The sequence below is a fragment of the Halalkalibacter sp. APA_J-10(15) genome, from assembly GCF_023017105.1.
Classification (GTDB): Bacteria; Bacillota; Bacilli; order Bacillales; family Bacillaceae_D; genus Halalkalibacter.
Genome location: NZ_JALKEV010000008.1, coordinates 57,672 through 173,014, shown reverse-complemented (window position 1 = coordinate 173,014; position 115,343 = coordinate 57,672). Strand labels below are relative to the sequence as shown.

102 protein-coding genes, 2 pseudogenes and 1 riboswitch (2 of these 105 cut by a window edge) are annotated in these 115,343 nt (G+C 36.3%); of the genes and pseudogenes, 27 read left to right on the top strand and 77 right to left on the bottom strand.

Annotation, left to right across the window (positions count from 1 at the left end; genetic code table 11):
- The 4 genes from MW695_RS11445 to MW695_RS11430 all read right to left on the bottom strand — a co-directional run.
- A protein-coding gene (locus tag MW695_RS11445; protein WP_247105451.1) for a glycosyl hydrolase 115 family protein crosses the window boundary here: on the bottom strand, positions 1-1,236 show its beginning. The gene continues 2,193 nt to the left of window position 1, outside the view; the window shows 1,236 of its 3,429 coding nt (coding positions 1-1,236); the start codon lies at positions 1,234-1,236; the stop codon falls past the left edge of the window.
- Between the two features lie 814 nt (positions 1,237-2,050).
- On the bottom strand, positions 2,051-2,914 hold the full coding sequence (locus MW695_RS11440; RefSeq protein WP_247105450.1) for a 5'-3' exonuclease: 864 nt from the start codon (positions 2,912-2,914) through the stop codon (positions 2,051-2,053).
- Positions 2,915-2,992: 78 nt separating this feature from the next.
- Entirely contained in the window at positions 2,993-4,474 is a 1,482-nt protein-coding gene (gene zwf, locus MW695_RS11435; protein ID WP_247105449.1) for a glucose-6-phosphate dehydrogenase, read from the bottom strand.
- 299 nt (positions 4,475-4,773) lie between these two features.
- Complete coding sequence (locus MW695_RS11430; RefSeq protein WP_247105448.1) at positions 4,774-5,466, bottom strand: class I SAM-dependent methyltransferase; 693 nt, start codon at positions 5,464-5,466, stop codon at positions 4,774-4,776.
- Positions 5,467-5,606: 140 nt separating this feature from the next.
- On the opposite strand from MW695_RS11430, the gene MW695_RS11425 reads away from it, so the two are divergent.
- Positions 5,607-5,840: a hypothetical protein gene (locus tag MW695_RS11425; protein ID WP_252120741.1), complete on the top strand. Its 234-nt coding sequence runs from the start codon at positions 5,607-5,609 to the stop codon at positions 5,838-5,840.
- Between the two features lie 229 nt (positions 5,841-6,069).
- Here MW695_RS11425 and MW695_RS23205 read toward each other — a convergent pair.
- The 8 genes and pseudogenes from MW695_RS23205 to MW695_RS11385 all read right to left on the bottom strand — a co-directional run.
- Positions 6,070-6,144: pseudogene (locus MW695_RS23205) on the bottom strand (YjcZ family sporulation protein); the annotation flags it as partial.
- Positions 6,145-6,362: 218 nt separating this feature from the next.
- Complete coding sequence (locus MW695_RS11415; RefSeq protein WP_247105446.1) at positions 6,363-6,992, bottom strand: CAP domain-containing protein; 630 nt, start codon at positions 6,990-6,992, stop codon at positions 6,363-6,365.
- Positions 6,993-7,213: 221 nt separating this feature from the next.
- Positions 7,214-8,200 carry an aldo/keto reductase gene (locus MW695_RS11410; protein WP_247105445.1) on the bottom strand — a complete coding sequence of 329 codons (987 nt, stop codon included), beginning with the start codon at positions 8,198-8,200 and terminating at the stop codon, positions 7,214-7,216.
- A gap of 67 nt (positions 8,201-8,267) precedes the next feature.
- Complete coding sequence (gene helD, locus MW695_RS11405) at positions 8,268-10,574, bottom strand: RNA polymerase recycling motor HelD (RefSeq protein ID WP_247105444.1); 2,307 nt, start codon at positions 10,572-10,574, stop codon at positions 8,268-8,270.
- Positions 10,575-10,926: 352 nt separating this feature from the next.
- A complete protein-coding gene (locus tag MW695_RS11400) occupies positions 10,927-11,535 on the bottom strand; it encodes an alpha/beta hydrolase (protein WP_247105443.1) in 609 nt (202 codons plus the stop codon).
- An 11-nt stretch (positions 11,536-11,546) separates the two neighbouring features.
- Positions 11,547-12,527, bottom strand: a complete 981-nt coding sequence (locus MW695_RS11395; protein WP_247105442.1) for a ring-cleaving dioxygenase — start codon at positions 12,525-12,527, stop codon at positions 11,547-11,549.
- Positions 12,528-12,773: 246 nt separating this feature from the next.
- Positions 12,774-13,565, bottom strand: a complete 792-nt coding sequence (locus MW695_RS11390) for an HAD family hydrolase (RefSeq protein ID WP_247105441.1) — start codon at positions 13,563-13,565, stop codon at positions 12,774-12,776.
- A 156-nt stretch (positions 13,566-13,721) separates the two neighbouring features.
- Positions 13,722-14,786, bottom strand: coding sequence for a branched-chain amino acid aminotransferase (locus MW695_RS11385; protein ID WP_247105440.1), 1,065 nt, complete (start codon positions 14,784-14,786; stop codon positions 13,722-13,724).
- Positions 14,787-14,960: 174 nt separating this feature from the next.
- Between MW695_RS11385 and MW695_RS11380 the strand changes: the two genes are divergently transcribed.
- Positions 14,961-15,890, top strand: coding sequence for an ArsR/SmtB family transcription factor (locus MW695_RS11380; RefSeq protein WP_247105439.1), 930 nt, complete (start codon positions 14,961-14,963; stop codon positions 15,888-15,890).
- 159 nt (positions 15,891-16,049) lie between these two features.
- Here the strand turns inward: MW695_RS11380 and MW695_RS11375 are convergent, their stop codons facing one another.
- Positions 16,050-16,826 carry a S1C family serine protease gene (locus MW695_RS11375; protein ID WP_247105438.1) on the bottom strand — a complete coding sequence of 259 codons (777 nt, stop codon included), beginning with the start codon at positions 16,824-16,826 and terminating at the stop codon, positions 16,050-16,052.
- A gap of 147 nt (positions 16,827-16,973) precedes the next feature.
- Between MW695_RS11375 and MW695_RS11370 the strand changes: the two genes are divergently transcribed.
- The 3 genes from MW695_RS11370 (at position 16,974) to MW695_RS11360 (ending at position 18,669) form a co-directional block, all read left to right on the top strand.
- Complete coding sequence (locus tag MW695_RS11370) at positions 16,974-17,321, top strand: YojF family protein (RefSeq protein WP_247105437.1); 348 nt, start codon at positions 16,974-16,976, stop codon at positions 17,319-17,321.
- A 17-nt stretch (positions 17,322-17,338) separates the two neighbouring features.
- Complete coding sequence (bshB2, locus tag MW695_RS11365) at positions 17,339-18,010, top strand: bacillithiol biosynthesis deacetylase BshB2 (protein WP_247105436.1); 672 nt, start codon at positions 17,339-17,341, stop codon at positions 18,008-18,010.
- A gap of 158 nt (positions 18,011-18,168) precedes the next feature.
- Positions 18,169-18,669: a GNAT family N-acetyltransferase gene (locus tag MW695_RS11360; protein ID WP_247105435.1), complete on the top strand. Its 501-nt coding sequence runs from the start codon at positions 18,169-18,171 to the stop codon at positions 18,667-18,669.
- 562 nt (positions 18,670-19,231) lie between these two features.
- Here the strand turns inward: MW695_RS11360 and MW695_RS11355 are convergent.
- The 6 genes from MW695_RS11355 to recQ form a co-directional block, all read right to left on the bottom strand.
- Positions 19,232-20,287, bottom strand: coding sequence for a collagen-like protein (locus MW695_RS11355; RefSeq protein ID WP_247105434.1), 1,056 nt, complete (start codon positions 20,285-20,287; stop codon positions 19,232-19,234).
- A 362-nt stretch (positions 20,288-20,649) separates the two neighbouring features.
- On the bottom strand, positions 20,650-20,874 hold the full coding sequence (locus MW695_RS11350; protein ID WP_247105433.1) for a hypothetical protein: 225 nt from the start codon (positions 20,872-20,874) through the stop codon (positions 20,650-20,652).
- 97 nt (positions 20,875-20,971) lie between these two features.
- Complete coding sequence (locus tag MW695_RS11345) at positions 20,972-21,865, bottom strand: DUF4349 domain-containing protein (RefSeq protein WP_247105432.1); 894 nt, start codon at positions 21,863-21,865, stop codon at positions 20,972-20,974.
- 169 nt (positions 21,866-22,034) lie between these two features.
- On the bottom strand, positions 22,035-22,373 hold the full coding sequence (ytxJ, locus tag MW695_RS11340) for a bacillithiol system redox-active protein YtxJ (RefSeq protein WP_247105431.1): 339 nt from the start codon (positions 22,371-22,373) through the stop codon (positions 22,035-22,037).
- A gap of 14 nt (positions 22,374-22,387) precedes the next feature.
- Complete coding sequence (locus MW695_RS11335; RefSeq protein ID WP_247105430.1) at positions 22,388-23,230, bottom strand: DegV family protein; 843 nt, start codon at positions 23,228-23,230, stop codon at positions 22,388-22,390.
- A gap of 67 nt (positions 23,231-23,297) precedes the next feature.
- On the bottom strand, positions 23,298-25,403 hold the full coding sequence (gene recQ, locus MW695_RS11330) for a DNA helicase RecQ (protein ID WP_247105429.1): 2,106 nt from the start codon (positions 25,401-25,403) through the stop codon (positions 23,298-23,300).
- Positions 25,404-25,613: 210 nt separating this feature from the next.
- Here recQ and MW695_RS11325 point away from each other — a divergent pair, with 210 nt between their 5' ends.
- Positions 25,614-25,871, top strand: a complete 258-nt coding sequence (locus MW695_RS11325; RefSeq protein WP_247105428.1) for a hypothetical protein — start codon at positions 25,614-25,616, stop codon at positions 25,869-25,871.
- A 172-nt stretch (positions 25,872-26,043) separates the two neighbouring features.
- Positions 26,044-27,636: an ABC-F family ATP-binding cassette domain-containing protein gene (locus MW695_RS11320; protein ID WP_247105427.1), complete on the top strand. Its 1,593-nt coding sequence runs from the start codon at positions 26,044-26,046 to the stop codon at positions 27,634-27,636.
- A gap of 26 nt (positions 27,637-27,662) precedes the next feature.
- Here the strand turns inward: MW695_RS11320 and MW695_RS11315 are convergent, their stop codons facing one another.
- From MW695_RS11315 to MW695_RS11300, 4 genes are all read right to left on the bottom strand, one after another.
- A complete protein-coding gene (locus MW695_RS11315) occupies positions 27,663-28,280 on the bottom strand; it encodes a DedA family protein (protein ID WP_247105426.1) in 618 nt (205 codons plus the stop codon).
- 26 nt (positions 28,281-28,306) lie between these two features.
- On the bottom strand, positions 28,307-28,507 hold the full coding sequence (locus MW695_RS11310; protein WP_247105425.1) for a DUF6501 family protein: 201 nt from the start codon (positions 28,505-28,507) through the stop codon (positions 28,307-28,309).
- Positions 28,508-28,631: 124 nt separating this feature from the next.
- Positions 28,632-29,882, bottom strand: a complete 1,251-nt coding sequence (gene odhB / locus MW695_RS11305; protein WP_247105424.1) for a 2-oxoglutarate dehydrogenase complex dihydrolipoyllysine-residue succinyltransferase — start codon at positions 29,880-29,882, stop codon at positions 28,632-28,634.
- 15 nt (positions 29,883-29,897) lie between these two features.
- Entirely contained in the window at positions 29,898-32,744 is a 2,847-nt protein-coding gene (locus tag MW695_RS11300; RefSeq protein ID WP_247105423.1) for a 2-oxoglutarate dehydrogenase E1 component, read from the bottom strand.
- 256 nt (positions 32,745-33,000) lie between these two features.
- Here MW695_RS11300 and MW695_RS11295 point away from each other — a divergent pair, with 256 nt between their 5' ends.
- Positions 33,001-33,579: a hypothetical protein gene (locus MW695_RS11295; protein ID WP_247105422.1), complete on the top strand. Its 579-nt coding sequence runs from the start codon at positions 33,001-33,003 to the stop codon at positions 33,577-33,579.
- Here MW695_RS11295 and MW695_RS11290 read toward each other — a convergent pair.
- A complete protein-coding gene (locus MW695_RS11290) occupies positions 33,568-33,849 on the bottom strand; it encodes a hypothetical protein (RefSeq protein ID WP_247105421.1) in 282 nt (93 codons plus the stop codon). The two genes, MW695_RS11295 and MW695_RS11290, sit on opposite strands and share 12 nt — an antisense overlap.
- A gap of 92 nt (positions 33,850-33,941) precedes the next feature.
- Complete coding sequence (locus MW695_RS11285) at positions 33,942-34,583, bottom strand: nitroreductase family protein (RefSeq protein ID WP_247105420.1); 642 nt, start codon at positions 34,581-34,583, stop codon at positions 33,942-33,944.
- A gap of 209 nt (positions 34,584-34,792) precedes the next feature.
- On the opposite strand from MW695_RS11285, the gene MW695_RS11280 reads away from it, so the two are divergent.
- Complete coding sequence (locus tag MW695_RS11280) at positions 34,793-35,305, top strand: manganese efflux pump (protein WP_247105419.1); 513 nt, start codon at positions 34,793-34,795, stop codon at positions 35,303-35,305.
- 48 nt (positions 35,306-35,353) lie between these two features.
- On the opposite strand, the gene MW695_RS11275 is transcribed toward MW695_RS11280, so the two are convergent.
- Together MW695_RS11275 and MW695_RS11270 are read right to left on the bottom strand one after the other, a co-directional pair.
- Complete coding sequence (locus tag MW695_RS11275; RefSeq protein WP_247105418.1) at positions 35,354-35,641, bottom strand: hypothetical protein; 288 nt, start codon at positions 35,639-35,641, stop codon at positions 35,354-35,356.
- 179 nt (positions 35,642-35,820) lie between these two features.
- Positions 35,821-35,991: a hypothetical protein gene (locus tag MW695_RS11270; protein WP_247105417.1), complete on the bottom strand. Its 171-nt coding sequence runs from the start codon at positions 35,989-35,991 to the stop codon at positions 35,821-35,823.
- A 348-nt stretch (positions 35,992-36,339) separates the two neighbouring features.
- Between MW695_RS11270 and MW695_RS22695 the strand changes: the two genes are divergently transcribed.
- The gene (locus MW695_RS22695) at positions 36,340-36,468 is read left to right on the top strand and encodes a hypothetical protein (protein ID WP_260505908.1); all 129 of its coding nucleotides are present in this window, start codon (positions 36,340-36,342) and stop codon (positions 36,466-36,468) included.
- A 313-nt stretch (positions 36,469-36,781) separates the two neighbouring features.
- Here the strand turns inward: MW695_RS22695 and queF are convergent, their stop codons facing one another.
- Genes queF through queC form a run of 4 tightly spaced genes read right to left on the bottom strand, consistent with a single transcriptional unit; the run spans position 36,782 to position 39,096 of the window.
- Positions 36,782-37,279 (bottom strand): preQ(1) synthase, encoded by a 498-nt coding sequence (gene queF, locus MW695_RS11265; protein WP_247105416.1) that lies wholly within the window; start codon positions 37,277-37,279, stop codon positions 36,782-36,784.
- Between the two features lie 22 nt (positions 37,280-37,301).
- Positions 37,302-38,009: a 7-carboxy-7-deazaguanine synthase QueE gene (queE, locus tag MW695_RS11260; RefSeq protein ID WP_247105415.1), complete on the bottom strand. Its 708-nt coding sequence runs from the start codon at positions 38,007-38,009 to the stop codon at positions 37,302-37,304.
- Positions 38,006-38,431 carry a 6-carboxytetrahydropterin synthase QueD gene (queD, locus tag MW695_RS11255; RefSeq protein WP_247105414.1) on the bottom strand — a complete coding sequence of 142 codons (426 nt, stop codon included), beginning with the start codon at positions 38,429-38,431 and terminating at the stop codon, positions 38,006-38,008. The genes queE and queD overlap by 4 nt, the downstream gene beginning before the upstream one ends.
- Positions 38,431-39,096 (bottom strand): 7-cyano-7-deazaguanine synthase QueC, encoded by a 666-nt coding sequence (queC, locus tag MW695_RS11250; protein ID WP_247105413.1) that lies wholly within the window; start codon positions 39,094-39,096, stop codon positions 38,431-38,433. Before queC ends, queD begins: the two co-directional genes overlap by 1 nt.
- A gap of 122 nt (positions 39,097-39,218) precedes the next feature.
- Positions 39,219-39,262, bottom strand: a riboswitch (PreQ1 riboswitch).
- Between the two features lie 122 nt (positions 39,263-39,384).
- On the opposite strand from queC, the gene MW695_RS11245 reads away from it, so the two are divergent.
- Positions 39,385-40,617, top strand: coding sequence for an aminopeptidase (locus MW695_RS11245; protein WP_247105412.1), 1,233 nt, complete (start codon positions 39,385-39,387; stop codon positions 40,615-40,617).
- 701 nt (positions 40,618-41,318) lie between these two features.
- On the opposite strand, the gene MW695_RS11240 is transcribed toward MW695_RS11245, so the two are convergent.
- Positions 41,319-41,579, bottom strand: coding sequence for a restriction endonuclease (locus MW695_RS11240; protein ID WP_247105411.1), 261 nt, complete (start codon positions 41,577-41,579; stop codon positions 41,319-41,321).
- A gap of 109 nt (positions 41,580-41,688) precedes the next feature.
- Here MW695_RS11240 and MW695_RS11235 point away from each other — a divergent pair, with 109 nt between their 5' ends.
- Both MW695_RS11235 and MW695_RS11230 read left to right on the top strand, forming a co-directional pair.
- Positions 41,689-43,116 (top strand): hypothetical protein, encoded by a 1,428-nt coding sequence (locus tag MW695_RS11235; RefSeq protein WP_247105410.1) that lies wholly within the window; start codon positions 41,689-41,691, stop codon positions 43,114-43,116.
- 30 nt (positions 43,117-43,146) lie between these two features.
- Complete coding sequence (locus MW695_RS11230; protein WP_247105409.1) at positions 43,147-44,136, top strand: CgeB family protein; 990 nt, start codon at positions 43,147-43,149, stop codon at positions 44,134-44,136.
- Positions 44,137-44,154: 18 nt separating this feature from the next.
- Here the strand turns inward: MW695_RS11230 and MW695_RS11225 are convergent, their stop codons facing one another.
- Together MW695_RS11225 and MW695_RS11220 are read right to left on the bottom strand one after the other, a co-directional pair.
- Positions 44,155-44,295: a hypothetical protein gene (locus tag MW695_RS11225; protein WP_247105408.1), complete on the bottom strand. Its 141-nt coding sequence runs from the start codon at positions 44,293-44,295 to the stop codon at positions 44,155-44,157.
- Between the two features lie 140 nt (positions 44,296-44,435).
- Positions 44,436-45,236, bottom strand: coding sequence for a PHP domain-containing protein (locus MW695_RS11220; RefSeq protein ID WP_247105407.1), 801 nt, complete (start codon positions 45,234-45,236; stop codon positions 44,436-44,438).
- 305 nt (positions 45,237-45,541) lie between these two features.
- Here MW695_RS11220 and MW695_RS11215 point away from each other — a divergent pair, with 305 nt between their 5' ends.
- Together MW695_RS11215 and MW695_RS11210 are read left to right on the top strand one after the other, a co-directional pair.
- Positions 45,542-46,540 carry a CgeB family protein gene (locus MW695_RS11215; protein ID WP_247105406.1) on the top strand — a complete coding sequence of 333 codons (999 nt, stop codon included), beginning with the start codon at positions 45,542-45,544 and terminating at the stop codon, positions 46,538-46,540.
- Between the two features lie 12 nt (positions 46,541-46,552).
- On the top strand, positions 46,553-47,530 hold the full coding sequence (locus MW695_RS11210; RefSeq protein WP_247105405.1) for a CgeB family protein: 978 nt from the start codon (positions 46,553-46,555) through the stop codon (positions 47,528-47,530).
- A 161-nt stretch (positions 47,531-47,691) separates the two neighbouring features.
- On the opposite strand, the gene MW695_RS11205 is transcribed toward MW695_RS11210, so the two are convergent.
- The 7 genes from MW695_RS11205 to MW695_RS11175 all read right to left on the bottom strand — a co-directional run bounded on the left by MW695_RS11205 (position 47,692) and on the right by MW695_RS11175 (position 53,575).
- Positions 47,692-48,732, bottom strand: coding sequence for a CgeB family protein (locus MW695_RS11205; protein WP_247105404.1), 1,041 nt, complete (start codon positions 48,730-48,732; stop codon positions 47,692-47,694).
- Positions 48,672-49,535 carry a sulfotransferase family protein gene (locus tag MW695_RS11200; protein WP_247105403.1) on the bottom strand — a complete coding sequence of 288 codons (864 nt, stop codon included), beginning with the start codon at positions 49,533-49,535 and terminating at the stop codon, positions 48,672-48,674. Before MW695_RS11200 ends, MW695_RS11205 begins: the two co-directional genes overlap by 61 nt.
- Before the next feature lie 90 nt (positions 49,536-49,625).
- Entirely contained in the window at positions 49,626-50,078 is a 453-nt protein-coding gene (locus MW695_RS11195) for a dTDP-4-dehydrorhamnose 3,5-epimerase family protein (protein WP_247105402.1), read from the bottom strand.
- A complete protein-coding gene (gene rfbD, locus MW695_RS11190; RefSeq protein ID WP_247105401.1) occupies positions 50,075-50,923 on the bottom strand; it encodes a dTDP-4-dehydrorhamnose reductase in 849 nt (282 codons plus the stop codon). The genes MW695_RS11195 and rfbD overlap by 4 nt, the downstream gene beginning before the upstream one ends.
- Complete coding sequence (gene rfbB, locus MW695_RS11185; protein ID WP_247105400.1) at positions 50,920-51,900, bottom strand: dTDP-glucose 4,6-dehydratase; 981 nt, start codon at positions 51,898-51,900, stop codon at positions 50,920-50,922. The genes rfbD and rfbB overlap by 4 nt, the downstream gene beginning before the upstream one ends.
- Before the next feature lie 2 nt (positions 51,901-51,902).
- Positions 51,903-52,640 carry a sugar phosphate nucleotidyltransferase gene (locus MW695_RS11180; protein ID WP_247105399.1) on the bottom strand — a complete coding sequence of 246 codons (738 nt, stop codon included), beginning with the start codon at positions 52,638-52,640 and terminating at the stop codon, positions 51,903-51,905.
- Positions 52,641-52,900: 260 nt separating this feature from the next.
- Positions 52,901-53,575: a hypothetical protein gene (locus tag MW695_RS11175; RefSeq protein WP_247105398.1), complete on the bottom strand. Its 675-nt coding sequence runs from the start codon at positions 53,573-53,575 to the stop codon at positions 52,901-52,903.
- A 180-nt stretch (positions 53,576-53,755) separates the two neighbouring features.
- Here MW695_RS11175 and MW695_RS11170 point away from each other — a divergent pair, with 180 nt between their 5' ends.
- The 4 genes from MW695_RS11170 (at position 53,756) to MW695_RS11155 (ending at position 56,025) form a co-directional block, all read left to right on the top strand.
- A complete protein-coding gene (locus MW695_RS11170; protein ID WP_247105397.1) occupies positions 53,756-54,397 on the top strand; it encodes a BMQ_0737 family morphogenetic spore coat protein in 642 nt (213 codons plus the stop codon).
- 64 nt (positions 54,398-54,461) lie between these two features.
- Positions 54,462-55,004 (top strand): hypothetical protein, encoded by a 543-nt coding sequence (locus MW695_RS11165; protein WP_247105396.1) that lies wholly within the window; start codon positions 54,462-54,464, stop codon positions 55,002-55,004.
- 18 nt (positions 55,005-55,022) lie between these two features.
- Positions 55,023-55,334 (top strand): hypothetical protein, encoded by a 312-nt coding sequence (locus MW695_RS11160; RefSeq protein ID WP_247105395.1) that lies wholly within the window; start codon positions 55,023-55,025, stop codon positions 55,332-55,334.
- 49 nt (positions 55,335-55,383) lie between these two features.
- Positions 55,384-56,025 (top strand): hypothetical protein, encoded by a 642-nt coding sequence (locus MW695_RS11155; RefSeq protein WP_247105394.1) that lies wholly within the window; start codon positions 55,384-55,386, stop codon positions 56,023-56,025.
- A 607-nt stretch (positions 56,026-56,632) separates the two neighbouring features.
- Here the strand turns inward: MW695_RS11155 and MW695_RS22690 are convergent.
- Both MW695_RS22690 and MW695_RS11150 read right to left on the bottom strand, forming a co-directional pair.
- A complete protein-coding gene (locus tag MW695_RS22690; RefSeq protein ID WP_260505907.1) occupies positions 56,633-56,761 on the bottom strand; it encodes a hypothetical protein in 129 nt (42 codons plus the stop codon).
- 84 nt (positions 56,762-56,845) lie between these two features.
- The gene (locus tag MW695_RS11150) at positions 56,846-57,187 is read right to left on the bottom strand and encodes a DUF1360 domain-containing protein (protein ID WP_247105393.1); all 342 of its coding nucleotides are present in this window, start codon (positions 57,185-57,187) and stop codon (positions 56,846-56,848) included.
- 184 nt (positions 57,188-57,371) lie between these two features.
- On the opposite strand from MW695_RS11150, the gene MW695_RS11145 reads away from it, so the two are divergent.
- A complete protein-coding gene (locus MW695_RS11145) occupies positions 57,372-59,606 on the top strand; it encodes an alpha-galactosidase (RefSeq protein WP_247105392.1) in 2,235 nt (744 codons plus the stop codon).
- Positions 59,607-59,787: 181 nt separating this feature from the next.
- Here the strand turns inward: MW695_RS11145 and MW695_RS11140 are convergent.
- The 8 genes and pseudogenes from MW695_RS11140 to MW695_RS11105 all read right to left on the bottom strand — a co-directional run.
- Positions 59,788-60,086 (bottom strand): annotated as a pseudogene (locus MW695_RS11140) (transposase); the annotation flags it as partial.
- A gap of 166 nt (positions 60,087-60,252) precedes the next feature.
- Entirely contained in the window at positions 60,253-60,555 is a 303-nt protein-coding gene (locus MW695_RS11135; protein ID WP_247105391.1) for a hypothetical protein, read from the bottom strand.
- A 66-nt stretch (positions 60,556-60,621) separates the two neighbouring features.
- Entirely contained in the window at positions 60,622-61,788 is a 1,167-nt protein-coding gene (locus MW695_RS11130; protein ID WP_247105390.1) for an alpha/beta hydrolase, read from the bottom strand.
- A gap of 183 nt (positions 61,789-61,971) precedes the next feature.
- Positions 61,972-62,490, bottom strand: a complete 519-nt coding sequence (gene msrA, locus MW695_RS11125; RefSeq protein ID WP_247105389.1) for a peptide-methionine (S)-S-oxide reductase MsrA — start codon at positions 62,488-62,490, stop codon at positions 61,972-61,974.
- Between the two features lie 139 nt (positions 62,491-62,629).
- Complete coding sequence (locus MW695_RS11120; RefSeq protein WP_247105388.1) at positions 62,630-62,929, bottom strand: HesB/YadR/YfhF family protein; 300 nt, start codon at positions 62,927-62,929, stop codon at positions 62,630-62,632.
- Positions 62,930-63,263: 334 nt separating this feature from the next.
- Positions 63,264-64,172: a chemotaxis protein gene (locus tag MW695_RS11115; protein ID WP_247105387.1), complete on the bottom strand. Its 909-nt coding sequence runs from the start codon at positions 64,170-64,172 to the stop codon at positions 63,264-63,266.
- 155 nt (positions 64,173-64,327) lie between these two features.
- A complete protein-coding gene (locus tag MW695_RS11110) occupies positions 64,328-65,062 on the bottom strand; it encodes a SurA N-terminal domain-containing protein (RefSeq protein WP_247105386.1) in 735 nt (244 codons plus the stop codon).
- A 246-nt stretch (positions 65,063-65,308) separates the two neighbouring features.
- The gene (locus tag MW695_RS11105; RefSeq protein WP_247105385.1) at positions 65,309-66,235 is read right to left on the bottom strand and encodes a dipeptidase; all 927 of its coding nucleotides are present in this window, start codon (positions 66,233-66,235) and stop codon (positions 65,309-65,311) included.
- Between the two features lie 96 nt (positions 66,236-66,331).
- On the opposite strand from MW695_RS11105, the gene MW695_RS11100 reads away from it, so the two are divergent.
- Together MW695_RS11100 and MW695_RS11095 are read left to right on the top strand one after the other, a co-directional pair.
- Entirely contained in the window at positions 66,332-66,766 is a 435-nt protein-coding gene (locus MW695_RS11100) for an Hsp20/alpha crystallin family protein (RefSeq protein ID WP_247105384.1), read from the top strand.
- 13 nt (positions 66,767-66,779) lie between these two features.
- Entirely contained in the window at positions 66,780-67,103 is a 324-nt protein-coding gene (locus MW695_RS11095; protein WP_247105383.1) for a YppG family protein, read from the top strand.
- 116 nt (positions 67,104-67,219) lie between these two features.
- Here MW695_RS11095 and MW695_RS11090 read toward each other — a convergent pair whose 3' ends face one another.
- From MW695_RS11090 to metA, 5 genes are all read right to left on the bottom strand, one after another.
- On the bottom strand, positions 67,220-67,528 hold the full coding sequence (locus tag MW695_RS11090; RefSeq protein ID WP_247105382.1) for an iron-sulfur cluster biosynthesis family protein: 309 nt from the start codon (positions 67,526-67,528) through the stop codon (positions 67,220-67,222).
- A gap of 21 nt (positions 67,529-67,549) precedes the next feature.
- The gene (locus MW695_RS11085) at positions 67,550-68,722 is read right to left on the bottom strand and encodes an MFS transporter (RefSeq protein ID WP_247105381.1); all 1,173 of its coding nucleotides are present in this window, start codon (positions 68,720-68,722) and stop codon (positions 67,550-67,552) included.
- 159 nt (positions 68,723-68,881) lie between these two features.
- Positions 68,882-70,099 carry an EAL domain-containing protein gene (locus MW695_RS11080; RefSeq protein WP_247105380.1) on the bottom strand — a complete coding sequence of 406 codons (1,218 nt, stop codon included), beginning with the start codon at positions 70,097-70,099 and terminating at the stop codon, positions 68,882-68,884.
- A gap of 56 nt (positions 70,100-70,155) precedes the next feature.
- Entirely contained in the window at positions 70,156-71,046 is an 891-nt protein-coding gene (locus MW695_RS11075) for an alpha/beta hydrolase (protein ID WP_247105379.1), read from the bottom strand.
- A gap of 125 nt (positions 71,047-71,171) precedes the next feature.
- Positions 71,172-72,086 (bottom strand): homoserine O-acetyltransferase MetA, encoded by a 915-nt coding sequence (gene metA / locus MW695_RS11070; RefSeq protein WP_247105378.1) that lies wholly within the window; start codon positions 72,084-72,086, stop codon positions 71,172-71,174.
- 164 nt (positions 72,087-72,250) lie between these two features.
- Between metA and MW695_RS11065 the strand changes: the two genes are divergently transcribed.
- Positions 72,251-72,910, top strand: a complete 660-nt coding sequence (locus tag MW695_RS11065; protein WP_247105377.1) for a reverse transcriptase-like protein — start codon at positions 72,251-72,253, stop codon at positions 72,908-72,910.
- A gap of 33 nt (positions 72,911-72,943) precedes the next feature.
- On the opposite strand, the gene nadE is transcribed toward MW695_RS11065, so the two are convergent.
- From nadE to MW695_RS11030, 7 genes are all read right to left on the bottom strand, one after another.
- On the bottom strand, positions 72,944-73,771 hold the full coding sequence (gene nadE / locus MW695_RS11060) for an ammonia-dependent NAD(+) synthetase (protein ID WP_247105376.1): 828 nt from the start codon (positions 73,769-73,771) through the stop codon (positions 72,944-72,946).
- Entirely contained in the window at positions 73,740-74,084 is a 345-nt protein-coding gene (locus MW695_RS11055) for a hypothetical protein (protein WP_247105375.1), read from the bottom strand. Before MW695_RS11055 ends, nadE begins: the two co-directional genes overlap by 32 nt.
- A 125-nt stretch (positions 74,085-74,209) precedes the next feature.
- Positions 74,210-74,443: a small acid-soluble spore protein Tlp gene (gene tlp, locus MW695_RS11050; RefSeq protein ID WP_247105374.1), complete on the bottom strand. Its 234-nt coding sequence runs from the start codon at positions 74,441-74,443 to the stop codon at positions 74,210-74,212.
- A 93-nt stretch (positions 74,444-74,536) separates the two neighbouring features.
- The gene (locus MW695_RS11045; RefSeq protein WP_247105373.1) at positions 74,537-74,953 is read right to left on the bottom strand and encodes an acyl-CoA thioesterase; all 417 of its coding nucleotides are present in this window, start codon (positions 74,951-74,953) and stop codon (positions 74,537-74,539) included.
- A gap of 20 nt (positions 74,954-74,973) precedes the next feature.
- Positions 74,974-77,265, bottom strand: a complete 2,292-nt coding sequence (locus MW695_RS11040; protein ID WP_247105372.1) for an AAA family ATPase — start codon at positions 77,263-77,265, stop codon at positions 74,974-74,976.
- Positions 77,266-77,399: 134 nt separating this feature from the next.
- Positions 77,400-78,995, bottom strand: a complete 1,596-nt coding sequence (locus MW695_RS11035; protein ID WP_247105371.1) for a copper resistance D family protein — start codon at positions 78,993-78,995, stop codon at positions 77,400-77,402.
- The gene (locus tag MW695_RS11030) at positions 78,996-79,574 is read right to left on the bottom strand and encodes a copper resistance CopC family protein (protein ID WP_247105370.1); all 579 of its coding nucleotides are present in this window, start codon (positions 79,572-79,574) and stop codon (positions 78,996-78,998) included.
- 182 nt (positions 79,575-79,756) lie between these two features.
- Between MW695_RS11030 and MW695_RS11025 the strand changes: the two genes are divergently transcribed.
- Positions 79,757-80,380 carry a TVP38/TMEM64 family protein gene (locus MW695_RS11025; protein WP_247105369.1) on the top strand — a complete coding sequence of 208 codons (624 nt, stop codon included), beginning with the start codon at positions 79,757-79,759 and terminating at the stop codon, positions 80,378-80,380.
- Here the strand turns inward: MW695_RS11025 and MW695_RS11020 are convergent.
- The 6 genes from MW695_RS11020 to acnA form a co-directional block, all read right to left on the bottom strand.
- Positions 80,377-80,841, bottom strand: a complete 465-nt coding sequence (locus MW695_RS11020; RefSeq protein WP_247105368.1) for a VanZ family protein — start codon at positions 80,839-80,841, stop codon at positions 80,377-80,379. The genes MW695_RS11025 and MW695_RS11020 overlap by 4 nt on opposite strands.
- 470 nt (positions 80,842-81,311) lie before the next feature.
- Positions 81,312-81,458, bottom strand: a complete 147-nt coding sequence (gene sspN, locus MW695_RS11015; RefSeq protein ID WP_247105367.1) for an acid-soluble spore protein N — start codon at positions 81,456-81,458, stop codon at positions 81,312-81,314.
- A 54-nt stretch (positions 81,459-81,512) separates the two neighbouring features.
- Entirely contained in the window at positions 81,513-81,650 is a 138-nt protein-coding gene (locus tag MW695_RS11010) for an FbpB family small basic protein (RefSeq protein ID WP_247105366.1), read from the bottom strand.
- 49 nt (positions 81,651-81,699) lie between these two features.
- On the bottom strand, positions 81,700-82,419 hold the full coding sequence (locus MW695_RS11005; RefSeq protein ID WP_247105365.1) for a DUF421 domain-containing protein: 720 nt from the start codon (positions 82,417-82,419) through the stop codon (positions 81,700-81,702).
- Positions 82,420-82,439: 20 nt separating this feature from the next.
- Positions 82,440-82,580 carry a hypothetical protein gene (locus MW695_RS11000; protein ID WP_247105364.1) on the bottom strand — a complete coding sequence of 47 codons (141 nt, stop codon included), beginning with the start codon at positions 82,578-82,580 and terminating at the stop codon, positions 82,440-82,442.
- Positions 82,581-82,733: 153 nt separating this feature from the next.
- The gene (acnA, locus tag MW695_RS10995) at positions 82,734-85,457 is read right to left on the bottom strand and encodes an aconitate hydratase AcnA (protein WP_247105363.1); all 2,724 of its coding nucleotides are present in this window, start codon (positions 85,455-85,457) and stop codon (positions 82,734-82,736) included.
- A 287-nt stretch (positions 85,458-85,744) separates the two neighbouring features.
- Between acnA and sspO the strand changes: the two genes are divergently transcribed.
- Positions 85,745-85,906, top strand: coding sequence for a small acid-soluble spore protein O (gene sspO / locus MW695_RS10990; protein WP_247105362.1), 162 nt, complete (start codon positions 85,745-85,747; stop codon positions 85,904-85,906).
- A 15-nt stretch (positions 85,907-85,921) separates the two neighbouring features.
- Positions 85,922-86,065, top strand: a complete 144-nt coding sequence (locus tag MW695_RS10985) for a small acid-soluble spore protein P (protein ID WP_247105361.1) — start codon at positions 85,922-85,924, stop codon at positions 86,063-86,065.
- Positions 86,066-86,695: 630 nt separating this feature from the next.
- Here MW695_RS10985 and MW695_RS10980 read toward each other — a convergent pair.
- The 4 genes from MW695_RS10980 to MW695_RS10965 all read right to left on the bottom strand — a co-directional run bounded on the left by MW695_RS10980 (position 86,696) and on the right by MW695_RS10965 (position 89,050).
- Positions 86,696-87,139, bottom strand: coding sequence for an NlpC/P60 family protein (locus MW695_RS10980; protein ID WP_247105360.1), 444 nt, complete (start codon positions 87,137-87,139; stop codon positions 86,696-86,698).
- A 158-nt stretch (positions 87,140-87,297) separates the two neighbouring features.
- On the bottom strand, positions 87,298-87,903 hold the full coding sequence (locus MW695_RS10975; protein ID WP_247105359.1) for a DJ-1/PfpI family protein: 606 nt from the start codon (positions 87,901-87,903) through the stop codon (positions 87,298-87,300).
- 81 nt (positions 87,904-87,984) lie between these two features.
- A complete protein-coding gene (dfr, locus tag MW695_RS10970; RefSeq protein WP_247105358.1) occupies positions 87,985-88,479 on the bottom strand; it encodes a DfrD/DfrG/DfrK family trimethoprim-resistant dihydrofolate reductase in 495 nt (164 codons plus the stop codon).
- Positions 88,480-88,648: 169 nt separating this feature from the next.
- Positions 88,649-89,050 (bottom strand): GNAT family N-acetyltransferase, encoded by a 402-nt coding sequence (locus MW695_RS10965; protein WP_247105357.1) that lies wholly within the window; start codon positions 89,048-89,050, stop codon positions 88,649-88,651.
- A 73-nt stretch (positions 89,051-89,123) separates the two neighbouring features.
- On the opposite strand from MW695_RS10965, the gene MW695_RS10960 reads away from it, so the two are divergent.
- Positions 89,124-90,277 (top strand): IS3 family transposase gene (locus MW695_RS10960; protein ID WP_252120740.1). Its coding sequence is split into 2 segments (ribosomal slippage): positions 89,124-89,379 and positions 89,379-90,277, totalling 1,155 coding nucleotides; the frame shifts between segments, so codons are not numbered across the junction.
- A 193-nt stretch (positions 90,278-90,470) separates the two neighbouring features.
- Here MW695_RS10960 and MW695_RS10955 read toward each other — a convergent pair.
- The 4 genes from MW695_RS10955 to MW695_RS10940 form a co-directional block, all read right to left on the bottom strand.
- A complete protein-coding gene (locus MW695_RS10955) occupies positions 90,471-92,705 on the bottom strand; it encodes an ABC transporter permease (RefSeq protein WP_247105356.1) in 2,235 nt (744 codons plus the stop codon).
- 2 nt (positions 92,706-92,707) lie between these two features.
- Positions 92,708-93,406: an ABC transporter ATP-binding protein gene (locus MW695_RS10950; protein ID WP_247105355.1), complete on the bottom strand. Its 699-nt coding sequence runs from the start codon at positions 93,404-93,406 to the stop codon at positions 92,708-92,710.
- Positions 93,407-93,569: 163 nt separating this feature from the next.
- Positions 93,570-104,783 carry an SDR family NAD(P)-dependent oxidoreductase gene (locus MW695_RS10945; RefSeq protein WP_247105354.1) on the bottom strand — a complete coding sequence of 3,738 codons (11,214 nt, stop codon included), beginning with the start codon at positions 104,781-104,783 and terminating at the stop codon, positions 93,570-93,572.
- A 5-nt stretch (positions 104,784-104,788) separates the two neighbouring features.
- Positions 104,789-115,343: the 3' portion of an SDR family NAD(P)-dependent oxidoreductase gene (locus MW695_RS10940; RefSeq protein WP_247105353.1), read on the bottom strand. It continues 5,018 nt past the right edge of the window; the window shows 10,555 of its 15,573 coding nt (coding positions 5,019-15,573); the start codon falls outside the window, past its right edge — the gene reads right to left on this strand; it ends in the stop codon at positions 104,789-104,791.

Here is a 115,343-nt window from a genome sequence, read left to right as displayed (position 1 = left end):
AGAGTTCACCCATTTATACGATCGAGGACCACCTACATAATCCAAATGATAATAAATACCCGCTCCACCTTTTCGTTGCCGTTCCTCTTCTGTAGGAACGCGGCGCAAATTACCAAAGTTATCATCAGCCCATAATAACGTTATGTCATCTGGAACTCGCATTCCATTCTCATAATAATCTTGAACTTCTTTATACAGAGCCCACAACTGAGGTACTTTAGTAACATCTTCATTCATATGTTCAGCAATCATCTTTCTTTGATCAGCTACAATCTTTTGTAACAATTCAATTTTCCCTTGGAAAGAAAGATCTCCTCCCATAGCTTCATCTCCATCACCACGCATCCCTAGTGTTACAACGCTCTCATAGTGCTTGCTTCTTTTGATACCTTCCTCCCAAAATTGATAAAGATATTCTTCATTCAATGCATAATCCCAAGGGCCTTTATTATGTACTTTCCAATCACCATGAGGCCTGAGCATTGGCTCATGATGAGATGTTCCCATCACAACCCCATAATAATCAGCGATTTCAGCATTAAGTGGGTCATCTTCATAAAACGTATTATCCCACATTGCCGGCCAGTGATAATTTGCTTTTAAGCGTAAGGTTAATTCAAAAATTTTCTCGTAAAACTCATGTGTGAAATCTATGTAATTTGTGCGCACCCATTCCATTAACGAAGGACCTTCATCGTTTAGAAAAATACCACGGTACTTAACAGATGGTTCTCCTTGTTTATGTACTCCTTTCTTTACATATATTGTTTCATGCTTAACAATAGGCATATCAGCCCACCAATACCAAGGGGAAACACCCATTTTCTCAGAAAAGTCATATATTCCAAATATGGTCCCACGTTTGTCGCTTCCTGCAATAACCAATGCTTGATCCACGTTAGGAAATGGATTGTCAATTGTTTGAATGACAAATGACTCCCATTTACCAACTAAATCCTGACAATTAAGCTTTTCTGCAGCTATTAATTGATCAATGACATCATTTTTCCCCATTGTACCAATGATTACTACTTTTCCAAACAATTCAGCTTCTTCTTCAACTCTAATAGGATAAACAGAGGTTACTTTTTCCACATCAACTTGCCAATCAGCTGTAGCTCTTATGACTCCTGGATAATCATTTTCAGACAGAAGCACGGATATCTTTTCTTCTCTCGAGATAATCTTCACATTATTAGAAGATGACTCGTATTCAATATAGGATTGCCCAAACATACACTACACTCCTCTTTTTCTTGATAACGGTTACATTTTACTAAAGATTTCAACGCTACAACCTTGCTTTCTAGAAATTCTTCAATTTATACAGTAAAAGTTTTAATTCTCTAAGTAAAAGAGGAATTCCACTAGCCTACTTTCATATCCATTATAAGTCAAATAGTTTATACCTAGATAAGCTCAATACTATTACATATTTTAGGGAAGTTAAAAAAACAACTCTACTAGAATGAGAACTCGCTCCCTGTAGGCAGCCACAAACCTAACTCGCTACGCTAGTGGATTTCTACTAGCCCTATCCTGTGGCCACTGAAAAAGTGCTCGTTTACTTCGGACTTGAAAGGGATCTTTGCCCTCTCTCCCGGGATGGGGGCACGCTTTCCGCAGGCGGGCGTTGAACGAACCGGCTGCGCCGGTGGATTTCAATCTGCCCTTCCCCTGAGGCCGCTGAAAAAGTGAAAATCACACTTTTTCAGCGGCCTCCCTTCCCTCCTGCAGGAGTCGGCCACTCAATCCCGTCTGCTTTAGAGGCCTTCACCTTCATGCCAAGAGGAAAACTTTTCCTATGTCTCATCGTAAGCGCTAAAAATAACCATCTATCATAATATTTTTTCAGATAAATGGTTATTTTCGTTTATTCTTTTAAAGTAGCCTGGATCTTTGAGACTAGCATGTATAGATAACGATATCTGGAAAATCGGTCCGCAGATTCCCGAGGAAAGCCAAGTATCTTTCAGGAGCGATTTATGTACACCGTTCTATATTTTTTCGATTTTCATTTACCAAAACACCTTTGTCCTAGCCTCATCATTTATTTTAAAAAATGGTCAATTCCTTTTAGCTCAAGTTTTGTTATCATATCCATTGCTCGATTACGATCAATATCAAGGTACGCTTCTTCTAATTGACATTCTATCGGTACTTCACAATGTATGGCCGCTAATTTATAACAAATATCAATCATTTCATGATCTGCTTCAATTTTTTTTCGTTGAGCTGGTGTTAATGAAGCGACTTGTTCTTTAATTCCCTCAACATGATCGTATTTTAATAATAATTGCAGAGCGGTTTTCTCTCCAATCCCCTTTACTCCAGGATAGTTATCACTCGTATCCCCCATTAATGCTTTTAACTCAATTAATTGTATCGGTGCGATGCCTTTCTCTAAAATGAAAGATTCCTTTGTATACGTGTGATAATTACCGTATCCTTTTTTTAACAATACGACCGAGACATGGTCATCTAGTAGCTGTAGAATATCTTGATCTCCTGTTAATATGAGCACATCATTTTCTTCTTTCAACTGTTTTGCCAATGTTCCAATACAATCATCTGCTTCATATCCTTCTAAGCCAATGTTTGGAATCGTTAATTCTGACATGACTTCTTTTATTAATTCAAACTGAGGAATTAATTCCAATGGAGGCTCTCCACGATTTGCTTTATAAGGCTCATAAATTTCCGATCGGAATGTTTTACTTCCCATATCCCAACAACAGATCACATGAGTTGGACTAAATTCATTAATGGCCATAAACAAATGCTTCAGACTTCCATGAATAGCATTTGTTGGTGTCCCTTGACTATTAATCATATAATATCCTGACATTGCTGTTGCAAAAAATGACCTAAATAAAAGAGCCATTCCATCCACAAGCATTACTTTTGGTCTCATCTCATTTCTCCTTCTTTTTAATTTAAGCAAAATAATGCTCTAAGGATTATATTAACCCTTAGAGCATTGTCCTTTACTCTAGTCAACATCATCAACGACTGGCCACCATTGGAATCCATCCTTAGATAGTAAATCATCAGAAGCCTGTGGCCCCATCGTTCCTGATTCATAAATAGCTAAATCACTGTGACCATTTGACCAAGATTGGGAAATGGTATCGATATACGTCCAAGATAAGTCAACCTCATCCCAATGGGCAAAGTTTGTTGCATCTCCTAGCATACAATCATAAATTAATCGTTCATATGCTTCTGGAGTATTAGTTGACGCATCGCTATCATTGCTGTATGTTAATTCCACTGGAATAGATCTTCCAGAGCTCCCTACTTTTTTCCCATTCAAATGCAATGTAATCCCCTCATCTGGTTGGATATTAATTTCAAGTAGGTTCGCTTTCAATTCATCATTTTCACTATAATATAGTTTCATTGGACGATTTTTAAATTCAATGACAATTTTCGTTGACTTCGCCTTCATTCGTTTTCCTGTTCGAATATAAAATGGTACACCTGCCCAACGATGATTATCAATAAGAAGCTTAGCTGCGACAAATGTTTCCGTATTTGAATCAGGATCAACATTCTTTTCACTACGATAACCTGTTACTTCTTTTCCATTAACTTTACCAGGTCCGTACTGTCCACGTACAACGTAATCTTGAATTTGATCAAGTGATAGTTTGCGTAAAGCACGGAATACCTTAATCTTCTCACTACGAATTTCGTTAGTCGTTAAACGAATCGGCGGATCCATTGCAAGAAGTGAAACCATTTGAAGCATATGATTTTGTACCATGTCACGCAATGCGCCAGAGTGCTCATAATAGCCACCACGATCCTCAACACCAAGCACTTCACTTGAAGTGACTTGTACATTAGATATGTACTGATTGTTCCACAATGGTTCAAAGATCGCATTCGCAAAGCGAATCACTTCAATATTTTGCACCATCTCTTTGCCCAAATAATGATCGATTCGATATATTTCATTTTCAGAGAACGCTTCTCTTATTTCATTATTTAATTTCTGAGCAGATGGTAAATCATGACCAAATGGTTTTTCAATCATTAATCTTGTCCAACCATTCGTGTTCGTTACTTTTTCTTGCTTCAAATTAACGGCAATCGTGCCAAAATATTGCGGTGACATAGCCATATAGAAAATACGGTTACCTGGTATGTTGTATTTCACTTCAAGTTTTGAAAGCATTAAATCTAACTTTTGATACGATTCTTTATTTGTTACGTCAAATGCTAAATAATAAAAATGAGAACTAAACTCTTCCACTAACTTCGGATCTTCATCCTTTAAAGATTCACTAATCACTTCTCGTAACGTTTCATCAGACCACTGTCTACGAGCGACTCCAACTACGGCAAATTCATTTGAGATTTTGCCAGCTTTAAAAAGCCTGAAAATGGATGGGAAAAGCTTTCTTTTCGCTAAATCTCCTGTCGCTCCAAAAATAACCATTGTCGTTTTAGGGTAATTTGATTCCATTATTTTGCCTCTCTTTTTCTTTAGGACTCTTTTTGATCTGTATTTAAATGTATCGCACTTTACTATGAAAAATCAACTATTCTGATTTTTCATATTCCACTTCATACCCTTAATAACCAAGCTCACATATAGATTATCAATGATTTAATCATAATTATACGGTCTTTCCTCCACCCTTCTGTTAAAAATCATTCTATTTGTCATGATTAAGTTTTTTTATGTCTAAGAATTCATTATTATTCAAAAAATGATAAACCGACTAACGTGAATAGTCAAGAGATTTCTGAAAATTTATACTTTTACTCTTTCTGACAACGCCAAATAGCACTGGTCATTTTAGAACGAAATTTCATTACCAATTTCACGTGCTGTTCTAGTATATCCCATGATTCCTTATCGATCTCATCTGTTAGTTGAAAATCACTAACACTATATTGAGTTCCATCTAGTGATTCTTCTTCAATATGAGTAAACCCCGATTCTTGAAGGATATTGAACCAATCAATTTTTTGATTAAATTGCTTAAATCGATAAAAGCTTTGTAATTGTATTAACTCCTCGTCTGTCATTTGTTCAGTTATGATCATTTCATGCAGGATGAACCTTCCTCCTTTTTTTAAAACACGAAAGCATTCAGAAATAGCCTGCTTATCAGCAAAAGCTAAAACTGACTCTGAGAACACAAAGTCAAACGTCTCATCTCGAAATGGCATTGATTCAACTGAAGCATGTATAGCTTCAATAGATTGATTTTCCAATTGGAATCTTTCCTTTGCACTCAGGAGCATTTCCTCATCTTGATCAATAACAGTTATATTACTATGACTTCTATTATAAATAAATGAAGCACTCACACCTGTACCACACCCAATTTCTAACACCGAATTCTCTTTAGATATCGATTCTTTTCCCACTAGTCTTTTTGTACTATTTATACCCCCTGGATGTGCACTATTAATCGAGATTTTTTTTAACAAATCGTGATAATTCATCGTATCCTCCTCTAACTTTTTCATTTATATATAACCAAAGGCTTTTGTACATTTCACATGACAAATAGGCTTACTCACAAGCAATGTGACAGCTGTGTAATAGGATACATGGAGACACTTACTTGAAAGGGGAAACGATCATGTCCTATTATGAAATGTGTTGTAAATATAAAGGTCAACGAGTTTGCATTACTGATAAGTGCGGAAGAAAACATGTCGGTACCATTACGCATGTCACAAACACCCATGTCTTTATTCAACCTGATAGCTCTGAATTTGGTGGATTCAATTATGGTTACTGGGGATGGGGAGGCTATCCAATTGCTTTCGGCTTTATAGCAGGACTCGCGCTAGCATCATTGTTTTTCTGGTAAAATAAACGGATGTTGGACTGTTTTAATAGCAGGGGACATGGCTAACAATAACCGCTACTTTCCCTTAAAGGAGAAAATTACTCCTTTAAGGGTTTTAACAACCGTAGCGACTTCACACAATGTTTTGATCTGTCTAAAATAAGTCAGATTCATTGATTGTCATCAATTAAAATCCATAACCACCATAACCATATGACGGAGAACCACCATATTCAGTACCTAACCAGCTTGCACCAACGATCACAAGCAATATAAATAAAACAACGATTAACGCAAAACCGCCAGAATAACCTGAAGTGCTCATTTAAATCCTCCTTCATTCTTTGTTAAAGCATCCCTGCTTCACACTCACTAACGTATGAAGAAATAGCTTTTTCTGATTGGGCGAAAGTTAAAAGAGAATGGTATGTTTTCGTCATTAAAAGAGCTTGTGTTAATCTATATGAAGCGAAACAAAAAGAGATTTCCAGAAAATCATAATGATTCTTTCGGAAATCCCTTTTGGAGTATGCAATTGATTCATTACCGTGTTTGAATAAACATTTGCACCCATGCACTATGATAAAATCCTACCCCAATTGCGTCATATTCCGGCTTAAGAATATTTTCTCGGTGGCCAGGAGAATTCATCCAGTCTTGCATTACTTGCTCAGGTGTCGTTTGACCTTTAGCGATATTTTCTCCTGCGGTTCGGTAACTAATACCAAATGAACGGAGCATATCGAATGGTGAGCCGTAGTTAGGGCTAGTATGAGAAAAATAATTTGAGTTAATTAAATCCTCTGCTTTTTTATGGGCGACATGTTTTAGGTCTTGCCTATGATGTAATGAACGCAAACCGACTTTTGCTCGTTCTTGATTGACTAATGCAACCACTTGATCCTCAAACGTACTATGATGCGATGCTTCTGGCTTTAAACGAATGACTTCTCCCACATGCATATTTAAAGGCTCTACATCAGGATTCAATCTCATTAGCTCACGATAGTCTAAACCATAACGTTGTGCAATAAACCAAAAACTGTCTCCACTCGAAACTTTATAATGTGAGAAAGGTGGTTCATTAAATGTCTGCATTTCTGCATTAGCAAAGCAAGGAAGGCAAATGACAAAAGCCATTGCGACTAAAAAACTCAGGCGTAATCTTTTCATGTAAGGATCCCTCCACTAGAAGTCTTTTCTTCCTTAGTTTGCCTTCCTCATCTAAATCAATACATAGCGATTACCTTCGATTAAAGCTTTTCATTCGCAACAAATATATGGACAAATTCAACATATAAAGTTCTAATAGTTAACTATCAAATTCAAAAATTATTGGAGAAAAGGAATGAGCATTTGTTTTTGCTAAAACTCTGTTGATCGAGCCTCTTTTATTAATAAACTCCTCTTATATGTTGATGAACTTCTTCTTTGTAGAACGAGCTAAGCTTTTCAATTTCTTGTTTTGTAAATGTGGAAACGTTAATGGCTTTAAGGTTATCCTCAATTTGCTTGACCGTTTTAAATCCAGGGATTGCACAAGTTATTCCCTCTTGATCGAGAATCCATCTTAGGGCTGCTTGTGTTAATGAACCTCGTCCTTCCTTTATCCAATTAACTTTTTCACTTAACTCTACACCTTTTTCAAACGGAAGACCTGAAAAGGTTTCCCCAACATTAAATGCGGTACCATCGCGATTAAAATGACGATGATCATCACTTGAAAATGATGAATCTTTTGAAAACTTCCCTGTCAATAACCCACTTGCTAATGGAACCCTAGCTAATATCCCAATTTGCTTTTCAATAGCTTTTGGTAATAATTGTTCCAATGGCTTTTGACGTAATACATTAAAAATAACTTGTAATGCCCTCACATTCGAATAGTTATCCATACAATACAAGCCTTCTTCAACCGTTTCAACACTTACACCATAATAACGAATCTTCCCTTCTTGTTGTAATTCATCTAATACTTGAAAGACACTACCTTCTTTTATGATCTCAAAAGGAGGACAGTGGACTTGAAACAGATCAATTCGCTCCCTCTCTAATCGTTTTAGGCTTGCTTCACAATAGGCACGAACCTGTTCGGGAGAATACGTATTAATGTCATGAATATCACCGGAACGACAAAACTTTGTAGCGATATAACTATCATTCTCTTTACCTTTTGTTGCTTTTGCGATTAGCTCTTCACTATGTCCATCACCATATACGTCTGCTGTATCAAAAAAATTAACGCCCAAGTCGATCGCTCGATGTAATCCTCGTATCGCTTCTTGATCGTCAGATTGTCCCCAAGCACCACCAATCGCCCAGGTCCCAAAGCTTAATTCACTTATCTTTAAATCCGTACTACCTAATTGTTTATACTTCATCATTTGCCTCCCTCTATAAAACGAAATCGCTTTCTTTTTTTACTATACATGACGTATTAAGTCATTGTCATGTATAAAGATCTTTGTTTTTTGGTAACAAAGGACTGAGCGTATCTTCATAATATAATGTTAAAGAATGCATTGCTCTTGTACAGGCTGTATAGAGTAGGTTTCGTTCCTTTTCTTCTGAATAAGAAAGTAGAGATGCATCATAAATAATGACACAATCATATTCCATCCCTTTTGCTAAGTACACGGGAATCACTTGAATCGAGCTTTTTATTTCTGACGTATCTTTCTTTACATAGGTAATATCTAAATCACTGCTTAGCTGATGGTAAGCTAAATACGTTTGCTCATCAGATTTACAAATAATTGCAACCTTTCCTTTATGCTCTCTCTGTAAACGATTTGCTTCTTGAATGATTCTTTGACGACGTTCTTCCTCATTCTTTACTTGAATAAGCATTGGCTTTACACCAGAACGATTAAAGGGAATAATTCCTGAGTCAATGATTTCACTAGCAAGATCAATAATTTGTCTAGTAGAACGATAACTTTTGGTTAGCGAGTATGATTCTACTTTTTCTGAAAATGATGTTTCGTGAAACAACTGAAACGAATCCATGCGATAGGAATGAGCATAAATTGATTGATGAAGATCACCTAATATGGTAAATCGAGCCTTTGGAAATAATTTTATTAGATATGCAAATTGAAATGGTGAGTAATCCTGTGCCTCATCTACAAACACATGCCTCATTGTCATATTAACTTCAAAGCCCTCAATCATACTTCTCAAATAAAGGAATGGTGTCATATCCTCATAGACCAACTTCCGTTTTTTTAATCGAGCAACAGTCGTCTCAATCATTTCATTAAAATATAAATATTGTGGGAAAAATTTAGGATTTAACGATTTTAAATACTGTTCATATAACAAAGGAAAATTAATAAATGAGAACTGACGAATCATCGCACGTATTGGCTTTAATTTTCTCTTAACGATTAACGCACGTAGCAATGACTCCTCTCGAACAGAATCTACATAGCCATCACTTTCACGTTCGATACGTTCATAAACCGTTTGAATGACACTATCAGAAAGCTGTTCAATCTCATCTAATACCCAATTTCGCTTTCGTTCTTCCTTTTCAAAGATATCTAAGTGCTTCAAAAGAGTCTCAATTAATAGCTCTAGTCGATTAGGAATCGATAATGATGAATCGGTTTTATCAAAATGTTCACTAATCCATTTCGATTGAAATAGAACCTCCCCGCGAAAATAAACATGATGAAATGGTAATCCAACTGATCGTAATGTATGAATAAATCGGTCCATTTCCTTCATGAATGTGTATGATGATTTCATGTCAATAGATTCTAGTCTTTGAAGATAATCGTTTTCATCCTTCTTCGTTAAAACATATTCAAGTTGGTCATAGGGGTCTTCTATCTTCCAGCGTTTTCCTAACCGATGATGTAAATACGCTTGAAATGTCGTTTGTTGCATATTTTCCTCACCGAGCTCTGGCAATACTTCTGACACATATTGATTGAACAAAGCATTTGGTGAAAATAAGATAACTTGGTCAGCATTTATCTGTTCACGATAGCGATATAGAAGATAAGCGACACGTTGCATTGCAACCGATGTTTTGCCACTGCCTGCTACACCATTCACAATCAAAATTTTACTTCTCTCATTACGAATGATTTGATTTTGTTCCTGCTGAATCGTGGATACGATACTTTTCATTTGCGCAGATGATTGACTTCCCAATACTTCCTGTAAGACATCATCTCCAATCGTCATTCCTGTTTCAAAGACATGTCTAACTGTCCCTTGTCTAATAAGCATTTGTTTCTTTAAAGTTATCTCTCCCGTAACCTTCTCTAAAGGGGTTTCATAGAATGCTTCACCAGGACCAAAATCATAATACATACTTGCTATAGGGGCACGCCAATCATAGATGTAAAAGTCATAGCCTTCTTCATTCGTAAGTGAAGCAATCCCAATATAAATTTGACCCACATCAGACTCACCTTTTTCGACAAAATCAATGCGCCCAAAATATGGTGAATCCTTTAAACGTTCCAGCTTTTTTAATTGACTCGTATCATGCATTTGTGAACGTTCACGTTCCGATAATAATTCTGCTTGTTGTTTGATACTGGAAAACGTTTCAGCAGCCTCTTCATCATTATCCAGGTTTACAGTAACATCCTCCCAAAAATTCTTTTTTATAAAGGTTACATCGTTACCTCTTGTTGCAATTTGACCTTCTAATTGATTCATGTGTTGTTCTATATATGCAATCACTTTATTTACTCTTTTTTGCTCATATACTATGTCTGTCTGACTAATATTCATTTAGACACGTCACTCCTTATTAACCGGTAGCTTTCATTATCATATATCACACCTGTAAAATCTATACCTTAGTGAGCATTTTACTAAACAAAGAGAAAGTTTAAATCCATTTAACTTCATCATTTCTAAAAAAAGAAGCTAGGACAAGCGGTGCAAATAAACCGCTCCTGAAATATACTTCGCTTTCCGCGGAAAGCGTGCCCCCTATCCCGGGAGCAGATTCGATGAGACTTACCATGACGATGCTCTTTAATCACAATGAGCCTGTCGACTGCCTCGCAATAGCGAGACAGTCGACAGGCTTAAGGATTCTAGCAATATAACGCTTGCTAACTCTCTTTTTTTATACCGATTATTTAAATGTTTGGATGAACCAACGCTTACTCTCTTCAACCTCATCGCGTGTCAGTTGATGGCCACCTTCCTGCCAAAAACTTGTGACATTAGCGTGGGAACCTTGTAGTAATGTAATCAGCTCTTCGGTTTCCGCTGCCGGAATTAGCGGATCTTGTTTACCAGCACCTATAAAAATAGAGCTGTTAGACAAATCAGGTAGTGTTAATCCTTTAAGAGGTACCATCGCATGATATAAAATTGCCCCTTTTAACGCATTTTCGTAATGAAACAGTAAGCTTGCAGCAATATTTGCCCCATTGGAATAACCAATAGCAACGACTTTCTGTTCATCAAAACCGTATTCATCAGCTTTCTCTTTCACAAATGAATATAGTTCTTTCGTTCGAAAGATTAAATCCTCTTCATCAAACACTCCTTCAGCTACTCTTTTAAAAAAACGAGGCATACCATTTTCCAACACATTCCCTCTAACACTTAATATATTCGCTTCAGAGTCAATTAAAGCAGCAATCGGTAACAGGTCCTCTTCGTTTCCTCCAGTTCCATGCAACAATAAAAAGGTCAATCCGTTACTACCTTTTCCTTCTCGGAATAGATACTTCATAAAGCATTCTCCTAACGTTTCGTATTTAATGGCTTAATCGTTGCTTCAATTTGTTCTCGTTGACTCTCTAAGTACGGAGGGAGGGCTAACGTTTCACCTAACGTTTCAAAAGATTCATCCCCCTCAAACCCAGGACCGTCCGTTGCTAATTCGAATAAGATGCCGTTCGGTTCACGAAAATATAAAGAACGGAAGTAATAACGTTCCACAAAGCCTGAACTAGGTAGTCGAAGTTGTTTCAAGCGTTCAACCCACTTTTTTAATTCCTCTTCACTTTCAACACGAAAAGCTACATGGTGAACACTTCCACGCCCTGGGCGTTCACGCGGCAAATCAGAACGCTCTTCTACATGCACTTCCGCACCTGAGCCCCCTTCACCCGTTTCAAAAACGCGAATATCCTTTTGACCTTCAACTGGTGACGGATATGATCGTGTTTCTCGATAGCCCATGACATCCGTTAATATCATTGCTGTATGCTCGAATGTTGAGACTGTTAATTGCACTGGCCCTAATCCTAAAATCGCATAGCTTTCAGGTACAGGACTTTCTTCCCAAGGAGTCCCTCCTGCAACACCACTGTTCGTTTCATCTGATACTAACTGCAAGCGTTGCCCTTCAAAATCCTCAAATTTCAATGTCTTTCTTCCTGTATAATTTTCTACCTCATCATGAGTAATATTAAATTGTTCGAAACGATCCTTCCAGTAGGAGAGAGACTCATCTGAAGGTACTCGTAAGCTCGTTAATGAGATACTATTCGTACCACGATGTGTTTGTCCAGCATAAGGTAACTCAAAAAATGTTAAATCAGTTCCTGGATTTCCTCGTTCATCGGCATAAAACAAATGATATACTGACGTATCATCTTGATTCACCGTTTTCTTAACTAACCTCATACCCATTATGTCTGTATAGAAACGATAGTTTTTTTCTGCTTGTCCAGTGATAGCTGAAACATGGTGTTGACCTTTTAATGGTTTTAATTCCATCAGTATTCACTCCTAGTATTTATTTCATTCGGTTATTCATTCTTTAGTGTAGTCTCATTCCATACATATATTGTACAAATTTTTTATTTCAATGTAAAGTATTTCGATATCGAAATTTATTTACGCAGAAGGAGTCTGGAACAAAACGAAAGTGATTAACTAAGAATCCGAACATTGGGCGACACATATATTGGTTCGGACGTTCATTTATCAAACGCTTTTGCCCAGCCTCTCCATTATGATCAATTATTTTTTTTCAATTTGTTCAATTAGTGTGATTAAATCATTTAGGTGCGTAATTTCATAAGAAGGAGTGACTTCGTTACGTTCTTTTTCGTGTCGGTTAATCCAAACTGAAGGAATTCCTACTCGATTCGCGCCTAAAATATCCGTCATTAAGTTATCTCCTACCATTATTGCTTCATTCTTTTGAGCATTTACTCGTGCAAGTGCATGTTCAAAAATGGATGGATCTGGTTTGCCTTTACCGAAGCCACCAGAAATAATAATTTCATCAAAATATGGAGCAATCTCTGGTGTAATAGATAATTTCGTTTGCTGTAAATCAGGCGATCCGTTCGTTAGTAATAATAGCTTATATGAGCCTTTCAATTTATCTAACACTGAAAAAGTTTCTTCGTAAACGAAAGGGTGTTTACGACGTTCCTCTGGAAAACGTTCGGCAAGCTTCTGTCCAAGGTTTGGTTTATCTATCCCCAACGATTTCAAACCGTTCGTCCACGCATCCCTTCGATAGGCTGGGACAATTTCACTCATCTTTTTAAAATGTTCATGATCATCTAAAAAGTTCCCCCATAAGCCTTCAAAAGGGTTAATTCCAATCATTTGAGTAAACTCATACGTTTCGTATGAAGAATATAACTTTCTTGCTTCTTCTCTAACAGCCTCTTCTAATGCTTTTGCATTGACACCGTATTGATCTTGCGCTACCTTACACGTCTCTTCAAACGCCTTTGCAACACTTTTTTGATCCCAAAGAAGCGTATCATCTAAGTCAAAAAAAATCGCCTTTAACATCCTTGCTCCCCCTAGCTACTTCATCATTAATATTCTACATATAGATTACCGTTTGGTTCAGAAGATGTAAACCGTTTTTCTTTTACACGCCAATAGTGTTATTGCAAGCTTAAATCTTATTGATCCCAATCTATTTCATCATTTATATCGTAACTCTTATACATGCACAACCCATCCAAACGGATCCTCTTCTTTACCCGTTTGAATACTTGTTAAAGTTGTATATAGCTTTTGCGCTAAATGACCCGTTTCACGATTATTAATCACCATTTGACGGTCATTCCATTTCAATTCTCCAACCGGAGAGATGACCGCAGCAGTACCTGTACCAAATGCCTCCTCAAGTTCTCCACGCTCGTATGCTGCAAATAGCTCATCGATAGAGATTTGGCGTTCGTTCACAACTATTCCCCATCTGTGTAATAGTTCAATAATAGAATTACGTGTAATCCCTTCAAGAATACTCCCATTTAGCTTAGGTGTAACAACTTCTCCATTTATCTTAAAAAAGACATTCATACTTCCAACTTCCTCAATATATTTCTTTTCAATCCCATCTAGCCATAACACTTGAGAGTAGCCTTCTTCTGTTGCCTTCTCTTGAGCTTTGTATGCTGCAGAGTAATTCCCTGCTGTTTTGGCTGTGCCCGTTCCTCCTTTTACAGCACGTGTGTAATTTTCCTCCACATGTATCCCGACTGGTTTGATCCCCTCTTTATAATAGGAACCAACTGGAGATAGAATCATCATACATGTGTACGTTTTTGAAGGGGCTAAACTTAAATTAGATTCGGTCGAGATAATAAATGGACGTATATATAACGAATAGCCCGCTTCTTTTGGAATCCACTCTTTATCTACCTTAAGTAACTGTTTTAAGTATTCAATCATCTCATCTACATGAACCTTTGGCATGCTTAAGCGCTCACTAGATCGATTGAGCCTTTTGAAATTTTCTTCCGGTCGAAACATCAAAACTTGATCATCCGAAGTACGATAAGCTTTTAAGCCTTCAAACACAGTTTGTCCGTAATGAAAAATCATCGCAGCAGGGTCTAAAGTAATTGGGTTATATGGAACAATCCGAGGATTAAACCAACCTTTTCCATCTTTATAATCCATGACAAACATATGATCTGAATAGTGTCGACCAAATACTAGTTCATCTGTTTTAGGGATTTCTTTTCTTGTATCTGCTTGTTCAATATGTAATTCTTTCATCTTTTTCTCCTTTCAAATCACCATGTTCTTATTTTATAAATAAAAAGCAATGAATACAATGACAATCTTCAACTACTGTAAATGAGCTCTATTTGATTAAAAGAAACCTTATATGTATAATTAAAAAGAAAATATTTCATGTAAACGCAATCAATAAAAAGTTGGAGGAACGAGATGCAACTCGATATTTCAAACAAATCATTGCCCGTCTTTGAAGCTCTTGCAAGTAATGTACGCCTTTCTATTATTCAAATTCTATCAAAGAAATCTTCAAATATACGAGAATTAGCTGAAGCAGTTGGGTTAAGTAGTGCTATTATGACGATGCATATTAAGAAGCTTGAAAAAGCAGGAATTATCCGCACTGAAATGGTACCTGGTCGAGCAGGTATACAAAAGCTATGTATCTTAAATGTAGATGAAATTGATATTATTTTTCCAGTTAAGCAAAGTCAATCTCTTGCTTTTCATCAAACAACACTATCAGTCGGACATTTCACTGATTTTTCGATCGAGCCTACTTGTGGCCTTGCTACTGAAAAAATGATCATTGGACAATTTGACGATATTCGATATTTTTTAGACCCTGAACGTTTTAATGCCAAAATTCTTTGGTTTGGAAAAGGATTTATTGAATACAAAGCACCCAATTTCCTTTTATCAAATGAAACACCGAAAGCATTAGAAATATCAATGGAACTTTCGTCTGAAGCACCTTTAACGAATGAACATTGGCCTTCTGACATTTCCTTCATTTTTAATGGAATTGAGCTTGGAACTTGGACAAGCCCTGGTGATTTCGGTGATAGCCTAGGCAAGTATACACCAGACTGGTGGCCAAGAGTCATAAATCAATACGGATTATTGAAATGTATTCGAGTAACTGAAAACGGAACATTTCTTGATGGGATAAAATTATCAGGCTACTCGATTAATGACATCGATATTGAAGCAAAACAGTGGACGTTTAGAATTGCTATTCATGATGATGCAGAACATATTGGTGGAGTAACACTTTTTGGATCAGGATTTGGAAATTACAACCAAGATATTCTATTCCGATTATTTTACGAAAAGGATTTAGAAGAAGTCCTGCCTGAATAAGTAAAAACGAATCATCTCATTTGTTAAAGAATTTGTTTTCTCTACATGAAGGTAGCTTCCCACAGGATACCAGTCTCCTGTGGGAAGCGAGGTATACTGTCTAATTCGTCAAATTTCCAACGACTAGCACACTGAAAAGACTTAACTTTCTATATTATCTTAAAGTTCTTTTAACTCTGGAAAGTGTTCGTACACGCGTTCAAGAGGTATGGCTAATCCATAACCAGCTTCACTTCCGATTGTTCGTGCGTACACAACGCCCACAACTTCCCCTTCTTTCGATAATACTGGACTCCCACTATGACCAGGTAAAATAGTGTTTGTAATCTTCATACGTTGGTATGTACCCTCTGAGCTTTCAATTTCCCCTTCATTCACAATAGAAGATTGTAATCCGGGGTTCCCAATCACGTATATTTCCTCATGCTCTGTAGCTCCATACTCTCTTAACGATAAAAATGGTAGTTGATCTCCTTCTACTTTTAACAATGCGAGATCTGGCGTTTCAATTGACTTGATTACTTCTGCTTCGTACACTTCTCCATTTGGTAAGCTCACATAAAACGGCTCATTTTGTTCAATCACATGATGATTTGTTAGCATGTACCCATCAGGAGATATGATAAACCCTGTTCCCCGGCTGTCGCTTCCAACAATGACTGCTACAGCCTCCTTATAGGATTCCATATGTTCAATCGTGCTCAACTCTTCCGAAACTCGCGCTAATTCTCTTGATTGAGGTGAAAATAAATCGAGCCATATATTAAATATTTGAGCGACTAACAATAAAGCAACGAATAATCCAATGAATTGAAAAAGGCGTTTCCTACGTTTTTTTCCTTTTTTCTCTTCTTCTGTTTCTTGTTCTTCCATCAGAAAATCTTCAGCGGATGGCTCTTCAAATGAATCTTCACCTGACTTATCCAATTTCTTCATCTACTGCTCACCTACTCTTCTTTGTAGCTTCATCACTTTATTTTATCAAAAAAAAAGCGATAACGTAAATCTGTAGACGGTTTGATTGTTTGCTATGTGGCATTTACTATATAATAGAATAAGTTAGTAAGTTTAGGAGGTTTACTCATGGAAAGCATTCTCGTTGAAGAAGTTCAACATACATTAAACTCAAATTGCAACAAACCTGTATACATCCATTTAGAAACGACGAATGGTGCCTATGCTTCCCATAATGACGAATCTTTTTTTTCTGCGGGAGCATTCATTCGTAATGCACAAGTTATCTATTCACATGGAAAAGTAGCTGGAGAAGGTCCGTATCGAGTAGGATTAAAACTAGAAATCGGATGGATTTATGCTGAAGGGTTAACGCATTATGAAATTGATGCAGAAAATCGCTTGTTACTTGCAGGGCATGGGGCTGATGGGAAATTAGCAGTAGCTCTACAAATTAGTGAAAACCCATTTACATAAGAAAGGAGAGAATAATTATGGAAACAGAAAGACATGTATTAGTCGTATTCCCTCACCCGGATGATGAAACATTTGGAGCAGCAGGAACGATTGCCATGCACGCTAAGCAAGGTACCCCCATTACGTACGCATGTTTAACATTAGGTGAAATGGGACGAAATTTAGGAAACCCACCTTTCGCAACACGTGAATCATTACCACTTATAAGAAAGAAAGAATTAGAGCAAGCGGCAGAAGTAATGGGCATAGACGATTTACGTATGTTAGGCTATCGTGATAAAACGATTGAATTTGAACCAGAGGAAGAATTACAAGCCGTTGTCCTTCATTTAATTGCTGAGTTGAAGCCTTCATTGGTCATTACCTTTTATCCTGGCCATTCTGTTCATCCAGATCATGATGCTACTGGACGTGCTGTTACTCAAGCTGTACAGTCCCTACCAGTAGCTGATCGGCCGAAAGTCCATTGTATTGCTTTTTCCAACAATCACCTTAATGATATCGGTGAACCTGATATTATTGTTAACATTGAACCCTTTGCAGAAGTGAAACGAAACGCATTACGAGCACACCTTTCACAAACGGCTTGGATGTTAGAAGAAATGGAACCCAAATGGAAAAAAGGAGATCCTGAAGCATTGGCTTGGTTACAAACAGAACGTTTCTGGACATACCGGTTTGCATTTTAATATTCTATATATTAGTACTACATATGTCCATCTATTTCATGCAATAGATGGACATTTTTTATGACTATAAACTCAACTTGAACATTCATCCTTTCTCTTGTATACTATGATATTTGTAAAGAGGCATTTTCATAGAAAAAAAGAAAAGGAGTGGTTATGTGCTTTTAACCGAGCCACGCACGGATGAAAAGCAATCGACATGTGATGACGTAGAATTTCAACTATTTCGATTACAACAAAATGTAAAAGAAATAGCAAAAGGCAAGCAAGTGATTGGAATTGAACAATCCAAAAACGAAAAATGGGTGATTGTATCCATGATAGATGATGGGCATTCATGTCATATTATGATCCATGAGTGCAACTCTGCCTACCGCGGACATTGGGACTTTATGCTCCAGGCTAAATATACAGATGATTTCAGCCTTTTTATAGGCGATATAAAAGGAGAAGAAAATAAAGGTTTCGGTTCTATCTGTATGGAGTATTTAAAGGACCATGCCAAAGAACAGAATATCCATTGTATTAAAGGAGATCTTGCTAAACGAGATTGGGGCCATCTTGATAGACTCATCCATTTTTACGAGAAGCATGATTTTGATGTTGAGGTTGATTATGAAAATCAAAATGGATCAATTGTTTGTCAACCCCATTGGTAATAATGGGGTTTTGTATTTTAGCTGATCATAATTTGGGTCATAGTATTAACTTAAAAGTTGGTATCAAAAGTTTGACTGCTTCTTGTTGTATTATTAAAACTTAATATCTATATATTACTAAATTGATCAGCCGGTTATTTTGTTCTTTTAATTTGTTCTGTCCCTACCAATCAAGTACTTGATAACCTCATTTTACAGACTGGTTAGTGATATCTCCTAAACATTCGGATATTAGTTTCATGTTCACATTTTGCTGAATAAAATTGTTGCATGAGTATGTCGTTAATGGTGAGCTCAACATATTACTAAAGGAGTACACACGTAACATTTAAGTTAACTATTAAAAGAGTCAATACCAGTTGAACTACACCTCGATTTTTACACTATGTCTAACATTCGAGGTGTAGTTTTTCTTTACACTCCTACAAATGACCGATTGACTCAATCGGCAGAGACCTAACATGATTTCTTATATTGAATTATGAGTTATTAGGAGGCTCTAAAGCTACCTAACAAACCAGTCTACTTCATAATTTGGTATAGACCATTCTATTTTCCCACTCTATTGGAGTCGTGTGATAACAAGGTGTGCTGAAACAGGCCTTGTTCCTCCAGCGAGAGGAGTGATGGTTAGTGCTGCGGCATTGCCAGCTGGATTTTGTACAGTGAGTATTGAATTGATGCTTGTTGTTGTTACAAGAGCCATTCCTACTATCTGGGAAGTACCGGTTGCTCGCCCAACCACCGTATAGTCTAGGTCAGCTCCATCGAGAGTTAAAATCAGTTGTCCCGCTTCGCTTACACTTACCTGAAACAAGACCTGATAAGTGCCAATTTCAGACAAGTTAAATGTACTAGGACCAGTACGGGTTATATCAGTCCCACTAATAGGTCCGTCTTGCGGAAAACTTACGTCTGTACCGGGAGCAACTGTTGCTGCATTATCAGGTGGCATCAATGCATAAAAATCTGCAAAGGCTAATACTCCTCCTGCCGGACCCGCTGGACCCTCTGGGCCGGTTGCTCCCGCTGGACCCTCTGGGCCGGTTGCTCCCGCTGGACCCGCTGGGCCGGCTGGGCCCGCTGGACCCGCTGGACCGGTTGCTCCCGCTGGACCCTCTGGGCCGGCTGGGCCCGCTGGACCCTCTGGGCCGGTTGCTCCCGCTGGACCCTCTGGGCCGGTTGCTCCCGCTGGACCCGCTGGGCCGGCTGGGCCCGCTGGACCCGCTGGACCGGCTGGACCGGCTGGGCCCGCTGGGCCCTCTGGGCCGGTTGCTCCCGCTGGACCCTCTGGGCCGGTTGGGCCCGCTGGACCCTCTGGGCCCTCTGGGCCGGTTGCTCCCGCTGGGCCGGCTGGGCCCGCTGGACCCGCTGGACCCTCTGGGCCCTCTGGGCCGGTTGCTCCCGCTGGGCCGGCTGGGCCCGCTGGACCCGCTGGGCCGGTTGCTCCCGCTGGACCCGCTGGACCGGCTGGGCCCGCTGGACCCTCTGGGCCGGTTGCTCCCGCTGGGCCGGCTGGGCCCCGTGGTCCAGGTGGACAGATGCATTTTTTCCGAGGCTGTTTTCGAACCGGATATATCGGACAGCATCCTTTATATGGTTTTCCAAAATTTGACACAGTTATCATCTCCTTTATCACTTTATCATTAGATTATGTCTGGTTGGGTAAAAAGGAAACAAAATGATTAGTTTAATTCAAACTAAAAAATAATGTTGTGAAATAAATCGTTTTGATGAGAATTAGAGGGCATATGTCTTATTACGAACAGAGAAGGGATTTCGTTTAAACGTGTAAAGTATTTAAACCTGAATTATTCATGTAAAATCGATGATCGTATACATCGTCTATTAAATGGACAATTTCTTTAAATCATCATGCATAAAATAAATGAAAAAAGAACCCATTTCTGATAAGGTTATACTCCGAAAAAATAACCTTCAGAAAGGATTCTTATAATGGTAAAAAAAGGTAAATTGTAGTTATTTTTCATTATCATACGTTTTTAGAGCATGATAGGTCGCAGTCACATCCCCATTTTCAGCAATATATTCTTCTCGTAGTCCAAAATCAGCACCATCTATTTCAACATTCACTTCATTTATCTCATTTTCAGAATGATTAAGAATTGTTTCATTTAGCTCATTAGAGTTCACCTTTGAGTCATGTATAATAATTCGAGTAAAATAGTCTCCATCATAACCCAAACAATAACATTACGCTGTAGTTCTTCGCCTGAAAACAGAAAACCTTCTAAAATATAAATCGTATAGTCAGAATCACTTCGATTTTCAATGCCTTCATTTAGTCTAAAGTGGTCTTCTTTTTCTTCATACGTCTCAATCTATACGAAATAACAAAAGCTATAACGATAATAGGAATAAAGAGTGGACTTAAGCCTATTAACCATACAATTATAGCTGAAACGGAAGTAATTAAGAAATTAACTGTATCGATAAATAATTTCTTGGCCTCTTCCCAAGTATTTAAGTCTTCCTCACCTTGAATCGTTCCCACTCTTACAGTATCTTCTTTCAAATCGATACTAACGCTAGAATAGCTCACTTGATTTTCAAGGTATTGCATACGACCAGTGAGTTGCTCTATTTCTTCCTGCGTATTCGCTAAATCCTGTGAAATCGCTAGTAAGTTCTCTGTATTCTCTGCTTCCTCAAGAAATTGTAGAAGCCGCTCTTCAACCGCTTGTTTTGAAGATAAGCGCGATTCTAAATCAACATATTCCTCTGTCACATCCTGAGCAATTGTCTCGTGATGGTTCACCTTTTGAGCATGCTCACTCACCTCTTCCATAAATAGGACAAATGATTCTTCCGGTATACGAAAGGCCATTGTACCGTATGGGTTTGTTTCTGATTCAAAAAAAGTGGATTCAACTACATAACCATTGTATTCTGTAGCTCTCTCTTGTAAGTGACCCATGCTTTCCATTAAGCTTTCTACATCAACAGACATATATGATTGGTAAGAAATCATTCGTTCCTTTGCGAACGCCGCGCCTTCACCTGATGCAACATCAGGTGCGCTTTCTACTTCAACACTATCAGAACGACTGCTTTCCTGCTCAACAGCATATTCAATGCTTAAAGTATCTTCAGCAACTAATTCCTCTCCAGCGCTTTGACAACCAGCAACGGTTACGAACAAACTAGTAATGAGTAACAGAAATACATTTTTCATCATTGACAACCCCGTTTCCTTTTTTATAAATGAAACGAGTGTTGACTGAAAATGGTTTCAAAATCATTTCTTTTAGGTAACCATTAGTATATTCTTTCACCAAGTCTATCTTATTGCAACAAAAAGTGGTATTTAAAGGTTCCCTAACCTTCAAATACCACTTTTATTGTTACGTTATTTGCTCAGTTATAGCCTCTTTCGTAACGGCCCAATGTGTAGCTGACCATATGACCTGTTGATCTTTCACAAAAATACATTGAGGTGATTCATGCTTCAAATTTAAATCTTCAGCGATTTGATTTGATATAGGACGTTGTTCAATCACCTTTACTAATGCATACTTGATTTCATCATTTTTTTGATCGTTTACATAAGCAGTAAATTGATTATACGCTTCTGCACTAATTGGACATGTTGTACTATGCTTCAAAACTAACGTCGGTGTATGACTAGCTAACAACTCTTTCCATTCATCCATCGATTGTATGTCCTTTACTTTCTCACTCATCTAAAGCACCTCTTTTATTCATAATAATACATAAATGCTAATGCACCAGGTCCAGTGTGTGTACTTATAATAGGTGATGTCTCTGCAATTGATACAGGTGCATCTGTTAATAAATGTATCATATCGCGGACTTTTATAGCTAGTTTTTCAGCATCTACTTGAGAAATTCCAATTCTCTTCACTTTTTTCCCTGCAGTCTCTTGCTCAAATTTCTTTTTAAAAAATGCTAATATCTTTTGCTCTGTTCTTACTTTAGCAACAGGAGTATACACACCATCATCTAGAGAAGCTATCGGTTTAATTTTCAATAATGAGCCTATAAGCGCTCTTCCACGCCCAATTCTGCCACCCTTTACTAAATAGTCTAACGTATCAACCATCATATATAAAGACGTTTGTTCACGTATCGTATTCAAATGAGTGACTATATCTTTCACAGAAAAGCCTTGCTTCGCTTTTTCTGCCGCTTCTATGACTTGAAAACCAAGCGCTTGTGAAATAAACGATGAATTAACGACTGTCACTTCACCATTAAATTCTTGCGCAGCAGCTCGTGCAGATTGATACGTGCCACTCATGCCTTCGGTAATGTGAATCGAAATGACATGTGTTGTTGATGGGTCACTTAATAACCGTTCATACACTTCGGAAAATGAGCCCATTGATGGTTGCGATGTTTTTGGTAATTCCTCAGATGCCTTGAGCTTGTTGAGGAACTGCTGCTTCGTTAGATCGACACCATCGAGAAAAGTTTCTGATTGAAACGTAATTGATAACGGTACAACCGTAATGTCATAAGTCTGAATAACATCATTAGTTAAATCACAAGTTGAATCTGTTACTATTTTAATCGTCATAAAAGCTCTCCTTACAAATAATCTCACTATTACTATACCATAAGACACCCATCAAATCGGATGAAAATTATATCAGTAATGTGAAACGTATATCTTGATAAGAAATTGACTCAGGTAATACCTCTTTAATCGGTTTCAACCTTTCAGTCCCTACTTCTTCAGCTGCTTTTCTAATAAGCTTCTGCTTGTGATCGTCTACATACTGAACTAATTCTAAATGGACCCCTTCCTGTTCCGCACGAATCAAATGTTTGATTATCGTCATTTCCGTTAAGGAGAAATAGGCAGCTACATCGGGGACAGACGGTTGTTCCTTGAAACGATTAGCTGTATCTAAATAATTCGTCTTTAATTTCCCTGAATTCGCTTTTGTTTTCAAAGGGGACTGATCTGGCTTTCGATCAACAAATTGTTTTAACTCATCTAAAAAAACAAGCCCGTACTTCTCCCACTTTTGTTCACCTACACCATTAATACCCATTAATTCCTCTTTTGTTTGCGGGATATACTGACTCATTTCCCTTAACGTACGGTCTGAAAAGATCATATATGGAGGAATATTCTGTTCTGATGCTAGCGCTTTTCTTAATGCTCGCATTGCTTCAAACACATCATTTTGTTCTTCAGGCTTATCATTCCCTTTTGCTTCGAAAACATAAATGTTCCTCTCACCTTTCAACACAGGTATTACTTTTTCTGTCAAGGTCAATGTTGGATAAGAGCTACCAGTTGGTGCAATATACCCTTCAGCAATTAATAAATCAATTAATTGAGCTACTTGCTTCTGGCTCCACTTATTTAGTAATCCATATGTAGGTAGTTCTTGGAATTGAAATTGCTTAATCTTTTGATTAGAGGAGCCAATTAATATTTGTGAAATGATCGTTTTCCCAAATTTCTCTCTAACCCTTTTAATGCATGAAAAAATCATTTGCGCCTCTTTTGTCCGATCTAGCTTTTCTCCTTCCTTTAGACAATTAGAACAACGTCCACATGTACTATTTGAACTATCGCCAAAGTAGTCTAATAAATATTGTTGAAGGCATCGTTCCGTATGGCAAAAACTCGTCATTTGTTGTAATTTTTCATACTCATGTTTCATTCGTTCCTCATTTAATAATGATTGTTCAATTAGAAAGGATTGCGTCCGAATGTCTTGTGGAGAAAATAAAAGAATACATTCGCTTAGTTCCCCGTCACGTCCAGCACGTCCAGCTTCTTGATAGTAAGCCTCTATCGTTCGTGGCATATTGTAATGAATCACAAACCGTACATTTGATTTATCAATTCCCATACCAAATGCATTTGTTGCTACTATGACTGGTGATCGGTCATACGTAAAATCTTCTTGAGCTTTTATTCGCAGTTTCTCAGACATCCCACCATGGTATGCAGCCACATTGATCTGCTTCATTCTAAGCCATTCGGAAATGGATTCAACCTCTTTTCGAGTAGATGTGTATATAATTCCTGACTCATTCTTCCTGCTTTTCAAATATGACAACAGAAAGGCTTTTTTATCGATACCTTTCTTTACTTGAAAACGCAAATTATGTCGAGCAAACCCTGTAATAACAGTATGTTCATCCGTAACAGACAAATATGACTGTAAATCCTCCTGTACTTGCTTTGTAGCTGTTGCCGTCAAAGCAAGTACAGCGGGAGATCCTTTTAAGGCATTCACCCATTCCGGAATGGATAAATAGCTTGGTCGAAAATCATGTCCCCATTGAGACAAACAATGAGCTTCATCAATAGCAATTAACGATACTTCTACTTGCTCAACAAGTGCTTGAAAGCTGGAATGCTCCATTCTTTCTGGAGCAACATATACGAGCTTATACGTACCGTTTCGAATGTCTTCATACCTTTGCCTTTCTTCATGAGCAGACAATGAACTATTAATATACGTTGCAGCCATATTGAGTTCAACTAACGCATCCACCTGATCCTTCATAAGAGATATTAAGGGTGAAATAACGATTGTCACTCCAGGTAAAATATATGCTGGTATTTGATAGCAAATGGATTTCCCTCCACCTGTCGGCATTATACCGATTGTGCGTTGCTTCGATAAGACCGATTTGATAATCGCCTCTTGTCCTTTACGGAATTGATCATATCCATATATTAACTTTAATTTCTTTTTTGCAGATTCCATTAAAGCTTCCATCATTATCTCCTTTTTCATCTAACTTGTATTTGCTTCTATTTTTTTGGTTATCTTATTTATAAGAGGTTGTTCAAAAAGGATTGGTATTGATTTTTTGAATGACCTCGAAGTAATGAGCGTAGTCACTACATTTTTTGAAAGTATTGTAGACGCGGTGCGAACGAATCCATTTGAACAGGCTTTATAAAGAATTAAAACAGAGGTGGCATTATGAATGAATCTTTACAGCGGTTAAATACAATCTGTATTATTGTTTTAAGCTTTTTCATGCTCTTTCCTGTTTTTATTTGGCTTTTCACTGGAACATCTTTTATTGAATCCTATCAACTATTCCCACTTGATTTATCACTTTTTTTTGCCATTTTATTAGGAGCGGTTATTGTTAATTACACCATTAAATCGTCAAAGCTATTAATAACGATAATGGGAGTAGCGATCGCTAGTTTAATCGTTTATTACCTTCTATAGTAAAGATCGTAGCATATATTCGTCCATTGTTCGATACGTTCATCCATCAATTCTTCAATCGATATTTTCTATTATCAAGAAATCTTTATTAAATTGTTGTTAAGTACTATCACTTTAGCGCTTTGAATGGTATAATGCATTCGATATATAGACATTGGAGGATACGTAATAAATGATTACAGTAACGAATGTTGGATTGCAATTTGGAGATCGAAAGTTATTTGAAGATGTAAACATTAAGTTCACCCTTGGAAATTGTTACGGATTAATTGGAGCTAATGGGGCTGGAAAATCAACTTTTTTGAAAATTTTATCAGGAGAAATTGAAGCACAAAAGGGTGACGTGCACCTGAAGCCAGGGCAACGCTTAGCTGTTTTGAAACAAAACCATTTTGAGTATGAAGAAATCGAAGTATTAACTACCGTTATAATGGGCCATCAACGCTTGTATAAAGTCATGCAAGAAAAAGATGCGATCTATATGAAGGAAGATTTTTCAGACGAGGATGGTATGAAAGCAGCAGAGCTTGAAGGAGAGTTCGCTGAATTAAATGGTTGGGAAGCTGAATCAGAAGCAGCCGTGCTTTTAAAGGGGCTTGGCATTAAGGAAGAATTACACACAAAGAAAATGGCTGATTTAACCGGTTCCGAAAAGGTCAAAGTTTTACTTGCTCAAGCCTTATTTGGAGAACCAGATGTTCTTTTATTAGATGAGCCGACGAACCATCTTGATTTAGCAGCTATAGAATGGCTTGAAGAATTCCTGATTCAATTTGAAAATACCGTCATTGTCGTTTCACATGATCGACACTTCTTAAATAAGGTGTGTACACATATCGCCGATTTAGATTTCGGGAAAATTCAAATTTATGTCGGAAATTATGACTTTTGGTATGAATCAAGTCAACTTGCATTGAAGATGGCTCAAGATCAAAACAAGAAAAAAGAAGAAAAAATTAAAGAGCTACAAGGCTTCATTGCACGATTTAGTGCGAACGCTTCTAAATCCAAACAAGCGACTTCGCGTAAAAAGCTTTTAGATAAAATTGAACTTGATGATATCCGTCCATCTTCAAGAAAGTACCCATACGTTCACTTTTCAGCTGAACGTGAAATTGGTAATGATGTATTAATGGTTGAAGGAATTAGTAAAACGATTGATGGTGAACGCGTTTTAAATAATGTCAGCTTCACGATGAACCGTGAGGATAAAATTGCACTTGTTGGAGATCATGAATTAGCAAAAACAGCACTTTTTAAAATTTTAACAGGTGAAATGGATCCTGATAGTGGTACATTCAAATGGGGGATTACAACTTCACAAGCCTATTTTCCAAAGGACAACTCAGAGTATTTCGAAGGAAGCGACTTAAACTTAGTTGATTGGCTCAGACAATACTCACCTGATGATGATAGTGATACATTCTTAAGAGGCTTTCTCGGAAGAATGCTATTCTCAGGAGATGAAGTTAAGAAAAAAGCGAGCGTTTTATCTGGAGGCGAAAAAGTTCGTTGTATGCTCTCTAAAATGATGCTAAGTGGAGCAAATGTTCTCCTGCTAGATGAACCTACGAACCATCTTGATTTAGAATCAATTACAGCAGTAAATAATGGATTGATCAATTTCAAAGGAGCCATGATCTTTAATTCTCATGACCACCAATTTAATGAATCCATTGCAAACCGGATCATTGAATTAACCGATGAAGGGCTCATTGACAAGGAAATGAGTTATAATGAATATTTAGATTCTCATAAAAAATGATCATTCTGACGTAAAGCTCTAGTTATTTAGCTAGGGCTTTGACTTTTTTTTCTGAAGCGGTATTTACCAAACCGAATAACAATAACGATAAATAATATAGAAGCTAATGCAATGATAACCGTATAAACGAAAGTAGTCCAATCGGTAATCGTTCGTCCAAAATAAAAGCCAATTAAAAAGTAACAGCTTTGCCAGATCAATGCTGACGAAAACGAAACTATTGCAAACCAACGATATTTCACTTTAGACATTCCCATACCAAGTGGTACAGCATGACGGATAAATGGGAAAAAATAGCTAAAGCTTGCTGCTTTTAAACCATACCGATCTAATAACACCTTCCCTTTATTAGCCCTTACCCTCCAAACCGATTGCGCTTTTTCATCTGGGGTCGTAGTTGAAACCTTTTGAATCTTCGTACCGATCATATATAACAAGCTTCCATGAAAGAGAATACTAGAAAAGACAACCGCGAAGGTCGGAAGAGGAGAAAGTAATGTTGTAGTAGCTAGTAACCCGGTGCTCATAAGTAAAACTTCATTAGGAACAGGGAACAAGAAAAGCCCGATAATTAGTGTGATAAATAAGGCAAGGTACCCACATTGTCGAATAAATGTTATCCAAATATCGAGATCTTCTCCCATAATATTTCCCCCTTCTCATTTTAAACCTAACCTTTGAAATAATCTTTATAATAGCCACCTACAGAACCTGTATTATCAATCACAAAATAAAATTCATCCGTTTCATTTTTAAGCTCATACGTTTTCCCTTTTGTTAACGCACGATCAACCATATATTTCTTAGCATTCGTATGAATACATTCTACATTTCTAATCGTTTTTCGTTCTGACCAATTCACATGAATCATGCCTTCACTTCCTTCTTACGTAGTTTCAACGATTAGTATACCATGAATGGGAAAAGGTGGCACCACCCACGCTATAATATTCATAAAACAAGGATGCCGTTTAAGGCATCCTTGTTCATGTACATTAACCTTCAAGTAATAACGTCTCAGGGTCTTCAAGCATTTCCTTAATACGAACAAGGAAACTAACAGCTTCTTTACCGTCAACTATTCTGTGGTCATAAGACAATGCAATATACATCATTGGACGATTTTCGAAGTTTTCTTGATCAATCGCGACTGGACGCCATTGGATCTTGTGCATACCCAATATTCCGACTTGAGGTGCATTTAAGATTGGTGTCGACCATAATGAACCGAAAACCCCACCATTTGTTATCGTAAAAGTACCACCTTGTAAATCAGAAAGTCCTAATTTGTTATCGCGTGCTTTCTTACCCAGCTCTGAAATCTCACTTTCAATACCAGCGAAGCCAAGCTTATCTGCGTCACGAACAACCGGAACGACGAGCCCATCATCTGTTGAAACCGCAACCCCAATATCATAAAAATTCTTTTTAACAATTTCGTCACCTTGAATTTCTGCGTTTAATAAAGGGAATTCTTTTAATGCTCCAATGACTGCTTTTGTGAAAAAAGACATAAACCCTAATTTCACTCCATGTTTATCATAAAATGCATCCTTGCGTCTTTTACGAACATCCATCACGGCTGACATATCAACTTCATTAAAAGTTGTTAACATGGCAGCCGTTTGCTGAGACTCCACTAGACGTTTCGCGATCGTCTGACGACGTCTTGACATTTTAATACGTTCAACGGGCTTCGTATCGTTAGTAGATGACGTATTTGAAGCTGCTTGAGGCGCTTGAGCCTGTGGAGCAGGCTTAGATTGATGTGCATCTACGTCGTGCTTTCGAATTCGACCTGTTGGGTCTGTTGTTTGTACAGCTTGAAGATCAATTCCCTTTTCACGTGCTAACTTACGAGCAGCAGGTGAAGCAAGTAATCGTTCATTTGCAGGAGATTCTGACTTATCTGCAGTTGGTTCCTTTGCTGCTGGCACTTCCTTCTCACTCTTATCTGTTTTTTCAGTAGTAGATGGTGATTTCTCTTTTGTGCCAGCTGTTGAAGCTGTTCCTGTTTCATCAATAACAGCAATCACTTCGCCTACTTCAACCGTATCTCCAGGATCTCTCGTAAATTCCTTGATGACACCTGAATGCTCAGCAATAATTTCTACATTCACTTTGTCGGTTTCTAACTCGGCAATATACTCCCCTTGATTCACATGTTCTCCAACTTCTTTTAACCATTGTGCTATCGTTCCCTCTGTAATTGACTCCGCTAGTTCTGGTACTTTAATCTCTATCACCGTAATGGCCTCCTCTTAGTGTTTACGTGTCAAAGATTCTGTCACAATACGTAGTTGTTCTTTCTTATGAGAAACCGGATCTCCCTCTGATGGACTTGAGCGATGTGTTCGACCTATGTAGCTAACCGACACATCCTCGGGTGCAATTTCTTTCACTCTAGATTCCATAAAAGGCCATGCTCCCATATTTTTTGGTTCTTCTTGAACCCATACAACTTCTTTTAGGTTTTTATACTTTGAGAACAAAGAACGAATAGGTCGTTTTGGGAATGGATAAAGCTCTTCAACTCGAGCGATATGCAACCAATCCCAATCTTCATCTTGCTTTTTCACTTGATCAGCTAGATCAATTGCAACCTTTCCACTACACAATATAATGCGTTCAACTTTATCGACCTTTTCTCCTAAACCTGCTTGCTCGTATACAGGTAAAAATTCCCCATCAGTAAAAGCATCATGTGTGGAAGCCACATCCTGATTACGCAACAAACTCTTTGGTGTCATAATAATTAATGGTCTTACAGCATTTTTTTGGAGGATTTTTGCTTGTCTTCTTAAAATATGGAAATATTGGGCTGCTGACGTACAGTTCGCAATCGTCCAATTATTCTCAGCAGCAAGAACTAAAAAGCGCTCCACTCTTCCACTAGAATGCTCAGGACCTTGACCTTCATATCCATGAGGTAAAAGAATGACCAAGCCAGACTTTTGCCCCCATTTCGCTCGACCTGCTGACACCCATTGATCAAAAATAACTTGAGCACCATTAGCAAAGTCGCCAAACTGTGCTTCCCATAGAACTAGCGTTTCTGGTGATTGAACGTTATAGCCATATTCAAAACCAACTACCGCTTGCTCAGATAGCGGGCTATTATACACAGCGAATGATGCATTGGCTCCATCAAATTCTTGAAGAGGAGTGAACACCTTATCATTTGAGCGATCATGTAAGACAAGATGTCGATGAGCAAACGTTCCTCGTTCAGAATCTTGTCCACTGAGACGAATAGGAGTTCCATCATGCAAAATCGTTGCAAACGCTAATGTTTCTGCTAAAGCCCAATCTACTTTACCGTCTTCCTTAAATGCATCTCCACGGCGCTTTAGAATTTTTTCGAGTTTCACATTCGCTTTGAATTCATTGGGCCAATTCAATAATTGTTCATTTAATTCTTTTAACGTTTCAAGTGCTACATTGGTCTTTAACTTAGGTAACCCATTGACGATATAATCAGGCGGTGATAATTCAAACGTCTTTTCCCTCTTCTTTGCGACAATTTCATCATAATCAGCTTGCAATGTTGATTGAAATTCTTTATCTAATTCATCACCGTAGGATGCGGCGATCTCTTCGTTGCTAGCTAGCTGTTCTGCATAAATTGCACGAACGGTAGGATGTTTGCGAATTTTTTCATAAGTACCCGGTTGAGTAACTGCAGGTTCATCCATCTCATTATGTCCAAAGCGGCGGTAACCAATTAAATCAATAAGAAAATCTTTCTTGTACTTATTGCGATACAATACTGCTAAATGAATAGCCGCAATACAGGCCTCTGGATCATCGGCATTTACATGAATGATCGGAATCTCAAATCCTTTTGCTGGGTCACTTGCATATGTCGTTGATCTTGAATCATACGTTTCTGTCGTAAAGCCAATATTATTATTTGCAATAATATGTAGCGATCCTCCAACTTGATATCCTTTTAATCGACTTAAATTCAACGTTTCTGTTACGATACCTTGACCAGGGAACGCTGCATCTCCATGAATTAAAACCGAGTAAGCCTGAGAAACATCTTGCTTAGGAAACCCTTTTTTACTACGATCTTCTTGCGCTGCCCGAGCATACCCTTCCACGATCGGACTTACAAATTCTAAGTGACTAGGATTGTTTGCTAGTGAAACAATCGCTTCAGCTGTATTCTCATCACGAATTTGACGATCTGCTCCTAAATGGTATTTCACATCACCTGTCCAACCATTTTTTGTTCCAGTTGAATTATCAGAAGGAATTAAGTCTTTTGGTGCATGTAAAAATTCAGAAAAAATCATCTTGTAAGGTTTATTTAACGTATGTGCTAACACATTTAAACGACCACGATGAGCCATACCAATTAATACGTGTTTTGTACCATTATGTACTACATCTCTAACAGCTTCATCTAACATTGGAACTAAGATGTCTAACCCCTCAATAGAGAACCGCTTTTGCCCAACAAATGTGCGATGAATAAACTTTTCAAAGCCCTCTACTTGGGTTAAACGCTTAAGTAGGTTTACTTTTGTTTCTTTTGAAAATGAAGGAATATACTCCCCTGATTCAACCATTTGTACTAACCACTGGCGTTCTTCCAAATCATGAACATGGTTAAATTCAAATGCAATCTTTTTAGTGTAAACATCTTTCAAATAATTAATAGCATCCAATCCATCTTTCACATAAGCAGGTGCATCTGGACAAATTAAATCAACAGGTACATTTTTCACTGAATCCTCAGTTAAATGATATCGCTTTAATTCAAAAATTTCAGAATGCTTGCTTGAGTGGTTAATCGGATTTGTTTCGGATACTAAATGCCCTTTACGGCGAATCATATCTGCTAATTTTACCGCATTCACATACGTCCTCATCTGATTCGATGAAGGCTCAACTTGTGAAGCTGAAACGAAAACACGATTACCTGATGCCGTTTCTTGGTCAGTCGGTGGAGGCCCCCATTCTTCAAATAATTCTCGCATATGTTGATCAACTGAATTGGGGTTTTCTAGAAATGACTCATATAACTCAATGGCGACGCCAAGATTCGGACCATGAAACCCCTGCCATGGTTCTCCCGGATTGTGCTCCTTGCTTGACATGATGTAATTACCTCCTAATTTGCTTCCTAACTAACATCTATGATAGCAATCAATGTATAACGCTTTCACACGTATTTTAACATATTGAGCGAATTTGTTAAAGTTTTACTACATATATTCATAGAATTATTTTGTAAGGTTATTTCACAATAGGTAGAGTGTTCTTTTGTAACATTTCACTAAGAAAATCGGCATAAGCAACCTCTTTTACAAAACAATAAATTATGATATGTTACATTGATGGGAGGTTAAATATATGCTAGAAATTGACAACACCTATAACCAACTTCTTTCGAGAGCTTGTTTAAACTGTCTAGACCCACAATTTCAACCTCCGAAAGATACAGTAGAAAAGGTTGGTTGCTGTTCATATAGTCCTACATTTCAACTTTTAGATATTTTTCGAATGTGTAACGATAATGTGGATCAATTTTGGTCGATCTATCATCACCCAGCTGCTATCATTCATCCTTACTCCATTTTTGTGAAAGCCGAAGTTGATTCAGCATTTGATCAGCTAAACACTCAATCCTTATCGCCGCTTGAAAAAGATGATAAACGAACTAGTTACTCCATTTGTCAATTTTTCAGAAAAGGAAAAGGGTGTTCCCTTCACCCACAATTTAAAAATGCCGTCTGTCGAACGTTTATTTGTACAACAATTGAAGAGCAATTAACGTCGAGTGATCAAAAAACGATGAAAGAAATGATCAAAAAAGTTTATCAAGAAACAAGGGATTTCCAAGCAATTCATAGTAAAAACCTAAAAAGTCAATTCATAGATCTAAGGGACAACCCAAAAGCAATTGTTCACTATTTCCAATCAATTAACTAACACATTTTGCTGAACCCATTCTTCAAATTGCTTTTTCTCATTTTCTGTAAACTGAAACAAATGGCAATCACAACCTTCATCCCGTAATACAACTTGTAAAATGGATTGTCCCGACAGAATCACTAAAGCTTCAGGATCAACTAGTTCCTTTGGCACATCCCCAGAAAAAGCGATAACAAAATGCGTCCATTGATTCACTTCATATTTTTCTTTTACATGAATGTCTGTAAATGTACATTCATGATAATTCTCAAATTCTAAGTCAATCATTTTCTCCTTTCCTCCTTCTTACTTTTTTATTTCTTCTCATAAAAGTCACAATGAAGAAGCCCGCCATTGGGACTTCTTCACGATCATACTACTTAAAAGCTGTTATAAACAGTAACTTGGTCAATAGGCTTTCGTTCTGATGGATAGGCTTCTTTTAAAGTTGTTCCTACTGTCATCAACATGACGGGTACAAAGCGTTGAGGAATGTGAAAAGTCTTGATTAATTCATCCCGTTTAAATCCACCAATTGGACAAGTATCATACCCTTTTTCCTTAGCAGCTAACATAAATTGCATGCCTGCAAGCGAAGCATTCAAAAACGCCGCATCACGTGCAAAGGACGTTTCCTTCCCATGTTCATAAGCACGTTCAATTTGACTAACAAGTGCATCTCGTACTTCTTTTGTCAACTGACCTTTTTCTAATGCAACATCGTATATTTCACTTGCCTCTTGACCCGCTTCACAATCTCCTAATAACACAATCACTGCGGAGCTATCAACTATCTGCTGTTGATAATATGCAATTGGTAACAGCTCTTCTTTTTTCTTTTGATCATCAATAACCAAAAAGCGCCAATGCTGTAAATTCCAAGCGGAAGGTGCGGACGTTGCAGCTTCAAGTAATTCAGTCATTTCTTCTCGTGTTATTTCTAAACCTGGCTTATAATGTTTAACCGAATGACGATTGTTCATTACGGTGATCGCACTTGCTAATTGTTCTTGGATACCCATTCTTCTGTACTCTCCTTCAATATATTCATTTCCTTTATCGTATCTAACGTATCATTCTAGTGTAAACTAATTTGCTCATTTTAAGCATTTTCTAACTTCTAACACGTCGAGCTTTGTCTGTCCATCCATAACACGAAGCAGTTTCTTTCACTTGAGTAGACTAGTTCATTTTATTCGTACATAAGATGGTTGAACGGAGGTGAATCATTTTGACTTATCTAACCATCTTCTTAATGGCTCTTTTAATCAGTTTAGATGCGTTTGCGATCGGATTCTTATTCGGGCTTAAACGAATACGTATCCCATTATCTCTCATTATTATGATTGCGTGCTTTTCTAGTGCGATTATTTTGATCTCAATGACCCTTGGCCGTTTAGTTGGTGATTTCATTCCGACAACGTTAACCGACACTTTATCCGGCTTGTTATTAATCGGATTAGCCTTTTACCACCTTTTTTTTGAAATACCATTTTATCGTAAATCGTTTTTATTCGTTATCACCCTTTTTATGAATATCGACAATATCGGCTACGGATTTCAAGCAGGATTTCAAAACCATTCATTTCTCTTCGCGCCATTATCGGGCATGATCATTTTATTCGCCTTTGTTTTTGGGATCATTTACGGTCACATTACAACAAGTCGTATTATCCTTCATTACTTACGTTTCTTACCTAGCCTTCTATTCTTCTTTCTTGGTTTGCTTAAACTAGTCAAGTAGCTTTTACATGTGAAAAGAACTCAATGAGGTTTCCCTCTGAGTTCTTTCTTAACGAACAATTCCTACACTATGCTGTTTAGCAACCGAAATTTCAAAGAAGTCATCACCATCTTCATATATACGATCAATAATAATGAGAACATCCTCAAACGAGACAGAGTGATTATTCGTCTGATTGCCCTTCATAAATTGTATCATTGCTTGAATCTCTTCATTTATTCGTTTTTCAAGATTTTCATCGGTGGTACGTTTATGACGAATTCGATCAGTAAAATCTTCTGGATATTGAGGTAAACCCATATGACATTCCTCACTTTCATCTTCATATATGTTCATCTTAATTGTAAGTAGAGAAATGATCAACTATTGTGTAAGAATATTTCCTAGGCAAGCGCATAAATCTACAAAGTCCTACAACAAGATAGAGCTTGAGGACATATTGTCGACAATAATTTCATCATTTTGACTTTAATTTAAAACACCCGTAATGAAATACCTTCATTACGGGTGTTGAATTATTCATTTTTTTCGTAAATAATAATGGCTAAGAAACGTTCGCTTGACCCGTCATAGGCTCCTGTTAATTTAATGTCGACAAATTCACCACTTAAATTCTGGATTGTTTCATTGATTCGGTCCTCCATCGTTTTAGATGAAGACGTTTTGATTACTTTTACTTGACGCATCATTAACACCTCCTAAGTAACATTACAATACCTATTCTATACCATTACCTTCTAACCCTTTTTCTAAACAAAATAATCTTAGAAAACCGATTCGGTCACTATCCTCACAACTACATAGCTTTCAATGGCTCACCAGCAACACTTTTGTTCAAAGCTTACATGTTTAGAAGATACGTTGCGTATGTATGTCTCGAGCCATAAACACGAATTTTAGAAAGATCCCTACAACTCCTCAGTACACTATCAGCTTATAACCTAATGTAAGAAAGTAAGGATTGAAATAACACAATTCTTGTTTGCGTACAAGAGAAATTTCAAAAAAGTGATTATCATTATGTCCCCTTAATCATGTTAACAGGCACAACAGAGTTTTCATTCTTCGCGATGGGAAATCCTTATTTTGCAGAAAGTATGCAAGATGGTAGCTTGTTTACGGATGCTGAAAAACTTGCCGAATTTACATTTTACACCAAATAAAACAGTCAACTTTACTCTCATTTTAATACAAAAGAGTCTGCTGTAATGATGTATGAAAATTACGATGCACCTATTTATACGTTGGAAATGGCTTTTGGAGAAGATCTAACTGAAACGTTTTACAATCCTCTCATTTAAACTACTCCTATAAAACTTTTTTATCACAAAAAAACGAGTGCCATTGAAATTAATCAATAGGCACTCTTCACATTGCAAATAAACTATTTATTTTAATGTGGTCACTAGTTCGTCAAAATTGATCACTTTTTATTTAATATGGTCACTCAAAACACTTTTTATTACACGTACAATTCTATCGATTATCTACATTCTCAGGATACAAGTCATGATTCATCATACGGTACTCAGCCATTTTTTCATATTTCGTCCCTGGCTGTCCATAATTTGTATATGGATCTATTGAGATGCCACCACGAGGTGTGAATTTCCCCCACACTTCGATATAGCGAGGATCCATTAATTTAATGAGGTCATTCATAATAATATTCATACAATCCTCGTGGAAATCTCCATGATTACGAAAGCTAAATAAATATAGCTTGAGTGACTTACTTTCGACCATTTTCACATTTGGAATATAGCTAATATAAATCGTCGCAAAATCTGGTTGATTTGTTTTTGGACAGAGGGATGTAAACTCTGGGCAATTAAACTTGACAAAATAATCTCGATTTTGATGCTTATTGTCAAACACTTCTAAGACCGCAGGATTATAAGAAAAGGTATATTCCGTTCCTTGATTACCGAGTAAGTTTACACCGTCTAGTTCGTTATCTGATCGACCGCTCATTTGCTCACCTCCACTTCTGTTATTATACGCCTCGTTTATTTCCCCACACAAAAGTATGCAGTTGAGGTAATACACGAACATCATTCATTTCGACACTGCTTAAGGTCAATTCAATCAGCCATTCATACCTTATCAATAATTGAGAGACGAGTTCATCTTTCTTCGTTGAGGTTACTTGATCATTCCCTACTTGCAAAAACATCGCAACATCAGGATAACGTTGATGGACCATTTTCGCATACTGAAAATCATCTTGATCAAAGATAACAACTTTTAGGCTCACTTGCTCTAACGACAAAAGAGACATCACATCGTCCAATTGATTAAAATCTGTTTTCATTTTTGAACTAGGTGGTTTAGGTGAAATCGTCACTTCATCGATCATCGTTAACCAATCCTGCCAATAGGAACCTTGAGTTTCAAGTGCAACTGTCCAATTCTCTTCATGACATAACTCAACAAACTCAGCAAGTCCTTTATGTAAGGCTGGATTCCCACCTGATATGGTTACATGAGAAAAGCGATTATCACCTTGCTCTTTAAGAGCTGTGACAATCGCAGAAGCATCCATTAACACACTTTTTCCTGTACCGTCCCATGTGAAGCTCGAATCGCACCATGAACAGCGATAATCACACCCTGCCGTTCGAACAAACATAGTCTTCTGACCGATGACCATACCTTCACCTTGAATCGTCGGGCCAAACACCTCCATTACCGGTATCTTCATGATAATTCCTCCGGTTTAGGACGATAAACAACATAGCTTGTAGGTGTTTCACGAACGAGAACCTGTAAGCACTTCGGTTGATGTGGTAACGATTTTAATTTTTCATGAATCGTCTTCCAAATTTGTTCTGCAACACGCTCTGTCGTAGGAAAGATTTCCTTATATTCGTTATGGTCATTTAATAGCGTATGATCATAACGTTTATGGACTAGGTCCTTAATTTGTTTAAAATCGATAAGAAACCCAAGTTCATCAAGTTGATCACCGGCAATCGTAACATTGATAAAATACGTATGGCCGTGCATATTTTTACAAACCCCTGCTTTTTCATCTGGAATGAAATGAGCTGCAGATAAGTTCATATCTTTATTTAATTCATAACGATACGAATGAGGTACCTGTGGGTAAAATTGTTGTAGCACTATTCTTCCCTCCTTTCCTTTTGATTTTCATATTGCTTTAAGCCTTGCATTCTTAGTTTACACGATGGGCACTCTCCACAGCCATCACCACGCACTCCATGATAGCAAGTTAATGTTCTTTCTCGAACAAATGACAAAGCATTTAATTGATCCGCAAGCTCCCAAGTCTCTGCTTTATTAAGCCACATCAGCGGTGTATGAATAACAAATTGCTGGTCCATTGCCAAATTAAGCGTCACGTTCAAAGACTTCACGAATTGATCACGGCAATCAGGATAGCCACTATAATCAGTCTCACAAACACCCGTTACAATATGCTTAGCTCCTATGCTATGGGCGTATACAGCCGCAAATGACAAAAACAGATGATTCCGACCTGGAACAAAGGTTGATGGCAATTCACCATCCACCCCATCCTCGACCTCCATATCATGATGTGTTAATGCATTCGGTGAAAGCTGATTCATAAAGGTCATATCAAGAAGGTGAAAGGAAACTTCTAACTCCTTCGCAATATCTTTTGCACAATTAATTTCTTCGTAATGACGCTGACCGTAATCAAAGGTTACAGTTGCTACTTCTTTAAATTCTTTTAGTGCCCATAATAAACACGTCGTACTATCTTGTCCACCACTAAAGACGACGACCGCCTTATCTTTTTTCATGACTCATTTCTCCTTTAATTAGCGTTAATTGCCGCTATTTATGAAGAACGAGCATTCGATCACTCCTATTAGGTTAATCATTTTATAATAAAACGACAAGAAAACTGTACCACTGTACAGTTATCACCTTAGTTTTTTATAGAGGGAGTTCGCGAACCTCTTTCTTATCACTATTATCATAGCATAGATAAACAATGTCGTGCTATTCTTTTCTCTCGGCCATAATATTGGTATAGTATGTAATGAATGGAATGCATTAATATAAAATTAGAATTGAGGTAGATAAAGATGTCCAGTTTTGCGGAAAAATTAGAGAAATACGCTGAGCTTGCTGTTAAAGTCGGTGTGAACATTCAAAAAGATCAAACTCTTGTTGTACGCTCTCCGATTTCAGCAGTAGACCTCGTTCGACTCGTAGCAAAAAAAGCATACAATGCTGGTGCGAAAAATGTCCATGTCGAATGGAGTGACGAGGAATTAATAAAGACGAAATTTAAGCTTGCCCCCGATGAGGCCTTTCATGAGTATCCGGAATGGATCGCAAAAGGCTATGAAGAAATGGCAGAAGGCGGTGCTGCCTTCTTAAGTATTACCGGCTCAAACCCAGATTTATTAAAAGAGGCTGATCCAGAGCGCGTATCTAATATGAATAAAGCAAGCGGAAAAGCCATGGAAGGCTTCCGTTCTTATATTATGAGCGATAAGATTAGCTGGTCCATTGTCGCAGTTCCATCAGAAGGATGGGCGCAAAAGGTTTTTCCGGATGCTCCTGTTTCAGAAGCGATGGATAAGCTTTGGGAGGCGATCTTCTCAGCAACAAGAATCAATGAGGACGATCCTGTATCCGCCTGGAACGACCACTTAAATAACCTTGACCAAAAAATGAACACATTAAATGAAAAACATTTTCATGCTCTGCATTATCAATCTGAAGGGACGGATCTTGTCATTGAGTTGCCGACTACTCACCTTTGGGTCAGCGGAGGTAGTATCAATAAAGATGGTGTATCTTTTGTTGCTAACATGCCAACCGAAGAAGTATTTACTTCGGCAAAGAAAACGGGTGTGAATGGGACCGTTTCAAGCACGAAACCACTAAATTACGGAGGAACACTCATTAATAATTTTTCGTTAACCTTTAAAGACGGCAAGGTGATTGATTTCAAAGCGGAAGAAGGCTATGAAACATTAAAGCGTTTAATTGAAACGGATGAAGGTTCAAGCTATATTGGTGAGGTCGCACTCGTTCCTCACGATTCTCCGATTTCAAATGCGGATATTATCTTCTTTAATACGTTGTTTGATGAAAATGCGTCAAACCATTTAGCTTTAGGCTCTGCTTACGCTTTTTGTATCGAGGGTGGAAAAGAGATGTCCAAAGAAGAGCTTGAGAAAAACGGATTGAATACGAGCTTAACGCATGTTGACTTCATGATGGGCTCTGCGGATATGAATATTGATGGTGTGTATGAAGACGGGAAGCGTGAGCCGATTTTCCGCGATGGGAATTGGGCGTTTTAATAAGAACGTAGATGTTATAAGTTTCTCAATGATTTAATTACTTATATAACCTTTTATTCAAAAAACAGGCACAATAATCAAATAAAGTTTATCTAATTTCCTCGCTACGTCTTGTTATATCTTCGGCAAGACGTAGCTATAATTCTCTAAGATCATTATTAGAGAAGCATCTCCTAGTCATCCTAAAATCACCTTAACTAGTACTAACGTGCTTTGTACAGATGACCATATCAAGTGCATTTATACATCTCCATTTCTCAGCTTCTCTCCAACTACTATTATTTAAAATTCATTTAATTAGGTTTGTTATCAACTCCGCTTAGATATGAATGGTTCATACACTAGGTGATATCTTGCTCCTTATTTGAAAAATCCCCATTAAACTCTAAAGTAGTTCATGGTTTACTTTTTTAACAAACCCTAACTATAAATAAAAGATTTCAACAAAAAAAGAGAAAAACCGTTCGCTCCCGGGATGGGGGGCACGCTTTCCGCAGGAGGACGCTGAACTAACTGGCTAACGCCAGTGGATTTCAGCCTGCCCTTTCTTCCTGCAGGAGTCGGCCACCCCATCCCGTCCGCTTAGATCCATTTCTGTTGTTAGGCACATTCTTTTAAAATGAGCATATTTTTACTTATATAGTAAATTTTCTTGGATGTCCCCAAAATTATCTGTCTCCTCTATGTATTGTATTGACATTCTATTCATCTTTAAAATAGTCGTACTCTATATCTTTTACAGTGAAGGTTTCTTTAATATGTACTCCTACATCATACGTAATCATTAGTTTAGAGAGGTCTATCCCATCTATTAGGATGATCTTTTTTGACTCAAGCCGTTCAGCATACTTCTTTGCTCCATCTGTAAAGGAGGAAGTAGTTATAAAAACACCTTTTCTTGCTCCCTTTGCATCTAACGCACCTGAAAAACTTTGAACCATTACCGATTGAATTTTTATCACTATTGGGCTGTATAAAAGTACTAAATAACTTCTATTATCCCATCACCAGCCTACGCTTTTATTCATAAGCTATAGTATCTTTACGTGTGTAGGGAGGGTGAACAATTAAATGGAATTAACATTAGCGCATTGGCTTTACTTTATAGGTACCTGTTTGATTATTTTAACGATGCTCTTTCGCCAAAATGTAGTCGTTCCAGCATTACTGATGACTTTTATTATTGGCGCTGTTTATAGCCAGTCATTTCTTGATGGAATTCATGTCATTTTCAATGCAAATTTAACAGCAGCACGAGAATTGTTTCATATATTCTTAATTATTGCGATTATGACCTCACTTCTTCAGTCATTAAAATCGATCGGTTCAGACGAACAAATGATTGTCCCTTTTCAAAAAATTATGAAAAATGGGCATTGGTCTTTTTGGATTATCGTTTTTGTTACGTACGCCCTTTCCCTATTCTTTTGGCCCGCTCCTGCGGTCCCTCTAATAGGCGCTCTTCTGATACCTGTAGCAATCCGCTCAGGTTTGCCACCACTTGCTACCGCAATTGCCGTTTCCTTAGCAGGGCATGGAATGGCATTATCGTCTGATTTTGTCCTACAAGTTGCACCTGGTCTTTCCTCATCAACCTCTTCTGTGATTTCTGCATCGATTGTAGCTGATCGATCACTCATACTCTCTTTGATTACCGGTGCAATTGCTTTAACGATTGTGTACGTGTTAATTAGAAAAAAAATCTTGCCTCCATCAAATGAGAACCTGACCACATGGGAGAAAACAGGGGAAAAAGGAGCGAAGATTGATGATGATCATCTCATTATAAAAAAAGGCCCTCATAGTAAGTGGTTTGCCTTTATTGTTCCACTAGCCTTTTTAGCTATAGTCATTTACGTCATCTTAGCAACGTTTACATCAGTTGTTCCAACGATGCGCGATGGATCGGGCGCCTCCTTAATCGGTGGTACAGCAATCATTCTGCTTCTACTTATTGCAGGGGTGCGTGATTATAAGAAATCACTACAAGAGGTGAGTGATCATCTCATTAATGGTTTTGTTTATGCATTCAAAGTGATGGGGTTAGTGATTCCTGTTGCAGGTTTTTTCTTTATCGGTAGTAGTAATTACGCTGCCAGTATTTTACGAGTAAATGAAGAGTCATCACCCACATTTCTTTTCGATCTTGTTCAAGCAAGTCAAAGCTTCATCCCTGAAAACGCCTTTTTTACAGGGTTTGGAATATTGCTATTAGGAATGATTTCTGGTTTAGATGGATCAGGTTTCTCAGGTCTTCCTTTAATCGGATCATTAGCAGAAGCGTTTTCGGCTACGTCAGGAGTGGATGCAGCAACATTGGCGTCGATCGGTCAAGTAGGAGCTATTTGGGTTGGTGGAGGAACGTTAGTTGCTTGGTCCCCGATTATTGCTATAGCGGGTTTTGCCCGAATTTCCGTTATAGATCTTGTTCGCAAGAGCTTCTTCCCAGTTGTAATTGGATTAAGTATCGCAACACTATTCGGTCTACTCTTTCTCTAATAAACCTATGCTTTTCATGAGGTGACATTAATGAAAATATATTATGTACAATCAGGGTTTCAGCAAATTTACGCTTACTTGGATCAAGCAATTGTTCGCTCTTTAAATGAATTAGGTTTAAGTGAACAAATCGGCCCTTATAATGAAGCAAAATTGGTAGACGCTATCCGTGCTGAAAGTCCTGATTTCATCCTTACACTGCTTGGTTCAAGGCTACAATCGTCTACATTCAAAGTATTGACTCGTAAAGGGATTCCAATAGCGGTGTGGTTGACAGAAGATCCTTATTACATTGATGAAACGATTAAACAAATCTTTAAATTTGATTATATCTTTACAGTAGATTCAGCTGCAAAAGAAATTTACGAAGAAGCCGGTCATTCAAGCGTATTTTTTCTCCCATTAGGAGCAGACCCATCTGTTTACTATCCATTAAAAAGAACCGTACAGCCTAATTTTGATTTAATGTTAATTGGTTATCCTTATCCAAATCGAGTAAAGCTTATGCAAAAGATCTTAGCATCTTTAAAAATTTCATGCCTAGTCGTTGGTAGGAATTGGGGGCAGTATTTGTCAGTAAACAAACACCCATTGCTCACAATAAAGGATCAATGGATTCCACCTAAAACCGTTAATCAATTATTACCATTTGCTGCTATTCACCTTAACCCCCATCGCCCTATTCAATTAAAACAAAATAAAAATCGATTCAACGTTCAAAGCAAAAGCATGAACAATCGTACATTTGACTTAGCAAGTGCACAGCAATTTCAATTACTTGAACATAAAGATGATCTTAACAACCATTTTAGAATAGATACTGAGATCATTTCTTATTATGAAGCAAACGAGTTATTTGAAAAAATTTCCTATTTCCTTCAACATAGTGAAGAACGAGACCAAATCGCTAGAAATGCTAGAAAGCGCGCTCTTTCGGATCACACGCTCAAACATCGACTTAAACAAATGATTACACATATTTCCCACCAGCAAAGCGAGAGTTTGAGCAGTGAGGACTAATCTGTTCAAACTCAATCGTTACGTTAAATTAAGAGTCTCTCTTTGCTGACGAAGTTGTTCAATACGTGAGCGAGTCGTAGTTGATTCAACCTTATTAACTGGTTCAGTTAATGCGACTTGCTGTGTTTCGGTTAATTTAATGAATAGAAGTACTTCCATTTTTTCTGTTATAGAACGAACGTGACATTTGCTATTATTTCAACTTCTGTGATTGTATCTATATTACATGAGTGGGAAAGCTGTTTGTTTTGTTTTTTTGTTGTCATGGAACATAAATTGTATGTTTTGTTTGTTGAAAATCAATGGATGTCATCTTCTGAAAAACCGAAATTCCCTAATGTATGTTCATCTGTATGAAAATCAGATCCACCTGTCATCAATAACTGATACTCTTTTGCAAATTTCTTAAATAATTGGCGGTGTTCTGCTAAATGATTTCGGTGCCATACTTCGATTCCATCAAAAGAAAAACGAAGAAGCTCCTTTACGACATCAATCTCTAAATATACAGGATGGGCAAGTACAGCACTCCCTCCAGCTTGATGAATAAGTTCAATTCCTTGCTCAGGAGTTAACACTTTTTTTGGCAATGCACAAGGTTTACCGTCTGCTAAATAATCATCAAAAACCGTTTGATAATCTTTTACATATCCTTTTTTAACGACTGCTTTAGCAATATGAGGGCGCGCAATCACACCATTTTCACTGAACTCAAGTACATCATCCATCGAAATCGAAAAGCCAATGTGATTGAATTTCTCAATAATTCGCTTCGCTCGATCCACTCGACCTTCCCTTAACTGTACTAATGTTTCCTCAAGCTCTTTTGTTGGTCGAATATTGTAACCAAGCACATCGACACTAACCCCTTGATATTTCGTACTTAATTCAACAGCAGAGATCACATTTATTCTATACTTGTCTGCAGTCTTCTTCGCCTCAGTAATTCCAGCTAACGTGTCATGATCAGTAATCGCAATCGTTTCAAGTCCACAGTTATAAGCCTTCTCGACAATTTCAGTAGGGCTATATTCGCCATCTGAGGCTGTTGTATGCATGTGTAAATCAAATTTTGTTTGTATGGCTTTTTTTAACTCCATTGATTCATCCTCCAATCACTATCCTCTTTATAATTTATTTCGTTATACATCTTGCTATATATAGGCCACTTTTTAACTGATTAGTGAACATTCACTTTTCAAATAAACATACGTAATTATATATCATAACTTATGATATAGATAATATAAATGACTACACACAGTTTCGAACAGACTGACTTCCTTCAAATAAATGCTAAAATTTCAATAGCACTTGGAACCTTTACAAGCCATATATCTAGAGTGAAAAAAAGGTAATAGACTACATGATAATTGTCAACTATCTTAATTTTCGAGGTGAATAAATGAAACGCCTATTATATATTTCATCAGGAAAAAAAACCTTATCAGATTTAACTCCAAGTCTTACACTCGCCTTTAAACATTTAGAAGAAAAACGAAAAGATTTTCGCTTTCAAACTCATTCACTCCTTAAAGAATCGTTGGAAATGTTAGACAAAAAAATAAAAATATTCCAGCCAACTATCATTGTTATTTTTGGTCAAGATACTCACCTGGCTTTTGAATATGTCAAGCACATAAATGTCCCTATAGGGTTATGGGTAGTGAATGATCCTTATCGCATATCTGATTATTATGATAAGGCAAAACAATATGATTTTATTATAACTGAAGAATCTTCATGTGTACCTTTTTACAAGAAACAGTTAAATATCTACGCCTTCCACTTTCCTTTAGGAGTAAATGAACAAAACTATTATCCAATTCCAAACGTTAACAAACGCTATGATTTTTCTTTTATAGGGAATGCAACACCTAGCAGACTATCATTCTTTCATTCATTGCTAAAAACACAGCATAACCATACGTACATCATAGTAGGAAAAGGATGGAATCAACTAAGACAATATAAACTATTCAAAAATCAGATCAAATCTGTGATCATGAAACCAAGAGATGTATGCAAAATCTACAATCAATCAAAAATTGTACTAAATCTTCATAGAAGTGATAATGACCTTAATAAAAATCCGTATCAATTAAAGGCTTTAACACCAAATAACCGTACCTTCGATATTTGCGCAGCTAAATCGTTTCAACTTGTTTCATATCGTGAAGGTTTAAAAGATTATTTTGACTTAAATAAAGAGATTGTTTCATTTCATGATGCAAGTGATTTAGCAGATAAAATCAACTATTTTAAGCAGAATAAGAAGAAACGTGAGCTAATTGCAAAGAATGGCTTTATTCGGACATTACAATGCCATACGTATAAACAAAGAGTAGAAACACTTTTAAATACATTACCTGATGAATTAAATATCATTAGACCCTTTCAATAAAGGAGTGTTTGTATGCGAGTCATCCATATTACTTCAGGTGTTGAATCACTATCAAACCTTGACTTTAATATGTCTCGTGCTTATGAAAACATTAATAAAAAGTCTACGCACAAGATAAATATCGTTTCAAAAGAGAATGAAAGTATTCAAAGTCTACTTGCGAAAATTAAGAATTTCAAACCTGACGTTATCATAGTATTTCGAGCACCACTTCCAACAGCTTTTTTGTCAGCTCTTAAAAAATTACAGATTTCAATAGGAAGGTGGGTTGTCGATGACCCTCATAGAATTGATAAACATGTCTTGAAGTCCAAGCCGTATGACTTTGTCATTACACAGGAGAAAAACTGTCTTTCCGTTTATAAAAAAAACGATTTAAAAGCCATCCATGGTCCATTAGCAACGAACGAAAAAGAATATTATCCAATGAAAGTAAATGAAAACTACGTTTCAGATATTTGCTTCATTGGCACTCCTTATAAAAACAGACTCGGTATTATCGATTCATTAGCTGATTTACTTCAAGAAAAAAACACATTTATCATTGGACCTAAATGGGAACAGCTAAAAAACTATACAGCTTTGAAAACTAGCATCATTAACCAGACACTCCCACCAAATGAAGTAGCTAAATATTACAACGGCGCAAAAATTGTTTTAAATTTAAACCGTCCCATTAATGATGTTGGACTAAACAAACAAAAAATAAATGCAATCACTCCAAACAATCGCACTTTTGACATTGCAGCTTGTCAATCTTTTCAACTGACCGCTTATTTAGAAGAATTAGAAGCTTATTATAAGCTTAAGGACGAAATCATTTGTTTTAAACATAAAGAAGAATTAAGAGAACACATTTTATATTACTTGGAACATTCTGAGGAACGACAGCGTATCGCACAAAAAGCATATAACCGAACACTTTTTAACCATACGTATACGATTCGCCTTCAACATTTTCTTGACCAATTACAATCATTTATTAAATAACAAAATACAAGAGCTAAATCAACCAATGCCTTTTCATGTAAAGTGTATCATCAAGGCCACTATGCTCCCACCGTATCCAATTGTAAGGAAAATGATCGCATTATTTAAAAGCTATATTACGTAAAACTATATCAATTTATAACACGAATGCTCAATTGGAGTTAAGATAGTAATCGTTTTGTTTTTAGTAAATGAATCAGGTCAGTTAATCGAACAGAATACGTATGAGCATTCATCGTACGTTTATAAGCTCTTTTTGCTATTTCTCTTCTTTCATGACTCTGGACTAAATAGTATTCTACTTTTTTAACTAAATCATCCACACTTTGATATTCAATGATCTCATCCTTTTGATAAAAATCACTTATAGCTTTTCGATAAGACGTTAATTGAAAGGCAGAGCAAGCAGCAATATCAAACGTCCGATTATTCGGTGTAGCAGCCTGTATTCGAGAAGGGTTATGTTTTGAATCATAAGGGTTTCTATGCATATTTAGAACGATCTTTGCACCATTATAGTACTTCGATGCCTCTTCTGCACTTATCGGTTTGTTTAGAATAAAGTGATTTCTTCCTAGTTGATTTTGAAGCGGCTCCCACCACCTACCGATAATACGGATTGTTTCGTGAACAAAGCAGTTTCCTAATTGATGAAGTAAGCGAATTCGATTAGCCATCCCTGAACCAACAAAACAAATATCAGATTGATAATCACTTTCTACTTCTTGAGGAAAATAAGTGGACGTATTAACAGCCAATGGTAAATAAAATGCCCTCATTCCTCTCTTTTCATAAAAAGCAGGAGCGTTTATCTCTTGTGTTAAAATAAAATCATAATGATAACCACGCAAAACATGTTTTTTTATTAAATAAGGGTCATCGACAACCCATAATCCAATCGGAATTCGATGCTTATTGAACGACTGAATCCAATCGGCTGGTAGTTGACGCTTTAGAACTAGTACAACGTCAGGTTTATTTTGTTTAATTTGATATTGTACATCATCATTCTTACTCAGCATTGAATAAAAAAAATGAAAAGGTTCTACTCGTTTCAACCTTTCGATTTCTTTAAAACCATTTACAATATTCGGATCAAGATTGGAATACGTATCACTGCCAGATGTAACAAATAATAGCCTCATGATTTTCTTTCTGCCCCGTATTTCGATTTGTACAACGATCGTATTTCTTCTATACATTGTTTTGATGAGAAGTAAGTTGATGAAGCAAGAGCCTTTTGAATGATTTGATATACTTGAATAACCTGGGGCGGTGCTTCAACACAACTCTTTAACTCTTCTATAGTTGAGCTACTATGCTGCAAGGAAGGACTAACAAACGATCTCATTTTTTCTATTATCGTTTCCTTTGGTGGTTCGACACGAAGTTCTTTAACCACCTCTTGAATTCTCCATTCCCAGTTTTGTAAAAAGTCATCATAGTCAATAATCATTCGCTGCATTCCGTTTGTCCAATACAGTGAATTTAATACATACAATAGCCAAATTTGAAATGAATCTGCTAACGTAAATCCATTTCTCCTCTCTAATGAATAGACGACATCGAGAGGGTTTCGGACAACGATCAAATAATGAATGTTCACATTTTTATTAGAAAGTAATTCATTCCACATCGGCAATAACAAGCATGTTCTTGGGTCTTTCCAACCCCATATTTTCTTGTTTGAAAAATCTTTATTAATTATTGCAGATAGTTGGCGCTTTAGTGGTTCAATTTTTTTATTTTTCCACCAATTTTCTGGTAATGGTTGATTCGTGTCCCATGAGCGTGATAATGATCTTAATATACGTTGTTGCGTCTGAGTAATCCCTTTATGCTCCCAAAACCCTTTTTCATTAAATTGACCACCTTTACTTATCACCTCATGGGGGTTACCTAAATGAACGCCTAGTAGATTTATCATTCTAGCGGTCATAGAAGTGCCACTACGATGCATACCAAGTATACAAACGACTTTTGATTTCTTTCCACTTTTCCTCATTAAATCACACCCTTATTCATACTAAGTTTAAATAAAGCCTACTAGTAATGAAAAGCATAGTAGGCAATGATTGAATGAGTGACTTTCCTTTTAACGATTTTGGGTATTCCAATCAAAACCAATTTCCTCATCATTCCACGGCATTCTTTTTTCATCAGGATTAGCAGCATGATATGAATGTGTCGTGAAATAGATAATCGTAGCTGGTGTAGAACCTAACACTCGATATCCATGAGCAACACCTTTTGGTATGAATAGCAATATAGGATTCTCTTCGCCCATATAATAGACATCAGTCTTTCCTTTCGTGGTAGATTCGCGTAGATCATATAACACCACTTGAGCATTTCCGGACGGAAAAAACCAAAGGTCATCTTGTTTTTCATGATAATGAAACGCCTTAATCACACCTGGATAACTCATTGAAATAGAAGCTTGCCCAAACCGATCTAATAAATGCTCATCTTCACGGACAAGCTCTGAAAAATACCCTCTGTCATCACAATGCTTAACAAGCTCTTTCACTTTGACTCCTTCTATCATAGAAGCCCCTCCCTTTGCAAATAAAGAGTTAAGCCTTCTTTCCAATGTCTTGGCTTTTTTATTCCTATTGTTTCTAGTTTATGAAGAGATAGCCGTGAGAATGCAGGTCTCGGAGCCTTCGCTTCAAACTTCCTCGTTGACGTTGGTTTGACTAATAACGGGTCACAACCGACTTGCTGATAAATTTCTTTAGCAAACTCAAACCAAGTGCAAGACCCACTATTTTGTACATGATATTTGCCGTACGGCTTACTATCGAGCAACCGTTCCATCACATCAACTAGATCTTCTACATAAGTAGGAGAACCTACTTGATCTGAAACGACGTTTACTCCTTTGCTAGCAAATGCACACTTGAGCATCTTCTCGACAAAATGAAGCCCACCATGTCCATACAGCCAAGAAGTTCTGATTATATAATAATTTTCTAATACCATTTCAACAAATTCTTCTCCGAGCCACTTACTTACCCCATACATGCTGACTGGATTCACTTGATCTTCTTCGGTATACGGTGCTTGCTTGAGTCCGTCAAACACGTAGTCAGAGCTGATATAAATCATTGTTGCCCCTATTTCTTCACATGCTTTAGCCATGTGAAATGTTCCTACAGCATTCACTTGAAACGCTTGAGTACGTTCTTCTTCTGCTAAATCAACCTTCGTATATGCACCTGCATGTATAACGACATCTGGCTTTAATTCATTCATTACTTTTTGAACCATTGATTCATTTGTTACATCAAGATCACCTTTACTACATGCAGTTACATCATGAAAGGCTGAAAACCTCTGCTTTAACGCTTTACCTAATTGGCCATTTGCTCCTGTAATCAAACACTTCATTTATGTTCGCACCATTTTAACATCATATGAAACCACTCCTCATTTTGAGCATACCAATTGATCGTCTTCTGCAATCCTTCTGAAAATGCATATGTTGGTTCCCATTGGAGCTCAGTTTGTATTTTCGTTTGATCAATCGCATATCTTCTGTCATGTCCTTGCCGATCCTTTACATACGTAATTAATTTTTCGTCTTTTCCTAAGAATTGAAGAATCGTCTGTATAACCTCTATATTGGATCGTTCGTTTCGACCTCCAACATTGTAAACCTCACCGTATTGTCCTCTCTTCATGACTCGCTCGATCGCACGACAATGATCTTCTACATATAACCAGTCACGAACATTTAGACCATCACCATAAAGGGGGATAGATTGATCATGTAAGGCACATTGAATCACTTTAGGTATGAGCTTTTCTGGATGTTGATACGGTCCATAATTATTTGAACAACGTGTAATCATCACTGGAATTGCATACGTTTTAAAATAGGAATGGACGAGCAAATCAGCTCCTGCTTTACTTGCTGAATACGGATTATTTGGAGTTAAAGGGTGCTTTTCTGTAAATGGTTTTTCCCTCTGCTGCAATGACCCATAAACCTCGTCTGTTGATACATGAATCATCTTTTTAGCCCGACCAGTTCTTACTTTTTCTAACAAGTTATGCGTTCCTTTTATGTTCGTATCTAAAAAGATCGCTGCATCTTTTATACTGCGATCTACATGTGATTCAGCAGCAAAATTCACAATCCAATCATACTGTTGCTCAAAGACACGATCGATTTCAAGCGCATTCGTCAAGTCAGCTTGAATAAATCGATAGTTCTTATTTGCGAGGAAATCTTCTGTGTTACTAATGTGGCCTGCATATGTTAAAGCATCAATATTCGTTATTGAGACATCTTCTTTTTCTAGCATCAATCGGATAAAATGTGAACCGATGAACCCTGCTCCACCCGTTACTAGTAGCTCCATCTTCATTTGTCCTTTCTTTTCCTTAATAGTTGATAGATGTGTACATTTGCCTCATGTAATGAATGATGTGTCCCTGCATCGAGCCACCAGCCTTTAAGCTCTTCATAGCTGAGCTGCTTGTTTTTCATATAAAGTCGGTTAATATCCGTCACTTCTAGTTCTCCTCGTTCTGAAGGAATAAGCTGATCAATGAATTGAAACACTTGTTGATCGTACATATAAATTCCGACAACGCAATAATTCGTTTTCGGATTCCTCGGTTTCTCGATTATTGAAAGCACTTCTTTCTTTTCACTGTCTATTTCGGCAATTCCAAACCTTTTAGGGTCATGTACTTCTTTTAATAGAACCATCGCACCTTCATTTTTCTCTTTGAATTTTTGAATAAATGAAGTCAATGAATCTTCTAGCAAATTATCGCCAAGCATAACAATAAAAGACTCATCCCCCACAAAACTCTTCGCTAAAGAAATGGCATCAGCTATACCACTTGCTTTTTTTTGGATTTTATATGTTAGTTTTACACCTAGTTCATAACCATCATCAAACAATTGAATAAAATACGTTAAGCTTTCTCGATTCGTAATGATTAAAATGTCATGAATCCCTGCTTCCTTTAACTTAACAATAGCCCAGTAAATCATTGGTTTTGCACCAACTGGCAAGAGGTGTTTGTTCATAATATTTGTAAATGGCCTTAAACGGCTTCCCGTACCACCTGCTAGGATAACTCCTTTCAAAATATAACCCCTCCTTCCCATTAAAAACACATGACAGTTCCTTCGTCTATTTGATACTCTCTTTTTTCATATGCCAAAAAACGCTTGACGGTTCATGACAAGCGTTTGATTACATGATTACACCACATTTCTAAAATCATAAGGAACATCAAGACTTCACAAGGTATTTCAAACATACAAAAAAAGGTTCCCACTCATTTGACTACACTAAAAGGAACCTTCACTTTTTCTAATTATTTTGAATGAACAAATCCCGCTATCTATTTCTTTTTTGTATCTCTAGGCTTTTGAAAACCTTTACTATTAGGGGGGAAATACGATTGATGAGCTGTTTTTTCATTACTCTTAATTGAATCAAGTGCCTTGTTCACAGGTGAATGAGCAGACCACTTCATTTTTGGCTGTTGATCTTCTTGTTGTCCTGATGATGAAATGAGCTGCTGCAATTTCTTATAATCCGAAGAAGAACGTTTGGCGATTGTCTGAGTGAATTCATCTGATTCTACTTTTTCAGCCAATTCGTTTTGTTTTTCAACATACGCATCCATTCTTTCTAATTTATCCTCTACATTTTTTAATTGGCGCTCTTGATTAGAAAGTCGATCATGAACAGTCTCTTCCATTTCATTCACTCTCTTTAATAGTTCCATATAGGTATCATTTTCAGCTTTCAACTCAAATTCTTTTTCCATTTTTTCAATTGCTTGTTTAAACAATTGTTGAGTCACATTTTCATTATCACGACCATAATTATTTACTATTTCCTCTAACTGTTTCATTCGATTGAGGTTTTGTTTTTGATTCTTTCTTATTGTCAATAGTTCTTCCTTTAAAAGAAGATAATCGTCCACCACGGTTCCCGCTTTTAACGATTGCAACGTTTCCTTATAATATTGGAGCTTTCGTTCCAGATTTTCTTTAGACTGTTGCATCATATACACCCTCTCCTTCATTATAATCCTCTAAGAAATAGTTACCTTAAGCACAATTCAATTCATGTAACACCCCCACATTCGTAATGAGTTAAAAAAAACTACTAAACATGTAACCATATTTATTTATAAACATATGCTACAAGTGAAAAGAAATTAATCTTATCCGGAGGTGTTTACTTCATGAATACAAATCAAGTAAATGGGGACGGCGAACTCCTTTGCATAAATACAGAGAAAGTATATGACTGGATTATTAATGAAGCTTCATTTGACTTAACGATTGACGATATTGAGTTACCAATTGTAAATGGTATTCAAATAACTTGTGATGATATAGAAACTGTCACATGTGAGGTGGAAACAAACGATACTGAAGTGCTTAACCGTGAAGATCGTCCATATGTGATTAATGGTACACCAATCACACTTCAACTTGTCACAATACAAAAGAATTTCGATGTCACTATTATCATCAATACAACAGCTGGCCAATCAGTAGAAGCAGGAACGTTCCCTTTCACACGTTGTGAGCAAGTCATTCTTTGTGCACCAGAAGGTACTGATGTTAATGTCACGTATACAGATGTTGACTGCTTCGTCTGTGTATTCAATTGTGATGACGTTACTCCAGGAGTGGGAACATTAGATGTCAGCGTAACTGTACGTTTATGTCAAAGTATTCAATCAACATTCCCAGTTACTCTTGAAATTTTTGCAGACTTCTGTGAGCCAAGAGAATTATTGCCAATCGTTTCAGGTTGCCCTACTCCAACTATTCCACCACAATGTCCGGTTTTATTCCCGAATAATGGTGATGATTAATCCAGTCTATGCATATTGTAAATGAGAGGATGATTCCTCTCATTTATTTTTTTGAGGTGAGATTATGTCAAAACAACAGCTTTTAGATATGATCAATGAATGGAATCATGAAACACATACATTCTTAGGTAATGTGAAAGAAGCACTTACTACACTTGAAAATCAGCAAAAGCAACAAATCATTAGCTATTTCACTTATTCTCTTAACCTCTCTTCTAAGTCAAACGAAGATCACTTCATTATTGGTACTTATCATATTCATAACCTTAGTCATACATTCATGACAAACCCATATATTTGTATCAAACTAAGCGAAGATTCTCCTTTTCATTTTTCGGGCAAATATGTATACAAACCTCGCAAATTAGCGACAATACCTCAAGATGCTTGGGAGAAATTAAATGACCACACAAATCGCATGGAGTATTGGTTAAAGCCGCTAAGTGTAAAGCTCATAAAACCAAATGATGTGTTATCATTTTCTAATTTTCAAATGAAATGGAAAAGCACTGAATCCTACTCTGGAAGCGTGACGGGCTTTACTTATTGTGAAGAGTATAAAGAAGGTATTGCCGCTGTAAACCAGCTGTTTATAAGTGGATCTTAGCTGAGAGGGGGGATTATGTTGACAGATCAAGAACAAGAGCTATATATGAAATATGTAGCTCGTCACATTTTAACAAACCAAATACAACTTTTAAAAGAGGATCAACAACTAGCAAGCTCCAGCTTTGTCTATTTGGATCATAAAATGCTACACGAAATTATCACTCTATTAACATTGTCGCTTCAAAGGAATAATCACTCCTCTCAAACGACACATGAAAGGAAGGAAGAGCTAGCTGACGTTGTAGAACATTATGAAAAGATAATGGATTCCTTAAAGGAAGAATATAATCAAATCAATAGTCAATTAGAAAAATTGATAGCCAAATAGGCACTTCTAACTTAACAGATACATAATTTTATGATGGGAGGTTTTGAAAATGAATACTAATGATTCAATGTTGCAGTTACAACAAAAACTGATTTATTACAGATCAGAGTTAGCCAAATATAAAAAGAAAGTTGAGCAATACGAAAATAACTATCACTATGCACAACTAAAGGAATTAAAAGAGGCAAATAAACAACTACGTCAGCAATTGGAGGAGAAGGAAACTAATTTAAATGAACTGAAAAAGAAATACGAATTTGATCAAGAAAGAGCTATTCAACAATTACAACAACAAGATGAAGAAAAATTGGAGAATGTCAGGCAACAATTTCAAACTCAGTTATTGAAAAAGGATAGCGAAATACAAAAACTCACAGCTCAATTACAACAGTCACAAAGTGAGATTCAAACATTAACGGAAAAGATGGCATCCCTCGAAAAACGAAAGCTGAAGCGAGAGCCATTTTTAGAATCAAATATTCAAGATATTGGTGAAGCATTGGATGACGATAAAGAAAAACAAGAATTTATGCATAATCTTGAAAACTACTTTCGTTCTCTCTTAGAAGAAACCTTTCAATTTGAGGAAAAATTCGATTCAAAAAATTTACTTATTCATCAATTAGAAGAAAAATTAACAAACCTTAATCAGGAGATTACACAATTGGAAGACAAAATGACAGAAACTTAAAAGCAAAGAGCAATCCCCTTTTGGAGGATTGCTCAGACCGTAGTCAAAACGCCTTTAAGAAATAACTCTAAAAGGCGTTTTGACATTATATCTACCGCAACGAACAAGATGGTCTTCTGGTACTAGCTTTTCATTCCAGACCAACTCCATTTGCATCCGCCTATCTTCCAACTTTTAAACATCATTGTCCATTCACCCCTGTCCATTTTTATCAATTATAATTATAGAAACAAACCGGACATCTGTCTCTGTTGAAGGAGGCAAATTTCCTTTTTTTCACTAGAAAAAGCGGACGGGATGGGAGGGCCGACTCCTGCAGGAAAAAAGGGCAGGTTGAAATCCATCGTCGCAGCCGGTTCGTTCAACGCCCGCCTGCGGAAAGCGTGTCCCCCATCCCCGGGAGCAAGGTCAAAGCTCCCCTTCAAGTCCGAAGTAAACGAGCACTTTTTCAGTGGCATCGTAGCGAGATCGGAAGAGGCGCACCCTGACTACTAATCAAAAAAACCTGTCGATTTGTCACGCTTTTGCGAGACTTTGTAAACAGGCTGAGGTGCGATTTATTTGCATCACTGTTTATTTGTTCGGTTTCTCATCTCTACCTCTTTACTTATCGTTTTGCTTTCAAACAGCACCCGGCTTTTTTTACTGGTCGTATGATTGCATTTTGTTTCTGTGCTATATTGCTAGACTTTTTTTTATTCGTTTGATTAATCACAACAGGCTTGTATTGTTTCATACGATTACCTCCTTATCTGTTCACATTTATACTATTCATACAACCATCATTTTGACTTAGGCAATTGTCTCTGGGGAACCATATTTAATCTGCCACCATTGACTGAATAAAAGATGCGACACCTGCCACAGCAAAAACAAGAAAGCCAATTTGAACTTGATCAACATTCACATATAAAAGAACAACGAAGAAAGAACACCAAATGCCAAAACACCAATAGCAACTTAATAATTCTCCTATCCACCTCCGTATACCCTTTCCTTTTATAACTGTTTTTTCAAATAATTGACCATTTTCATCTTCCATATATGAAATTTCTAAAAAAGGATTGCGTAAAAAAGACGTAATGGAATCATTTACAACTAATCGAGTTATTCGAAATGTAGCAAATATCATAATAAAAAGATCCATCCACATCATATTCATCCTGCTCTCTCCTTTAGCTTTTCTGTTTATATATGATGAAGCACACTTATGAGTGCACGTTAAAACATTAGTTATAAATAAAGGTAACGTTAAGTTAAATTTAGTTAATTTATATTGAATCTTTTGTTAGCCATTGTTACAATAGAAGCAATTATATCCTTAATAAATATAGGCGGTGATGAGTTTGGCAATTAAAGTGAACGAGGAAAACTTGGAGTTTCATTTATTTAACGATAAAGTTAGTTACATATTTCGAGTTTTAGAGAAAAGCCATCAATTAGAGCATCTTTACTATGGTAAATCAATTAAACATCGAGATTCGTATGATCATCTGATTGAACGTGAAGTAAGACCTTCCTGCAACCTTTATGAAGGAGACCACACATCCTCATTTGAACATATAAAGCAAGAGTATCCTAGTTATGGAACGACTGATTATCGTTACCCTTCTCATATGATCACAAATGAAATAGGAAGTTCTATAACGAACTTCACCTATCAAAGCTATCGAATCATTGAAGGGAAACCGTCGCTAAATGGCTTACCTTCTACGTATGTCGACGATGTCAGTGAAGCTGATACTCTTGAGATCACGTTATTTGATCACATTTTAAAATGTACACTCTTACTAAGCTATAGCATTTATACATATCGACCGGTTATCTGTCGTCATGCACAATTCGTTAATCAAAGTCAAACGAACATTCAGTTAAATCGCGCAATGAGTACAAGCATTGACTTTCCTGATAACAATTATGAAATGACGTATTTATCAGGGGCTTGGGCTCGGGAAACTCACGTAGAAAAGCAACCACTCACAAAAGGGATACAGTCCATTTATAGCTCTCGTGGTGCAAGTAGTCATATTTATAATCCTTTTTTAGCATTAAAAAGACCACACACAACTGAGCACATAGGTGAAGTATATGGATTTAGTCTTGTTTATAGCGGAAATTTCCTCGGACAAGTTGAAGTAGATACTTATCAAGCAACACGTATAACAATGGGGATCAATCCATTTCAATTCACTTGGGATTTAAAGCCTAACGAATCGTTTCAAACTCCTGAATGCGTTATGGTATATAGTGATACAGGGGTAAATGGCATGAGCCAAACATTTCATGATCTATATCGTCAACGCCTCGTTCGCGGCTTCTGGCGTGATCGCGTCCGACCTATTCTCATTAACAATTGGGAGGCGACTTACTTTGATTTCGATGAAGAGAAAATACTTACTATTGCCAAAGCAGCAAAAGAGGTTGGCATTGAGTTATTTGTGCTTGATGATGGTTGGTTTGGTGAGAGAAATGATGACACTAGCTCACTTGGTGATTGGTTTGTCAATCAAAAGAAGCTTCCAAATGGGATTTCAGGATTATCGAAGAAAATAACCGACTTAGGAATGCAATTTGGACTTTGGTTTGAACCAGAAATGGTTTGTACAGATACGGATATATTTAAAAGACACCCTGAATGGGTTATTCAAACACCTAATCGAACAGCTTCTCACGGAAGAAATCAATTTATATTAGACTTTGGTCGAACCGAAGTGGTTGACTATATTTTTAAGATGATGGACGACATCCTGTCAACTTCAAACATTAGTTATATAAAATGGGATATGAATCGTTATATTACTGAACCGTACTCTACCAACCTTCATGTAGATCAGCAAGGAGAGGTCTTTCACCGCTACATATTGGGTGTATATAACCTATATGAACAATTAATTGAAAAATATCCTCACATTTTATTTGAGTCATGCGCTGGTGGTGGAGCTCGCTTTGATCCTGGCATGCTTTACTATGCTCCACAAACGTGGGCAAGTGATGATACAGACGCCGTCGAACGACTGAAAATACAATATGGGAGTTCAATGGTTTATCCATTAAATTCAATTGGTAGCCATGTGTCTGATGTGCCTAACCACCAAGTTGGTCGAATCACTCCTATTGCTTCAAGAGCAAACGTAGCTTTTTTTGGAACTTTTGGGTACGAGTTAGATATTACAAATATCAATGAAGAAGAAAAGAGGTGTATTTCAGAGCAAGTAAGCTTCTATAAGGCAAAAAGAGAGCTCATACGTAGTGGGACATTTTTTAGATTGTTAAACCCATTTGAATCAAATGAAGTTTCTTGGATGGTTGTAGCTGCCGACCAATCTGAAGCAATTGTCGGTTACTATAAAGTATTATCAAAACCAAATGATCATTATTACCGTATTCAATTAAAAGGATTAGATCCCAATCAAAAATATGTCATTGAAGAACGTCAAACCACTCACTATGGCGATGAATTAATGAACGTCGGTATCATACTTGCGGAGAATTACACCGATCGCGCAAATGAGTTTTGGTCAAAGAAAAAAGAAGGAGACTTTTCTTCCAAGTTATTCGTTTTAAAGGCGATTAATGATTAATAGCAGCATCAAGTATAACAAAAACGAAGCTAGGACTAAAGTGTTTTAATAAATGAGCATCCGAACAGATACACAGCGGTGCAAATAAACCGCTCCTGAAATATACTTCGCTTTCCGCGGGAAGCTGGTGAGTCTCCTCGTACTACACACATTGGAGTCTCACCTTTTCTTTTGCTACTTGTTACTCTTTTTCATTCAAAAGCTTTATTATTCTCTTGAGATTCACCGCAAATATCGTGGTAGCAGGTTGAATTTGCATACCAAACAGACCCGAGGATGATGCAATTTTTAACCCGTGTCTTTTAATTCGCTATTTTTTGCTTCTATTTTATAACGTGACTTTGTCATTTCTTTAAACTCTTCTGTTTGTTGAAAAGCTTCTTGATCAGAATGTTCCTCTGATTTAATCGTCACTTAATACGATTTTGTTTTTGCTCCTTTTTTATAACACCCTTCTTGAAATGGACAGATTTTGCACTTTTAAAAGGCCTTTGAGTCTCATTTCTCAAAGGCCTTTTTAGACTATTTCTCTTATTTTCTTTTTATCGTTGAAGAGTAGGGAATGTCTATCTTACCTCTCAACAAAGCGGACGGGAGGGGAGAGCCAACTCCTGCAGGAGGGAAGGGTACTGAAAAAGGTTGGTTTTTACCTTTTTTGGTGCCCTTTAAGCAATGTGCGAAACCGTTGCCTGTTTTGAGAAGATTGATTGAGTGGGTTTCTCGTATCAATCGAGCAACGAGTGAAGCCATTGCTTGTCAAATCAAAGGTACTGAAAAAGTTGATTTCTACTTTTTCAATAGCCTCAGGGAATGGCAGGTTGAAATCCACCGGTTCGTTCAACGCCCGTCTGCGGAAAGCGTGCCCCCCATCCCGGGAGCGCGGACAAAGCTCCCTTTCAAGTCCGAAGTAAGCGAGCGCTTTTTCAGTGGCCTCCTTTTCATCCGCCACGTTCGCACCTTGTTCGGATTCTCAACTAAACACTTTCATTATCACCCAGCATCGTTTGAATATTATTTATTGTACAATACTATAGAACAAAGATAGAGCTTTCTTGCCGATTAAGAAAGTCCCAATCGCATACGCTTCAGCTTCTTCTCGTAATTGAATGCTTGTATTCGTCGCACCATCAAATACTTGAAATTGATACATACTTTCAGTAGAAGTATCTGTCGTTCTTAGAAATAAAGCCGCTTCTGCTAAAGCATGATTACCTCTATACATGACTTCATAAAATGAAACAAAGCCATGCATCACACCGTTATAACGATAATTGACGACAGGAACTCCACTTTCAGCGAGTCTTCTTGCATATTCTTCTCCTTCATCACGCAAAGGATCAAATTCTGCGGTAATAACGATCGCTGGAGGCAACCCTTCCAAATCAGCATTGAGTGGAGATGTATATGCATGGCTCCATAGCGATTCTTGAGGTGTGTATGTGTCCCGCGCTCTTAACATCACACTTCTTGATAACAAATAGTAACCGCTATCATATTTATAACGCGAATCGAAATCAACATCTTGAAACGTGGTTAACGGATAAAACAATGCCTGAGACTGTATGTCTGGTCCATTACGATCACGGGACATCAATGATACAACCGTGGCTATATTTCCCCCTGCACTATCACCTGCTACTGAAATATGATTTGGATCACCGCCAATAGAAAACGCATTCATATAAGCCCAATTTAAAGCGTCATAACTGTCTTCAATGGCTGTTGGAAACGGGTATGTTGGTGCAACTCGATATCCTACAGCAATCACAATGCTATTTGTTCTTGTTGCCAAAGCTCGAACAATGTTATCATGAGTTTCAATATCGCCATAGCCTTCCATAAATGCTCCACCGTGATAGTAAAGAATTATCGGGTGAGAATCGCCTTCTATCGGTCGATACATTTTACTCGTAATTGTACTGCCATCAGCTACAGGAATTTCGACGTATTCGCGTGTAAATCGAGCCGAACCCGAGGACGTTAAAAACTGAGGCGCTTTCATATCAGTTGTTACTAAATTTTCATTAATCGCCTGTAAAACAACGGCTGTTTTCGGAGGTACTCGTCCTGCCTCTGTATGGGTCCAATAGTGAACAATCAAAACAACTGAAAGAGCACATACGATCAATGTTAGAGAAGATATCATGACAAAGATGCGCATTCTGTGTAAGTTTCGTTTCATCACATCCACTCCTCTCTCTTTAGTATTAGTATATCAGAAACCATCCATAATAGTGAGTTTTTTTCTCATATTTTTTCATACTTTCACATATTATTAGAACCTTTATATACTTCTACTACGTTTTTACGACAAAAAAATCACGGAAGAAGACCATTATCTTCTCCAGTGACTCTTCTGTTCGATTCAATTTCCCCAATTTTCTTTTATAAATATATCCCTACCTGATTGTTCGCGATCAGCCTTATATTCTTCTGGCTTTTTTTTATAAAAATCTTGATGATTACCTTCTGCTAAATAAAATATTTTAGCTGGTAATATCTGTGTAACAATTGGTTTGTTGAACCGTTTACTCTTCTCAATCTCTTCTTTCGTTTGTTGCGCTAAATTCTTTTGCTCATTTGTATGATAAAAGATCGCCGTTCGATATTGCGAGCCTCGATCATGAAATTGTCCAGTAGGATCAGTAGGATCAATTTGTGGCCAATAAAGATCCAATAGCTGTTCATAAGAAAACAATGTCGGATCATACGTAATTTGAACAACTTCATAATGCCCAGTTGTTCCTGTTTTCACCTGTTCATAGGTTGGATTCTGCACAACTCCACCCATATAACCAGACTCAACACTAATAATGCCTGGTAGCTCATCAAAGGGCTTAACCATGCACCAAAAACAACCACCTGCAAAAGTAGCTTTCTCCATAAATATTCCTGCTTTCTCGTTAAATTATTCTTATTTATAGGCAAATGCCTAACCAACATCACGGCGAATGACTAGGGTGCTAGTGACTGTTAAATAAAGGAAGGTCGGTAATGTCCTCATAGAGAGCCTTACTGCCTCTTTATTTTTGTTCATACACAAATTCAATTTCTTCGTTTTTTCGACTATATTTCACCTTAAGATGATGACCATCAAAATACCATAAATCTTCCTCTTCAATATAAAATGTTATACCTTCAACCTCTGTTTTTTCTCCAACCTTCTCTGGACTTTCCTTACTTATCCCTAACGAAAAACCACTTTGTAATGACCCACACCCTCCATATCTCGCAAAAATACGAATAAACGAATGCTCTTCATTATTTAAATCGAATTCATCCTTGAACCACTGGATAGCAGGTTTTGTTATTTCAATATTCAATGATCTCACTCCCTACTTCACTTTCCATACATCATAACAATGATCGTTCTTGTTTGTCTAATCAAGCGCCTATAAAGTTTCCTGAAGGAAACTTTATTTCCTTTGGACATATTATAAAGAAAAAGGAGTTTTAATATGAGCACAAAACAAAAAACAGTCTATTGTGCACATCTATTCACCAAACTAGGCCTTATAAATGAACAACAAAAAAAAGATATTTTAAAAACATTACACCAAAAAACTCACTAATACGTTCCGCCCGTATGAGTGCTATAACGATGAAAGGTGACTGTAGAAGAAAGTTACTCCTTTCTACAGTCACCTATTATTTACGCTAATTAAGCAGCTCGTCGAGCGTTTCAACTAGCTTCACAATCTCTGGTTTACTAATTTGTGCAGATGCACCTACACTTTCACCTTTATGATACAGATCATTTGTAATTAATGATGAAAAAATAATAATCGGCAAGTGTTTAAGAGACTGAGTTTCTTTAATTCTTTTTGCTAAATGATGACCATCCATTTGCGGCATCTCAATATCTGTAATAACAGCGTTAATTCGTCGGTCAATATCACTTTCATTTTCTTTTGCTAACAACTCTAAATATTCCCAAGCCATCTTTCCATTTTCAAAAAATTGTATACTATCATAACCCGCTTCAAACAATGTGTCATGCAACAATTTTCTAAGAGTAGGAGAATCTTCTGCAACTAATATTTTTTTCTGAGAACGCATTCTCGGTCCCATTGACTTTACTTGTTCGACACTCAAGCCTGATTCTGGATTAATATCAACGACAATTTTTTCAAAATCGAGTAATAAAGGCATTTCATTTTCCATCTTAACGATTCCGATTGTTTGCGTAATCCCTTGAGATAATTCACTTGGCTTCTCAATTTGTTCCCAAGAAATACGATGAATTCTTGAAACACTATGTACATGAAAAGCTACTTTTAATTGATTTAACTCAGCAATGACGAATTTATCTTCATTAAGACTTTCTGAAGGTGGAGCATTTAATACTTTTGCTAAATCGATTACAGGAACAACCTCTTCTCGTAACCTTATTACACCTTCAACATGTTCATGCTCATTAGGAGTCTCTGTAATCGGTAAAGGGTTAATAATCTCTCTTACCTTTAGGACATTTATACCAAATGTTCCTTTTCCGACTTTAAAAAGGATAATTTCTAGTTCGTTCGTTCCTGTCTCAAGCAAAATATTGCTCTTTTCCATATCCATTCCTCCATTTACCGAAACTAATTTCCTACTTATAGTTTATAGGAGAATAGATAGAATCAGCAACAATAATTTTCAAAAATTTAATCGAATTAATACAGGTTGCATATGGACATGAAAAAATGCCCTAAAAGCTAAGCTTCCAAGACACTTTTATCTTAAACAAAACGGTCAATTTCACTTTCTTCTTTTAAATCTTTAATGATTAAATTAAGTTCTTCTTGTTCCTTCTGGCTTTTCAGGTATTGTTCAATATCCTCACGATACTCATCTAGTGTAGGAGCCTCTTCACCAGTATTAGCTACTAGCTCTTCATAAGTAGCTTCAATTTCATCCTCAGTAATGTTTGGAGTTGAAATCTCTTCGTCAATAAATTTAGCTCTAAGGACAAGATCAATAAAATCTTCACGCACATCATCCATTGATAAGCCTTGCGCATCTAACATCTCATTCAGCTCTGTCTCTTCAATTTGCATACTATCTAAGTACATCGCAATTTCTGCATCCACTTCTTCCTCAGTTGCTGTTATTCCTCGTTCTTCAGCTACTTGAATAATGAGTTCTTCATCTACTAATTTCTCTAAATATTCTCGCTTTGCATCGTTCATATAATTCTGTGCTTCTTCAGTACCCATATCAACGCCCTGCATTAATAGGTTGTTTGCTTCTTGTTGCAATAAAGCAATATATAGATCACGATCTAGTTCCTGACCATTTACCGTAGCAATTACCTCAGGAATATCCTCTTCATTAAACCCTAAATCTATATCCTGCTCAATTTCTCCATTATCTCCATTTACATCTCCCTCAACTTGTTCAGGTTCATCACCACCACAAGCAACTAATGTTAAAGCTAGTACTGTTGAAAAAATGACTGTATAAAATTTCTTCATGTAACTTCATCCCTTCTTAAAATTCTATCGCAAGTGTAACATACGTCATCATATGGTTTCATACTTGTTCAACTGTAATTATTCTTCTGAGATCAAAAATTGAAAAAAACTATAACATTTCCTTGCCGATAAACGCGATCAAACCAATATTGACGATAACTAACATGTAGACGTTTCAAAAAGTATGTAAAAATAAGGTTCAATGATTAAATCATCATTGAACCTTATTTACACTCAATGTCTATCCTACGTTATAAGAAAATGTTTAATATTCTTATAAAATAATTTCTCCAAAAAAGAAGAGGAAAACTTTTTTTCAAGCTCTTCACCTAGTTGGTAAAAGTGACCACTATGTTCTAAACCACTAACATAAGAAGGAATCCCATCAAAATCAGATCCAAATCCTATATGATTCGCTGCACCGAGCGAGCAAAAATAATCAATCTGTTCGATAATATGTGAAATTGATGCATGCCCATTATGTGCTAAAAATAAAGGGTGAAATACAATCCCAATATATCCATCCTTTTTTATTAATGCTTTAATCTGATCATCAGCTAAATTCCGTCTATGATTGCACAATCGTTTTGCATTTGAATGACTTGCAATCGGCTTATGAGCCAACTCAATAACATCCCAAAACCCTGCTACACTCAAATGAGAAACGTCTGTTAACATTTGATTTTCATTAACAAAGTGTACAATTTCTTTGCCAAAGCTCGTTATTCCAGCCCCACGATCTTCGCCAATTCCATCAGCTGCTAAGTTGGCCTGATTCCAAGTTAAACCGACAGATAAAACACCGAGGTGTCGCAATATCGATAACTTGTTTAGATCATCTCCAATGGCATCAACACCTTCTAATGTCAATACCGCTCCGATCTCATTTGGTTGGATATCATTTATTTCCTGCCAACTTTTTATATGCTTCATTCTTGGTTGAGTTAATACTTGATTGTAAAAATGATCAACCTGCTCTAAAACCACTTGAAATTTCTGATCTTGTTTGATCCACGGTTCAACAAATATCGCAAAAAATTGTACCTTCACATTCCCTTGTATTAATCTTTCATAGTTCGCATCGATCTCTTTTGAGTGTTGAAAGTTTCGCAATGGTTGTTCCCATAGCTTTAATAAAGCATCACAATGACTATCAGCCACTACGTATTTCATAACTTACCCCCACCTTTCCTTTTATGAAACAATCACCTTTCGTAAAATGACACATACATATAAAAGTAGCTACTACTCAACAATGAGGTGAACACCATGTCTGAAAATCATCCTTGGATCAAGAAGCTTCCACAAGGATACCAAGACTTTTTACAATCAATTGATGACTTTTTCCAACAAACCTCCTCTACTTTGCCAGATCACTCTATATTTCAACCAACATTTCCCGTTTATATATCTGAAGAAAATCAACAATGGCGTGCGGATGTTGAATTACCCGGTGTAAAGAAAAATCAAATTAACTTAGACATATACAACCAATCGATTCGGATTCAAGTAATTGAACAAGAACAAACCGTGATCAATGATGAGCAAGCCGGTCGTACCGAACAGTATGCAACTAAGAGTGTACGTGAACGCATTCTTTATGTTCCATTCACATTTCACGAAAAGGATGTAAAAGCATCCTATCAGAACGGTCTACTTACTATCAAAATCCCACACAATCGAAAACAAATTACGATTGAATAGGAGGAATACTTGTATGTTTCATATGAAATCACCTTATTACGAGCAGCAACCTAGACCTTATCACCCTGTTAATCATCCCTTCCCACAGCATATGACAAACGGACGGGTACCATTTCAACATAGACGACAACCTTTTCAACAGCCCTATCATCAACATATACAGCACCAGCCAAGCTCTTCACCCAAAAAACCGTCGTTCGTAAAATCGATATTTATGAATGAGGAAGGTAAGTTTGATATGAACCGTACCGTTCAAACCGTTGATCAAGTGGTCAAGACCGTCAACCAAGTGAGTCCGATTATCAAGCAAGTCAGCGGTCTCTTTCTAAAGAAGTAACGAAATAAACGAAAGTGCACGGAAAAAGTTTGATTTTCAACTTTTTTGGTGTCATCAAACAAACCACCTACGTTAGTAAAAAACTTTTCGTAGGTGGTGTTATAAAAAGAAGTACTTCACACTGATTTTAACGATAAACCATATGCTAATGTTTGATTTGTATTGACCATTTTCAAGCCTTGAGAAGGGACATAATCAACCTTAATATAGTTCCCAATTTCATCTATCGCCTTCGTATTATAAATAAAAGGAAGACCCTTTAAAGAAACTTCAAGATCATCTTCACTTTTTTTATCTAACACAATATCATAGGCAACCATCGTACTGCACTCAAATGTATCGTAAGCACGTACTCGAATTTTTTTACCTTCTAACGACGTTTGTTTGAAAAAGTCAACTGCAGATGGTGTTACTTGTATATCCAACAACAAAACCCCCTTATATCGTTATGAAACTATTTCTTTATTGATTTCTACGCTAGCATCATAAAACCGTTTAAATACAATTAATGAGCAAGTTCCAAATAATGCACTAATGGACATGAAGACGTAAAGCTGATTCATTGACGTTATATCAATGAGGTGTCCACCTAATAGCGAGCCAATAATACCAGAAAGCCCAAAGACAATTGTAATGAATAAAACGTGTCCAGTCGCTTGTAAATGCTTCGGAATCAAGAAGTTTACAAATTGGAATGCAGTTAAATACAGTAAACCAAAGGTAACACCATGTAATGCTTGAAGTGGTAGTAATATCCACGGCTCACTCAGTAAGCTTAACATAAACCAGCGACACGCATAAATAAAACCTGCAATGATGACAAAGGTTAATGGTGACCACTTTCTAAACCAATAGGCACTTGTAGCAAAAACGATCGCTTCTGTTGAGACTCCAATAAACCACGCCCAGCCAATCATCGCCTCTGGCCCACCAAGTTCAACAATGTACAAACCTAAATACGTATCATTTGCACGGTGAGTAACCGAAATGAAGAGAACACAGCCTAAAAACAGCAGAAGGGCAGGGTTCATGCTTAACTTAAAAGCATCAATGACTGTAACGGGTTTGTTCGTTTGCGGAGCATCTTGAATGTTTAAAACAAAGAAAAACGATATAATAGCCATTGTCAACATTGGGTACATAATATTTTCAACACCAACGATGCTTAATAAATAGCCCGTAAGTAAAGAAGTAATTCCAAACCCTAACGAACCCCACATGCGAATTCGACCAAAGCTAATTCGTTGTACATGGGCCGTTTGCTGTGCCAAAGAGTCACCTAATGCTGTTGTCGGTGAAATAAAAAGAAAAAGAACAAACATTAAAACCATAAAACCTAAAAAAGAATCAATAAACAGAAACATTATAGACGATATAATTACACCTATAATAGCAACAAGAAGCATCCGTTTAATGCTTTTATATTTATCACTCATATATCCCCAAAACGGTTGGGCTATAATAGTCGCTAAAGGACCAATGGCCATTAATAATCCAACCTGAGAACTAGATAAACCCTCCGCTTGAAAATAAACCGGAATATAACCAACAATAATCGTCATCGTGGAATGAATAAAGAATAAATAGGCCATTAAACGATGCGCTGATTTCTCATGCAAAAAAAACTCTCCCCTCTTACCAAGACACAAAAAAAGTAACTTTTTTTGTGTCCATCCTCTTACCCACAGCAACTCAAGCCTTTTTCATTTGAATGGACTTTTTTAGATTCTGTCTTACTCACAAAAAAGAAAGAGCCGACCTTAGGTTACAAGGACTGACTACAACAACCCTTCCTGTTCAAATAAATAGTCATAAGGGATATCTAAAAATAAATACAAATCGCCTGAAATTGGAAAGGAATACGTCCTTATCCGTTCATCTCGTTCTATATCCGTATACAAATCTGATAATATACCTTTTTTCTCAATACTCATACGAACAATATTTTCCAAAAAGTATGGCCGCCAGCTCCAGTTTTTGTAGCGCCCTTCTTCTATTAGTCCCCATGCATTCTCCTTATCTTTTTCTGCGTTCGATGACTGTTGGAACCCTTCAGCATCACATATGTAAAGACGGAATGCGTATCGGTCACACTCTTTCGCTGCTTTCATTAACATTTCATCAAATGTATCTTTTGTTGTCATTAGTTTCAGAGATTCACGCAAAATATGGTTCAATTCATTTGTTAACGAAACTTGTGCTTCTATTTTTTTTCGCTCGAATGTCATGAAATGGGTAAAACTCTTTCTTAAGCGTACTGTACTACAATCTAAAGCTACGAGGGAAGTACGAGGGCGTTGAATAAACTCTCCTTGATAATAACGTCCCCCATTACGCCATGCATAATTCAATTGGTTGAAATTCGATATTCCTTCAAATAATAACGTAGCTCCTATTTTCCTTGAGAGCATCGACAATGTTTGATGAACTTCTCCAAACATATGAGGTAATTCCTCTTCATCAATAAATGAAACTTTTGCTTTTAAAACATTCGGCTTCAGCATGACAATATGATCAAGTCGGCTAGTCGATTGCCCAATCTCCGTAATAACAATTCGAAATCCTAAACTTTGCAAATAAAAAAAGAAGTGCTTATATTCATTAGCCTTATCAACTAATTCATCACTATGAAATTGCAAGGCAACCTGATTATAATTTAACCCTTGCTGTTCCAATTGCTCCATTCTTTTCAAAAAAGTTTCACCATTATCTTTAATTAGTAGTTCAATATCATATTGAAAATACATGATGGCCGATTGCTGCTCAGCTTGTAATTCTTTTAGCACAAGTCTATGAATATAATCGTGTAACTCCAATCGGTATTCATCAGGGATGTTAGAATCACGAAAAAACCAATCTAAAGGTATGAAATCCTTCCCATTCTGAAATTGAGGGATTACTTCATATCCAATCACTAATTGCTTATCCGCACTTACAACTGCTTGAAAGTAAGGAGTAATATTATCTTTATTCATGATAATATCTAATGGATCCATACAACTACCTCCTTGAAATACGGCAAACATAAACGATACTATAATTATAGCATACGTTATGATAAATCGCTTTTTTGCACAGTTTTCTCATTTTCAATAAATGTAAAAATAAGTTTTGTCACTTGATCTGGTTTCTCTTCTGGTACTAAATGACCCGTTTTCTTTATTGAAGTAAATACAGCATTAGGTAAGTCAACGCTTAATCTTCTTCCAATACGAATCGGAATAACTTGATCTTCCTCTCCCCATATGAGTAAAATTGGATGATCTATATGATTTAAATCTTCTCTTGAAAGGTCTCCTTCACGATGCCGCATTAAACCAAGTAATGCATCAAAAAATTGGGTTTCAGAGAATGGCCTCGTGTACTCTGTGATCGTTTCTTGGTCAATCAGCTTTTTGTTATACACAACTTGCAGCAATGATTGTTTATAATCCTTTCCTTCAATCCAGCGTCTCATAACAGATTTAGCAAACGGTAAATATGAGGCATACACGAGTGGCTTTCGCACCCTTTTTAAATAACCCGAGCTAGACATAAGAATCATTTTCGAGACCAAATTGGGCTCTTGTAGAGCAGTATATAAAGCGACCTGTCCCCCCATAGAATGACCAACTAGCATCACATTCGTTAATCGAAATAAGTGACAGAAGGAAATAATGACATTAGCATAGTTATGAAATGAATATTCAAAGTCTTTTCGTTTACCACTTCGGCCAAAGCCAGGTAGATCAATCGCGTAGACGTCATAATGTTTTTGTAAGATCGGTATGATTTTTCGAAAGCAATAACACGATGAAACAAACCCATGAATTAAAATGAGCGTTCCTTTTGAATCACCTTTCGCTTCACCAAATTGATAATAAACGTCCGTTTCATTAAGAAACACTGTTGATTGAATGACTTCTTTCTCCACTTGTACACCCCATTTCATACTTACCACCATTCACCTATATCCTAGTTTGCCTAAAACAAAAGGAACGTATGCTTTTGACTCTTTATTCTCATTCAAGCAGAATTGAAGGATGGAATAAATCATCTGGCAACCGTTCCTTTAAAATATAGGTTCCATTATTCACCATTTAAATCAAATGGCGTTTCTTGATACACGTAATAATTAAGCCAATTCGAAAACAGTAAATTGGAATGAGCACGCCACCGTAATCGAGGGAGCTTTTCACTATCATTGTTAGGGAAGTAATTTTCAGGCACATGGATGTCTAAACCCTTTTGACGATCTCGCTCATATTCATCTCTTAACGTACATACATCATACTCTGAGTGACCTGTTACAAAAATTTGCTTACCATTCTTTGACGCGACAATATATACTCCTGCTTTATCAGATAAGCTTAATATATCTAAATCTGGAACCTTCTCAATATCTTCTTTTCTCACGTCAGTATGTCTTGAATGAGGTGCCAAAAATTCATCATCAAACCCTCTAAGAAGCTTCACATTTTGCTTTTCAATCGAATGAGTGTATATACCAAATACTTTTTCGTTTAAATGATATTTTTGGACATCATAATGATAATATAAGCCTGCTTGCGCTCCCCAACATATATGAAGAGTTGACGTCACATTATTTTTACTCCAGTCCATTATCTTCGTCAATTCTTCCCAATAATTCACCTCTTCATATTCAAGCATCTCAACTGGAGCACCTGTAATAATCATACCGTCATACTTCTTCATCTTAATATCATCAAATGTCTTATAAAACGCTTGTAAATGTTCATGTGACGTATTTTTTGAGACATGAGTACTCGGAAATAAAAACGAAACCTCCACTTGAAGTGGTGTATTTCCTAATAAGCGAAGTAATTGTGTTTCCGTTGTTTCTTTTATCGGCATTAAATTTAATATGACAATTTTCAAGGGACGAATATCTTGACTATATGCGCGACTATCATTCATCACAAAAATATTCTCATTATTTAATATTTCTTTAGCTGGTAAATGATCTGGAATTTTAATTGGCATTGACACTTACTCCTTTAGCTTTACTTCATATGTATGAGTTGATTCAATTATTTTCATACTACTTACAATAAGACATAAATAAAAAATAGATTATTTCGATAATTCACCTTATCATGAAAGAGAAGATTATGCAATTCTTACCATCCTTAAAAGGAAGTGATAATATGAACGTAAAAATTGAATGGACATATCGTATGAAAAAAAAGAAATACCAATACATGATGACATCAGAGTGGTTGACGATTAAAGATGCTTATCATCTATTGATAGATCTTGAGCAATCAGGTCGAATGGTTTCTTATAAAGCAATTGATCAATACGATACTTCATGGACTTTGAAAGATTTCAAGAAATATTTACAACAGGAACAAACCATGCCACATACCGTTCAAGTATATATAGATGGAGGCTTCGATCCACATACAAAGAAAGCGGGAATTGGCTGGGTGATTTATTATGAGCAACATGGAAGCAGCTGGCGCCATCGCCAAAACGACCGATTAGAATTACTAGAGGACAACAATGAAGCGGAATATGCGGCTCTTTATCGCTGTCTCCAAACATGTGAATTCCTTACGATAACAAACCAAGCTATTGTGATCTATTCTGATTCTTTGACAGTCGTCAAACAAGCATCAGGTGAATGGCCTTGCTATGAAGAACATTTTCGTCAATGGTTAGACCGTACTGATGAGCTAGCTCAACAATTAGGAGTCCAGCTTGACTATGTTCTAGTTGAAAGAAACAAAAATAAAGAAGCCCATAAACTCGCTACACAAGCATTGAATGATATATTAATCGAAAGCAAGCAAGAACAAACCTAATGATCGGTTCATTCTTGCTCTGTTTTTCTACCTTTAAAATTTCCACCATTCATCATACACAGTTACTGGTAGCTGACGCTTGTGTTCTGTTTTTCTGTAACGTTCTTCAATTTGTTTCTTTATTGTTTCAGGCACTGACTTGCCTTCTAGATAGTCATCCAACTGATCATAACTCATTCCTAATGCCACTTCATCTGGTAATCCTGGCTTATCATCTTCCAAATCAGCAGTAGGTGCCTTTAAATATAAATGCTCAGGTGCTCCTAGCTCTTTTAACAATGCTTTTCCTTGTCGTTTATTTAAACCGAAAATAGGAGTAACATCACAAGCCCCATCACCGTGCTTTGTAAAAAAACCAGTAATCGCTTCAGCTGCATGATCGGTTCCTATGACAAGACATCCAAAATGCGCAGCCAAATCGTACTGAACTTTCATTCGCTCTCTTGCCTTCGTGTTTCCTTTATTAAAATCGGATAATGGCTCACCAGTTGCAAGTTCAAATGCTTCTATCGATGCGTCTACAGCAGCTTTTATATTAACCGTAATCGCCTTTGTCGGTCGGATAAAACGAATAGCATCTTGTGCATCCTCTTCATCTTGCTGAACACCATATGGTAATCTCGTCGCATAAAATGCATATTCCTTTGAAGCTTCCCGATTTAACTCATCAACAGCCATTTGAGCTAGCTTTCCAGTTAACGTGGAGTCTTGTCCTCCCGATATGCCTAAAACGAATCCATTTGCACCTGTATGTATTAAATAGTCCTTCAAAAACTTTACCCTTCTTTGAATTTCTTCCTTCGGTTCAATAGTTGGTTTTGTTTGTAAATCAGACATAACGATTTGTTGCTGAGTCGTCATTAATCTCATCCTTTCCATTCAATAATCGGTGTAGTTGATCAATCTGTCCTTCCTTCAAAAGAACGTCTTTCTGAACAGTTCCGACTAAATCAAAATGAGGGTATACATCTCTTTGATGAATCCATTCTTGCTTTAAACCATATTGCCTACCCCAGTCAATCAAAGCTTGTCTATTTGAGCAAGCGACTTTCGTTACCGTCGTACAATTCGGAAAACGGTCATCCAGCCAATAATGAGTCAAAAAAGCAATCTCACCGTTACTCGCTTTTTCTTTCCATTCCATTAATTTCGTACGTGAAATCCCCAAAGCCATTTTCTTCCCCTTTGATTTCTATTTATTTCAATAGTATAGCATAAGAGTAAGAATACTGTCTTATTTGAACAATAGAAAAAGCGTGTATCGCATTGTCTACGATACACGCCATAAAGGGTTATGAATTACTCATTTTTATATCCAGTTTGTCTAGCCCGCTTTTCATCTTCCATCTCTGCTTCAAATGCTTCAATGCTTTCTTCTCGACGTTCGTTTTTAGCGCGTACATCTTGTTTTTGTTCATTTGACATGTTCGTTTCAGCAATTGCCTCCTCAGCCGCTTCAATATTATGCTGAGTATTTCGTTTCATTTCTTGTAACTTTTCTACATTATCATTTCGGTTATCCGGCTTAGCCATTCCTTTCTCCCTCTTTCCTATGAGAATTTATTACACAATTAGTATGGAAAAAAGAGTAAAGATTATACGAAGGCCCATGAAAAAGTTGTGGTTTTATTTTTTCAGTTCTTCATACTTACTAAACCATTCGGGGAAAGCTTTCTTAAATGCAACAGGCTTGAAGTTTTCTTTCTTCACTACGATGTGTGTCGTTTGACCCTCAACACAAAGTTCTCCTTTTCCATTCACAATACTGTAGCCATAAATCGTTTTAATCCCATCATTCAATTCAATCCAAGTATGAACATAGGCCCGATCACCATAACGAATTGGCTTCTTGTATGTAGCTTGGACATCATATACTGGTGCAAAATATCCACTTTTCTCCATCTCTATATAACTATACCCCACCTCAGCTATGAGACTCGCTCGACCTAATTCAAAATACTTTAAATAGTTAGCATGATAAATGACACCCATCATATCTGTATCTGCATACAAAATTTGAATTTCCTTTTTAGAAATATACAAAAATATCGTCCTTCCTTTATTTAAATATCTTCTTCCGTAATAGTCATTAATGCTTCTTTCGTTAACAATTGTGACGCACTTAATCGAACGGATTGAGACTGAACCGCTTGTTTAAATCGATCTACCGCAAAGCGTGCTTGCCCCGTATGAGCCTCATCCAATAGAGCTCTCATTTTCTTTTTTGCTTCTTCTGTTAAGATATATCCAGCTTTTTTTGCGCTTTTTTCAACAATTTCCATTAATTCATTTGCTGTGTACGGATGAAAATGTACAGTTTTTTTGAAGCGTGAGCGAAGCCCTGGATTACTCTCAAGTAATTCGTTCATTTCTCGTTCATATCCAGCAATGATGACAACGAGATTTTCTTCATGCTCCGTCATCTCTTGAACGAGTGTTTGAATCACTTCTTTACCGTAGTCTCCTTGTCCACCACTTAACAGACTATACGCTTCATCGATAAATAACACTCCGCCTAATGCGTCTTTAATTTTTTCTTTCGTTTTCTCTGACGTTTGACCAACATAACCAGCAACTAGGTCAGCTCGACTAACGACAACTACATGACCTCGCTTTAATAAATCTAATTCATTTAATGCTTTAGAGAACAGCTTAGCTACTGTTGTCTTACCCGTTCCTGGTTCACCCGTAAAAACAGAATGTAGTTCGAGTGGTAGCGTTTGAAGCCCTTCTTCACGACGCCTTTGTTGGATACGGACGAACGAAGCGAGAGAATGAATTTCTTCCTTAACATGATCTAAACCAACCATATCATTCAGTTCATCTAACGCCCTTTTCTCCTCAGTTCGTTTCTCATCTGTTTGGAAATCTTCTGCATGAAGCAAAACAAAATCATCAGCTTCTGCAGATGGAATTGATACTTTCGCTCCTTTTTGAAAGATTGCTTCGAGAATGAATGATTTTGTCGTACGGGCATTTCCAAATGAGTCATCTACCTTCGCTTTTTCTAATCTCTTTTGCAACTCATACGTTGCTTGAGTTGTAAGAAGAAAATCATTTTCAACTGCAATCATCTCGCCAATTTCTAGCAGTTCATCTATCGTATAATCATCAATATGAATCATGTTATGTTCAGGAAAACGGCTTCTTAAACCTGGATTCGCTCGCAAAAAAGCTCTCATTTCTACTGGGTAACCGGCTAACACAACTGCAAATGACCCTGCCATTGGTCCTGTCATTGCTGCTACTATTGTATCTATTGCCGTTTGTCCATAATCATTAGCTGAAGCTCCTGATCGTTTTAAGCTGTATGCCTCATCAATAAATAAAACACCACCTTTTGCTTGTTCAATCAGCTTCATCGTCTGCTCTTCTGTTTGACCAACATAGGCACCCACTAGCTGAGAACGGTCGACCTCTAATACATCTGGTCTTTGCAACAGACCTAATTCATAATAAATTTTGGCGATTAAACGAGCAAGGTGTGTTTTACCAGTACCTGGATTACCGGTTAAAATCATATGTAGATTTAGTCCATCCTTCGATTGATACCCTTTCTTTATTCGTTCTTGCTGGTAATCTAAATATTGATAAAGCTTCTTAATTCGCTTCTTAACTTCTTCTAATCCAACCATTTTTTCCAATTCATTAATTGCAGTTATATGTTGTTCCTCATTAACGTTACTCATTAAATCATGCCACTTTTGACTAGTCGTTTCAATTTGCTTAATCATGTTCAATAGCTCACCATAAAGCTGGACAGAATGATAGATGCCTTGTAATGAATCCAAATACCTTTTTGTCGTTTTCTTAAGCCTATTAAGCATTTCTGCTAGTACATCAACTTGCTCCTTAATCATTCTTACTTGCTCTATACGTGAATCTTCAGAATGACTTATCATTCGATCCGAAATCTTATTCCATACGTTCTTAATGTCATGCAATTGATGCTCAAAGTCAGCAATCATTTTAAAGTAGCTACTGGCCGTCTCCTTCTTTGTTACACTATTATCTGTCTCTCGAATTGGTGGAAAGCGAGTTGGTATCGGTAATTTTTGCAGCATCGAGAAAAGCTGTTCAACGTACATCTCTAATACTTCTTGACTAGTCGGATCTATTTTATTCACATTTTCTAGCCATTCATTCGTCATTGCATCGACAAAACCGATACGCTCAAATCGAGACTTAGCTAACAATATGTACAATGTAGACAACATGTCGGATGGAAAATCATCATACTTCTCTGCTTGATTCATTAATTGCCATATGTCCGCTTCACGTAGATTCTCATTTCCCGATTGTAAACTCTGTATGATATGAATAATCTCTTCCTTTGACCCTTTCTCCCGTAGCAACTGTATCACCTACTTTGTTGTTGTATTATTTTGACTAATACGTGATTCCTCTAAAATCATTAAAACAGTTTTTATGTCATTTGTTAAGACAAATGCGCTGCCTGTATTGCTTATAGAAAAGAGTGCCTGCCTCCTTAATGGCAGTACACTCCTTCTTCCATAACATTACGTGCATATGTCTCAATTACTGTACCATCCACAGCTAAAAAGTCAATTGGATGTTGATCATCCCAAGTGTCATTCGTTGAAGTGACATTTAAAAAAACTTCATTTTCTAACTGAGCAATATACGATCCGCCTTCATAATGAATTTGAACACGTGCGACATCTTCCGGTTCTTGAATCATTCCAAATGTCACATACGTATAAGCAAAGTCATCATCATGCCAATTCCCACTCTGAACACGGAATGTTCGAATTTTTTGTTCTTCCTCTCTAACAGAAGTCCCTCCAATGGTTAACATCGCAACCGGAAGACGCTGATAACCGTCTTCAACTTTGACTAAACGTTCTACCACTAAATCATCGTCATTTACGGTGTAAACAACATAACGTTCATTTTCAACTTCCATTTCTTTAAGTACGGCCAACTCCGTCGACTCTTCGTAGTTTTGCATAAGTGCTTGTTTTAAAGTAGGATAAACCGTTTCATCAATCTGATTGTCTCCAACCTCAACGAACATCATAAAGCTAAAATAAACCCCGATCATTGCAATCACAAACGATATAACCGATCGATTGTTTGTTTGTTTTTTAAACAATTGATATAGACCATATAAAAATAATAGACAGCTTAATACAAGGATGATAATGGCGATGCTCGAAACAGTTAAATGAATTATCCCTATTTGAACTGCATCCCCTATAAAAAGCTGCATCAAAGGTGTAATAGATTCTGTTTGCAAGGTCCTCACTACTTCATGTGGAGGTGTCTGTTCAGTCATAATACCTGAAATGAGTAAAATAACAAAAGCTAGAACAGACTCGATTTTAAATGACTGTTTTGTTAAGCCGGTTTTCGTGATCTCCGCCTTCATCCCAAGCACTAGATGGTGGAAACCAAAAGCAAGCAATGGCAAGAAAATTAAATGCTTAATCAGTAACAGTTGACCATATGTTAGAAGCCACGATTGAACGTACTCCGGAACAATAGCCCCCATTAGCAGAAACCCTGAGAGGATAATCGCAGAAACTGAAAACGCCGCAGTAAGTGAATACCATTTTAAGAAAGACGAAGGAATTTTATCATCATCTGAAAACCACGAAACTACGGCTAATATGCCAATCCATATGGTAACAGCTAAGAAATGAATATAATTCCCCATAAATCCGCCCCAGCCTGCAATGGAAGCTGCATGAGACGACCAGCTAGCTACTCCAACAAGTAAAACCGCTAAAATAACTTGTTGCCAACCATTTTTTTTATTCTTCAATAGGATTAAGATGAAAACAATCATAATCGATAGGAACCACGCTTGACCTACTGAATATTCAAATAAAACGGTTTGAATACTTTCTAGCCAAGAAAGGCCAAATTGACTTGACAACACCCATACGACTCTACCTACAGGAACTGCTAACAGTAAAGGTGTAATAGATATAGAAATAAAATATACCTTATCTCCGACAATTTTGGGTCTTCGTTTTTGCGAAATCGCCTGTAAAATTGCATATCCGACTACAAATGATAAACAAACATACAAAAGCCAGTTTGCAATGGATTCAATCATTTATCGTCTCTTCTTTCTTAATAGAAAAATAATCGTTAGAATAATGATCACACTAACAATAACAATAGGTAAGACAACCGAATTTTGATCATCATCTCTATCATTTTCTTCTTCCATAATCTCTTCGCTTTCTTCAATCACTTGCCCTGTTTCAGCCTCATCCTCAACAGAAGGAGTTTGCTCTTCTGATATCTCTTCCAATTCCTCATCTATCTCTTCTTCTAACGGTGCATCAACGACGAATGAAAAAGATCCTTCCGTTGTATGAGTATCTTCACCTAAAGCTTGCCATTGCACTTCATACTCTCCCGATGGAAGCATGTCATCTAAGTAAATGGTTAGCACAGGACTTTCCACTTCTACGGTGCCTTCAACTTCACCTTCTTCACCAATAACGGTTGCTGTACTAACATTCTCAATTCCAGCATTAAATGTTAAGACAATTTCCTCCACTATTTCTACCTTCTCACCTTCACTTGGCTCTGACTCTTCTACGTACGAATGCCCAGATGCAATGGTTGGTAGTAGTAATATCACGCTGAGACAAATCAATGTTAGTACATAACTTTTTCTTTTCATTTTAAGCACTTCCTTACTTTATATTTCTTAAAATTTTCATTTGTTTACTATACAATTAGTTTTGTTACATAATAAAATGATTGATTTTCGACACCATTACGAACATTATTTCAAACGTACAGACAAAACTATGCAAACGTGAGAAAATAGTTACGTTACACTTTGTAGAGAGGAAGAGATATGTGAAAAAGCTCATTATCCTAATTGGATACATCATCATCGGTTTTCTAATTTACCAATATGGCGAATCTCTACTCCATTGGATTCGCACTGGAGGAACAGATTATGTCTTCCTGACCATTATACTAGCAACGCTTTTTTCCTTATTCCCTATCATACCTTACCCGATCATTGGCGGCATCCTAGGGGCTGCGTACGGTCCGATTATTGGTAGTAGCATAACATGGATAGGCTCATCTCTTGCTTCTATTTTGATGTTTAGCTTTGTACGTTATGGTTATCGTGACTGGGGAAAAAAATGGTTATACCATAATGACTATGTCGCAAAACTAACGGTCTTATTTGAACGAAATGCCTTTATGACCATATTTCTAACACGACTGATCCCGATTATTCCATCGATTATCGTGAATATTTATTCTGCATTAAGTAAAGTGTCCTTTGTTCGTTATACCATTGCTTCCTCTTTAGGTAAAATGCCTTCAATGATTCTGTTTGCTGTTGTTGGTAATACGATTGTAAACGAACCAAAAGATCTATTATTTATTGCTGTATTTTATGGAACATTCTTAGCAGTCGTATACTTCTTCTTTCGCCTATTCAAAAGAAGAGAACAAATCGGCTAGAGACTACTGCTCATGAAAACAATGATACGTTTTCTTAAACTGTACAATATCGAAAAAGCCACGTAACCTATTAATACACCGAGAGTATTTAAAATAACATCATCTATATTGGCTACACGATGTGTAAATACGAACTGGCTAACTTCTATACTTATTGACGTTAAACAGCCTAAAACCATTACAATAATTATCTTTCGTAATCGTGAAAATAAAGCTGGTACTAAAAAGCCAAAAGGCAGGAAAAGAACGATGTTCCCAATTAATATGCGAATTGGATCGATCATGCTTGGACTAAATAAACCGATTCGGTATATACTTCGAAACGGTATTATATTATAATTGCGGCCACCTGGACCTGCAGGACCGAGGGAGGCTCCATAGTTCCATGCTAGCAATGTAATGTATAATAAACTAATGATATAAATAATAAAGATAAATGTTAGAATTTGATGACGCTTCAACTTCCTCCCCCTTTTCACATACTCGTCCTATTATGTTTTTATGCAATAGCCGTATGATTCAGACGCATCAAATTAACATTTTACCATATAGGCTTCATATTAACATGCATTTTTGAAGAAAGTGTGAAATAAGGAAAATACGACAGAAGGGCGCTTTTAAACAATGCGCAAAACCGTTGAATGAAGGGCATTGAAAAAGTCGATATATACTTTTTCAGTGGCTTCCGCGACAGCGTCTTTTCTTTAAACCGACGTTCGGAGTCGTTACAGCGGTTTTCAGTTTTTCTGAAAGTGGGGTTCTTTCAGAAAACATCTAACGAATGAAGCCGTCACTCTCCTTTGAGTTTGCCGACACCAGCTATGCTTTTCCACATTTTTTCATCGAATTTTATAAATTCTTATTCTGTGAACAAAAATAAAGGTCTGCCTTAAAAGATTCAATGCATCTTTTAAGACAGACCTTTCATTTATTAACCTTTAGGAGGTATATAGTTAGGCTGCTTCGAACTTTTTGTATTCATTTTTTTTCCATTATTTCGGTTCGATTTGACAGGTTGAGTCCCTGGATGGTCGGGACGAAATTGGGCAAAATTTGATTTTGTAGACGTACTTTTCATACAGACCCCTCCTCATTAATAGCATTACTCCAAGTAGGAATCCTTATGCCACCCTTATATATCCAAGTGATTAAGAGCCCTTTTCTCTTCCCAACGCTTCTCTATACGCTCTAATTCCTTTGGATTATTTAAAAGCTGCAATCGATTTTCATAAATTAAAGTAGCTAATGATGGTTTTTTCCTTCTTTTCATAAATGTCACCTCTTCCTTTTTCTACCCATTTTTTACGAAGAGGTTTTTTTTATACATTCATTGAAATATTTTTAGGACTAATATATGTTTGCCCTGCTTCATCAATCGTCATAACGAAAATGTCCTTTGGGTTTGCATACCCTTGCTTATGAATCTCATTACGCAACCATTCAATCGTTCCAACTTTTTTCACATTAGCCTCTATAATTTCACCATCTTCAATTAACACGGTTGAATACCCTTTTGAAACAGTATTCTTATTCATATCTCGTAAAGTTACACTTTCATAACTTGACTTCTTTATAACGCTGATTTGCCCATTCATTTCTAATATCGCGTAATCAATCTCAGTTAAATCACTAGCACTACTTAAACGCAAATCCATCATAAACGCTTCTAACGTAATTTTTGCCTTTCTTAGCTCTTCGTATAGAATAACACCATGTCTCATTAAAATAATTGGTTCGTCCTCAATGACACGTCTGAAACGTGGGGCCTTCAAGGCAAAATAGGATAGTCCGAGATGCAAAGCTGCAATCGTTGCTGCTGCACCAACAGGGCCTCCTAATGGTAAAGAACCATCTGTCAACGGTTCCCCTAAAATGTCCCCAATGACGACACCGAAAATGAAATCAAGTGCATCAATAGAGCTCATTGAACGCTGGCCTAACACTTTTACAATAAGAAAGATATAAACATAGACGACTATTGCACGTATCACAAAGCCCCACACGGGCATTGCTTCGCCTCCGGTCCAAAATTCGAACAATGGAAATCCCCCGTTACTGGCTATTTTTGATTATTATCCATCTTTCGCGCTTCCATTTCAGCATAAGAAGCAAATTTATTTTCTGAATCATTTTCCTTACCATACTTTTTTGCATTATTATTACGTTGTGCATTCGCATTTCCTTTTTTTTGTTTACCCACTTCTCAACTCACTCCTTATATTTAATAATCTTAGTTTGCACACCGTTTGAAATCTTATGTGCCACAACATAAAAAGGATGACCGAAAGAATTTGTGTTCACTCTTCTTTCGATCATCCTAATATGGATTCATTCATTCAGTTGTTAATAGTTATTATGCTTTGGCATCAACAAGCTTGTTGCGAAGTACCATTTGTAAAATACCACCATGACGATAGTAATCCATCTCTACTTCACTATCGAAACGAACGACTACTTCAAATTCAGTTGTTGCACCATCCTTAGCTGTTGCAATAACTTTCACAACATCACGTGGTCTCACATCATTCGTAATTTGAACATCAATCGCTTCTTCGCCTGTTAAGCCTAATGTTTCCGCACTTTCACCTTCCTTGAATTGTAACGGCAATACACCCATTAGAACAAGGTTACTTCGGTGAATTCGCTCATAACTTTCAGCAATAACCGTCTTAATACCTAGAAGGTTTGTTCCTTTAGCTGCCCAGTCACGTGAACTTCCCATTCCGTAATCCTTACCAGCTAAAATCGCAAGACCGGTTTCTTCTTCTTTGTATTTCATTGCTGCATCATAAATCGCCATTACTTCTCCAGTTGGCCAATAAGTTGTATAGCCACCCTCAGTACCTGGAGCAATTTGGTTACGAATACGGATGTTCGCGAACGTACCTCTCATCATCACATCGTGGTTACCACGTCTTGATCCATATGAATTGAAATCTTTTGGCTCAACGCCTTTAGAAATCAAGTACTTTCCTGCTGGCGTATCTTTTCCAATCGCACCTGCTGGCGAAATATGGTCAGTAGTAACCGTATCACCAAACTTACCGATCACACGTAGTGAAGATAGTGGCTTAATATCTTCTGGATCAGGAGATAAATCTTCAAAGAACGGTGGATTAGCAATATAAGTAGAATCATGATTCCACTTATAAAGTGCATCGTCCGTTGTTTTAATTTCATTCCAGCTTGCATTACTATCAAAGACATCATTATATTCGCGACGGAATAAGTCAGGAGTGACTGTTTCTTTAACAACTTCGGCAATTTCTTCAGCTGATGGCCAAATATCATTAAAATAAACATCCTTGCCATCTTGGTCTTTTCCTAAAGAATCGTTGCGTAAATCAATGTCCACTGTTCCAGCTAGTGCATATGCAACAACTAAAGGTGGTGACGCAAGGTAATTCGCCTTCACTAATGGATGAATACGACCTTCGAAGTTTCGGTTACCTGAAAGAACAGATGTAATCGTTAAATCATTTGCAGCAACCGCTTCTTCGATCTCATCAGCGAGCGGACCTGAGTTCCCAATACATGTCGTACAGCCATAACCAACAATGTTAAACCCTAACTTCTCCATGTATGGAAGTAGACCCGAATCAGTTAGATAGCCTGTAACAACTTTCGAACCCGGAGCTAAAGAGGTTTTGACGAAATCAGGTACTTCAAGACCTTTTTCAACTGCTTTCTTCGCAACAAGCCCCGCACCAATTAGTACGTATGGATTTGATGTGTTCGTACAGCTTGTAATGGCTGCAATCGCAATTGAACCAGTCTCCATAGTCGTCTTATGACCATCATTAAATGTCACTTCAACTTTTTTATCGAATTCAGATTCTGATAAGCCAAGTCCTTGTGTTCCTTGAGGTGCAACAACCGCATCACGGAATGACTTTTGCATATCATTCAGCTCAATTAAATCTTGTGGACGCTTTGGACCCGAAAGGTTCGCTTCAATCGTACTTAATTCAATTTCAACAATGTTTGTGTATTGCGGATCAGGCGTCTCACCTGGAACATAGAATAAATCGTTTGCTTTACTATATTCTTTTACAAGCTTAATCTGCTCTTCAGAACGACCTGTTAAACGCATGTAATTTAACGCTTCTTCATCTACTGGGAAGAAACCACATGTTGCCCCGTACTCAGGTGCCATATTGGAAATAGTCGCACGGTCAGCAAGCGGCATTACTGCTAATCCAGGACCAAAGAATTCAACAAACTTCCCAACAACCTTCTTTTCACGTAGTACTTGTGTAACCTTTAACGCAACATCAGTTGCAGTCGTTCCACTTGGAAGCGTGCCTGTAAACTTAACACCAATGACTTCTGGTACAGGGAAATAAGAAGGCTGACCAAGCATTCCTGCCTCAGCTTCAATACCTCCAACACCCCAACCAAGTACACCAATACCGTTAATCATTGTCGTATGAGAGTCCGTTCCGACTAGAGTATCAGGAAAAGCAACTGTTTCTCCATCTTCTTCAACAGAGTGTACAACATTAGCCAAATACTCCAAGTTAACTTGGTGAACAATACCTGTAGCTGGTGGTACTGCACGGTAATTATCGAATGCCTTTTTTGCCCAGCTCAAAAATTCGTAACGCTCTTGGTTACGTTGGAATTCAAGGAACATATTATGTTCTAATGAATCATCTGTTCCAGCTCTATCAACTTGAACAGAATGGTCAATAACGAGATCAACCGGAATTTCAGGATTAATTTGATCAGGGTCTCCACCCATGTCTGCCATTGCTTTTCTTAGTGAGGCTAAGTCAACAACAGCTGGAACCCCAGTGAAGTCTTGAAGAATAACTCGAGATGGCTTAAATGGTACATCAATATCTTTTAATTTGTCACTTCCCCAATTTGCCAGGTTTTCAACATGTTCTTTCTTGATAACATAACCATCATATTGACGAAGTACAGATTCGAGCAAAACTCTTACCGAATAAGGTAAACTTGAAACGTTTCCAATCCCCGCATCTTCTAAGGCTTTTAAAGAATAATAGTTAATTGTCTTTCCATCCAGAGAAAAGGATGAACGTGCCTTAAATACATCATTTTTTTGCGACATATGTATGCCCCTCCTTTACAAAACTATCATACATCAACTTTTTTCTCTTGTCTAAATATCTGGACTTACTAGTTAATGAAGCGCTTTAATCATTAACTTGCAAATAACCCTATTTAAGAATATCAAAAGTTAAGGCAAGAATAAACGTCTTTTTGCATTTTTTCTCAAACATCGTCAAATTATGTAGTCACTTTGAGCTATTCCACTGGAAAACCACCTAAAACTTTACACATCAAACATGAATATTCACTTACTAAAAACAAAAACTACTAATGGAGGTGACAACCTTGGTTAAAAAGAAATCCAAACATCAAGTGACATCAATGACTGCTAAAAGTGCCCAAGGGAAAGATGCTGGTATAAATAGTGGGTTCATGCAGGAGTCAGCTGGAGAGCCATTAACGGAAATGCAGAAACAACATAATAAAAAAACAAAAAAACGCCAGTAAGAGGTGATATGCACAATGACAGAGCGTAATACGTATTCAGATCAAAGAAGAAATGCGCAAAAAAACCATCAATCCAATAGTCAGCCCGCTCCGTTAAGTGGGTCAAAAAAGGTGAAAAAACATAACCATACCCATCAAGCACACGCTGGAAGAAATTAAATAGCATAAGCTGGCCAAAAATTATTCATGAATGAGAGATTAAAAACATGGCGGTGCACATCAGCTACTCCAGAAACAAACTTCGCTTACCACAGGAAGTTCCTCGTACTACGTGAGGGCACTGAAAAGTAAGCTCCAAAATAATATAAACTTTATCTAAATCTAAAAAGAGAAAATCGACGCTGTCGGGATAGGGCGCTCTCCTGCAGGCGGGCGCTGAACGAACTGGCCACGCCAGTAGATTTCAGCTTATCCTTTCCTGAGGCCATTGAAAAAGTCCTTTCTAGTAACTCAAGGAAGAGTAATGGCTCCGCTCGTTGCGCGCCTTGCTATGAGAAACCCACTCATTGCAATGCTTTCAAAATCGGGCAACGGCTACGCACATTACTTCAAAGCCACTGAAAAAGTTAAAACCAAACTTTTTCAGTGGCCTTTCCTTTCCTCCTGCTGGAGTCGGCAACCCATCCCGTCCGCTTGAGATTCATTTCTCATCTGTTCCCCGCGTCTCATCATAAAAGAACACTTTGAAATATTACAATAAAGTCGTTTAAAACTCTCAGTTTTCTTATTTCTCCTTCAATATAAGCACCCGTTCGTTTATGTACATTTTTTCGCATTCTTTTTATAACATTAATAAATTTTCCTTTGAAACCCAACCATTATACGTTCAAGTGGTACCCATCCAATAAACCTTGGTTTTTCCCACCCTGGAGCAGTGGTTAACTTTTCTACATCAAGATAATGATTAACCCTTACCTTATCCCAAGCATGAATAACCTCTCCATTACCAATAGATAAGCCTACATGCCCCCAATTTTTTCGTTCACTATTAATAACTCCTACGCAATCATAAAAAACAAAGGTTCCTTTTGGAGGTATACCTGTTTGCTTATTTGCTTCATATAAATCTGCGGATTCTTTTGCAAAATCTCCACCAAAGATTTCAATTTCATTACTTCTTTCTAATGCATCCTCTACAAAAGCCAAACAAATAAAACAATATTCTTTAGAATTCAGATGACCTTTAGCCCACTCAATTGCATTGTCACTATACTCAGCATAATTTTTATCCATTTTATTGTCTCCTCTAATTCATCATTTTAAGGTAATAAATTCAACAAAAAGAGCTTCACTCCCTGCAATGTAATAAATCAATCTGAGCATTGCTTCTTTAACTAACCTTCCCAGTTACTTCAACAACGGTATGAACTGTTGCAATGGTAGCTCCTCAACTAATGCCCCGTGAACAAAAAGGATTTACTCCTTATAGAAGCCGTTGTTTGAGCTATCCCGGATCCTAATAATCGTTTGACGATATGAAAAGACATATCGATACCTGCTGAAATGCCAGCAGATGTAACTATATTTCCTTCGTCAACAAATTTTACTTCCCGTTGTACTTTAACCTCCGAGAATTCTGATTCTAACCTGTTAAGGCTTGCCCAATGAGTTGTTGCCATTTTGCCTTTTAATAAGCCAGCCTTTGCTAACAATAAAGCACCAGTACATACAGATGTCATAAGTTGGACATTGTTTACTTCATTTTCTAACCACGTTAGTACACTTTCATTATGTATTTCTCGTTCTCTTGCACCTAAACCACCAGGAATAATTAAGATATCAAACCTCGGCATATTATCAAAGTTATAATCAGGTTGTACTTTTAAACCATTACGTGCAACGATTAGATTACCTTTTTCTGATATTGTTTTAACAACAAATGGCTTATCACCATTTTCTAATGTAGTCACTGAAAAAACTTCAAATGGCCCAGCAAAGTCTAAAACTTCAACATCATCAAATAAAAAAATTCCTACTTGCCATTGGTTAGTATTCATTTGAATTCCCCTTATAAAGATAAACTTATTTACTTAATACTGGAAAATAAACAAAAGTCCATCTTCAATTCTTCTGCTCCATTAGCTTAACAATTTTCTTTCATAAACATGAAAATAGTAGTTATAAGGATTTTTTTCATCCTTAATACCTTTTTTAACGGATGCTTCATCCCATTCATTGAAATTCAATTCTGGAAAAAACGTATCCCCTTCGAATTCATGATGAATTTTTGTAATATACATCTTTTCGACGTAAGGTAGAAACATTTTATAAATTTGTTCTCCCCCAAATATAAAAATCTCTTTTTCATTATTACAAATCTTAAACACATCTTCGACTGAATGGACAATTTCACAACCCTCAAAGTTATAATACTTATCTCTCGTTAAAACAATATTCCTTCTTTGAGGCAACGCCCTTCCTATTGACTCAAGGTTTTTTCTACCCAATATGATGGGTTGTCCAATTGTGGTATTTTTAACAAACTCCCAATCCTTTGGAATTCTCCACGGAATGTCATTTTCTTTACCAATAACTCTATTCTTGTCCATCGCAACAATTAAAGAAACTTTCATAAATAACACAGCCTTTTTAACTATTTTATTCTTACTTCTAAGGTATGTTCACCTTGCCCGTGCCTATTAAATACTAACTCCATTAAAAAATCCCTCTCTTAAAATACCACTCTTATAGGAGCAACCACACACTTGACTGCTTCCACTTTCAAGTAAAACTCCCGTTAGCTTATAACTCCATATAGTGACTTGAATTTGGATAGAGGTTTTCCTTTAAAAATCCTAAAGAAGTATAAAATTTATCAGCCTGTTCCGTATCTGTATGAAGCACCAAAATGTTATAATATCTTTTTGCTTCGTCGATCATCTTTTTTACCAAAAGACTCCCTACACCGTTTCTTCTATACTCCTTACTAACATAAAATCTTCTCAACCTACCAATAGATTTTTCATTTGAGTATGGGTCTTTATTTAATCCACCAATAGCAACAAGGACATCTTCTTCGTTAAACACGCCAAATAAGACTTCTCCAAAATCATTAAAAGTATTGCTACCATTTTCATAATCATTTATTAATCTTTCTAGAAAACGAAAACCATCTTGTTTACTTTGTTTTACTAAACTATCCAACAATGATGCTAGACTAAAAAGTGGGCACAGATTGTTATAATAAAATTAATAACAATTTGTGAGGTGCATCCAAATGCCAAAAGGTAAACGTTATGATGAAGAATTCAAGAAAGACACGGTAAAGTATGTGCTAGAAAACCATAAGACTGTTGCTCAAGTAGCTAGAGAAATGGATATTAATGAAAACACTCTGCATACTTGGGTGAAAAAATATAGCCAACAACCAGGAATAAAAGCTACACAAACATTCGCTACACCAGATGCCGAGGTAAAAGCGTTACAAAAGCAATTGCGTGATTTAAAAGAAGAGAATGAAATCTTAAAAAAGGCGATGCACTACTTCGCGAAAAGCCCTCGGTAAAGTTTGGATTTATTCATAAGAACCGCTCCCAGTTCCGAGTGGAGAAGATGTGCACAATTTTGGGAGTTTCTAAAAGTGGCTATTTTAAATGGTTGAATCGCCCTAAAAGTGACCGTCAGAAAAGACATGAACAATTAAAGACATTGATTTTACGTACACACATTGAATTTAAACAAAGATATGGTAGTATCAAAATCTTTAAAACGCTAAAGAAGCGTGGTGTAAAAGTAAGTGAACGCACAGTTTCTAGAATTATGACCGCCAATAACTGGAAGTCCTGTACAGTTAAAAAGTATAAAGCAACAACCAATTCAAAACACAAGCATCCAGTTAGTGAAAACATACTTAATCGTAAGTTCCAAGTGGATAAGCCTAATCGATTCTGGGTAACTGACATTACTTATATTTCAACCAATGAGGGCTGGTTGTATTTGGCGAGCGTTATGGATTTATATTCTCGTAAGATTGTTGGTTGGACGATGGACAAAACTATGACGAAAGAGTTAGTCATAAATGCGCTAAAAATGGCTTATAAACGTCAAAGACCAAAACCAGGACTCATTCATCATTCGGACCGTGGTGTTCAATATGCTTCGAACGAATATCAAAAGGTATTAAATCAGTACAAAATGGTTGGTAGTATGAGCCGTAAAGGAAACTGTTATGACAATGCTTGTATTGAATCTTTTCATGGAATTCTAAAGCGAGAGCTAGTCTATCAAACAAAGGTTAGAACTAGATCTGAAGCAAGAAAATCAATCTTTGAATACATTGAGTTTTTCTATAATTCAAAACGAATTCATTCTACACTTGATTATCACACACCCATTGAATTCGAGAAAAAGTATCATGTAACAGCAGCATAAAGTCTATCTTTCATAAAAAGGTTTAAAGCGCTTTTCTTTGAACTTTTTTATGAAAGCCACCAAGCGAAAGCGCGGTAGAAAATCTGTGTCTATTTTCTTGACGTAGTATCAATGTGCTCGTTTACAATCATGTCGCCACAAAATTCGATCGTTAACTAAAGGTTCTACTAGTTTTGAGACATGTGGTGCTGGATTACTCATTTCGCTGTTTTAGCATATACGCTAAGTCTACCCCCAACACTTTTCTTTTACAAATTAATTTAGATACCTCGTAACTAACTAAAACTATTATTAATGTAAATCCTACATTAATTACTGTAAGATTAACTGGAAGATAGATTGATATGCTATCTGTTATACCTTTAAACAAGGCTTCTAATGATGCTTTAATTAGTGGCAAGGACAAAACAAATCCTATTAAAACAAAAATTAAGTTAGTATTAATTATTAATTTATATATCTCTTTATCTCTATATCCTAAAATTTTCATTAAGGATATATTACTTGCATTATTTTCTATGATAATAGAAGTAATGATAAAGATCACTATGACTCCAATTCCAATTGACATGATAATAAGAAACACTATAAATGTATTAATTGGCTCCATAAGTTGGTAATACGATTCCTTTACCTCATCAATATTATCAGCTGTAAGTATATTTATATGCTCTAAATTCCTTATTTCTTGATCAGCCATTATCTGATTAAAACTATTTTGGTTTATTCCTACCATTTGATTTAATTTGTGTTTTGGTAGATACAGTGTACTTCCGATATAAACCTCAGCCACAGCATCTACAACAATTTGATGTTCTTCTAGATTTATAGTGTTTTTAAAAACAATTGTGTCTCCTTCTGCTATATCTAACTTTTGAGATAGATGTCTTGAGATTATGATCTGATCATATGATAATAAGTTGTTGTGTTTATCTTTTAGCCTTAGCGATTTATTGTCATTTTCAATTCCTTTTAATACAAAGGAAGTTCTTTGATTTTCTCCTTCTACGAAAGCTGAAGTAACCATTAATTTATCACCAATGATACTCGTATCGTCCGAAATCCCTTGTAATTTATATAGATATTGGTATTGATACACCTCAGAAAAGTTTTCATTTGTTACAAAGCTTATCGAATCCTTCATTACACTGCCAAATAAAATTAACCATGATGTAAAACAGATAGCAGCAATCAATAAGAACATCCTTAATTTATTTCTTAGTATTTCCTTTATTCTAAATTTAGAACTAAATTTCATATTATTTAATTGTAGATTAGATTCCAGCCTCCCCACTCGATATTTATTATTACCTCTCATTAAAACCAGAGGAGGAGAGCTTAGTATTTTTCTAATGGATAAATAAGTGACACCTAGTATAATTACGATTGGCATCATAACGGAAAGGGAAATGACAAGGACATTAATATCATAGCTAATAAGTGGCAAGTTAAATTGTGCTTGAAATATAGCTTCCACAATTTTTGGACCTGTAAGTTGACCAATAATGGCTCCTAATATACCTCCCGTTGTTGAAAGAATGATAGGATATTGTAGGTAATGTGCAATTATTTCTTTTCTTCTATATCCTAGAGCATACAAAGTTCCAATCTGTGTATATTCATTCCTGATTTGATTCAATATAATAATTGTGGTTAATATAGATGTTATAATTAATATAATTAATGGTACTACTTTTCCTACCATCATAATGACTTCGTAATTCTCCATAACTTTGTTTATTCTAGGGTTGTTATCCTTTTCCAGCCATGAAGATAAATGATAATTTTGCGCTAAATATTCTCTGACATTCAATAAATCAATGCTTTCATCCTTCTTTTTAATTGAAAAAAAAGGATAGCCTTCTTCAAGAGTTTCGAAGACATCTTCTTTAATCACTGCTAAACCAAAGTTTTGATGATTAAGGATTGGAGACTGTAAATCTCTAACCTTATACAAATAATCAGGTTGGGTCATATATCCTGTCACTTTAAAGACTTTACCTGCTATTTCGATAGAATCTTCAATATTATATTCATTTAAGGTGGCAAATTTTTCATCCAATAAAATTTCATTATTATTATGTAAATCGTAACCTTGTACGATTTGATATTCATTCACTTGATCTGTCCTGCTTAAGATTCTAATGTCTGCATTATGCTTCTTATAATCAAAATAATATCTCTTTTGTACGATAAGGCTAAACTGTTTTTCTAGCTGCTCAATATCGAGGTTATCATCCAATATACTAAAATGTGCATCTTCTTGATTTGAATTATATACAAATTCATCTAGTGAGTCCTTTATACTCTGGGCATTTCCATTAAATGCTATATAAAGGCAGCTACTTAGTATGATTAAGGTAAGAGTTAGAATGAACCTCATCTTGTTCCTAAATATTGTACGAAAAACTCTTCTTCTGATAACCATCTCTACCATTCCACCTCATCTACTGATAATCTACGTCTATTATTAATAACCTCAGAGATCTTTCCATCCTTGAGCTTTATTACTTTATCAGCCAACTTACTGATTTCAAGATTATGTGTAATCATTATGATGGTCGTATGAAATTGATTATTAAGATCTGTTAAGAGCTTTAAGATTTCCTTTGATGATTTATAATCCAAAGCACCTGTAGGTTCGTCGCATATTAGTAATTTTGGCTTTTTTACTAAGGCTCTTCCTATTGCAACTCTTTGTTGTTGTCCTCCACTTAATTGATCTGGCAATGAGTTCCCCTTATCTGCAATCCCTAATAGTTCTAATAGCTCCTCGATTTTCATAGGGGTCTCACTTATATTTTCCACTATCTCAATATTCTCGTAAACCGTCATATTGGGAATAAGATTATAGAATTGGAAGATAAATCCTACTTTTCCCCTCCTATATTCTGTTAACTTAGTACTATTCAACTTCGTGATGTTAACATCTTCAACAATGACTTCTCCACTATTAGCATGATCCAAACCACCTATAATATTTGCAAAGGTTGATTTCCCTGAACCTGAAGGACCTAATACAACACATATCTTTCCTTCTTCTAATTGGAAATCTATATTCTTTAATACATCATTTTTGATTATACCGTTATCATAACTTTTGCTTAAGTTTTTAACATCGATGAACATAGTTTACCTCCTTATATAATTTGTTTATTACCGTTGGGCTTATGATGCAGTTTGGGATTTGCACCCTTTAAGGCCCACCATGCTGGGCACAATAATAAAGGCAGTGACAAACCAAGGATTGTCACTGCACTTCTTATGAACCAAACTTCGTGTTAACATTAGATCATCTTTCATTCATTAAAAGACGTCCTATTCCATAAATTGTAAAATCCTCATATACATCATTCATTGCCAGGCTAACTCCAAATTGGCTATTAATCTCTTCGAGCAATGAGGATACTAGCATTGAATCTACACCATATTCCGACAAATTAGTTGATGTATCTAAATTCTCTATAGGAATCTTCAGCTTATGACTAGTCAGTAAAGACACTTCTTCAACGATATCTTCATTATACTGATTTGAGCTAGTTCCCCTACCATGTATTATGTCAGAGAAAATTTTCTCTTCCTTAGAAGCAGCAACCTCTTCTATAGTTATCGCTTGTTCAACCTCTGCTTTCATATTTAATACACTTAATTGATCAAATTCTTTTTTTAATTTTTTACAAACGATCTCTAATGACTCTTTCTCTAATATATTAAAATGATCACTTGGTACATCTACTACTTCCATTGTATTATTTATCAGCTCTCTCCAAGGACTAAGATAGTCATAACCATCTAGCAAATCTAAGCCTTTGCTTTTTTGATGATTATCATTCGCTATATATCCTTTAGTAGCCCTAAAGTACAATACATCTGAACCTTTATATTCCTTTGGCTCATACTCTTTATAAGCTTCTTCAGCATAATCTGAAACCCTTTTGGCACCCATAATGTAATTATAAATATCGTCAGGACTCATTGGGTTCTTCGTTCGTTCTTTCACCAGTCTCACCACATGCTCTGCCAAGAACCTTTCCGATATCCCTTCAATATCCTCATACGTAATAAATGCATCCGATCCACTAGCTCGACATAGTTCATTCCCCATTGTTAATACAAAATAGTTAGAATCATAGTCACTGTAAAACCTATTAATAACTTCTTGTGTTGAAGGGAATGTATCTAGCATTATTAATTTACATACTTTGTCACCAGTTTCACTTAAAACTTTTGCTATTTGAAAAGCAACCAATCCACCAAAGGAATATCCACCTATAATATAAGGGCCATTTGGCTGAATAAGCTTTATACATCTTATATATTCTTCTACCATTTCATCTAACCTTCTTGGAATTTCTTTTCCGCTAATTCCCTTGGCTTGAAAAGCATACATCGGATAATCTTTTCCTAGCACTTTCGATAAGTTATTGAATAAAGAGCCGAATCCTGGAGCTCCATGTACCCAAAAGGAAGGGAGCTTACTTCCCCTAGTATTTAGTGCTACTATTTCTTTTGGCCAAGCATTTTTATTTTCTCTCTCTTCTTGCTTCATAGGACTAGTTTTTGGCGTAACAGGTTTAGGTTCGACAGTAAACCAATGCTTAGTCTCTAAAAAGGGGTATTTAGGTAGAGAAAGTTTCTTTAGTTTTGTTGACCAGAGCATGCTCCAATTAACTTTTCCACCCATTACCCAATATTTCAAGATTTTATGGTATTTTTTATCTCTCAACAGCTTTGTAATTAATTCATCACCAAACTCTTCTAATATGAAGTCATACTTCCCCTTTTCTTTATCTATTGCATTCACATAGATATCGCTTCTGTTTTTATGAGATTTAATGACGAGTAGCTTTTCCCTTAAGTCCTTGATAGTAGAACATATAAATGCTATTCTATGCTGCATCTCTTCCCTAGCCATCATCAGTGTATATTCCATACTCCCCAAAAACTCTTCTTCCTGATTCGTGTTTATATTTTTGGAGTCAAGATATACTAATAATTCATCCACATACTTCTGTAAACTTACCTCATTTGTAGCTGATAATGTAATTAAAAATTGACTCTTATTCTCAACTTGTATGATTTCTTCCTTTTCAATATACTCTTCTAAAACAACATGTGCATTAACTCCACCAAAACCAAAAGAACTGACCCCAGCTCTATTCGGAATAATTTTACCATTTATTTGTTTATTTTTCCAGTCCCTCGTCTCTTGTACAATATAAAAGGGACTTCTCTCTAAATTAATATAGCGATTCTGTTCCTTAAAATTTATAATTTTAGGAATTTTTTTGTTTTTCATACACAAAGCTAATTTAATTAGCCCTGCAATACCTGCCGCAGGCTCTAAATGTCCTATATTTGTTTTCACAGATCCTATTCCACAGTAATTTTCCTCAGGGTTGCTGATATTAAAACGTTTATTCAACTCATTAAAGGCCGTTTTTAAACCTTCAATTTCAATTGGATCTCCTAATTGAGTTCCTGTTCCATGCAATTCTATATAACTAATTGTATCAGGCGAAACATTTGCTTTTGTATAAGCATCTACCAATAATTTGCTTTGCAGTTTAGAATTAGGAGCCGTTAATGAGGTTGCTTTCCCTCCATGATTAACACTTGATGCTTTTATCACAGCATAGATATGATCCTTATCTTCGATAGCTTTACTTAAAGGTTTAAGTACAACAATACCTATCCCTTCACCTTTAACATAACCATCAGCATTTTGATCTAACGTTTTACAACTCCCTGTCTTTGATAGGATACCCATCTTATCTGCGCTAATCATACCATTAGGAGAGATAATTAAACTTACTCCTCCTGCTAATGCTATTTCACTCTCGTTATTTGCGATCGACTGTATTGCTCTATTTACAGCCACTAAGGAACTAGAGCATGCTGTATTAACCACCTCACTTGGCCCATTAAAGTTGAAGAAATAGGAGACCCTATTGGCAATGATTGATAACTCATTACCGATCCCCATCTGAGCGTTAATAATTCCATTTTCAGCTAATACCTGTTGGTAATCTTGAAACTGAGCACCTACAAATACTCCAACTTTGCTTCCTGATAAATCTGATTTTTTAAATCCTGCATCCTCAATTGCATGCCAAGTATGTTGTAAAAATAATCTTTGTTGGGGGTCCATCATCTCAGCTTCTAACGGGGAGATATTGAAGAATTTTTCATCAAATCCCTGTATATTATCAACAAATCCACCCCATCTAGCATTGATTTTATCTCCTTTTTGCTGTGCGTATTCATAATATTCCTTCCAATCCCACCTAGATTGTGGTATTTCAGAAATACAATTGCGCCCTTCTAACATATTATCCCAATATTCGTCTATACTCTTTGCATTTGGAAAAGCGCCACTCACTCCAATAATGGCGATGTCCTTACTTCCATGTTCATTATGCCCTGCACTATTCTCTATGATGCTCCTTGTGTTAGTATTAACATTCTTAGGTTTATCTTGATGTTTACTTTGAGCCATAAGAGCATCAGGCATAAATTTTTTTACTATCTCACTATTAAAATTACGAATTAAATATTTACTTATGTTTCTAATAGTGTTTTCTGAAAAGAAAACTGTAGGGGCTACTTCAACACTAAACTGCCCACTTATTTGATCTGCAAATTCTTTGAAGGTTATTGAATTGAAGCCATATTCCCCCACATTATCATCAATGTCAATCCTTGCTCTATCGATTTTCAAGAGCTTTTGGATAATCAATACCAATTCTTCGTTAATTTTATCAAGCACATCTTTCTCTAATACATCTTTATTATTAACTTCAATGCTACCTAAGTCATCATTCACTAATCTTTCATTTTCTAAGAAGACTCCATCATGTTTGATGGTTTCACTACTTATTTCTTCTTTAATAATGATATCGTCATTTACTTTATCATCTGAGTTTCCAATCCAATATCTCTTTTCTTCAAAAGGATAGACTGGAAGAGAAATCTTCTTTGCTTTTTTATAAGCGAAATTTATATTTAAATCGCTCCCTTCTATGACCTTAGTGTTATTATTTTCGTAATTTTCTAATTTATCAATTAATTCTGATACGTTTTTGGCCTCAAATATACACTTATACTTCATTCTTACTCTACCTGTATTTAATGTATAAGCTATATCCATAAGGTTTATTTGATTCACAATGAGGCTTGTTGTTGGTATATGAGACTTCACAATATTAATTACATCTAGTACTCTTTTACAATTAATTATATCCTCAGTGGTCAACTGTATAGAAAAACGACGAATCATTTGTGTAAGAATCTCAGATGATCTAAGATAGTCTATACCATAGTCACTCAAATCATCATCCAAATTGATATCTTTCCTATCAACATTAATTACTTGCGCCAAAAGCTTAACAACCTCTTCGTCTACTTGCTCCCCGATCACATTCGCCTCTCTCATTTTTAAATACACTAATAAATCAGTCACTTTTTGCTTTAAAGCAAGCTCACTTTTTGCTGACAATATAACTGGCACCATCTCATTTTCTTCTTGACTATAATAGAGCTTATTATCTCTCCACTCCTCTAATATGATATGAGCATTGGCCCCTCCAGCACCAAATGAACTAACAGCTGCTTTTCTTAAGCTATTACTGCTTTCGGGATGACTTATCTCCCAATTAGAAACCTTATGTTGCAGGTAAAACGAGCTATTATCAAAGTCAATTTCTTTATTAGTATTCTGAGAATGTATAGTAGGAACTAATTTTTGGTGCTTCATTTGTAATAAAACTTTTGTTACTGCTGCTATTCCAGCTGCCGCTTCTGCATGACCTATATTCGATTTTATTGAACCTATTGGACATTTCTTATTATTTGTTCCAAACACTTTTTGTAAACCTCTTATTTCAATTGGGTCACCCAACATCGTTCCAGTTCCATGTGCTTCAATATACGATATCTCTTCAGGCTTTACGTTCGAAGCCTCTAATGCTTTTGAAACTACACGATACTGAGCATTAGGGTCTGGAACCGTATATCCATTGCTCAGTCCACCATGATTAATCGCACTTCCTTTGATAGTGGCATAGATATTATCATTATCTTCTATTGCCTTCTCTAACGGTTTTAGTAAGACTGCGCCAACTCCTTCAGATGGTACGTACCCTGTTCCCCCATCGCCAAAGCTCCTACATCGTCCATCCTCAGAAAGGAATTTAGCTTGACAAAGCATCTTATATTTATAAGGATGGGTGGTTAAGTTAACTCCACCCGCTATTGCCATGGTAGATTCACCTTTTCGAATACTCTCACAAGCTAAGTGTATGGCTGTTAGTGATGAAGAACACATCGTATCAATGGCTACACTAGGGCCGTTTAAATTTAAGCAATAAGAGACTCTATTTGCTATAGAAGCATACGAGGAAGTGACAGCTGGTATATCATGATCATTAATAAAGTGATCTAGTCCATTAAGCTGATAATGACTATACATGACTCCAACATAGACGCCGACCTCCTCTTTTGATAAAGCCTCCGGGGTATAGGCTGCATCTTCAATCGTATGCCAAGCTGTTTTGAGAAATAACCTTTCCTGAGGATCCATCAGTTCGGCTTCAAGTGGTGATGTATTAAAAAATAATGGATCAAATTTATCGATGTTATCAATAAATCCTCCCCAATCTGTATAAATCACTCCTAATTTATCCGAATCTTTATCCATAAATTCTTCATGGTTCCATCTATCCTTTGGAACGGTTGTTATGCAATCCTTCCCATTAATTAACACTTCCCATAATTCTTCTATGTTCTTTGCTCCAGGATATATACCACTAACTCCAATTATTGCTATATCTGAATTTAGATTTACATCACTGTTGTTATTATACTTCTTGTTTTCTATTACCATTTCCCGCTCTTTTACTTGAAGCTCCCCCTTCATAATATTTTCTTCTTCTATCGGCATAGGGTAATTTTCAATAAAAAAGCTTGTTAGTTGGTTTATTGTTTTATATTCAAATAAAAGGGTTTTAGGTAAATCACCAAATCGTTTTTCAAATCCTCTAATAATAGCTAAATTAATGGCAGAATCTACTCCATAATTATCCAATACTTCATAATCCTCTAAAGATTCTTTTGAAAATCCAGTTTCCGTTGCAATAACTGATTTAATATACTCCTTTAACTCAGATTCGTTTCTTTTATTGTTTAGATCCCGTTTATTCTTATTATTAAGGATCATACCATCATCCCCCTCTACCAGAGTAACCATAACCTCTGTTTCCTCTAGATTTAGAATTTTTTCTAATGCCAAAAGAGCACTTCTATTATCTAAGGCTACGACACCATATTCATCCTTCATAGTTTTCATAATAGTATCATTTAACAGCATCCCACCATTTGCCCATAATGGCCAATTTATCGCTACACTATGCCCGCTTCTTTTTGCCTGTTCTTTTAAGAGATTTCTCTGAGTCATAAATTGATCCATAAAGCTATTTCCATAAGCATAATCACATTGCCCTATATTCCCATAATAAGCAGCTAATGAGGAAAAGCAGATAAAAAAGTCTAATTCATCTTTGGCAGTTAAACGGTCTAATAAGACCGTTCCTTGAATCTTTGCTGCTAGAACCGCCTTTGCCTCTGGTAAATTTTTTCCTGATATAACTTTATCCATTGTAGTACCAGCACAGTGAAAGACACCTTTGATAACCTGACGTTGTTCTCTTACTTTTTCCAGTACTTCTTTCAGTTTCTCTTCATCTGATACATCACACCTGTAATATTGTATATTGGAATGATTGTCAAAAAGCTTTGCTATCTCTTCATTTTCAGTAAGATCTATCTCTCTTCTTCCAAGCAATAGTATATGGTTAGCACCTTTATCTATTAAATACTTCGCCATAATCAGACTGATTTTCCCAATCCCACCAGTAATAATATAGATCCCTTCCTTATCAATCTGAAAAGACTGATGATGTTCCTTAGGAATTTTAATTAATTCTGCTTCCTTAACATGCCTTGATTTTTGAAAATATGAAACCTCAACCTCATACCTGGCCATGTTTTGAAGTTCATCATTTATCACCTTCTCGACATCAATGCCATGATAAAGATGAATCAGTTTTGATTTAAAGCTGGGATGTTCTTGCCATAATGTCTTAAAATATGCTGCCAGAGCAGTTATTTTTGGACTCTCATCATAGTACAAGTTTATCCATTTTACTTCTCTTAATGTTGTATGCTTTAAGAGAGCCTGAGTAATACAAAATACGATATCAAACTCCTTATCTTCAGTATCCAACTCCACGTTGTCTTTCCAATTATAGATAATGGTTATGACGTCACTAGAATGGATTTCCCCCATTAAATGGGTATAATCTAAAGGGTTAGAGGGATTAATCTCGAATACACCCTTTGCTACTTTTTTATACCTACTTCCACTTTTAATTTGAATTGTCTCATTCTTTGTTTTGTAGCTGTTAAACAAAATAGCATCGTTATCGAAGATCAAATAGGTATCTTTCCTACTGATAGCATTGTCAGATACTATCGCTTTTTCTCTCCATACCTTACGATATAATTTTAACTCTCTGTACGCTTCTTTCTTTTTCTTTTCTTCCTTATGCTCTTGTTCCGTATCCTTTTTCTCTATTCCCCTATCCTTCAGCTTAGATACAATTATTTTTTTTATTTCTACCAGAACCTCTCCATCTACATTGGAAATCATGATATCAAAAGTACTTGCTGCTATTTCTTTCGCGTAAACATAACATGTCTTCTCTAATGGTTTATGAAAATGAATTTCCCCCATAATAAAAGGAAGCAGTATCGAATCTATGTTTTTATCTCTGTTTAATGCCATTAGAGTTTGTAAAGCTCCATCCAATATAACAATACTTATATCACTAATTCCTGTATTATCTTGATTTACTTGCAGAAGGGAAAGTATCTCTTTTTCTTTACTAGCTACCCTTGTGATTGACTTTAGATTTTGTCCGTATTCTAATCCATAGTTTTTTAAGTCACTATACAGCTTGCTAACATCATACAGCTTCTTATATTTCGTAAAATCTGTATCAATATGTTTGGAAGTAGAACCTCTACCTTCATTTATAATGATTGTTCCTTCTCCAAAAGATATTTGAGATGTATTTGTTATATGATAGGCGTATTGATTATCATCTTTTTGAATAAATGTTACCTCGAGATTTTTCAAATCCACTTCAGTGATTATTTTACTCCATACCACATTCTTAATTTCAATAATTGATCTATTATATTTTTTATGGAATGCATCCATTACATATTGTACTTGTCCCATTCCAGGAACCACTTTTTCTCCCTTTACCAAATGGTCATCAATAAAAAACCTGTGGTCTATCACCTTATTCATGGTAGGACTTATTTTTTTACTTTCAACCTTTTTACTCGCAGGTATCCAAAAACGCTCTCTTTGAAAACTATATGTAGGCAAAGAGACTCTTCTAAATTCTCCATCATACAACTGATATAGCTTTTTCCATGGAATTTCTAAGCCCTGTAAATAGAGTTCCCCTATATATGCAAGTATTTGTTTTTTCTCATCAAGCGATAGATTCTTGTTGAATTCTTTACAGCTATTATTAAACTTAAGCTCTATTTCTTCGGGCTCTATTCCTTTTTGCATAATGTTCATAACCTCATATTGACCTACTTTTATTCTATCTAATAGGTTAATAAGGTTGTGTCTTAATTCCTCTAAACTCTTTACTACAATACATATTCGATAATGGAAGTGGCTCCTCCCTCTCCCCAAGGTATAGCAAATATCCTCAATAGAGTTTTGAGAACTCTTTAACCAAACCATTAACTTTTCTATATTTTGAATGAGAGATGGTTTACTTCTTGCTGATAATGGTACAAGATAATAATTCTCACTTTTCTTTTTAATACTATTTATAAACGGAGGCTCTTCAATAACCATATGTACATTTGTACCACTAAAACCAAATGAATTAATGGCTGCCCTTCTGGGGTAATTATTCTCTTTTCTCCACTCGGTTAGTTCATCATTTACTATAAAAGGCGTGTCCTCAAAGTTAATATGCCTATTAGGAACGGTAAAGTTTAGTGATTTGGGTAATTGCCCATGTTTTATTGAAAGTAGTATTTTTATTACTCCTGCTATCCCAGCACTAGCAGAAGTGTGTCCGATATTTGTTTTAACTGAACCTATTCTACAAAACTGTTTTTTGTCAGAAAATTCACTAAAAGAATTAGTAAGGGCATCGATTTCAATCGGATCCCCTAGCTTTGTTCCCGTGCCGTGAGCCTCAATATAGGAGATGGTTTCCGGATTGATACCAGAATTTTGATAAACCAGATGTTGTACTTCCGTTTGAGAAATAGAACTAGGAGCGGTTATACCATTGGTTTTACCATCCTGATTCATTTCTGAACCCTTTATTACTCCGTAGATATGATCCCCATCTCTTATAGCATCCTTTAAAGATTTTAAGACAATAGCCGCTACACATTCTCCAGGAATAAATCCATTGGCCGAATCATCAAAAGCCTTACATTTTCCATCTTTAGCTAACATACTTGCTTTACTAGTAGAAATATAAAATGCTGGAGAAGTCGATATAAATGCACCTCCAGCAATAGCCATAGAATGTTCACCAAATATGATACTTTTACATGCTTGATGAATCGCTACTAAGGAGGATGAACAAGCCGTATTTATAGCTATACTTCCTCCTTTTAAATTTAGAAAATAGGAAACTCGAGCTGGCAAAATGGAGCTTTCATTCCCCCATAAAGCTTGAGGTTCATTCGTTGCTTCACTATCTACTGAATTGGTTAGATAGTCTGTATGACCTACGCCAACATAGACCCCACACCTTTTTCCCTCTAATTCCTTTATTGAATATCCCGCATCCTCTATTGAGTTCCAAGCTTCTTCTAAGAATATTCTTTGTTGTGGATCCGTTACTTGAGCTTCCTTGGCCGACATATTAAAAAATTTTGCATCAAAAAATTCTATATCACTTAAAAAACCACCATATTTACAATAGGTTTTATTTTTATCAGTTTCCTCCTCAGAGTAATAGGCATCTATATCCCATCTGCTTTTGGGCACTTCAGTAATGCCACTCTTCCCTTCTTTCAAATTTCGCCAAAATTGATGAACGTTCTCAGCCTCAGGGAATCTACCTGAAACTCCTATTATTGCAATATCCGTATTTAATATCTCGCTCATCTCATGTTTAATTTTCTCATCCTTAGAGTGAGAGTTATGTGCAACAACCTCATCTACAGTAACGTCATATGCAGTATCATTCTGATGAGGAAGGGTGTACTTAAAACCTTGATCGAATGAACTCCTTTCTATTACTCTATATAGCTCGTCGTTATAATCCGTATTTACACTAATAACAACCTTGCCTATATTCTTTCTGTTACTAATATGTTCGTACGCTTTGGACAAGTCTACTAGGTCATACACTTTTGAAATGGTTGGCTTTACTATTCCATTAGCCAGATATCTCTCCATTGTTTTTAAATATTCCACTAGTTTATCAGGCTTTTCTTTTAAGAACCTCATTAAGTCTACAGAATAAATGCTTTGATTATTATTTAAGTCTTTAAAACTAATTTGCTCCGCCTTTTTAATTGATAGCATAGCTATTTCTATATATCTCCCAAAAGGGGCAAGCACATTTAACCCCTTTTGAATATACTCTGAAGGTAATGTATTTATTACTACATTTACCCCTTGATGATTGGTTTTTTCTAATATTTTTTGGTCAAAGCTATCTTTTAAATAATTAATCACATGCTGAATGCCCAGCGATTTTAAATAATGTAATTTTTCATCAGAACCCACAGTGGTGAATATTAGTGCATTTTTTTCCTTTGCTAATTGAATGGTTATTAGTCCCACACCACTTGTGGCTGTATGAATTAATACACGGTCACCATTGTTTATATCAGCCTTCTCAATTGTATGATAAGCGGTTAAAAATGCGATTGGTATTGAGCATCCCTCTTCAAAACTAAGATTAGAAGGCTTTCTACACACCATCTCCTCTTTCGTATTAACAATAGTAGCATTGCCACCCATATCTTGATCTAATATTGCTATAACCTCATCTCCAACTTTAAACTTAGTAGCTTTTGTACCTGTTTGAAGAATAATCCCAGACACTTCTAAACCTGGAGTGAAAGGATAACTGGGCATGTTTGGATACATGCCCTTCACACTTAGTAAATCACTAAAATTTAAAGCAAAAGCCTTAACTAATATTTGTACTTCATTTTCTACGGGATTATTAATTTCACCATCTACAATTTTTATATCTTGTATCGATAAAGGGCTATCTAACACTAGCCTTTTTACCTTTTTCGTTTCTGTCCTTTCCGAAGTTTTCTCACTTTCTTTCAAACTCTTTATTTTGTCTATGATTTTATAACCATCTTCTTTAGAGATCTTTTTACTCTTAACTAACTCTACAATCTTTCTGATCTCTTCGGAACCCTTCATCCTATTCACCTCCATAATTGCAATAGCTCATCAACATCAATTTCATTTTCTACCAGTTTATCTATCAGCTTAAGGTTTGTTTCTTTTTCTTCCTCTGTTTCCGATGCATGAACATTTTTTCCGCTTTCTGTTATATTACTATTATTTGATAAAGAAATAGAGTGATGATGAACTTCTTCAATATAAGCAGCTAGCTTATTTACATTATAATAATCAAACAAAGTAGTTGTTTTAAGATTAAGCCCTAATGTTTCATTTATTTCCTTGATTAAATCGATTCCTGAAATGGAATCAATACCATAATCTGTGAATGCCTTTTCATGATTTATTTTACCTGCTGGAACCCCTAAAGTTTTAGATATGCTAGAACAAATGACCTCAACAATTTGCCTCTTGTTATAGTTGTTTGATCTATTCAATACCCCATTGGACTTAACCTCAGTTTTCAACGGCTCGTTCACACTATTTTTTACTTTTTCATTTTTATAAACTGGATCCTTTTGTACTACGAGTACATTTTGTCCGTATTCACTGTTAGGTTCCTCTTTTAGATATAGTTGGTGTGCTCCTAATTCCTCTTTCCACATCGAAATATTTAAAAGTGGAGAGCCTTCTATTCTTCTATGCCCATCCTTAAATAGCCACCAACCATCTAATAAGCCAAACGTGATGGAGGCAAATGAGCTTTTTTCAGTAGCCTCGTTAATTAGAAGTAGCCCCTGATCCTTTATTAGGTGCCCAATATTCCTAATTGTATTTGAAATATCTTTAGTAGCATGAAGAACATTTGTGGCAATTATGATATCAAATTGCTTATCATGATACCCTTGCTCGTGTACGTCCCTTTCAATATCTAGGACTTTAAAGTCTACATACTCTCGCTGACTTCCGTATTTCCTCTTTCCAAAACTTACAAAGCTTTGGGAAATATCGGTATAGTAGTATTGAACCTTATTCGACATTACATCTATATGGTTAAACACAATTTCACTAGTTCCTCCAGTACCTGCACCAATTTCCAATATAGAAACCTTGTCATCTAATGTGTTCTCTAAGTGTCCATATACATAATTAGCAAGGGATTGATTGAAATAGTCAGAAATAGAATTTCCTTTGTAAATACTTCCAACTAACTCCATCGATGAATTAGGAAAAAGAATGTCTGTAGCCAATACTTTACCTGTAAGAATATCTTTATATTTATCTAAACAATGCTTTAATAAATGAACATGAGGATAAATGTTAGGATACTTATTTGTCATATCATCTGCTTTATGCTTGGCATGTTCAAGCAATGTGCTGGTATTAAGCTCCTCAACTAGATTAGTTGTCACCAGTTCCCTATTATTGTTGATCTGAATATAATGCTCTTTCTCCATATTCCTAAGCATCTCTTCCATTAATGGAATGTATTTTTCGTGAATTCCCAGTTTTCTTGGTAAATGGTCTACAGCATACCTTTCCCCTGAACGATGAAATATGTTAAATTCCCTAAAAATACATAACATAATATATTTGCTGAACTTTTCTAATTCATCAAATTCTCTTTTTAACTTATTCATTTCCACTACATTATTTGTTGTTTCTTCTTTCTTCATTACTAACATGGGTTCAATTACCTTATCCTCTGCTTTAATGACAACTACCTGTTGTGTATCACTGGTTATAACTCGTTCAATTGCAGCCATACCTTCTTCAGCTTCAATCGAATACACCCCTTGTTGAGCAATTCTTTGTTTATACTCTTCCGTAGCCACTACTCCGACAGAACCCCAATAACCCCAGTTAATTATTTTCACTGGAGTTCCTAAGTTTTGAGCCATATAATTTGCGTAAGAATCTTTATAGTAACATCCTGCTGCATAATTACTTTGCCCCATATTCCCTGTAAAGGACTGAACGGAAGAAAAGAACAAAATAAAATCTAATTTATCATTTTTAAATACTTCATAAACCGATTGGGTCCCTTCATATTTTGGTTCTAAGGTTCTCTCTAAGACTTCCTCGCTCAAATTCTCTACTATCATATCTTTTAGCACCAATGCAGAATGAATAACACCATTTATCCTACCAAATTGACGAAGGATCTGCTTTTTACATTCCTCAAGCTGATATTTGTTAGAGATATTACACTGAACATAGGTTCCTGTACCACCTAATCCTTCTATACCTTGCAGCATATTGTTAATTTTTGTATCTAGAGGGCTTCTCCCTACTAGAACAATATGACCAGAATATTCCTTTGATATAAATTCTGCTAATTTATATCCTATACCGCCCGCTCCGCCAAGAATGATATAGACTCCATTTTGTTTAAAGCTTTCTTTGTTCACCCTATTTAATTCCTCTTTATACAGTCTCCTATTAAATACTTGATTATTTCTAATAACCAGCTCTTCACCACTTTCTACTTGATAACTTCTTTCAATTAGTAGATGTAATGTGGTATTCATGTCTTCATGAATATCAATATCCATATTTCGGATCGTAAATCCCTTATACTCTCGTCCTAAAGATTTACTAAACCCTTGAATATCTCCTGAGTGTGGTATTATAGGCTCACCAAATACACTATGGACATTATTTGTTACATTGGTAATCGTTAGATTATGATTTACGCTTCTCGTATTTAATAATTCCTTAAAGAATCTTAGATACTTTACAGATGATTTTTCTTCTTTTTGTTCCCTTCCAATAGCTAAGTAAATAACGTGGTCTATTTTCCCCATTCTATTTAATGCTAACCTTATACCTTGTCTACTTTTTCCATCTACCCAATATTCATCTTGATTCATTTCATACGTTTGGTTCGTTAATTTTAGCCCATAGGTTGGCTTCATTCTTTTTACTCTATCGTATATATCACTACTTTCTTCATCGAAAACGACTAGATACTTTCCTTCATTTCTCTCATCAATTTTCCCTTCTATTGGATTCCAACAAACGCCATAGTATAAATCTAAATTATTTTCTTTATTCGTATTTTGGGTGGAGTGAATCTTATTCTTTCTCAGCACTATGTTATTGAGCTCTAGCATCAATTCAAAGTTTTCATTGATAAGATAGATGTTATACACACTTCTGGCTACCTCTTTAACATATGCATAAGTCTTCTCCCATGCATTTAATCTATAGATCGATAGAGCCTCAAACTCAAACGGAAGTTGCGCTTCTCCGTCGCTAGATACTATACCTGAAATGGTTTGTAGTGCCCCATCCAAAATAAATGGATTTAGATAATATTGGTGACCTTCCTCCTGTGCATTTGTCGCTATAAGAGTAGATAATGCCTTTTTATCAGAGGCTTGTATTTTCTCAATACTTCTAAAAAAGTATCCATAGTTTAATCCTACTTCCTTAAAGGCCTGATATAACTCACTAGCTGTTACCTTTACCTCAGTACTCTTTCTGAAGTCATTTATTTCTTCTATAATTGATTGCTCTATGCTTAAATTGTTGAGCTGAGTTGTTAATCTACCCATACAATTTAATGCTAGTACGTCTGAATCTTCTCCACTTTTTATTTTGAAGGAATAACTCTCTCCTTCCTTTTTGATGAATGTAAATATATTTACTGACTGATTCATCACTATTATCGGTCTAAGCCAAGTCAAACTCTCAAACTTCATATTTGCTACATTCATTTTTTGTACTGCCTGATAAAGGATTTCAAGATAGGTAACCCCTGGTAATACCTTCTCACCCTGAACCATATGATTTGTGACCAAAATATCATCTGGTTCTAAAGTATATTTAAATATTGCCTCGTGTCCTTTGTCCTCTATTAGTTGCCCTACAATATTTTTATACTGAACTACTTTTTCCCTTTTAGGGTACAGCCAATGGTATTGATACTGAAACGGATAGGTAGGAAGATGAAGCCTTTTGTAGCTTCCCCTATCCACTAATTCATACCAAGGAATGATATGACCAGACAAATATAGTTCTCTTACTTCTTCAAGTAAATGAAGATCATTTGCACTATTCTTTCTCATATCCATTAATAGGGTACGTATATAAGTATCATTCTTTTTAACATTTACTCTAATCTCATTATAGTAGCGATATTCATTTAGGCCTACTCTACTAATATACGCTAATTCTTCGGCTAACTCTTCTCTATCGTTAACAATGAAGCCTACTCTATGCTCCATTTGTTCTCTACCCACCATTAATGTATACGCAATATCTGCTATTTCAACTTCCTTAGGGTTCTTCTCTAACCAATTTTGGAGATCTCTCACCTTTTGCACAAGAACATCCTGCTCTTTTGCTGAAATAACAACCAAGTGTTTTGTATGCGTTCTATTTCTTTTCGTCATTTTGGACTCGTGATAGTTACTGAGAACAAGATGGGCATTGGTTCCACTAAATCCAAATGAATTGATTGCTGCTAACTTATCGTGTGCCTTCCAGTCCATTAATTCTCTATTGATATAAAATGGACTATCTTCCAGCTCTATCAACGGATTCATATTATCAATGTTTATAGATGGCACAAGCTTATTATTTTTCATACATAATACGATTTTTATTAAACCAGCTACTCCAGCCGCTGTTAATGTATGGGCAATATTGCTCTTTACAGACCCAATTCCACAATAATTCTTCATTTTAGTGTATTTGCTAAATGAATCTTTCAGAGATTGTATCTCAATTGGATCTCCCAACTTGGTACCAGTTCCATGTGCCTCAACATATGTTATATCTTCTGGATTGATTCCAAATTTGTCATACACTTCTTCCTGTAATTCGGTTTGGGCTAAGCCATTTGGAGCCGTAATACCATTCGTCCTTCCGTCTTGATTAATTCCCCCACCTTTAATAACAGCATAGATATTATCCCCGTCTGCAACAGCTTTATCTAGAGGCTTTAATACAACAAACCCTACTCCTTCACTAGGAATAAATCCATTCGCCTCCGCATCAAAGGCTTTACATTTTCCATCTGATGAAAGCATATTAGATTTGCTGGACATAATATGCATTTCAGGGGTTGTCAACACTGCCACTCCACCAGCTAAAGCCATAGTACAATTACCATTAAGGATGCTCTCACTAGCCATTTGGATGGCTACTAATGATGAAGAGCAAGCTGTATTAATACCAACACTTGGCCCTCTCATATTTAAGAAATAAGAGATCCGAGATGCTAAAATAGATTCGTCATTTCCCATAAAGGCATTCGCCTTTGGAATAATATGATTTTCTCTCATATTAGCTACATAATCACTATGGGCACAACCTACAAAAACACCACACTTAGAACCATTCAAATCAAGACTGCTATAACCAGCATCTTCTAACGCTTTCCATGACTCCATAAGAACTAATCTTTGTTGAGGGTCCATCATTTCGGCCTCATTTGGACTAATTGAAAAGAATAAGGAGTCAAATGATTCAATATCATCAAGCTCACCCATCCATTTACAGTAACTTTTATGCTCTTCATTTCTATCTTCAGAGTAATATGTTTCTAAAGGCCAGCGCTTTGGTACCCTTACAGAATTAACCCCATTTTCCAAATCGGACCAAAACTCATCCACGTTTTTAGCTCCTGGAAACATACCCGATATTCCAATAATAGCAATATCCATAGAGGAAGTTTGATTATCCTTATCAACCATTTCAAAAGAAGATTCATCTGAAATTTCGTGTGAAAGCTCGTTTGGGGTTTCCTTAACCATACTCTCACTACCTACCTCTGTTCTAATAGCCGTAGCATCTATTTTGTTCATCATTCTAATTGATTCTTCTTTAGTATTAGAAACTTTTTGCTTTCCTAATGAATTGAGCTGATGAATATAAGTATTTACTATATACTCAGATAATTTATAGATTGATGAGTTGTTAAATAAGTCTGTAGTCCTTAGTGAAATATTCAATTGTTTATTAATCAGTGTTGTGATTTCAACGGCTAGTACAGAGTCTACTCCAAATTCTAAAAAAGGGCTATTATAGTCAAATTCTTCAGAATGTATTTCTAATATTTCACTTAATGATTTAACAATAGCCTCTTGAACAAGTTCTAATAGCTCTTCTGTTTCTATCTCATCATGATGTCCATGCATTTCTATGCCCTCCTCTCTATTATTCACTTCATGCGAATGGTATGCAGAAGGATTCTCTCTAACCTCTTGTTTAATTACTGGTACATACTCTTGTTCCTTCACGCTTACCCAATGGGATTGCTTATCGAATGAATAACCAGGTAAACTAACCCTTCCTACATTTTCATGATAAAGCTTTGCCCATTCTACTTTATAACCTTTTAACCATACTTTTTTTATCAAATCTAAATCTCTTGAAGCATAAGGATCGCTGAACATCCCCTCTTGTTTTAGATAATCCTCGATGCTGTTCTGTTCATTATTCGTACAATGTCTTATTGTTATGTCTTGGGAAGTTCCCATTAGAAAATCATCTAATTGATGAATAACATCACTGATAGAATTTGCCTTAATGGCTATTCGATAAACCATATGCTCCCTTCCACATTGTAAGGTATAAGCAATTTCCCTTAATGAGAGCTCTTTATAAGAATAATTGGATGGGTCACTTACATTATTCTCCTCTATTATGAGCATTGATAAATCTTTAATAGTGGGAGCAACCGAGAACATCTCTATACTCTTTTTCAGGTTAAATTCTTTATTTATTTGATTGCAGATTTTTGATAGATTTAGAGAGTCGTTTGTGCTTTCAATTAAGTTTTCATCTGTATCAATTTGATCAAAGTCAATCAACATGACTTCGCTTACTATTTTTCTTAGTTGTATATTTATTTCTTTTGCAATATCTGCTTTTGAAGATACATCTTCCTTATTTTTGAAAAATTGAACTAGAGATCGGCAATTATTCTTTAATGCTTCACTACTTTTGGCTGATAACACAATTAATTCTTCTTGATTAATCGGCTTCACCTTCTCCTCTTTTTCCCACTCCTGTATAATCATATGAACATTTGAACCTCCTGCCCCAAATGAGCTGATACCCGCTATTCTTGGATATTCTACTAGTTGTCCGTTTTCTTCTAAAATTGGTTTCTCCCAATCGACTACCTCTCTAGCAATAGTAAATTGACCATTGGAAAAGTCTAGATTTTTATTGACTATATCGGAGTGAAGAGAAGGTACAATGGTTTTATTCTTCATTTGCAATAATACCTTTGTTAATGAGGCTATACCTGCGGCAGCCTCTAAATGTCCAATATTTGATTTTACGGAACCTATTTTACAATTATTTGGTTCTGCTATTTTCTCACTATATGCTTTATTTAGTCCCCTTAATTCTATTGGGTCTCCTAATGCTGTTCCTGTCCCATGGCATTCAATATAACTAATCGATTGAGGATTAACACCAGATAGTTCCAGAGCCTTGCCAATCAATTCTCCTTGGGCATTAGGATTAGGTACACTATATCCTGTAGAATTTCCACCATGATTTATTGTGATAGACTTAATGACCCCATAGATGTGATCATTATCATTGATTGCTTTAGATAATGGTTTTAATAGTACTGAGCCAACCCCCTCACCTGGAACATAGCCGTCGCCACCTTCTCCAAAACTCCTACACTTTCCTTCTGCAGACAAGAAGTTTCCTTGAGATAGCATTTTGTATTTATAGGGGTGTATGGATAAATTAACCCCACCAGCGATCGCTACCTCACATTCTCCATTTTTAATACTATTACACGCTAAGTGTAGAGCTGTTAATGAAGAAGAACACATTGTATCTATTGCCATACTAGGTCCCGTAAAATTATAGTAGAACGAAACTCGGTTCGCTATAGAACTATGTGTAGAGGCTGGTACATTTTTACTTGGATCTTGTAAAAATAATTCATTTCCTAATAATTGATATAAGCCATACATCACACCAACAAATACCCCAATGTTCTTACCACTCAAATCCTCTTTGGAATATCCTGCATCCTCAATTGTATGCCATACGGATTGAAGAAATAATCGTTCTTGCGGATCCATTAGTTTTGCTTCTCTTGGTGAAATATTAAAGAACATGGAATCAAACTTATTAATATCATTGATAAAGCCGCCATGATTACAATAAATAATACTACCTTGTTCTTCATTGAAAAATTTTCCATTATCCCACCTATCTTTAGGGATCTCTGTCACACAATGCTTCCCTTCTTTTAAATTTTGCCAAAATTGATTTAGGTTGTCCGCTTGTGGATAGACACCATCTATTCCAATAATGGCTATGTCATTCTGAGATTGACTTGTCGTTGGCTCTTCTACCATATTCGTTGTGAAGGTAATGTTTTCTGACTCATGCATATGGCTTTCAATCCCCTTATCACTATTCCCAATCACAGAGTTACCAAAGTATTCCTTTATCTCATGCGGATAGCTTATTAAGAAATAATCAGTTAATTTTTTTACACTTGTATATTCAAAGAAGAGCGTTTTAGGCAATTCACCAAAGATTATCTCTAGTTCTGAAGTAAGATTCATAATTACGACCGAATCTACCCCGTATGTTTCAAAGTTATGGTGAATAGAAAAATCTTCGATATCTAATTTTATTTCACCACAAACAAGTTTTATTAGATAGTTCTGCAAATCATCTCTTAATTTTTTACTTAATTCTACTTCCTCATTCTGCCTCAATAGCTTATTTTTTGGCTTTTCTAATAGGATACTATCTAATTTTTCTTCATTCCCTTCGATTACCACTACATCCTTTTCATTTGATGTTAGTGCATACTCAAAAGATAGTAATCCATTTCTATTAGATAAACCCACCATCCCCTGCTCTTCTTCTACCTTTTTTAGGAGATCTGGCTGTAGATTCATTCCTCCGTTTTTCCATAATGGCCAATTAATAGAAATTGTCTTTCCAAATCTTTCACCTAAAGAAACATATTCATTTCTTCTATGGCTAAAACTATCTAAGAAAGAGTTACCAAATGCATAATCTGTTTGTCCTACATTTCCTACTTCACCACTTAGTGAAGAAAACATTACAAAAAAATGTAGTTTATCGTACTGTGTTAGCACATCAAGATTCATCGTACCCTTCACTTTTGGAGAGATTACTGCATCGATACCTTCCTTTGTTTTCTTCATATATAATGAGTCCCTTACTGTACCTGCAGCATGTATAACACCTTTTATCTCTCCAATATTTCTTCTTATTGACCCTAATATCGCTTTTAATTCATCCCTATTTGTGATATCAACCTTGTAATAATCTACATGTAAACCAAAATCCTTTAGACGATGAATAGCATTCTTCCTACTCTCATTTAACTTAGATCTCCCTAATAAAACTACATGACCTTGCGACTTCTTAGCCAAATATTCAGCAAATAATAACCCCAGTTTTCCCGAACCACCAGTAATGATATAACAACCATTAGGTGTATAATTTACTTTCATTTGCACTAAGGAAAGATCTAATTTGTTTAACACTTTAACAAATCTTTGATTGCCACTATATTTAATTTCTACATGCTTCTGATTCGTGTCATTTAACTCTTTCCTTACTATATCTAGTAAATGATTAGCCTCAATCTGTTGATGATTTAAGTGAATTACTTTTCCTTCTATTTTGTTATTTTCTTTTTGCAGAGATTTAAACAATCCACTTAGACCTAAATAAACCGGATTTTCCCCCTTCAAAATACTGAGTAGTTTAATTTTTTGTGTTATAGAGACGGATTGTAACCACCATAGAATAGAATAGATGGAGAGCTCTAGGCTTGTTTCAACATGTGCTTCCTCTTTATACCAGTTAAACACAACATTTCCACTACATCTACCAGATTGCTTCAACTCATTAAGCAGTTTAGTAAAATCTTCTTTATCTGCTGGATTAATATGATAAATATCTTCTGCTGCTCTTAAATAGCGTATATCTGGTTTAACAAGAGTAACCTTCTGCCGTGCTTTCATTTCGTTAAATAAATCTTGATCGGTATCAAATAAGAGAATATGATTTAAATCATTTCCCTGTTCAACAATCTCTTTTTTAATCCAGTTCTTTTTATACATGAGCAATTTTTGGGAACTCTTTATTTTCTCCACAGTTAAACCCTTAATTAGCATTTGGATATTTCCTTGAAGGTCTATAACTGTAATATTATATTTTTCTTGCTTCGGATCTCGCTCAGCAAGAGCATAACATTCCCTAGAAAGCTGCCCATAAATCTCAATCTCATCGATCCTATAGGGTATTTCCACGTGTTCTTTTCTATTTTGTATATTTAAGCCAATAACTGATTGCAATGCTGCATCAAATATAAAAGGATGAATTTCATAGCTCTCTTCAATCCCTTGATAGATGATATGAGCGATTGAAATTTCATCTTGGATATACACCTGTTTTACAGACTTGAACTCATTGTTATACGTTAAACCCATTTGGCTGAACTGATCATAAATTTCGTCATGTAAAATCATTTGTTGACTATTTTTTAATAATTTTTGAATTTCTATCCTTCTATTATTACTTTGTTCTTGATTAGACAATAATATGGTGGATTGACAAACAACCTTATCCAAATTTGTACTCTCATATAGAGAGGCAGTA

Excerpts from the sequence above, each read along its gene's own strand:
- MW695_RS11130 (WP_247105390.1), bottom strand. The coding sequence starts at position 61,788 with ATGAAACGAAACTTACACAGAATGCGCATCTTTGTCATGATATCTTCT.
- MW695_RS11075 (WP_247105379.1), bottom strand. The coding sequence starts at position 71,046 with ATGGTGGTAAGTATGAAATGGGGTGTACAAGTGGAGAAAGAAGTCATT.
- tlp (WP_247105374.1), bottom strand. The coding sequence starts at position 74,443 with ATGGCTAAGCCGGATAACCGAAATGATAATGTAGAAAAGTTACAAGAA.
- MW695_RS11275 (WP_247105418.1), bottom strand. The coding sequence starts at position 35,641 with ATGAACATATATGAAGATGAAAGTGAGGAATGTCATATGGGTTTACCT.
- MW695_RS11335 (WP_247105430.1), bottom strand. The coding sequence starts at position 23,230 with ATGACGATTAAAATAGTAACAGATTCAACTTGTGATTTAACTAATGAT.
- MW695_RS11100 (WP_247105384.1), top strand. The coding sequence starts at position 66,332 with ATGTCTGAAAATCATCCTTGGATCAAGAAGCTTCCACAAGGATACCAA.
- MW695_RS11175 (WP_247105398.1), bottom strand. The coding sequence starts at position 53,575 with ATGATGCAACAGTCTAAAGAAAATCTGGAACGAAAGCTCCAATATTAT.
- MW695_RS11375 (WP_247105438.1), bottom strand. The coding sequence starts at position 16,826 with ATGAAGAAATTGGATAAGTCAGGTGAAGATTCATTTGAAGAGCCATCC.
- MW695_RS11095 (WP_247105383.1), top strand. The coding sequence starts at position 66,780 with ATGTTTCATATGAAATCACCTTATTACGAGCAGCAACCTAGACCTTAT.
- sspN (WP_247105367.1), bottom strand. The coding sequence starts at position 81,458 with ATGAAAAGTACGTCTACAAAATCAAATTTTGCCCAATTTCGTCCCGAC.
- MW695_RS11170 (WP_247105397.1), top strand. The coding sequence starts at position 53,756 with ATGAATACAAATCAAGTAAATGGGGACGGCGAACTCCTTTGCATAAAT.
- MW695_RS11215 (WP_247105406.1), top strand. The coding sequence starts at position 45,542 with ATGAAACGCCTATTATATATTTCATCAGGAAAAAAAACCTTATCAGAT.
- MW695_RS10945 (WP_247105354.1), bottom strand. The coding sequence starts at position 104,783 with ATGAAGGGTTCCGAAGAGATCAGAAAGATTGTAGAGTTAGTTAAGAGT.
- MW695_RS22695 (WP_260505908.1), top strand. The coding sequence starts at position 36,340 with ATGTTAACAGGCACAACAGAGTTTTCATTCTTCGCGATGGGAAATCCT.
- queE (WP_247105415.1), bottom strand. The coding sequence starts at position 38,009 with ATGAAGATACCGGTAATGGAGGTGTTTGGCCCGACGATTCAAGGTGAA.
- recQ (WP_247105429.1), bottom strand. The coding sequence starts at position 25,403 with ATGGAAGCTTTAATGGAATCTGCAAAAAAGAAATTAAAGTTAATATAT.
- MW695_RS11310 (WP_247105425.1), bottom strand. The coding sequence starts at position 28,507 with ATGATTCATGTGAATTGGTCAGAACGAAAAACGATTAGAAATGTAGAA.
- MW695_RS11065 (WP_247105377.1), top strand. The coding sequence starts at position 72,251 with ATGAACGTAAAAATTGAATGGACATATCGTATGAAAAAAAAGAAATAC.
- MW695_RS11440 (WP_247105450.1), bottom strand. The coding sequence starts at position 2,914 with ATGAGACCAAAAGTAATGCTTGTGGATGGAATGGCTCTTTTATTTAGG.
- MW695_RS11300 (WP_247105423.1), bottom strand. The coding sequence starts at position 32,744 with ATGTCAAGCAAGGAGCACAATCCGGGAGAACCATGGCAGGGGTTTCAT.
- MW695_RS11395 (WP_247105442.1), bottom strand. The coding sequence starts at position 12,527 with ATGGAATTAAAACCATTAAAAGGTCAACACCATGTTTCAGCTATCACT.
- MW695_RS11370 (WP_247105437.1), top strand. The coding sequence starts at position 16,974 with ATGGAAAGCATTCTCGTTGAAGAAGTTCAACATACATTAAACTCAAAT.
- MW695_RS11165 (WP_247105396.1), top strand. The coding sequence starts at position 54,462 with ATGTCAAAACAACAGCTTTTAGATATGATCAATGAATGGAATCATGAA.
- MW695_RS22690 (WP_260505907.1), bottom strand. The coding sequence starts at position 56,761 with ATGAAACAATACAAGCCTGTTGTGATTAATCAAACGAATAAAAAAAAG.
- MW695_RS11400 (WP_247105443.1), bottom strand. The coding sequence starts at position 11,535 with ATGAAGTATCTATTCCGAGAAGGAAAAGGTAGTAACGGATTGACCTTT.
- MW695_RS11380 (WP_247105439.1), top strand. The coding sequence starts at position 14,961 with ATGCAACTCGATATTTCAAACAAATCATTGCCCGTCTTTGAAGCTCTT.
- MW695_RS11225 (WP_247105408.1), bottom strand. The coding sequence starts at position 44,295 with ATGGAAGTACTTCTATTCATTAAATTAACCGAAACACAGCAAGTCGCA.
- MW695_RS11320 (WP_247105427.1), top strand. The coding sequence starts at position 26,044 with ATGATTACAGTAACGAATGTTGGATTGCAATTTGGAGATCGAAAGTTA.
- rfbB (WP_247105400.1), bottom strand. The coding sequence starts at position 51,900 with ATGGAGCTACTAGTAACGGGTGGAGCAGGGTTCATCGGTTCACATTTT.
- MW695_RS10975 (WP_247105359.1), bottom strand. The coding sequence starts at position 87,903 with ATGAATACTAACCAATGGCAAGTAGGAATTTTTTTATTTGATGATGTT.
- zwf (WP_247105449.1), bottom strand. The coding sequence starts at position 4,474 with ATGGAATCAAATTACCCTAAAACGACAATGGTTATTTTTGGAGCGACA.
- MW695_RS11315 (WP_247105426.1), bottom strand. The coding sequence starts at position 28,280 with ATGGGAGAAGATCTCGATATTTGGATAACATTTATTCGACAATGTGGG.
- MW695_RS10955 (WP_247105356.1), bottom strand. The coding sequence starts at position 92,705 with ATGGTTATCAGAAGAAGAGTTTTTCGTACAATATTTAGGAACAAGATG.
- MW695_RS11410 (WP_247105445.1), bottom strand. The coding sequence starts at position 8,200 with ATGAAGTATAAACAATTAGGTAGTACGGATTTAAAGATAAGTGAATTA.
- queC (WP_247105413.1), bottom strand. The coding sequence starts at position 39,096 with ATGAAAAAAGATAAGGCGGTCGTCGTCTTTAGTGGTGGACAAGATAGT.
- MW695_RS11425 (WP_252120741.1), top strand. The coding sequence starts at position 5,607 with ATGTCCTATTATGAAATGTGTTGTAAATATAAAGGTCAACGAGTTTGC.
- queF (WP_247105416.1), bottom strand. The coding sequence starts at position 37,279 with ATGAGCGGTCGATCAGATAACGAACTAGACGGTGTAAACTTACTCGGT.
- dfr (WP_247105358.1), bottom strand. The coding sequence starts at position 88,479 with ATGAAAGTTTCTTTAATTGTTGCGATGGACAAGAATAGAGTTATTGGT.
- MW695_RS11200 (WP_247105403.1), bottom strand. The coding sequence starts at position 49,535 with ATGAGGAAAAGTGGAAAGAAATCAAAAGTCGTTTGTATACTTGGTATG.
- MW695_RS11105 (WP_247105385.1), bottom strand. The coding sequence starts at position 66,235 with ATGAAATACGTAGTGGCTGATAGTCATTGTGATGCTTTATTAAAGCTA.
- MW695_RS11415 (WP_247105446.1), bottom strand. The coding sequence starts at position 6,992 with ATGAAAAGATTACGCCTGAGTTTTTTAGTCGCAATGGCTTTTGTCATT.
- MW695_RS11110 (WP_247105386.1), bottom strand. The coding sequence starts at position 65,062 with ATGAAGAAATTTTATACAGTCATTTTTTCAACAGTACTAGCTTTAACA.
- MW695_RS11430 (WP_247105448.1), bottom strand. The coding sequence starts at position 5,466 with ATGAATTATCACGATTTGTTAAAAAAAATCTCGATTAATAGTGCACAT.
- MW695_RS11230 (WP_247105409.1), top strand. The coding sequence starts at position 43,147 with ATGAAAATATATTATGTACAATCAGGGTTTCAGCAAATTTACGCTTAC.
- MW695_RS11080 (WP_247105380.1), bottom strand. The coding sequence starts at position 70,099 with ATGGATCCATTAGATATTATCATGAATAAAGATAATATTACTCCTTAC.
- MW695_RS11030 (WP_247105370.1), bottom strand. The coding sequence starts at position 79,574 with ATGAAAAGAAAAAGTTATGTACTAACATTGATTTGTCTCAGCGTGATA.
- MW695_RS11205 (WP_247105404.1), bottom strand. The coding sequence starts at position 48,732 with ATGTATAGAAGAAATACGATCGTTGTACAAATCGAAATACGGGGCAGA.
- MW695_RS11115 (WP_247105387.1), bottom strand. The coding sequence starts at position 64,172 with ATGGATATGGAAAAGAGCAATATTTTGCTTGAGACAGGAACGAACGAA.
- MW695_RS11195 (WP_247105402.1), bottom strand. The coding sequence starts at position 50,078 with ATGATAGAAGGAGTCAAAGTGAAAGAGCTTGTTAAGCATTGTGATGAC.
- MW695_RS11385 (WP_247105440.1), bottom strand. The coding sequence starts at position 14,786 with ATGAAAGAATTACATATTGAACAAGCAGATACAAGAAAAGAAATCCCT.
- MW695_RS11010 (WP_247105366.1), bottom strand. The coding sequence starts at position 81,650 with ATGAAAAGAAGGAAAAAACCATCATTAGCTACTTTAATTTATGAAAAT.
- ytxJ (WP_247105431.1), bottom strand. The coding sequence starts at position 22,373 with ATGAGTGAGAAAGTAAAGGACATACAATCGATGGATGAATGGAAAGAG.
- MW695_RS11325 (WP_247105428.1), top strand. The coding sequence starts at position 25,614 with ATGAATGAATCTTTACAGCGGTTAAATACAATCTGTATTATTGTTTTA.
- MW695_RS11345 (WP_247105432.1), bottom strand. The coding sequence starts at position 21,865 with ATGAAAAATGTATTTCTGTTACTCATTACTAGTTTGTTCGTAACCGTT.
- MW695_RS10980 (WP_247105360.1), bottom strand. The coding sequence starts at position 87,139 with ATGGATAAAAATTATGCTGAGTATAGTGACAATGCAATTGAGTGGGCT.
- MW695_RS11155 (WP_247105394.1), top strand. The coding sequence starts at position 55,384 with ATGAATACTAATGATTCAATGTTGCAGTTACAACAAAAACTGATTTAT.
- MW695_RS11390 (WP_247105441.1), bottom strand. The coding sequence starts at position 13,565 with ATGTTAAAGGCGATTTTTTTTGACTTAGATGATACGCTTCTTTGGGAT.
- MW695_RS11295 (WP_247105422.1), top strand. The coding sequence starts at position 33,001 with ATGCTAGAAATTGACAACACCTATAACCAACTTCTTTCGAGAGCTTGT.
- MW695_RS11290 (WP_247105421.1), bottom strand. The coding sequence starts at position 33,849 with ATGATTGACTTAGAATTTGAGAATTATCATGAATGTACATTTACAGAC.
- MW695_RS11035 (WP_247105371.1), bottom strand. The coding sequence starts at position 78,995 with ATGATTGAATCCATTGCAAACTGGCTTTTGTATGTTTGTTTATCATTT.
- MW695_RS11150 (WP_247105393.1), bottom strand. The coding sequence starts at position 57,187 with ATGAATATGATGTGGATGGATCTTTTTATTATGATATTTGCTACATTT.
- acnA (WP_247105363.1), bottom strand. The coding sequence starts at position 85,457 with ATGTCGCAAAAAAATGATGTATTTAAGGCACGTTCATCCTTTTCTCTG.
- MW695_RS10950 (WP_247105355.1), bottom strand. The coding sequence starts at position 93,406 with ATGTTCATCGATGTTAAAAACTTAAGCAAAAGTTATGATAACGGTATA.
- MW695_RS11285 (WP_247105420.1), bottom strand. The coding sequence starts at position 34,583 with ATGGGTATCCAAGAACAATTAGCAAGTGCGATCACCGTAATGAACAAT.
- MW695_RS11270 (WP_247105417.1), bottom strand. The coding sequence starts at position 35,991 with ATGCGTCAAGTAAAAGTAATCAAAACGTCTTCATCTAAAACGATGGAG.
- MW695_RS11245 (WP_247105412.1), top strand. The coding sequence starts at position 39,385 with ATGTCCAGTTTTGCGGAAAAATTAGAGAAATACGCTGAGCTTGCTGTT.
- MW695_RS11235 (WP_247105410.1), top strand. The coding sequence starts at position 41,689 with ATGGAATTAACATTAGCGCATTGGCTTTACTTTATAGGTACCTGTTTG.
- MW695_RS11210 (WP_247105405.1), top strand. The coding sequence starts at position 46,553 with ATGCGAGTCATCCATATTACTTCAGGTGTTGAATCACTATCAAACCTT.
- rfbD (WP_247105401.1), bottom strand. The coding sequence starts at position 50,923 with ATGAAGTGTTTGATTACAGGAGCAAATGGCCAATTAGGTAAAGCGTTA.
- MW695_RS11055 (WP_247105375.1), bottom strand. The coding sequence starts at position 74,084 with ATGGCTTTGGGGATTTCACGTACGAAATTAATGGAATGGAAAGAAAAA.
- MW695_RS11220 (WP_247105407.1), bottom strand. The coding sequence starts at position 45,236 with ATGGAGTTAAAAAAAGCCATACAAACAAAATTTGATTTACACATGCAT.
- helD (WP_247105444.1), bottom strand. The coding sequence starts at position 10,574 with ATGAATATTAGTCAGACAGACATAGTATATGAGCAAAAAAGAGTAAAT.
- metA (WP_247105378.1), bottom strand. The coding sequence starts at position 72,086 with ATGCCAATTAAAATTCCAGATCATTTACCAGCTAAAGAAATATTAAAT.
- nadE (WP_247105376.1), bottom strand. The coding sequence starts at position 73,771 with ATGACGACTCAGCAACAAATCGTTATGTCTGATTTACAAACAAAACCA.
- MW695_RS10985 (WP_247105361.1), top strand. The coding sequence starts at position 85,922 with ATGACAGAGCGTAATACGTATTCAGATCAAAGAAGAAATGCGCAAAAA.
- bshB2 (WP_247105436.1), top strand. The coding sequence starts at position 17,339 with ATGGAAACAGAAAGACATGTATTAGTCGTATTCCCTCACCCGGATGAT.
- msrA (WP_247105389.1), bottom strand. The coding sequence starts at position 62,490 with ATGGAGAAAGCTACTTTTGCAGGTGGTTGTTTTTGGTGCATGGTTAAG.